The sequence below is a fragment of the Serratia grimesii NBRC 13537 genome, assembly GCF_001590905.1.
Lineage (GTDB): Bacteria > Pseudomonadota > Gammaproteobacteria > Enterobacterales > Enterobacteriaceae > Serratia > Serratia grimesii.
The window spans coordinates 57,471-172,813 of record NZ_BCTT01000007.1 but is presented as its reverse complement, the minus strand read 5'-3'; the positions used below and the strand labels follow the sequence as shown (position 1 = coordinate 172,813).

The 115,343-nt window shown below is 54.0% G+C and carries 97 protein-coding genes and 1 riboswitch (2 of these 98 cut by a window edge); of the genes, 49 read left to right on the top strand and 48 right to left on the bottom strand.

The features are described from left to right. Positions 1 to 213 carry the 5' portion of a LysE family translocator gene (locus SGR01S_RS10155; RefSeq protein ID WP_061807375.1) on the bottom strand. It extends 402 nt beyond the left edge of the window, so the window shows 213 of its 615 coding nt (coding positions 1-213); its start codon is at positions 211 to 213; the stop codon falls past the left edge of the window. Between the two features lie 127 nt (positions 214 to 340). Here SGR01S_RS10155 and SGR01S_RS10150 point away from each other — a divergent pair, with 127 nt between their 5' ends. The 4 genes from SGR01S_RS10150 (at position 341) to SGR01S_RS10135 (ending at position 4,311) form a co-directional block, all read left to right on the top strand. Next, positions 341 to 1,141, top strand: coding sequence for a threonine/serine exporter family protein (locus tag SGR01S_RS10150; RefSeq protein WP_061807374.1), 801 nt, complete (start codon positions 341 to 343; stop codon positions 1,139 to 1,141). Next, positions 1,138 to 1,602, top strand: a complete 465-nt coding sequence (locus SGR01S_RS10145; protein ID WP_061807373.1) for a threonine/serine exporter — start codon at positions 1,138 to 1,140, stop codon at positions 1,600 to 1,602. The genes SGR01S_RS10150 and SGR01S_RS10145 overlap by 4 nt, the downstream gene beginning before the upstream one ends. Positions 1,603 to 1,744: 142 nt before the next feature. Then, positions 1,745 to 2,227, top strand: coding sequence for a type 3 dihydrofolate reductase (gene folA / locus SGR01S_RS10140; protein ID WP_037420718.1), 483 nt, complete (start codon positions 1,745 to 1,747; stop codon positions 2,225 to 2,227). Positions 2,228 to 2,421: 194 nt separating this feature from the next. Continuing rightward, positions 2,422 to 4,311 carry a PhoX family protein gene (locus SGR01S_RS10135; protein WP_061807372.1) on the top strand — a complete coding sequence of 630 codons (1,890 nt, stop codon included), beginning with the start codon at positions 2,422 to 2,424 and terminating at the stop codon, positions 4,309 to 4,311. Positions 4,312 to 4,350: 39 nt separating this feature from the next. On the opposite strand, the gene apaH is transcribed toward SGR01S_RS10135, so the two are convergent. The 6 genes from apaH to lptD form a co-directional block, all read right to left on the bottom strand. After that, entirely contained in the window at positions 4,351 to 5,202 is an 852-nt protein-coding gene (apaH, locus tag SGR01S_RS10130) for a bis(5'-nucleosyl)-tetraphosphatase (symmetrical) ApaH (RefSeq protein WP_061807371.1), read from the bottom strand. Positions 5,203 to 5,206: 4 nt separating this feature from the next. Continuing rightward, positions 5,207 to 5,584 carry a Co2+/Mg2+ efflux facilitator ApaG/CorD gene (apaG, locus tag SGR01S_RS10125; protein WP_012005174.1) on the bottom strand — a complete coding sequence of 126 codons (378 nt, stop codon included), beginning with the start codon at positions 5,582 to 5,584 and terminating at the stop codon, positions 5,207 to 5,209. Between the two features lie 12 nt (positions 5,585 to 5,596). Beyond that, on the bottom strand, positions 5,597 to 6,415 hold the full coding sequence (rsmA, locus tag SGR01S_RS10120; protein ID WP_061807370.1) for a 16S rRNA (adenine(1518)-N(6)/adenine(1519)-N(6))-dimethyltransferase RsmA: 819 nt from the start codon (positions 6,413 to 6,415) through the stop codon (positions 5,597 to 5,599). Next, complete coding sequence (gene pdxA / locus SGR01S_RS10115) at positions 6,408 to 7,400, bottom strand: 4-hydroxythreonine-4-phosphate dehydrogenase PdxA (protein ID WP_061807369.1); 993 nt, start codon at positions 7,398 to 7,400, stop codon at positions 6,408 to 6,410. The genes rsmA and pdxA overlap by 8 nt, the downstream gene beginning before the upstream one ends. Further along, the gene (surA, locus tag SGR01S_RS10110) at positions 7,387 to 8,685 is read right to left on the bottom strand and encodes a peptidylprolyl isomerase SurA (RefSeq protein ID WP_037420734.1); all 1,299 of its coding nucleotides are present in this window, start codon (positions 8,683 to 8,685) and stop codon (positions 7,387 to 7,389) included. Before surA ends, pdxA begins: the two co-directional genes overlap by 14 nt. A 65-nt stretch (positions 8,686 to 8,750) precedes the next feature. Then, positions 8,751 to 11,114: an LPS assembly protein LptD gene (lptD, locus tag SGR01S_RS10105; RefSeq protein WP_061807368.1), complete on the bottom strand. Its 2,364-nt coding sequence runs from the start codon at positions 11,112 to 11,114 to the stop codon at positions 8,751 to 8,753. A 228-nt stretch (positions 11,115 to 11,342) separates the two neighbouring features. Here lptD and djlA point away from each other — a divergent pair, with 228 nt between their 5' ends. Next, positions 11,343 to 12,164, top strand: coding sequence for a co-chaperone DjlA (djlA, locus tag SGR01S_RS10100; protein WP_037420740.1), 822 nt, complete (start codon positions 11,343 to 11,345; stop codon positions 12,162 to 12,164). 268 nt (positions 12,165 to 12,432) lie between these two features. On the opposite strand, the gene rluA is transcribed toward djlA, so the two are convergent. From rluA to SGR01S_RS10085, 3 genes are all read right to left on the bottom strand, one after another. Beyond that, positions 12,433 to 13,083: a bifunctional tRNA pseudouridine(32) synthase/23S rRNA pseudouridine(746) synthase RluA gene (rluA, locus tag SGR01S_RS10095; protein WP_061807367.1), complete on the bottom strand. Its 651-nt coding sequence runs from the start codon at positions 13,081 to 13,083 to the stop codon at positions 12,433 to 12,435. 58 nt (positions 13,084 to 13,141) lie between these two features. Then, entirely contained in the window at positions 13,142 to 16,048 is a 2,907-nt protein-coding gene (rapA, locus tag SGR01S_RS10090; protein ID WP_061807366.1) for an RNA polymerase-associated protein RapA, read from the bottom strand. Between the two features lie 269 nt (positions 16,049 to 16,317). Beyond that, positions 16,318 to 18,681, bottom strand: a complete 2,364-nt coding sequence (locus SGR01S_RS10085; RefSeq protein ID WP_061807365.1) for a DNA polymerase II — start codon at positions 18,679 to 18,681, stop codon at positions 16,318 to 16,320. A 184-nt stretch (positions 18,682 to 18,865) separates the two neighbouring features. Here SGR01S_RS10085 and SGR01S_RS10080 point away from each other — a divergent pair, with 184 nt between their 5' ends. Beyond that, the gene (locus tag SGR01S_RS10080; protein WP_037420752.1) at positions 18,866 to 19,636 is read left to right on the top strand and encodes a DedA family protein; all 771 of its coding nucleotides are present in this window, start codon (positions 18,866 to 18,868) and stop codon (positions 19,634 to 19,636) included. 244 nt (positions 19,637 to 19,880) lie between these two features. On the opposite strand, the gene ilvN (SGR01S_RS10075) is transcribed toward SGR01S_RS10080, so the two are convergent. From ilvN (SGR01S_RS10075) to sgrR, 7 genes are all read right to left on the bottom strand, one after another. Continuing rightward, a complete protein-coding gene (ilvN, locus tag SGR01S_RS10075; RefSeq protein ID WP_037420755.1) occupies positions 19,881 to 20,174 on the bottom strand; it encodes an acetolactate synthase small subunit in 294 nt (97 codons plus the stop codon). A gap of 3 nt (positions 20,175 to 20,177) precedes the next feature. Further along, complete coding sequence (ilvB, locus tag SGR01S_RS10070; RefSeq protein WP_061807364.1) at positions 20,178 to 21,872, bottom strand: acetolactate synthase large subunit; 1,695 nt, start codon at positions 21,870 to 21,872, stop codon at positions 20,178 to 20,180. 111 nt (positions 21,873 to 21,983) lie between these two features. Then, complete coding sequence (gene ivbL, locus SGR01S_RS24160) at positions 21,984 to 22,100, bottom strand: ilvB operon leader peptide IvbL (protein ID WP_208295193.1); 117 nt, start codon at positions 22,098 to 22,100, stop codon at positions 21,984 to 21,986. Positions 22,101 to 22,188: 88 nt separating this feature from the next. Next, positions 22,189 to 22,893: a thiamine ABC transporter ATP-binding protein ThiQ gene (thiQ, locus tag SGR01S_RS10065; protein ID WP_061807363.1), complete on the bottom strand. Its 705-nt coding sequence runs from the start codon at positions 22,891 to 22,893 to the stop codon at positions 22,189 to 22,191. After that, complete coding sequence (gene thiP / locus SGR01S_RS10060; RefSeq protein ID WP_061807362.1) at positions 22,880 to 24,487, bottom strand: thiamine/thiamine pyrophosphate ABC transporter permease ThiP; 1,608 nt, start codon at positions 24,485 to 24,487, stop codon at positions 22,880 to 22,882. Before thiP ends, thiQ begins: the two co-directional genes overlap by 14 nt. Further along, the gene (gene thiB, locus SGR01S_RS10055; protein WP_061807361.1) at positions 24,463 to 25,449 is read right to left on the bottom strand and encodes a thiamine ABC transporter substrate binding subunit; all 987 of its coding nucleotides are present in this window, start codon (positions 25,447 to 25,449) and stop codon (positions 24,463 to 24,465) included. Before thiB ends, thiP begins: the two co-directional genes overlap by 25 nt. A gap of 57 nt (positions 25,450 to 25,506) precedes the next feature. After that, positions 25,507 to 25,613: riboswitch (TPP riboswitch) on the bottom strand. A 37-nt stretch (positions 25,614 to 25,650) separates the two neighbouring features. Continuing rightward, entirely contained in the window at positions 25,651 to 27,312 is a 1,662-nt protein-coding gene (sgrR, locus tag SGR01S_RS10050) for an HTH-type transcriptional regulator SgrR (protein ID WP_061807360.1), read from the bottom strand. A 90-nt stretch (positions 27,313 to 27,402) separates the two neighbouring features. On the opposite strand from sgrR, the gene sgrT reads away from it, so the two are divergent. From sgrT to SGR01S_RS10040, 3 genes are all read left to right on the top strand, one after another. Next, positions 27,403 to 27,576: a glucose uptake inhibitor SgrT gene (sgrT, locus tag SGR01S_RS23700; protein WP_073963429.1), complete on the top strand. Its 174-nt coding sequence runs from the start codon at positions 27,403 to 27,405 to the stop codon at positions 27,574 to 27,576. Between the two features lie 211 nt (positions 27,577 to 27,787). After that, the gene (locus tag SGR01S_RS10045; protein WP_061807359.1) at positions 27,788 to 28,993 is read left to right on the top strand and encodes a sugar efflux transporter; all 1,206 of its coding nucleotides are present in this window, start codon (positions 27,788 to 27,790) and stop codon (positions 28,991 to 28,993) included. A gap of 142 nt (positions 28,994 to 29,135) precedes the next feature. Then, positions 29,136 to 30,608, top strand: coding sequence for a DASS family sodium-coupled anion symporter (locus SGR01S_RS10040; RefSeq protein WP_037420773.1), 1,473 nt, complete (start codon positions 29,136 to 29,138; stop codon positions 30,606 to 30,608). Positions 30,609 to 30,743: 135 nt separating this feature from the next. Here the strand turns inward: SGR01S_RS10040 and leuD are convergent, their stop codons facing one another. From leuD to leuL, 5 genes are all read right to left on the bottom strand, one after another. Further along, positions 30,744 to 31,346, bottom strand: coding sequence for a 3-isopropylmalate dehydratase small subunit (gene leuD / locus SGR01S_RS10035; RefSeq protein ID WP_037420776.1), 603 nt, complete (start codon positions 31,344 to 31,346; stop codon positions 30,744 to 30,746). Between the two features lie 9 nt (positions 31,347 to 31,355). Continuing rightward, positions 31,356 to 32,756, bottom strand: coding sequence for a 3-isopropylmalate dehydratase large subunit (leuC, locus tag SGR01S_RS10030; RefSeq protein WP_037420779.1), 1,401 nt, complete (start codon positions 32,754 to 32,756; stop codon positions 31,356 to 31,358). Between the two features lies 1 nt (position 32,757). After that, positions 32,758 to 33,849: a 3-isopropylmalate dehydrogenase gene (gene leuB / locus SGR01S_RS10025; protein ID WP_037420782.1), complete on the bottom strand. Its 1,092-nt coding sequence runs from the start codon at positions 33,847 to 33,849 to the stop codon at positions 32,758 to 32,760. Positions 33,850 to 33,851: 2 nt separating this feature from the next. Next, complete coding sequence (leuA, locus tag SGR01S_RS10020) at positions 33,852 to 35,426, bottom strand: 2-isopropylmalate synthase (RefSeq protein ID WP_061807358.1); 1,575 nt, start codon at positions 35,424 to 35,426, stop codon at positions 33,852 to 33,854. Between the two features lie 88 nt (positions 35,427 to 35,514). Next, positions 35,515 to 35,598 carry a leu operon leader peptide gene (leuL, locus tag SGR01S_RS24645; protein ID WP_115185134.1) on the bottom strand — a complete coding sequence of 28 codons (84 nt, stop codon included), beginning with the start codon at positions 35,596 to 35,598 and terminating at the stop codon, positions 35,515 to 35,517. Between the two features lie 721 nt (positions 35,599 to 36,319). Here leuL and leuO point away from each other — a divergent pair. The 5 genes from leuO (at position 36,320) to cra (ending at position 43,289) form a co-directional block, all read left to right on the top strand. Continuing rightward, positions 36,320 to 37,267: a transcriptional regulator LeuO gene (gene leuO, locus SGR01S_RS10015; RefSeq protein ID WP_061807357.1), complete on the top strand. Its 948-nt coding sequence runs from the start codon at positions 36,320 to 36,322 to the stop codon at positions 37,265 to 37,267. Between the two features lie 465 nt (positions 37,268 to 37,732). Then, the gene (locus SGR01S_RS10010; protein WP_061807356.1) at positions 37,733 to 39,541 is read left to right on the top strand and encodes an AMP-dependent synthetase/ligase; all 1,809 of its coding nucleotides are present in this window, start codon (positions 37,733 to 37,735) and stop codon (positions 39,539 to 39,541) included. Positions 39,542 to 39,856: 315 nt separating this feature from the next. Next, positions 39,857 to 41,575: an acetolactate synthase 3 large subunit gene (gene ilvI / locus SGR01S_RS10005; RefSeq protein ID WP_037420792.1), complete on the top strand. Its 1,719-nt coding sequence runs from the start codon at positions 39,857 to 39,859 to the stop codon at positions 41,573 to 41,575. Between the two features lie 2 nt (positions 41,576 to 41,577). Beyond that, a complete protein-coding gene (gene ilvN / locus SGR01S_RS10000) occupies positions 41,578 to 42,069 on the top strand; it encodes an acetolactate synthase small subunit (RefSeq protein ID WP_004950121.1) in 492 nt (163 codons plus the stop codon). A 215-nt stretch (positions 42,070 to 42,284) separates the two neighbouring features. Next, entirely contained in the window at positions 42,285 to 43,289 is a 1,005-nt protein-coding gene (gene cra, locus SGR01S_RS09995; RefSeq protein ID WP_020825201.1) for a catabolite repressor/activator, read from the top strand. Positions 43,290 to 43,331: 42 nt separating this feature from the next. Here the strand turns inward: cra and SGR01S_RS09990 are convergent, their stop codons facing one another. Continuing rightward, the gene (locus SGR01S_RS09990; protein ID WP_061807355.1) at positions 43,332 to 43,772 is read right to left on the bottom strand and encodes an L-alanine exporter AlaE; all 441 of its coding nucleotides are present in this window, start codon (positions 43,770 to 43,772) and stop codon (positions 43,332 to 43,334) included. 871 nt (positions 43,773 to 44,643) lie between these two features. On the opposite strand from SGR01S_RS09990, the gene mraZ reads away from it, so the two are divergent. From mraZ to lpxC, 16 genes are all read left to right on the top strand, one after another. Next, positions 44,644 to 45,102 (top strand): division/cell wall cluster transcriptional repressor MraZ, encoded by a 459-nt coding sequence (gene mraZ, locus SGR01S_RS09985; RefSeq protein ID WP_037420797.1) that lies wholly within the window; start codon positions 44,644 to 44,646, stop codon positions 45,100 to 45,102. Positions 45,103 to 45,104: 2 nt separating this feature from the next. Next, positions 45,105 to 46,046 (top strand): 16S rRNA (cytosine(1402)-N(4))-methyltransferase RsmH, encoded by a 942-nt coding sequence (gene rsmH, locus SGR01S_RS09980; RefSeq protein WP_037420800.1) that lies wholly within the window; start codon positions 45,105 to 45,107, stop codon positions 46,044 to 46,046. Beyond that, positions 46,043 to 46,363 carry a cell division protein FtsL gene (gene ftsL / locus SGR01S_RS09975; protein ID WP_012005204.1) on the top strand — a complete coding sequence of 107 codons (321 nt, stop codon included), beginning with the start codon at positions 46,043 to 46,045 and terminating at the stop codon, positions 46,361 to 46,363. Before rsmH ends, ftsL begins: the two co-directional genes overlap by 4 nt. A gap of 42 nt (positions 46,364 to 46,405) precedes the next feature. Beyond that, entirely contained in the window at positions 46,406 to 48,169 is a 1,764-nt protein-coding gene (gene ftsI / locus SGR01S_RS09970) for a peptidoglycan DD-transpeptidase PBP3 (protein ID WP_012005205.1), read from the top strand. Then, a complete protein-coding gene (gene murE, locus SGR01S_RS09965) occupies positions 48,156 to 49,643 on the top strand; it encodes a UDP-N-acetylmuramoyl-L-alanyl-D-glutamate--2,6-diaminopimelate ligase (RefSeq protein ID WP_037420803.1) in 1,488 nt (495 codons plus the stop codon). Before ftsI ends, murE begins: the two co-directional genes overlap by 14 nt. Beyond that, complete coding sequence (gene murF, locus SGR01S_RS09960) at positions 49,640 to 51,001, top strand: UDP-N-acetylmuramoyl-tripeptide--D-alanyl-D-alanine ligase (protein WP_061807354.1); 1,362 nt, start codon at positions 49,640 to 49,642, stop codon at positions 50,999 to 51,001. Before murE ends, murF begins: the two co-directional genes overlap by 4 nt. After that, complete coding sequence (gene mraY / locus SGR01S_RS09955) at positions 50,995 to 52,077, top strand: phospho-N-acetylmuramoyl-pentapeptide-transferase (RefSeq protein WP_012005208.1); 1,083 nt, start codon at positions 50,995 to 50,997, stop codon at positions 52,075 to 52,077. The genes murF and mraY overlap by 7 nt, the downstream gene beginning before the upstream one ends. A gap of 2 nt (positions 52,078 to 52,079) precedes the next feature. Continuing rightward, positions 52,080 to 53,399, top strand: a complete 1,320-nt coding sequence (gene murD / locus SGR01S_RS09950) for a UDP-N-acetylmuramoyl-L-alanine--D-glutamate ligase (RefSeq protein WP_061807353.1) — start codon at positions 52,080 to 52,082, stop codon at positions 53,397 to 53,399. Next, positions 53,396 to 54,598, top strand: coding sequence for a cell division protein FtsW (gene ftsW / locus SGR01S_RS09945; RefSeq protein ID WP_037426050.1), 1,203 nt, complete (start codon positions 53,396 to 53,398; stop codon positions 54,596 to 54,598). Before murD ends, ftsW begins: the two co-directional genes overlap by 4 nt. 3 nt (positions 54,599 to 54,601) lie before the next feature. Further along, the gene (gene murG / locus SGR01S_RS09940) at positions 54,602 to 55,666 is read left to right on the top strand and encodes an undecaprenyldiphospho-muramoylpentapeptide beta-N-acetylglucosaminyltransferase (protein WP_061807352.1); all 1,065 of its coding nucleotides are present in this window, start codon (positions 54,602 to 54,604) and stop codon (positions 55,664 to 55,666) included. Positions 55,667 to 55,751: 85 nt separating this feature from the next. Further along, positions 55,752 to 57,230: a UDP-N-acetylmuramate--L-alanine ligase gene (murC, locus tag SGR01S_RS09935; protein WP_061807351.1), complete on the top strand. Its 1,479-nt coding sequence runs from the start codon at positions 55,752 to 55,754 to the stop codon at positions 57,228 to 57,230. Continuing rightward, a complete protein-coding gene (locus SGR01S_RS09930) occupies positions 57,220 to 58,140 on the top strand; it encodes a D-alanine--D-alanine ligase (protein WP_061807350.1) in 921 nt (306 codons plus the stop codon). Before murC ends, SGR01S_RS09930 begins: the two co-directional genes overlap by 11 nt. A gap of 1 nt (position 58,141) precedes the next feature. Next, positions 58,142 to 58,993 carry a cell division protein FtsQ gene (ftsQ, locus tag SGR01S_RS09925; protein WP_037426058.1) on the top strand — a complete coding sequence of 284 codons (852 nt, stop codon included), beginning with the start codon at positions 58,142 to 58,144 and terminating at the stop codon, positions 58,991 to 58,993. Further along, positions 58,990 to 60,246 carry a cell division protein FtsA gene (gene ftsA, locus SGR01S_RS09920; RefSeq protein WP_004950148.1) on the top strand — a complete coding sequence of 419 codons (1,257 nt, stop codon included), beginning with the start codon at positions 58,990 to 58,992 and terminating at the stop codon, positions 60,244 to 60,246. The genes ftsQ and ftsA overlap by 4 nt, the downstream gene beginning before the upstream one ends. A 74-nt stretch (positions 60,247 to 60,320) precedes the next feature. Further along, positions 60,321 to 61,475, top strand: coding sequence for a cell division protein FtsZ (gene ftsZ / locus SGR01S_RS09915; protein ID WP_004950150.1), 1,155 nt, complete (start codon positions 60,321 to 60,323; stop codon positions 61,473 to 61,475). A 103-nt stretch (positions 61,476 to 61,578) separates the two neighbouring features. Next, complete coding sequence (lpxC, locus tag SGR01S_RS09910; RefSeq protein WP_037426060.1) at positions 61,579 to 62,496, top strand: UDP-3-O-acyl-N-acetylglucosamine deacetylase; 918 nt, start codon at positions 61,579 to 61,581, stop codon at positions 62,494 to 62,496. 140 nt (positions 62,497 to 62,636) lie between these two features. Here lpxC and SGR01S_RS09905 read toward each other — a convergent pair whose 3' ends face one another. Continuing rightward, a complete protein-coding gene (locus SGR01S_RS09905; RefSeq protein ID WP_037426063.1) occupies positions 62,637 to 63,161 on the bottom strand; it encodes a DUF721 domain-containing protein in 525 nt (174 codons plus the stop codon). A gap of 26 nt (positions 63,162 to 63,187) precedes the next feature. Here SGR01S_RS09905 and secM point away from each other — a divergent pair, with 26 nt between their 5' ends. From secM to mutT, 3 genes are all read left to right on the top strand, one after another. Next, positions 63,188 to 63,721: a secA translation cis-regulator SecM gene (gene secM / locus SGR01S_RS09900; RefSeq protein ID WP_037426065.1), complete on the top strand. Its 534-nt coding sequence runs from the start codon at positions 63,188 to 63,190 to the stop codon at positions 63,719 to 63,721. 87 nt (positions 63,722 to 63,808) lie between these two features. Continuing rightward, on the top strand, positions 63,809 to 66,520 hold the full coding sequence (secA, locus tag SGR01S_RS09895; protein ID WP_061807349.1) for a preprotein translocase subunit SecA: 2,712 nt from the start codon (positions 63,809 to 63,811) through the stop codon (positions 66,518 to 66,520). A gap of 102 nt (positions 66,521 to 66,622) precedes the next feature. Further along, on the top strand, positions 66,623 to 67,027 hold the full coding sequence (gene mutT, locus SGR01S_RS09890; protein ID WP_037426072.1) for an 8-oxo-dGTP diphosphatase MutT: 405 nt from the start codon (positions 66,623 to 66,625) through the stop codon (positions 67,025 to 67,027). 41 nt (positions 67,028 to 67,068) lie between these two features. Here the strand turns inward: mutT and yacG are convergent, their stop codons facing one another. From yacG to coaE, 3 genes are read right to left on the bottom strand one after another with little or no spacing between them, the layout of a single operon-like run. After that, positions 67,069 to 67,260, bottom strand: a complete 192-nt coding sequence (yacG, locus tag SGR01S_RS09885; RefSeq protein WP_037426075.1) for a DNA gyrase inhibitor YacG — start codon at positions 67,258 to 67,260, stop codon at positions 67,069 to 67,071. A 51-nt stretch (positions 67,261 to 67,311) separates the two neighbouring features. After that, positions 67,312 to 68,064, bottom strand: a complete 753-nt coding sequence (gene zapD, locus SGR01S_RS09880; protein ID WP_061807348.1) for a cell division protein ZapD — start codon at positions 68,062 to 68,064, stop codon at positions 67,312 to 67,314. Between the two features lie 5 nt (positions 68,065 to 68,069). Further along, entirely contained in the window at positions 68,070 to 68,684 is a 615-nt protein-coding gene (gene coaE, locus SGR01S_RS09875) for a dephospho-CoA kinase (protein WP_037426078.1), read from the bottom strand. A 379-nt stretch (positions 68,685 to 69,063) separates the two neighbouring features. Here coaE and SGR01S_RS09870 point away from each other — a divergent pair, with 379 nt between their 5' ends. Further along, positions 69,064 to 70,107 (top strand): GMP reductase, encoded by a 1,044-nt coding sequence (locus SGR01S_RS09870; protein WP_037426081.1) that lies wholly within the window; start codon positions 69,064 to 69,066, stop codon positions 70,105 to 70,107. 68 nt (positions 70,108 to 70,175) lie between these two features. Here SGR01S_RS09870 and hofC read toward each other — a convergent pair whose 3' ends face one another. The 4 genes from hofC to nadC all read right to left on the bottom strand — a co-directional run bounded on the left by hofC (position 70,176) and on the right by nadC (position 74,349). Next, the gene (hofC, locus tag SGR01S_RS09865; RefSeq protein WP_061807347.1) at positions 70,176 to 71,375 is read right to left on the bottom strand and encodes a protein transport protein HofC; all 1,200 of its coding nucleotides are present in this window, start codon (positions 71,373 to 71,375) and stop codon (positions 70,176 to 70,178) included. Then, positions 71,372 to 72,820 carry a type II secretion system protein GspE gene (gene gspE, locus SGR01S_RS09860; protein ID WP_061807346.1) on the bottom strand — a complete coding sequence of 483 codons (1,449 nt, stop codon included), beginning with the start codon at positions 72,818 to 72,820 and terminating at the stop codon, positions 71,372 to 71,374. Before gspE ends, hofC begins: the two co-directional genes overlap by 4 nt. Then, a complete protein-coding gene (gene ppdD / locus SGR01S_RS09855) occupies positions 72,817 to 73,266 on the bottom strand; it encodes a prepilin peptidase-dependent pilin (protein ID WP_061807345.1) in 450 nt (149 codons plus the stop codon). Before ppdD ends, gspE begins: the two co-directional genes overlap by 4 nt. 192 nt (positions 73,267 to 73,458) lie before the next feature. Next, positions 73,459 to 74,349 carry a carboxylating nicotinate-nucleotide diphosphorylase gene (gene nadC / locus SGR01S_RS09850; RefSeq protein WP_061807344.1) on the bottom strand — a complete coding sequence of 297 codons (891 nt, stop codon included), beginning with the start codon at positions 74,347 to 74,349 and terminating at the stop codon, positions 73,459 to 73,461. Positions 74,350 to 74,599: 250 nt separating this feature from the next. Here nadC and ampE point away from each other — a divergent pair, with 250 nt between their 5' ends. Next, a complete protein-coding gene (ampE, locus tag SGR01S_RS09845) occupies positions 74,600 to 75,454 on the top strand; it encodes a beta-lactamase regulator AmpE (protein ID WP_037425630.1) in 855 nt (284 codons plus the stop codon). Positions 75,455 to 75,525: 71 nt separating this feature from the next. Here ampE and hemL read toward each other — a convergent pair whose 3' ends face one another. Continuing rightward, positions 75,526 to 76,815: a glutamate-1-semialdehyde 2,1-aminomutase gene (hemL, locus tag SGR01S_RS09840; RefSeq protein ID WP_061807343.1), complete on the bottom strand. Its 1,290-nt coding sequence runs from the start codon at positions 76,813 to 76,815 to the stop codon at positions 75,526 to 75,528. Positions 76,816 to 76,993: 178 nt separating this feature from the next. On the opposite strand from hemL, the gene clcA reads away from it, so the two are divergent. Both clcA and erpA read left to right on the top strand, forming a co-directional pair. Continuing rightward, on the top strand, positions 76,994 to 78,433 hold the full coding sequence (gene clcA / locus SGR01S_RS09835; protein ID WP_061807342.1) for a H(+)/Cl(-) exchange transporter ClcA: 1,440 nt from the start codon (positions 76,994 to 76,996) through the stop codon (positions 78,431 to 78,433). 89 nt (positions 78,434 to 78,522) lie between these two features. Further along, positions 78,523 to 78,867 (top strand): iron-sulfur cluster insertion protein ErpA, encoded by a 345-nt coding sequence (gene erpA / locus SGR01S_RS09830; RefSeq protein WP_004950184.1) that lies wholly within the window; start codon positions 78,523 to 78,525, stop codon positions 78,865 to 78,867. 58 nt (positions 78,868 to 78,925) lie between these two features. On the opposite strand, the gene SGR01S_RS09825 is transcribed toward erpA, so the two are convergent. The 4 genes from SGR01S_RS09825 to mtnN form a co-directional block, all read right to left on the bottom strand. Then, positions 78,926 to 79,171, bottom strand: a complete 246-nt coding sequence (locus SGR01S_RS09825) for a hypothetical protein (RefSeq protein ID WP_037425636.1) — start codon at positions 79,169 to 79,171, stop codon at positions 78,926 to 78,928. Positions 79,172 to 79,400: 229 nt separating this feature from the next. Beyond that, positions 79,401 to 80,015, bottom strand: coding sequence for a TRIC cation channel family protein (locus SGR01S_RS09820; protein ID WP_012005233.1), 615 nt, complete (start codon positions 80,013 to 80,015; stop codon positions 79,401 to 79,403). Beyond that, a complete protein-coding gene (gene btuF / locus SGR01S_RS09815; protein ID WP_061807445.1) occupies positions 80,015 to 80,776 on the bottom strand; it encodes a vitamin B12 ABC transporter substrate-binding protein BtuF in 762 nt (253 codons plus the stop codon). Before btuF ends, SGR01S_RS09820 begins: the two co-directional genes overlap by 1 nt. A gap of 46 nt (positions 80,777 to 80,822) precedes the next feature. Next, on the bottom strand, positions 80,823 to 81,524 hold the full coding sequence (gene mtnN, locus SGR01S_RS09810; protein ID WP_061807340.1) for a 5'-methylthioadenosine/S-adenosylhomocysteine nucleosidase: 702 nt from the start codon (positions 81,522 to 81,524) through the stop codon (positions 80,823 to 80,825). 128 nt (positions 81,525 to 81,652) lie between these two features. Between mtnN and dgt the strand changes: the two genes are divergently transcribed. Both dgt and degP read left to right on the top strand, forming a co-directional pair. Next, positions 81,653 to 83,170, top strand: coding sequence for a dGTPase (gene dgt, locus SGR01S_RS09805; protein ID WP_037425647.1), 1,518 nt, complete (start codon positions 81,653 to 81,655; stop codon positions 83,168 to 83,170). A 191-nt stretch (positions 83,171 to 83,361) separates the two neighbouring features. Further along, positions 83,362 to 84,804, top strand: coding sequence for a serine endoprotease DegP (gene degP, locus SGR01S_RS09800; RefSeq protein ID WP_061807339.1), 1,443 nt, complete (start codon positions 83,362 to 83,364; stop codon positions 84,802 to 84,804). Positions 84,805 to 84,869: 65 nt separating this feature from the next. Here the strand turns inward: degP and barA are convergent, their stop codons facing one another. Continuing rightward, complete coding sequence (barA, locus tag SGR01S_RS09795) at positions 84,870 to 87,590, bottom strand: two-component sensor histidine kinase BarA (protein ID WP_061807338.1); 2,721 nt, start codon at positions 87,588 to 87,590, stop codon at positions 84,870 to 84,872. Between the two features lie 547 nt (positions 87,591 to 88,137). On the opposite strand from barA, the gene SGR01S_RS24610 reads away from it, so the two are divergent. The 5 genes from SGR01S_RS24610 to eno all read left to right on the top strand — a co-directional run bounded on the left by SGR01S_RS24610 (position 88,138) and on the right by eno (position 94,735). After that, positions 88,138 to 88,257 (top strand): 23S rRNA methyltransferase, encoded by a 120-nt coding sequence (locus SGR01S_RS24610; protein WP_306303643.1) that lies wholly within the window; start codon positions 88,138 to 88,140, stop codon positions 88,255 to 88,257. Between the two features lie 9 nt (positions 88,258 to 88,266). Beyond that, positions 88,267 to 90,498 carry a GTP diphosphokinase gene (gene relA, locus SGR01S_RS09790; RefSeq protein WP_037425654.1) on the top strand — a complete coding sequence of 744 codons (2,232 nt, stop codon included), beginning with the start codon at positions 88,267 to 88,269 and terminating at the stop codon, positions 90,496 to 90,498. Positions 90,499 to 90,558: 60 nt separating this feature from the next. Beyond that, the gene (gene mazG, locus SGR01S_RS09785) at positions 90,559 to 91,353 is read left to right on the top strand and encodes a nucleoside triphosphate pyrophosphohydrolase (RefSeq protein ID WP_037425657.1); all 795 of its coding nucleotides are present in this window, start codon (positions 90,559 to 90,561) and stop codon (positions 91,351 to 91,353) included. Between the two features lie 367 nt (positions 91,354 to 91,720). Beyond that, entirely contained in the window at positions 91,721 to 93,358 is a 1,638-nt protein-coding gene (gene pyrG / locus SGR01S_RS09780; protein WP_037425661.1) for a glutamine hydrolyzing CTP synthase, read from the top strand. Positions 93,359 to 93,439: 81 nt separating this feature from the next. Then, positions 93,440 to 94,735, top strand: a complete 1,296-nt coding sequence (eno, locus tag SGR01S_RS09775) for a phosphopyruvate hydratase (protein WP_037425665.1) — start codon at positions 93,440 to 93,442, stop codon at positions 94,733 to 94,735. Between the two features lie 134 nt (positions 94,736 to 94,869). Here the strand turns inward: eno and SGR01S_RS09770 are convergent, their stop codons facing one another. Then, positions 94,870 to 95,781 (bottom strand): LysR family transcriptional regulator, encoded by a 912-nt coding sequence (locus SGR01S_RS09770; protein ID WP_037425667.1) that lies wholly within the window; start codon positions 95,779 to 95,781, stop codon positions 94,870 to 94,872. A gap of 110 nt (positions 95,782 to 95,891) precedes the next feature. On the opposite strand from SGR01S_RS09770, the gene SGR01S_RS09765 reads away from it, so the two are divergent. Further along, a complete protein-coding gene (locus tag SGR01S_RS09765) occupies positions 95,892 to 97,310 on the top strand; it encodes an aldehyde dehydrogenase family protein (RefSeq protein ID WP_061807337.1) in 1,419 nt (472 codons plus the stop codon). 104 nt (positions 97,311 to 97,414) lie between these two features. Here SGR01S_RS09765 and hutH (SGR01S_RS09760) read toward each other — a convergent pair whose 3' ends face one another. The 8 genes from hutH (SGR01S_RS09760) to SGR01S_RS09725 all read right to left on the bottom strand — a co-directional run bounded on the left by hutH (SGR01S_RS09760) (position 97,415) and on the right by SGR01S_RS09725 (position 108,370). Continuing rightward, positions 97,415 to 98,938 (bottom strand): histidine ammonia-lyase, encoded by a 1,524-nt coding sequence (gene hutH, locus SGR01S_RS09760; RefSeq protein WP_061807336.1) that lies wholly within the window; start codon positions 98,936 to 98,938, stop codon positions 97,415 to 97,417. Positions 98,939 to 98,948: 10 nt separating this feature from the next. Further along, positions 98,949 to 99,806, bottom strand: a complete 858-nt coding sequence (locus SGR01S_RS09755; RefSeq protein ID WP_061807335.1) for a quaternary amine ABC transporter ATP-binding protein — start codon at positions 99,804 to 99,806, stop codon at positions 98,949 to 98,951. A 5-nt stretch (positions 99,807 to 99,811) separates the two neighbouring features. After that, on the bottom strand, positions 99,812 to 100,657 hold the full coding sequence (locus SGR01S_RS09750) for an ABC transporter permease (RefSeq protein WP_037425673.1): 846 nt from the start codon (positions 100,655 to 100,657) through the stop codon (positions 99,812 to 99,814). A gap of 67 nt (positions 100,658 to 100,724) precedes the next feature. After that, complete coding sequence (locus SGR01S_RS09745) at positions 100,725 to 101,690, bottom strand: ABC transporter substrate-binding protein (RefSeq protein ID WP_061807334.1); 966 nt, start codon at positions 101,688 to 101,690, stop codon at positions 100,725 to 100,727. 52 nt (positions 101,691 to 101,742) lie between these two features. Beyond that, positions 101,743 to 103,134: an L-histidine transporter HutT gene (hutT, locus tag SGR01S_RS09740; RefSeq protein ID WP_061807333.1), complete on the bottom strand. Its 1,392-nt coding sequence runs from the start codon at positions 103,132 to 103,134 to the stop codon at positions 101,743 to 101,745. 226 nt (positions 103,135 to 103,360) lie between these two features. Then, positions 103,361 to 104,896, bottom strand: coding sequence for a histidine ammonia-lyase (gene hutH, locus SGR01S_RS09735; protein ID WP_037424697.1), 1,536 nt, complete (start codon positions 104,894 to 104,896; stop codon positions 103,361 to 103,363). Further along, complete coding sequence (gene hutU, locus SGR01S_RS09730; RefSeq protein ID WP_037424785.1) at positions 104,893 to 106,584, bottom strand: urocanate hydratase; 1,692 nt, start codon at positions 106,582 to 106,584, stop codon at positions 104,893 to 104,895. The genes hutH (SGR01S_RS09735) and hutU overlap by 4 nt, the downstream gene beginning before the upstream one ends. A 439-nt stretch (positions 106,585 to 107,023) precedes the next feature. Then, complete coding sequence (locus SGR01S_RS09725; protein ID WP_061807332.1) at positions 107,024 to 108,370, bottom strand: MFS transporter; 1,347 nt, start codon at positions 108,368 to 108,370, stop codon at positions 107,024 to 107,026. 323 nt (positions 108,371 to 108,693) lie between these two features. Between SGR01S_RS09725 and queE the strand changes: the two genes are divergently transcribed. Beyond that, the gene (gene queE / locus SGR01S_RS09720; protein WP_037424703.1) at positions 108,694 to 109,365 is read left to right on the top strand and encodes a 7-carboxy-7-deazaguanine synthase QueE; all 672 of its coding nucleotides are present in this window, start codon (positions 108,694 to 108,696) and stop codon (positions 109,363 to 109,365) included. Positions 109,366 to 109,500: 135 nt separating this feature from the next. Here the strand turns inward: queE and queD are convergent, their stop codons facing one another. Further along, positions 109,501 to 109,860 (bottom strand): 6-carboxytetrahydropterin synthase QueD, encoded by a 360-nt coding sequence (queD, locus tag SGR01S_RS09715; protein WP_012005257.1) that lies wholly within the window; start codon positions 109,858 to 109,860, stop codon positions 109,501 to 109,503. Positions 109,861 to 110,297: 437 nt separating this feature from the next. Here queD and cysJ point away from each other — a divergent pair, with 437 nt between their 5' ends. From cysJ to SGR01S_RS09700, 3 genes are all read left to right on the top strand, one after another. Further along, the gene (cysJ, locus tag SGR01S_RS09710; protein WP_037424707.1) at positions 110,298 to 112,097 is read left to right on the top strand and encodes an NADPH-dependent assimilatory sulfite reductase flavoprotein subunit; all 1,800 of its coding nucleotides are present in this window, start codon (positions 110,298 to 110,300) and stop codon (positions 112,095 to 112,097) included. Then, positions 112,097 to 113,812, top strand: a complete 1,716-nt coding sequence (cysI, locus tag SGR01S_RS09705) for an assimilatory sulfite reductase (NADPH) hemoprotein subunit (RefSeq protein ID WP_061807331.1) — start codon at positions 112,097 to 112,099, stop codon at positions 113,810 to 113,812. Before cysJ ends, cysI begins: the two co-directional genes overlap by 1 nt. Positions 113,813 to 113,883: 71 nt before the next feature. Further along, on the top strand, positions 113,884 to 114,618 hold the full coding sequence (locus tag SGR01S_RS09700; RefSeq protein WP_061807330.1) for a phosphoadenylyl-sulfate reductase: 735 nt from the start codon (positions 113,884 to 113,886) through the stop codon (positions 114,616 to 114,618). Positions 114,619 to 114,677: 59 nt separating this feature from the next. On the opposite strand, the gene SGR01S_RS09695 is transcribed toward SGR01S_RS09700, so the two are convergent. Then, a protein-coding gene (locus tag SGR01S_RS09695; protein WP_061807329.1) for an aminopeptidase crosses the window boundary here: on the bottom strand, positions 114,678 to 115,343 show its 3' portion. The gene runs 408 nt beyond the window's last position; 666 of the gene's 1,074 nt are visible here — the last part of the coding sequence; the start codon falls outside the window, past its right edge; the stop codon is at positions 114,678 to 114,680.

The window sequence follows — 115,343 nt, the reverse complement described above, 5'->3', positions numbered from 1 at the left end:
GAACAGCCATGGCGTGGTGGTGATCACCACGGCCAAGCCGGCAACACAGTAAGACATGTGGGTTGCGACGCCGCAGAACACACCGAAGGCGGTCATCATGGCGGCCAGTCGCGGATAACGGGCCGCGTTCTTGATCACCAGGAAAAAATCCGGACCTGGTGATAGCATCCCCAAGGCTGCAATACCGGCAACGAATAGCGAAGTTTCAAGCATGATTTGACTCTCTGCACAAAAGGCCTAATTGCGCTGATAATAACGCTGCTTCTCCTGATGCGCATCAACCAAATGAGGTAATGTTTGGCAATAAGATGAACATTATTTTGATGAACCAGGGGCCCCCATGCAGCAGCCGACCACCACCGACACCCCGCCGCCGCAGCGGCAACAGCGTGAAATCACCCGTCTGTGTATTCAATGCGCCTTGCTGTTGTTACAGCATGGGGCGGAAAGTATGGTGGTGGAGCAGTTGTCGACGCGTTTGGGGTTGGCATTGGGCATGGACAGCGTAGAAAGTTCGATATCGGCCAACGCGGTGGTGTTGACGACCCTCAGTCACGGTGAATGCTTAACCACGACACGCAAGAACGTCGATCGCGGCATCAATATGCAGATGGTGACCGAGGTGCAACATATCGTTATTTTGGCAGAACACCGGCTGGCGGATGCACACGACGTGGCCCGCCGTCTCCAGAAAATTCGCCCGCTTCGCTATCCACGCTGGCTGGTGGTGTTGATGGTGGCGTTATCTTGCGGTTGCTTCAGCATGCTCAACGGTGGCGATCAAAAAGCGTTTGCCGTGACCTTTATCGCCAGTGGTCTGGCCATGTCGGTGCGCCAAATGCTGACCGCCCGCCACATGAATCCGTTGATCAATTTTTGTCTGACGGCCTTTGTCGCCACTTCGGTTTCCGGCTTGCTGCTGCGATTGCCGGTATTCAGCCAAACCTCCACGGTGGCGATGGCTGCCAGCGTGCTGCTGCTGGTACCCGGGTTCCCACTGATTAACGCGGTCGCCGATATGTTTAAGGGGCACATTAATACCGGCTTGGCGCGTTGGGCGATGGCGAGTTTGCTGACGCTGGCCACTTGTATCGGTGTAGTGATGGCGATGTCGCTGTGGGATCTGCGGGGGTGGTCATGAGTTTGCTTTGGGCCTTACTGCAGGACATGTTGCTGGCGGCGGTACCGGCGCTGGGTTTTGCCATGGTATTTAACGTGCCGGTGCGCGCGCTGCGTTATTGTGCACTGCTTGGCGCAGTAGGCCACGGTTCACGCATGCTGATGATGCACGCAGGAATGAACATCGAATGGGCCACGTTTTTGGCATCGATTTTGATCGGTATGATCGGTATTTACTGGTCGCGCTGGCTGTTGGCACACCCGAAGGTGTTTACCGTGGCGGCAGTGATTCCGATGTTCCCAGGGATACCGGCTTATACTGCGATGATCTCGGTGGTGGAAATTTCGCATCTGGGTTATAGCGAGGCGCTGATGGCCACCCTGATGAGTAACTTCCTCAAGGCCTGTTTTATCGTCGGCGCGTTATCGATCGGGCTGTCATTACCCGGGCTGTGGCTATATCGGAAACGCCCGGGAGTCTAAGCGTGATCAGCCGGTAAAATTGAGTATTAGTTATGCTGATAAGAGCTATCTTATATATTCATATTGCTTGATTAGCCTATCGACGGCAGATAGGGCTTTACGTATAGTGTGAGCAATTTTGCTGCCTACACAGGGTTTAACAATGATTATCAGCCTGATCGCTGCCTTGGCGGCGGATCGCGTTATTGGTATGGAAAACGCCATGCCGTGGCACCTGCCAGCAGATTTAGCGTGGTTTAAACGTAACACGCTGAATAAACCGGTTATTATGGGCCGTAAAACGTTCGAGTCCATTGGTCGTCCATTGCCGGGCCGCCATAACATCGTTTTAAGCAGCCGTCCTGGCAGTGAAACCGGGGTGACTTGGGCGACGTCGCTGGACGAAGCACTGGCCGCTGCTGGCGATGTCGAAGAAGTCATGGTGATGGGCGGTGGGCGTATTTATACCCAATTCCTGCCACGAGCCAACCGCATGTACCTGACGCATATCGATGCCGAAGTCGGTGGTGACACTCATTTCCCTGACTATGAGCCGGATGAATGGGAAACCTCGTTCAGTGAGTTCCACGATGCTGACGAGCTGAATTCTCACAGCTATTGCTTCGAGATTTTAGAACACCGCTAATAATCGGGTGTTAGCAATATCCTACAAAGGGCGCAAGAGATTGCGTCCTTTGTCGTTTCTGCGGGCAAAGGTTTCCTGACTTTTAGTTGTAACATTTTCGTCACACTTCCTGATTAGTATGAAGCCCAACTCTGAGCGCCCGGCAACTCTGGTGAATCTTGATCGCGGCGCCATATTAAAAAGGAAATAAACCTATGACGACCAAAATTGAGCAATTAGATGCCGATCGCCTGACCGATCCCACCCGCCGTAAGTTACTGCTGGGCAGCGCAGGTGCCGTTGGCCTGGCCGGTTTCCTCGGCGGCGGCATTTGGACCGTGTCCGCCGAGGCACTGGCAGAGGATTTACCGCCAAATAAGCTGCTGGGCTTCAAAGGCATTGCGGCCTCAACGGCCGATGAGGTGGCGATTGCACCGGGGTACCGCGCTGAGGTGCTGATCTCTTGGGGGGAACCGCTGGTAGAGGGGGCCGCCGCGTTTGACCCGCAGGGCAACAACAGCGCCGCCGACCAGGAAAAGCAATTCGGCGATAATAATGACGGTATGAGCTTCTTCCCGATTGATGACAACCACGGCGTGATGGCCATCAACAACGAATACGTTAATGAGCAATACCTCTTTGCCCACGGTGGCACCAAAGCCACCAGCCTGGAAGATGTGCGAAAATCTCAGGCCGCACATGGTGTTTCTATTGTTGCGGTGCACCGTGACGGTGACAGCCAGCGTTGGGAGGTAGAACGCCCGTCACGTTATAACCGCCGCATTACGGCCAACACCGAGATGCAGTTCAGCGGCCCGGCTGCCGGTCATGCATTGCTGCAAACGGCAGCCGACCCTACTGGGCGAAAGGTGCTGGGCACCTTCGGCAACTGTGCCAACGGTAAAACGCCCTGGGGCACTTACCTGACCTGTGAAGAGAACTTCGATACCTATTTTGGCACCCATCAGGCCGACTATAAGACCACGGCGGAGCAAAAGCGCTATACGCTAAAAGTCAGCGAACCGGAACGCAACTGGCCAGATTACGACGAGCGTTTTGACGTGGCGAAGAACCCGAATGAATTTAACCGCCACGGTTGGATTGTCGAAATCGACCCAATGAATCCGACCTCGACGCCAATCAAACACACAGCGCTGGGTCGCTTCAAACATGAAAATGCCGCGGTAACCGTTGCCAAGGATGGTCGCCTGGTGGTTTACATGGGGGACGATGAGCGCGGCGAGCACATTTATAAATACGTTTCCAAAGGCGTGGTCGACGTGGCTAACCCGGCCAATAACCGTACCCTGCTGGACGAAGGCACGCTGTATGTCGCTCAGTTTGACGGTGACGCCAGCGGCACACCGTTGAAAGGCACCGGGCGCTGGATTGCCCTGGAGTTCGGCAAAAATGGCCTGACGCCGGAAAATGGCTTCCGGGATGAGGCCGAAGTGCTGATCTTCGCCCGCAAAGCTGCGGCACAGGTGGGCGCCACCAAAATGGACCGCCCGGAATGGATCGCAGTCAACCCGCATGATGGTCGCGCCTACTGCACATTGACCAACAATAGCAAGCGCGGCGAAGAAGGTATGCCATTGAACGCGGCTAACCCACGCCCGAACAATGTCTATGGCCAGATTATCCGTTGGGATGAAGGTGGCGATGCCACGGCGGCGTCATTCAACTGGGATATTTATGCACTGTGTGGAAACCCGATTGCGCACCCGGAAGGAGTGAATCGTGGTACGCCAAACATTACTGCGGACAATACCTTTAACAGCCCGGATGGCTTAGGTTTTGATAAGTCAGGTCGTCTGTGGATCCTCACCGACGGTAAATACAGTAATAAGGGCGACTATGCAGGTCAGGGGAACAACCAGATGCTGGTGGGCGATCCACTCAGTGGCGAGATCCGCCGCTTTATGGTTGGGCCAAAGTCGTGCGAGTTAACCGGGATTACCTTCACTCCGGATTACAAGACGATGTTCGTCAACGTACAGCACCCGGGCGAAGAGGGGGATTCTCATTTCCCGAACAACAGTCCGCGCCCGCGCTCGTCAGTATTGATGATTACGCGTGAAGACGGTGGAGTGATCGGGGCTTAACCAGAAAATAGCGGGGCGGTGTTGACCGCCCCGGCTTGATTATGACGCTACCTGTTGGTGCACGCCGTCCAGCAGCTCTCGGCGATTAGCCGGTTGGGTAAAGTACTGCTTATCTTCCCAGCGCAACATGGTCAGGTCACCTCCCCAGCAACAGCCAGTATCGAGACCGATAACGCCTGCTGGCGTACCCTTACCTTCCAGTGATGCCCAATGACCAAAGATAATGGTGTAATCGGCATTGACCAGTCGTGGCAATTCAAACCAAGGCTTGAGTGGGGCCGGTGCTGTACCTGGCGCATCTTTACAGATCATATCAAGCTGGCCGTTCGGGAAGCAGTAACGCATACGTGTCAGGGCGTTGGTGCTAAACCGCAGGCGTGCTAATCCGCTCAGATCTGGGCTCCAGTTGTTCGGCATATCGCCGTACATGGCGTCGAGGAATAGCGGATAGCTGTCACTGCTCAGTACGGCTTCCACTTCACGGGCGCAGATTTGTGCCGTTTCAATGTCCCATTGCGGGGTGATTCCGGCATGTGCCATCACCAGTTTGAGTTGTTCATCCACTTGCAGCACCGGTTGGCGGCGCAGCCAGTTGATAAGCTCATCAGCGTCAGGGGCTTCCAGCAGTTGAGTGATGCGATCTTTAGGCTTATTGCGACTGATACCCGCATAGACAGCTAACAGGTGCAGATCGTGGTTGCCCAACACCATACGTACCGCAGGACCGAGTGAACGCACGTAACGCAGCACGTCCAACGAACCGGGGCCGCGGGCAACCAAATCACCGGTCAGCCACAGCCGGTCATGCTGAGGATCGAAAGCAACTTGGGCCAATAGCGACTGCAGTTCATCAAAACAGCCATGAACATCGCCGATAAGATATGTCGACATAGAATTAGTGGATCAGTGTTGGAATAGCTAAGCGGAACACGGGAATAGCGGTCTGGAACGGTTGACCTTGATGATCAACCATTTCGTAATGCCCTTCCATGGTACCCAGTGGCGTTTCAAGAATCGCGCCGCTGGTGTATTGGAATTCTCCCCCAGGTGGAATGAGAGGTTGTTCGCCAACCACCCCTTCACCCTGAACTTCGGTTTGACGGCCATTGCTGTTGGTAATCAACCAGTAACGGCCCAGCAGTTGTACGTTGAAACGCCCCAAATTGCGGATGGTGATGGTATAAGCGAAGACGTAACGTTCTTCCTCAGGTATCGATTGTGATTCCACATAGACACTTTGTACCTGAATACATACACGAGGCGAATCAATCATGACCACTACTCCTTATTGCTGCGGCGCGGGATTGGCTGAAAGCCAGTTAGCCAGCTTACAGTATTGCGCCACAGAAATATTCTCTGCTCTAAGTACCGGATCGATACCCAATTCCGTCAGTTGCTCTGGCGTGAACAGGTCACCCAGGCTGTTGCGGACAGTCTTCCGGCGCTGGTTGAACGCCTGAGTTGTAATCCGGCTTAGCATGCGTACGTCACCCACTGGGTTTGGGTTCACCAGGTGCGGAACCAGACGTACCACAGCGGAATCCACTTTTGGCGCTGGGGTGAAAGAGGTCGGTGGTACTTCCAGCACCGGGATGACGTTGCAGTAGTACTGTGCCATCACGGTTAAACGCCCGTAGGCTTTGCTGTTTGGCCCAGCAACCAGACGGTTGACTACCTCTTTCTGCAACATAAAGTGCATGTCGCGGATGGCCTGAGTATAGCTGAAAAGGTGGAACATCAGCGGTGTCGAAATGTTATACGGCAGGTTACCAAACACGCGCAGTGGTTGGCCAGCCTGCTCGGCCATTTCGGCAAAGTTCACCGTCATGGCATCTTGCTGGTGAATGGTCAGTTTGTCTTTCAGCTGCGGGTGGTTCGCCAGACGAGCCGCCAGATCGCGGTCCAGCTCAATCACTGTCATGCGGTCCATACGTGCGCCAACCGGCTCGGTCAATGCACCCAACCCGGGACCTATTTCAACAACCGCTTCACCCGGTATTGGGTGAATGGCAGAGACAATGCTATCGATGACAAACTGATCGGTTAAAAAGTTCTGTCCAAAGCGTTTGCGGGCAAAGTGCCCTTGGTGGACTTTATTATTCATTACAATTAATTATCATTTTAATGGCGAGATTCAAGGCCGTTTTGAAACTGCCTGCATCGGCGGTGCCGGTGCCTGCAAGTTCTAAAGCGGTACCGTGGTCGACCGAGGTACGGATAAAAGGCAAACCGAGGGTAATATTTACCGCCCGGCCGAACCCTTGGTATTTTAGCACTGGCAGACCCTGATCGTGATACATCGCCAGCACAGCGTCGGCATGTTGCAGATATTTGGGCTGGAACAGGGTGTCTGCCGGCAGTGGGCCGATCAGATGAATACCTTCAGCACGCAGCGCGTCAAGCGCCGGGATAATGGTATCGATCTCTTCACGTCCCATATGGCCGCCTTCTCCGGCATGCGGATTTAAACCACAGACATAAATTTGTGGTTGGGGCAGGCCAAATTTGGTTTTCAGGTCATGGTCGAGAATATGGATGACTTCATGCAGACTCTGCTGGGTGATAGCGCCAGGTACCGCCAGTAAAGGCAGATGAGTGGTCGCCAGCGCCACGCGCAGCTCTTCGGTCGCCAACATCATCACGACACGATCGCAGCCGCTGCGATCGGCAAAGAATTCGGTATGGCCAATAAAGGGGACACCGGCATCGTTAATCACGCCTTTGTTCACCGGGCCGGTTATCAGTGCGGCGAATTCGCCATTCAGACAACCGTCGCAGGCGCGTGCCAGCGTTTCCACCACGTAGGCGCTATTGCCCACGTTCAATTCACCCGCTACTACCGTATGAGCGAGCGCGACGGGTAAGACCGTCAGCGTACCGGCTCGCTGTGGCAGGGCTGGCTGCTGTGGTTGATAGTCGCGCAGTTGCAACGGCAGGTTTAACTGCCGGGCGCGCTCAAGCAACAAGGCCGGATCCGCGCACACCACAAGTTCAACAGGCCAATCCTGTTGCGCCAGCGCTGCCACCAAATCCGGCCCAACCCCGGCAGGCTCGCCGGGGGTGATTACGATACGATTATTGTTGTGCATTACCGTCAAGGATCTTCACGTAAGCCTGAGCACGTTGTTCCTGCATCCAGGTTTGCGCTTCTTCAGCAAACTTGCGGTTGAACAACATGCGGTAAGCACGGTCTTTCTGCGCCGCGTCGGTTTTATCCACCTGACGCGTATCCAGCAACTGAATCAGGTGCCAGCCGAAGGAAGAGTGCACTGGTTGGCTGACTTCGCCTTTACTCAGTTTCATTAAGGCATCGCGGAAAGCGGGATCGTAGATGTCTGGAGAAGCCCAGCCGAGATCACCACCCTGAAGTGCAGAACCTGGATCCTGAGAAAGCTGTTTAGCTTCGTCAGCAAACTTGGCGCGGCCGCTCTTGATTTCAGCAGCAACAGCTTGCAGTTTTGCACGTGCCTGATCGTCGGTCAGCACCACAGACGGCTTCAGCAGAATATGACGTGCATGAACCTCGGTGACGGATACTGACTGGTTTGCACCACGGATATCGTTCACTTTCAGGATGTGGAAGCCAACGCCAGAACGGATTGGGCCGACCACATCACCTTTTTTAGCGTTAACCAGTCTTTCGGCGAACAGAGTAGGGATTTCCTGCAGCTTGCCCCAACCCATGTTGCCGCCTTTCAGCGCCTGGGAATCCGCGGAGTAGGCGATCGCCAGCTTGCCGAAGTCGGCCCCGCCGTTGATTTCACCCATCAGTTTTTTAGCCAAGGCTTCCGCGTCGTCAACCTGCGCCTGCGACGGATTTTCCGGCAGCGGGATCAGGATGTGACTGATGTTCATTTCAGTATCGCTACCGTTCTGAGCGCCAACCTGCGTTGCCAGTGAGTCGACTTCCTGAGGCAGGATGGTGACGCGTCGGCGAACTTCGTTGTTACGCACTTCAGAAATCAGCATTTCCTTACGGATCTGCGAACGGTAAGTGTTGTAGTTCAGACCTTCATACGCCAGACGGCTGCGCATCTGATCGATGCTCATTTTGTTCTGTGCGGCGATATTACTGATGGCTTTGTCCAGATCGGCGTCGGAAACGTTGATCCCCATTTTCTTGGCCATCTGCAATTGGATGTTATCCATAATCAGACGCTCAAGGATCTGGTGACGCAGTGTCTTGTCATCCGGCAATTGTTGCCCGGCCTGCTGCGCATTAAGTTTCACCGACTGCAACAGGGTGTTTACGTCGCTCTCAAGCACAACGCCGTTATCCACGACGGCGGCGACTTTATCCACTTCTTGGGGTGCTGCGAACGCGGTATTGGCGCAAACCACCAATCCGAGAATAAGCGTTCTCCAGTTCTTCATACATTTCCCATTATGTAATCCGCAAATGCGGGTGAAAGTTCTCGTTTTCAAAGTGTTACAAAGCATCAAAATGCACGCTGGTAAGGCAGAATGCCGGAACGCAACATTTCCGCGGAGCCCAGACTGTGATCGCTGCTCAGGCCACGCAGTTCGACGTTGAATGAAACTTTGTTGTCATAAACGCTGGTATTGTTGCTGTTGTTCCAGTCGGTGATCTTGCGCTCATAGCCCAAGGTTACCGCCCAACAGCAGGTGTTGTACTTCACGCCGAGCAACTGATCGGCAGATTGTTTTGCACGGGTGTCGTAGTAATAAGCACCTACAACGGCCCAGCGATCGGCAATCGGCCAACTGCCGGTGACGCCCACTTGCGAAATACCGTCCTGATAAGCCGGAACCTGCGTGGTATTCAACGCCGTCTCAATATACTCCGGTGTAGCGTAACGGTAGTTCAACTGCAATACGCGTTCAGAATCCTGACGGTACTCCAGTACACCATTACCCAATGAGATGCTATTGAGACGCGTGTCATACTGCAGACCGCCACGCAGACCCCAACGATCGTCAATCTTCCAATAGCTATCGCCAGCCCAAGCCAGGCTACCGGTATCGTCATTGTTGTCGTAACGCGTCGTTTGGTCGCCGGTACGAGAACGGCTGAAGTAGTAGATTTGACCTACGGAAACATTAAAACGTTCAACCAGCGCGTCATCATAAATACGCGAGGTCAAACCGGTTGAAATACGGTTCTGCGAAGCAATGCGATCCAAACCGCTGTAGGTTCGGTCACGGAACAAGCCAGAGTAGTCGGTTTGCAGCAATGTGGTGTCGTAGGTATAGATGTTGCTTTGGTCACGATACGGCACATACAAATACTGCACGCGCGGCTCGAGGGTTTGTGTATAGCCCTCAGACCAGTTCATTGGGCGATCGAATACCATCTTGCCGTCGACTTTGAACTGCGGTAGAACGCGGTTCACCGAATCTTCCAAGTCTGGCGCATTGTTACCGGTGCGGTTCTTGTAGTTGGTAGCAAAACCGTCTGGAATATCCTGCTGATAGTGGGTCGCCAGCAGTTTGGCTTCGGTGTTCAGACTGCCCCAACCGTTGGTCAATGGCAGGCTTAACGTTGGTTCCATATGCAGACGCGTGGCGTCAGGGCTGTATGGGTTAACGCTAATGAACTTGGCTGCCTGGCCATAAATGTGGAAATCGAACGGGCCAATATCGTCTTTATAGTAGTTCAGGTCCAACTGTGGCTGAACTTTATAAGAATCCGATTGGCTGCGGTCGGTATCGTCATAGATCTGGAACTGTTTGGAGCTTAAGGTTGCGTCCCAGTTATCAATGGCGTAGCCGACGCTGAATTTCTGCGTGGCATAACCGTCGGTTGTTGAGCCGTATTTGGAGTCCAGATCGGTAAAGTATTTGGAGTCACTGACCTTGGTGTAGTCGACGTTGAAACGCCACACCTTGTCCATGACACCATTGTGGTTCCAGTAGAATAACCAACGCTTGCTGTCGTCAGGATTGTCCTTGCTGTATTCCTTATCGTTCGGCAACCAGTCTAATTCCATCAGGCCCAAGCCAGGCTCTACCAGATAGCGGAATTCGTTCTGCAACTGCAAGCCACGCCGGGACATGTAGTGTGGTGTGATGGTGGCGTCGAAGTTTGGCGCAATGTTCCAGTAATACGGCAGCATGAACTCAAAGCCATTGCTGCTACCATATTTTGCATTCGGGATCAGGAAACCGGAACGACGTTTATCACCCACCGGCAATTGCAGGTAAGGACTGTAGAATACGGGGACGCCGCCAATTTTAAAGCGGGCGTTCCAGATTTCTGCAACCTGCTCTTCGCGGTCGTGGATCACTTCGGAGCCGACTACGCTCCAGCTGTCGTCACCCGGCAAGCAGGATGTAAAGGTGCCGTTTTCCAGAATGGTGTAACGGTTGGCACCGCGCATCTTCATCTTGTCGGCGTCACCGCGCCCCTGACGGCCTACCATTTGGTAGTCACCTTCATAGACATCGGTATCTTTATTATTCAGGTTTGACCAGGCTTTCGGACCTTTCAGTTTAATCTGATTGTCGCTGTAGTGCACGTCACCGGTCGCCGTTACGGTACGTACCGGCTCGGTCTGCCCTGGGTTTTGCGTCTGGTTAAGCTCCACCTGTTTGGCGGTCAGGGTGCTGTTGCCTTGCTCAATATTCACGTTACCGGTGAACAGCGCGCTTTTTGGATAATCTGCGCGAGAGTCATCAGCGTGAATAGTGACGGGCTGGCTGTTAGGATCGCCGCTGACCAGCGGTTTGTCATAAACAGGTACGCCAAGCATACATTGCTCAGCCAGGTCAGCCAGCGCGTGCTGACTGTAGAGTGCCGTCCAAATCAGTGTGGCCAGCAGTGTTGGGAAACTTTTTTTCATACGCGGTTTTGGTGTTCCGTCATCAGAGGCGTCATGTCCGGCAAACGGTCAGAGACTATATCACTCATCTGCGTTGCGCTAGTGTTAAATCCGGCCGTTTACTTGCGTCGTCGATAGGCGCAAAGATAAATGACAGGTATGATAATCCAAATCCTGGGAAAAATCGCCTTAACCCTTACCTAAGACGGAAGGGAGCAGTCGGCTTTCGGCATGATAATTGAGGAGTATATGCAGTATTGGGGAAAACTGCTCGGGGTCATCGTGGCCATTTGGGCTGGCGCGGGATTCTGGGGTGTAGTTTTGGGGCTGATTGTCGGTCATATGATTGACACTGCGCGCAGCAACAAGCGTAGCCGGGGCTTTTTCGCCGATCAGCAAACGCGGCAAACGTTGTTTTTCCGCACCACTTTTCAGGTGATGGGTCACCTGACTAAATCAAAAGGGCGTGTTACCGAGGCGGATATTCAGATCGCCAGCCTGTTTATGGATCGTCTACAACTGCACGGTGAAGCCCGTACGGCGGCGCAGCAGGCGTTTCGTGAAGGCAAGCAAAGCCAGTTCCCGTTGAGGGAGACACTGCAGCAGTTCCGCAGTATCTGCTTCGGTCGTTTTGACCTGATTCGGATGTTTCTGGAAATTCAAATCCAGGCGGCATTCGCCGACGGTTCGCTGCATCCAAACGAGCGGCAGGTGCTGTATGTCATCGCTGAAGAATTGGGCATTTCACGGGCGCAGTTTGATCAGTTCCTCAGCATGATGGAAGGTGGACGCCAATTTGGCGGTGGTCAGCAAGGCGGGTATTCGCAGGGCGGTTACCAGCAGGCGCAGCGTGGGCCTACTTTGGATGATGCCTGTAAAGTGCTGGGTGTCAGCAGCAGCGACGATGCGACTACCATCAAGCGTGCTTACCGCAAGCTGATGAGCGAGCACCATCCGGATAAGCTGGTGGCGAAAGGTTTACCACCGCAAATGATGGAAATGGCCAAGCAGAAAGCGCAGGAAATTCAGGCGGCATATGACCTGATCAAGCGTGAAAAAGGCTTCAAGTAACGATACCCGTCATACTTGAAGCTGCCTCTTTGTTGGCTGCGCCTGCTCACCCCGGTCACATAGTTGACTATGCTCCCGGGGATTTACATGCTTGCCGCCTCGACGCAACTCCAATTATTTAGGGTATAGAACCGTCATAGTTGAAGCTGCCTCTTTGTTGGCTGCGCCTGTTCACCCCGGTCATGTACTTTCTGTACGTTTCCGGGGTTGCGCTTAGTTACCGACTTTCTGCAACTCGAAGTATTTGGGGTATAGCCGTCCGGTGGTGTTAGAAATCCGGCTCGGCGCGAAAATGCATAGGTGTCTGGAATGCGGGGTGGGTAATACGCAGTTCCTGGGCGTGCAGCTGTAGCCGGGGTGCCATGGCCTTGGCTTCTGGATGTGCATAGAAACCGTCACCGAGGATCGGGTGGCCTAGCGCCAGCATGTGCACGCGCAATTGGTGCGAGCGACCGGTTATCGGCATGAGTTTTACCCGCGTGCTGCCATCGGTATCACGTGACAGCACCAGGTACTCAGTCTGTGCCGCTTTACCCGTTTCAAAACACACTTTCTGCAACGGCCGGTTAGGCCAGTCACAAATCAGTGGCAAATCCACCAAACCTTCGTCGTGCTCCAGATGGCCCCATACGCGAGCGATATAGGACTTCTTCGGTTCACGTTCGCGGAACTGGCGTTTCAGTTCACGCTCTGCCGCCTTGTTCAGCGCCACCACAATCACACCACTGGTTGCCATATCCAGGCGATGCACCGACTCGGCGGCCGGAAAGTCTGCCTGAATGCGCGTCATCAGACTGTCTTTGTTTTCCGGCGCACGGCCGGGTACCGACAGCAGGCCGCTCGGCTTGTTGACCACGATAATGTGCTCATCCTGATACAGGATATGCATCGGGCCTTGCGGGGGATTGTAGGGTTCCATCTCATTGGCTCCGCTGAAAAGGCCACGCGGGGAACCGGGGTCCCCCGCGCTGTGCCGGTTACTGGTGGGTCACAACGACCAGACGGATTGCATCCAGACGCCATCCTGCTTCATTCAGGTTAACCAGCACCTGCTTGCGATTGAACTCCAGCGCTTCGACTTCGTCATCACGGATGTTCGGGTTGACCGCCTTCAGGGCTTCCAGACGCGCCAGCTCGGTGCTCAGCTTGTCATCCGCTTCCTGTTTTGCTTGCTCGATCAAGGCACGGGCCTGCTCTTCAACCAGGCTTTCCGCCTGTTGCAGCATGGCGTGCACATCTTGCTGCACCGCATTGACCAGCTTGCTGGAGGTATGGCGGTTGACCGCGTTCAACTGACGGTTGAAGCTTTCGAATTCAACCTGTGCCGCCAGATTGGTGCCTTTGCGGTCCATCAGCATACGGATTGGCGTCGGTGGCAGGAAGCGGGTCAGTTGCAGGTGCTTCGGCGCTTGTGCCTCAACCACATACACTAATTCAACCAGCAAGGTCCCGACAGGCAGCGCCTTGTTTTTCAACAGAGAAACGGCACAGCTACCGGTATCGCCGGACAGGATCAGATCCAGACCGTTGCGGATAATCGGGTGTTCCCAACTGACGAACTGTGCATCTTCACGCGACAACGCCTGCTCGCGATCGAAGGTCACGGTGCAGCCGTCCTGCGGCAGACCCGGGAAGTCCGGCACCAGCATGTGGTCAGATGGCGTCAGGACAATCAGGTTGTCGCTGCGATCGTCCTGATTGATACCGACGATGTCGAACAGGTTAAGCGCAAAGCCCACCAGGTTGACGTCGTTGTCCTGATTGGCAATGGCTTCAGCCAGTGCCTGTGCTTTCTCGCCGCCGTTGGAGTGCATTTCCAGCAGGCGATCGCGGCCCTGCTCCAGTTGCACCTTCAGGTGGTCATGCTGTTGACGGCAGGTGTGAATGAATTCATCCAGCCCTTCTTGTTCAGTCGGCGACGCCAGGAAACCGATCAGTTGCTCATAACCACTGTCATAAATGGTACGGCCGGTCGGGCAGGTATGTTCGAAGGCATCAAGCCCTTCGTGGAACCAACGCCCCAGTACCGCCTGAGCGGTGTTTTCCAGGTAAGGCACCATGATTTGAATGTCATGCATCTGGCCGATACGGTCCAGACGGCCAATACGTTGCTCCAGCAGATCCGGGTTAAACGGCAGATCGAACATTACCAGATGGCTGGCGAACTGGAAGTTACGGCCTTCGGAGCCGATTTCCGAGCACAGCAGCACTTGAGCGCCGTCTTCTTCTGAAGCGAAGTAAGCGGCGGCACGATCGCGTTCGATAATCGACAAGCCTTCATGGAACACTGCGGCGCGGATAGCTTCACGCTCACGCAATACCTGTTCCAGTTGCAGTGCGGTGGCGGCCTTGGCGCAGATCACCAGCACTTTTTCGTTGCGGTTGCTCACCAGGTAATTCAGTAACCACTCAACGCGCGGATCGAAGTTCCACCAGGTGGCATTTTCGCCTTCAAATTCCTGATAGATTTGCTCTGGGTACAGCATATCGCGTGCGCGTGCTTCAACGGTTTTCTTCGCACCCATGATGCCAGACACTTTAATGGCGGTCTGATATTGGGTCGGCAGCGGCAGTTTGATTTGGTGCAGGTTGCGGTGCGGGAAGCCTTTTACACCATTGCGGGTGTTACGGAACAGCACACGGCTGGTGCCGTGGCGGTCCATCAGCATGGTGACCAGTTCCTGGCGTGCCTGCTCGGCGCCATCGCTGTCGCTGTTGGCGGCCTTCAGCAGTGGCTCAATATCTTGTTCGTCGATCAGTTCGCCCAACAGATTCAGCTTATCATCGGCCAGACGTTCACCGCTCAGTAGCAAGGTGACTGCATCCGCCACAGGGCGGTATTTCTGCTGTTCTGCGACAAACTCGTGGTAGTCGTGGAAACGGTTTGGATCCAACAGGCGTAAGCGTGCGAAGTGGCTTTGTTGGCCAAGTTGCTCTGGGGTTGCCGTCAGCAGCAGTACACCGGGGATGTGCTCAGCCAGCTGTTCAATGACTTGGTATTCGCGGCTGGGAGCATCTTCGCTCCAGGCCAAGTGGTGTGCTTCATCCACTACCAGCAAATCCCACTGGGCATCGGCCAGTTCTTCCAGGCGCTGCTTATTACGGCGCACGAAGTCCAGCGAGCAGATCACCAACTGTTCAGTTTCAAACGGGTTGCTGCTGTCGAGCTTAGCTTCTGAGTAACGGCTGTCGTCGAACAGAGAAAAATACAGGTTGAAGCGGCGCATCATTTCGACCAGCCACTGGTGCTGCAATGTTTCTGGCACCACGATCAACACGCGCTCGGCACGGCCCGCCAGCAATTGCTGGTGGATGATCATACCGGCTTCAATGGTTTTACCCAGACCCACTTCATCAGCCAACAGAACGCGTGGCGCATGGCGCTGGCCGACTTCATAGGCAATATGCAACTGGTGGGGGATCAGGCTGGCTCGCATACCGCGCAGACCGGCAAATGGCAGACGATATTGCTCGCTCTGGTATTTACGGGCGCGGAAACGCAAAGCGAAGCGATCCATACGGTCGATCTGGCCGGCAAACAGACGGTCCTGTGGCTTGCTGAAGGTCAGCTTACTGTCCAGCAGCACTTCACGCATTGACACACCGCTTTCCTGGGTGTCCAGACGGGTGCCAATGTAGGTCAGCAGGCCGTTATCCTCTTTGACCTCTTCTACCTGCAGCTCCCAGCCTTCGTGGTTGCTGATAGTGTCGCCCGGGTTGAACATCACGCGAGTGATTGGCGAGTCATTTCTGGCATAGAGGCGGTTTTCGCCGGTTGCGGGGAAAAGCAGGGTAATCATGCGCGCATCCAGCGCCACGACAGTACCCAGTCCTAATTCGCTTTCCGTGTCGCTGATCCAGCGTTGACCAAGTGTAAAAGGCATATATTGTCGGCTCGATTCTTTTTAAGTAAGTCTTGTTACCGGGCTTTGATCACCGCGGTACCCGTATCAAACGTCTGCTAATCCCGATTTATTTTAATATGGCGGGCAATAGCTATTCACCCCATGCAAACATCGTCAGACGGCATGGGTGAAGTGTGGTCCAGAATTTGGGAAGGGCGCTATGGTAATGGAAGGCGACGCGTTCGTCACCTGCAAAACCTGATGATTTTTCTTAACCCTTCGCCAAAGCCCGCGGGACGGGCTGAATGTCAAAACAACCCCATTTGCCCGGTCACCAGCGTGGTAAAATCGTCATGCAAGAATGGGAGTATAGCGTCTGCCACAGGTTGTAACTGACGCTCCAGATAATGGGGATAATCAATTGCCGACTGCTGGGTCTCAAGCGGCTCAGGCCCGGCCACGGTCATGACATAGCTGATCCAGCCGCCGTTCTGGTATTGAAGCGGTCGCCCCTGTTGACGATTATAGTCGTCAGCGATGCGTGCAGCACGAACATGTGGCGGTACGTTGCGCTGATATTCGTCCAGCCTCCGGCGTAGGCGCTTGCGGTAGACCAAGCGATCGTCAAAATCACCATTGAGGGTTTGGCTGACGTATTCCCGCACAAAGTCCTGATATGGCTGTTGCTTAAAAATGCGTTGGTAGAGCAGTTGCTGGAACTGCTGCGCCAGCGGTGTCCAGTCTGTGCGCACGGTTTCCAGGCCTTTGTATACCATTTCTTCGCTGCCATCCGTTCTTGCGATTAACCCGGCATAACGCTTTTTACTGCCCTGTTCGGCACCACGGATGGTAGGCATCAGGAAGCGTGAATAATGGGTTTCGAACTCCAGTTCCAGGGCATTATCCAGCCCATATTGCTCCTGCAAATGTTGTTGCCACCATTGGTTCACTTGCTGGACCAGCGTCCGGCCAATGTTGGCTGCCTGCTGCTCGTCATGCGGTTGCTTGAGCCAGACGAAGGTAGAATCGGTATCTCCGTAGATCACCTGGTAACCTTGCGCTTCTATCAGCTCTCGTGTTTGGCGCATGATCTCATGGCCACGCAGGGTGATCGACGAGGCCAGGCGGGGATCGAAAAAGCGGCAGCCGCTCGATCCCAATACCCCATACAGCGCGTTCATGATGATCTTCAATGCCTGGGATAACGCTTTGTTCTGCTGACGCTTCGCCGCTTCACGGCCCTGCCAGATCTGCTCGACGATCGCCGGCAGGCAATGTTTTTCACGGGAGAAGCGCGCATTGCGGAAGCCGGGCACTGAATCGGCATCGCTCGGGTGTTGCATACCTTCCACCAGCCCAACGGGATCGATCAGGAAAGTGCGGATGATCGACGGGTACAGGCTTTTGTAATCCAGTACCAGAACTGAGTCATACAGGCCGGGTCGCGAATCCATCACAAAACCGCCAGGGCTGTGTTCTTCCGGCTGTTCGCCGAGATTGGGGGCGATAAAACCCAGTCGGTGCATGCGTGGCATATACAGATTGCTGAAAGCCGCGACCGAACCGCCGCTACGATCGGCTGCTAACCCGGTCACCGTGGCGCGCTCCAGCAGGAAGGTCAACAATTCGGTTTTTGCAAAAATTCGCGTCACCAGCTCGCAGTCTTTTAGGTTGTAGCGCGCCAGTGCCGGTTTGTCTTCTGCGAAGCGTCGGTCTATTTCAGCCATCCGCTGATAGGGGTTGTCGATCGACTTGCCTTCCCCCAGTAGTGTCTGTGACACGTGCTCGAGGCTAAAAGAAGGGAAGTTCCAGGTGGCAGACTTTAGCGCCTCGATGCCGTCGATAATCAACCGCCCGGCAGCGGAGGCGAAAAAGTGATTCTGTTTGAAACCGTGTTCACGCCATTCGAGCAGGTTGCCACCACGGCCCAGCTTTAGCGGGATTTGGTAACGTTCAGCGTGTTTTTGCAGTACTCGCAGATCGAACTGCACCAGATTCCAACCGATGATGGCATCGGGATCGTGTTGTTCCAGCCACTGGTTCAGGCGTTCCAGCATCTGTGGGCGGCTGACGCAGTACTCCAGGTCAAAATCCAGCGATTCATTGCCACCGTTGGCCGGCCCGAGCATGTAGACCTGGCGCTGACCGCAGCCTTCCAGTGCAATAGAGTACAGCTCACCATGAGCAGTGGTTTCAATGTCCAGCGAGACCAGCTTCAAGGCAGGGCGATATTCTGGCGCGGGTTTCATTTTACTGTTGAGCAGTGGGCCAGTGCCATTTGGCTGGCCGCTGAACCATACCGGCGCGGTGATAAAGCGCTCCATCAGATAGCGTTCAGGCGGGCGAATATCGGCTTCGTAGATATTAACGCCGCCGTCTTTCAGCAGCCTTTCCAGTTTGATCAACTGGCGGTGTTGGCGGCAATACAGCCCCAATACCGGGCGATGATGAAAATCAGTCAGCGGTAAGGGTTTTAGCTCCCATTGCCGTTCTTCGCGCAGCAACAACTCAGCACGTTGACGCTGTTCGGCAGGAATGAAGGCGACGGAGGTCTGTGGCGACAGGCGAATTTGCTGCGGGCCGTTCTCGGTCGCCAGCCAAAACTCCACCTCGGTGCCGGCGGGCGTATCACGCCAGTGGCGGGTGAGCAAGAAACCCTGTTGGAGTGACATCGCGCTGTTCCTGACAAGCTAAGCTATAAGGGAGAATATATAGACTATAGTATGGGTTTTTATACAGTAATTGTCTATTAGCACACAGTTCTGCCAAAAAACCATACAATTCACCGGTTGACTCGTTTCCGGTCGCACCTGACAATCCCACGCCCACGCGCTTTGGATAACCAACAGAGGTTTAATGGAAGCCTATTTACAGCATTTAATTACCCAGTCTTTGGCTTTCACTCTGATGGTCGTCATGCTTGTCGCGTTTTTGGAGTCATTGGCGCTGGTGGGATTATTGTTGCCCGGCACGGTGATGATGGCCAGTATCGGTGCATTGATCGGCAGTGGTCAGGTTGACTTCTATTACGCCTGGGCGGCAGGTATTGTCGGCTGTCTTTTGGGCGACTGGATTTCTTACTTTATCGGTCGTGCCTTCAAAGGGCCGTTGCACCGTTGGTCCTTCCTGAAAAAGAACAAGGCGATGCTCGACAAGACCGAGCATGCGTTACATCAGCATAGTATGGCGACCATTCTGATTGGTCGTTTTATTGGCCCGACGCGTCCACTGGTACCGATGGTCGCCGGGATGTTGGATTTACCGCCGTACAAATTCGCATTGCCGAACATTATCGGCTGTATCACCTGGCCACCGGTCTATTTTTTCCCGGGTATTCTGGCTGGTGTGGCGATCGACATTCCTGCCAGCGCTAACAGTGCATTATTCAAATGGTTGCTGTTTGCGGTGGCGATGCTGATTTGGCTGGCCGCCTGGCTGAGCTGGCGCTGGTGGCGTGAAGGTAAACGCAGCAATGACCGCTTGAGCCAATGGTTGTCGCCACTGCGGCTACGGATAGCCTGCGTGCTGAGTTGGATCCTGGCGATCGGCACCTTTTATTACCTGTCCCAACAGCCGCTAATGCCGGTTTACCGGCATTTACTTTGGAAGGTGCTGGCAGGGCAGTAACAAGAGGGTATTCACTTCAGACTGCTGACCAAGCCCGTTATTAGGGAGAGCGTGCCGAAGGGGTCGTAGCGGCTTGTCCGCCGACCAATTTGCCGGGAGCAAATTGGAACGACTTTCAGTCGGCCCATAGGGTGGGACACATGGACGTGTCCCATAATGGTTCCTCGGTGCGCTAGGCCCGGGTATCTCGGGTCCAAAGACAACTTTGTCATCAAACTCGGGGGTGTAACGCCCCCTCTGTACATTACTGGAAGAAGGCCTCCAACTGTTCGAATACCCGCACGTCTTCGCTGTGGCGCTTTACCTGCAACACATCTTCGAGTTTTTCCACTTGGCTTATCATCTGCATCAGTCGTTGATCGTCCGCTACCAATAGCCAGATGCGGCTCTGTTTACCGTCTTTCAGCGGTAGACACAGAATGCCTTCCACGTTAAAGGCACGGCGGGCGAACAGACCGCACACATGCGACATCACGCCGGGATGGTTACGTACCGTCAGCTCCAGGATTACCTGCGGGTTATTGTATTGTTCTGACATGGCTTATTCTCCAATCATGTCGATGTTAGCGGCACCCGGCGGCACCATCGGGAAGACTTTTTCATTGATATCGATCAGCGCGTGGATCAGACAAGGGCCCGGGCGTTGGATCGCTTCTGCGAGAGCGGCTTGCGGATCTTCAGCGGCGTTCAAATCGCAGGTGTCCAACCCGAAACCGGCGGCAATCTTGATAAAGTCGGTACGCTTGGGATAGGCGGCGGCAAAAATACGCTGCTGATAAAACAGGGTTTGCTGCTGATGTACCAGTCCCAACGCCTGATTGTTCATCAGGATAATTTTCACGTCCAGATCATGCTCAACGGCGGTGGCCATTTCCTGAATGTTCATCATCAGGCTGCCGTCACCGGAGAAGCACAGCACCTTGCGCTGCGGTTCGGCCAGGGCTGCGCCTATCGCTGCCGGCAGACCGAAGCCCATGGTGCCCAATCCGCCGGAGGTCAGCCACTGGCGCGGACGACTCAGCGGGTAGGCCTGCGCCACCCACATTTGATGCTGGCCCACGTCGGTGGTGATAATGGCGCTTTCATCCACGCAGCGCGCAGCAGCCAGCACCAGCCCATAGTGGCTCAGTGGATCTTCGGCATCCGGCATGCTGAATGGGAACTCGCGCTTCAGGCCGTTGACGGTGTCCAGCCATTCGCTGCGCGGCTGCGCCTCAATCTGTGGTAACAGCTGTTGCAATACCTGGCCAACATCGGCGTGAATGGCAATATTGGCCTGTTTCACCTTGCCCAGTTCGGCACGATCGATATCCACATGAATGATGGCGGCGTTCGGGCAGAACTGCTCGGTTTTGCCAATCGCCCGATCGTCAAAGCGGGCGCCCAGTACGATCAGCAGATCGGCCTCTTGCAGAATAAAGTTGGTGCTGCGTGCTGCATGCATCCCCAGCATGCCCAGCGACAGCGGGTGTTGCACCGGCATCGCACCCAACGCCATCAGCGTCATGGTGGTCGGCAGGTTGGCGCGTTCCGCCAACTCAATCGCCTGTTGGTAAGCATTGGCGCAGATGATGCCACCACCCAGATACAGTACCGGGCGTTTGGCCTGGTTGATCATCGCAGCGGCCTGGGTTACGTCAGAGGCCTCAAAGGCCGGTGCCGCATCGGGAATGGCGATCGGCGGCAGTTCATCCAAATCGATCACCGCAGTTTGTACATCTTTAGGCACGTCGATCCATACAGGACCAGGACGACCGGATTCTGCAATCCGAAATGCATCACAGATCACTTGCGGCAGTTCGCGGATATCGCGTACCAAATGGTTGTGCTTGGTGATAGGAATCGAGATGCCGTAGGTATCTACTTCCTGGAAGGCGTCGGTGCCGATCATTGAGGAAGGCACTTGGCCGGTGATGCATACCAGCGGGATGGAATCGAGCTTGGCGTCAGCGATAGCGGTGACCAGATTTGTTGCGCCCGGTCCGCTGGAAGCGATACATACCGCCGCCTTGCCATTGGCACGTGCCATGCCTTGTGCCATAAAGCCCGCGCCCTGTTCGTGGCGTGCCAGTACGTGATGAATGCGGGTGCTTTGGCTCAGTGCGTCATACAGCGGCAGTGCAGCGCCGCCGGGAATGCCGGCAACGGTGGTGATGCCCTGACGTTCCAGCAGATGAACGATCAGCTGTGCGCCGGTGAAGCGGTTGCCTTGCTGTGGCGTGCCCGAAATTGCCATGTTCCTATCCTTTCTCAAGGCCGGTTCGCTTTTCTGGGCAGGGGGCTGAAACTAAAAACCCCGCCCGGTTTGCGCCGGCGGGGTTTGGGAATCGATGCGTTGATTCGGACCCTACGGCGCATTGCCGACGACCACCACCACACGCACGACGACCATCACCGCGGCTGGTAGCGCGGTAACTAGTAGGGTCGAAGTCAGCGAGGATGCGATCACAGGGAACCTTATCATCAGTAAAAAAAGTCAGGATTTTATAAAACCACAGGCGCAAAATTCGCACAACAGGTTTATTTGCGCAGCATAAAAAACGCGCTGCGGATCACGCTTTGTGTGAAATGCCGAGCACCTTGGCCTCTGGGGCGCTGCCGTCCAGTAACGCCAGCGTTGGGCCGTCATAATAAATACGGCCGTCGACCACGAGTAAGGTGCGTGGCGCAATACGTGCAGCATCATCCAGGTTGTGAGAGACCATCAGCAATGTCAGGTTGCGCTGGTCGCAAACTTCTTGCAGTAGCTGCAACATTTCATTGCGCAGTGCTGGGTCGAGTGCTGAAAAAGGCTCGTCGAGCAACAGGATTGGCTGTTGCCTGATCAGACAGCGGGCCAAGGCTGCACGCTGTCGCTGCCCCCCGGATAGCTGTGACGGCAGGCGCAGTACATGTTCTTCCAATCCGACTTGTCGCGCTATTTGTGCCAACTGTTGCTTCTGTTCTTCGTTCAGCCGCAATCCGGGATCCAAACCTAATCCGATGTTTTGCGCCACCGTCAGATGGGCGAACAGGTTATTTTCCTGAAACAGCATCGAAACAGGGCGTTTAGCCGGTGGCGTTGTGGTGTGGTCGCTGCCATCTAGCCGCAGTTCACCGCTGGTGGCTGACAGGAACCCGGCAATCAGGCTAAGAAGCGTACTTTTGCCCGCCCCGCTGGGGCCAAGCACCGCGACACGTTCGCCTGGTTCAATGCGTAGATCAAAGCGCATTGGCAGGTGTTCATACAGGTAGGTCAGTTTTTCAAGATCTATCATGGCGGCCCGGTAAACGTTCGATCAGGGTAAACAGCAGGAAGCACAACAGTAGCAGCAACAGTGCGGTGACAGCGCCGTCATTACTGCGATAGGCACCAATCTGCTGATACAGGTAAAAAGGCAGGGTGCGGAAGTGCTCGTTGCCAAACAGGGCCACCACACCGAAATCGCCAATCGACAGTACGCAGGCGAAGGCCAGCGCCTGGGCCAGTGGGCGGCGCAATGCTTTTAGTTCGATAAGCCGCAGTCGCTGCCAGCCGTGGATATCCAGCGACAGGCACAGCGGGTTATAGCGTTCGGCCAGGTCACGCATCGGGTTTTCCAGCACTTTCAGCGCGTAGGGCACCGCCATCAGTGCATTGGTGAGGATCACCAGCGCATACGGCGACTGCGGCAGCCCCACGGTATCGCTTAACAACAAGAAGAAGCCGGTCGCCAGCACGATACCCGGCATTGCCAGGATCACCATACCGCTCAGCTCAAGTCGCTGTCCCCAGCGCAGCCGCTGTTGCAACTTCAGCTCACGGCTGCTCCACAGCAGCATCATGGTCAGTACCACGCACAGCGCACCGGCACCGAGAGCAATACGTAACGAGGTGAATAACGCCTGCCACAGCACCTGTTGTTGCAGTACGCTGACCAGGCTTTGGTTGGCACCGTCGGCAATGACGGCCAACAGCGGGGGCAGCAGCAGTAGCAGCGCGGCGGCAATCAGCAAAAAATCGCTCACGCGGCGCCACAAGCTGTCTTCCGGATTGCGCCAGATGTTGGCATGGGTACTGCCCACGGGCAGCGCCTGACTCAAGCGCTGGCTGAGCACCACCAGCCCCAGGCAGCAGGCCAGTTGGATCAGTGCCAGCAGTGCAGCGCGGCTGAGATCGTAGTCATAGCTGAGTGCCTGGTAGATCGCCAGTTCGATGGTGGTGGCCTGCGGCCCGCCGCCCAGTGACAACACGGTGGCGAAGCTGGCAAAGCACAGCATAAAGATCAGTGCACCGCTCGGCAGGATCTGGCGACGCAGTGCTGGCCACTCAACGAAGCGGAATTGCTGCCAGCCGCTCATGCCAAGCTGGGCCGCTAATTGGCGTTGTTCGACCGGAATATTTTCCAGTGCCTGCAGCAGCAAGCGAGTCGCCAGCGGCAGGTTGAAGAACATGTGTGCCAACAGGATGCCCTGCAAGCCGTAAGGGGAGAAACTGTAGTTAATGCCGAGCCAACCGCATATTGCAGCCAGCCAGCCTTGTCGGCCATAAACACTGAGCAGGCCGAACACCGCCACCAGTACCGGCAGCACCAGCGTCATGGCGCACAGTCGCAGCAGTAACTGGCGGCCGGGGAAACGGCGGCGGAACAGTGCGCGTGCCAACAGGATCGCGGGCAGCACCGAGATCAGCGCCGACAACAACGCCTGCCAGAAGGTGAAACGCACCACATGCCACAGGTAGCTGTCCTGCCACAGACCCCGCAAGTCGCTTTCGGGCGCGTGTCGCCACAGCGAACCCATCGCCAGTACGGCGATGGTCAGGATCAGACCGGAAGCCAGCAGCCCCGGCCATAACCAGCGTGGGATCAGTGGCTGACGGCGGTTTGCCATGCCCGGATCCAGTTGCCGCGTTGCTTAGCCACGTCTTCAGCGCTGTATTGCAGCGCTGTCTGCGGTACGGTCATTTGCTCAAAACCTGCCGGTAGTTGGGTTTTGATCACCGGGTACATCCAGTTACCGGTAGGAATGGTGTTCTGGAACGCTGGAGTCACCATAAATTGCATAAAGCGCTCGGCCAGTGCCGGTTGTTTACTGGCCTTGAGTTTGCCCGCCACTTCGACTTGCAGATAATGACCTTCGCTAAAGTTGGCAGCGGCGTAGCTGTCTTTTTTCTCTTCAATCAGATGATAGGCCGGAGAGGTGGTGTAGCTGAGCACCAGATCGCCTTCACCTTTCAGGAACAGACCGTAGGCTTCACTCCAGCCTTTGGTCACGGTGACGGTTTTCTTCGCCAGTTTCTGCCAAGCTTCGGGGGCTTTGTCACCATAGACTTTCTGCATCCACAGCAGCAGCCCCAGGCCCGGCGTGCTGGTGCGAGGATCTTCGTAAATCACTTTCCAATTTTGGTCGCTGTCGACCAGTTCTTTCAGGCTTGTGGGGGGATTTTTCAGTTTTTCTTTATTGTAAACAAAGGCAAAGTAGCCGTAGTCGTAAGGCACGAAGGTTTTATCCTGCCAGCCGCCGGGGACGCTTAACTGAGCGCTGTCGACGTTGCTTGGTGCGAATAAACCGGTTTGCTGCGCGGCCTGTAACAGGTTGTTGTCCAACCCCAGAACCACGTCGGCGGCACTGTTTTTGCCTTCCATACGTAGACGGTTAAGCAGTGATACGCCATCTTCCAGTGCGACGAATTTCAGCTCACAGTCGCACTGGGCCTCAAAGGCCTTTTTGACTGCCGGACCAGGGCCCCAGTCTGTAGCGAAGGAATCATAGGTGTAGACCGTCAGCGTAGGTTTGGCGAACACCGGCGCGGCGCTCAGCAACAATAATAAGGGCAGACTTTTTTTGACCACTTTGCACTCCTGAACATTTAGGGGGCAAGGGTATCTGAGGGGGCGAGTGGCGGCTGCCGGTTCGCTAGGCTCAAATCCCTCCGCCGGTATTGACCGGATCAGGTTCGACGGGTTTATTCTCAGCAAAATCGGCACGCCGCATTTTTGCACCCCGTTGAGACGGCGCCATTGTAAAGACTAACGGGCGCCGGTGAAAGGCGCTTATGCTTCCGGCGGCGCAAACCACGCGGATTTAAAATCAAACCAGCCGAGGGTGTTCATCCGCACACCGCGCATACTGCGTTGACCATGCAATTGCAACCAGTGGTGGAACAGCGGGTGTAGCTGATGGCTGCTGACCAGACGTCGGCCAAAATCGGCCAGCGGTAAGGTATTGGCGCGCCACAACGTCGCATCTTCAGCGAGATCTTCATTCATGCAGTGCTGCATTAGCGGCAACTCATACAGCGTGGCGAACAGCGAGAATTCCAGCGGCAGATAGAAGTTAGCGCTGCCTAGCCACACATCGCTGATCGCATCGCCTTTATGCCAGGTATCGTAATCGACGATCTGAATCTTTAGCTTGATACCCTGTTGCACCAGCAAGGGTTCGATCGCTTGTTGAATGGCGTGGAATTCCGAGTGTTCGCTGTAGAAGGTCAGTGTCAGTTCGGTTAACCCAGACGGCTTGGATTGTAGTGCCAGCGCACGGTTATGGTGCCAGCGCGGCAGAATGCCATAGGCGGGAGACCAATAGCGTTGATAGACTGGCCCGGCGTTGCTCAACAGTGAAATCGGGTTGATCAACTCACACAGCCAACTGCGAATGGCCGGATCCGCCGCCAATGAGGAGCGCTGATCAAACAGCAGGAAATAGCAGCCTTCTTCCAACCGGCTTTCCAGTTCATTTTTGCCAGTGTCGTCCGCCTGCAACTGGACGCCGGAGTGCACCAGTTCTTCGGTCACTTCCGGCAGCACCCAGATGTTCACCTCATCGATCAGTGCGCGGTAACCAAAGTAATCGTCGAAGGCGTGAATTTTCATCTGGCTGCGGTGGTTGCGTACCACACTGTACGGTCCGGTTCCTATTGGATGGCGTGAGAACTCCGGCAGACTCTGCCACTCACGTGGGAGGATCATGGCGTGCACAGAACCCAGCAACCAGGGTAGCCAGTAGTCGGGGCTGAGCAGGTGCACGTCAATCACGTATGGCGTCGGCGAGGTCACGCGCTCGATATGGGAAAACAGGGGCTGTGGCATCAAGCGACTGAGCGTATTGATGACATCCTCCATTTCCAGCTCGCGGCCATGATGAAAATGAATCGCCGGACGCAGATAAAAACGCCAATGCAGCGGTGTTAAAGCTTGCCAATGATGCGCGAGGTCTGATTCCAGTTCCCCGTTTTCCTCATTTATGCGCGTCAATCCGCTGAAAATCTGCCGTGCCAAATGGGTTTCCGAACGTCGTAACGCTGAACCGGGCAACAGGTTGTACAACTGGCGATAGTAGAGCACGCGCAGAATATGTTTGCCCTGACGAAAGCTGCGCCCCAGTTGGGACAGCAGCATCTGCCGCACCACATTTTTATCGCCGACCAGTTGCACCAGTTGATCAATACGGTCTTGCTCCAACAATTCTTCCGCACGCTGCTGCTGCAATGCCAGGCCAGTGTAGTGGAAGGTGAGCCGCGAACGTTTACCACGCCCCGATTCCGCTTGCCAGGTCAGCCAGCCTTGCTGCTGCATGGCCCCAAGTAGCGAACGCACGTGACGACGTGAGCAGGTGAGCACTTCGGCCAGCTCTTGCAGCGTGGTATCGGTCGGCTCGCCATGGCAGCGTTGCCACAGACGAATGAACTGCTGTTGCAATCTGGAGGTGGACATAAAAGAGGAACGCTCCGGTATCAACCCATCAATTTATCTTTCCCTATATTACGCCGATAATTTTCCTCAATGAAAGGGGGAGGGCGACAGATGAAAGTTTTCTTGTCAAAACAGTTCTATCAACGGTATTTCAGCGCGGTACGCCGCCAGCATGCCGATTGGCTGGGGCTGGTGCCTGAACAGGCGCGGCTGGATATGCTGGCTCACCTGACCCAATGGGACATCCATAAGATGACGGACAAGGAATATCGCGAGCATCTTTGATGCGACAACTGAGTTAGGCCACTGCGCTTTGAGCAGCAACATCGCGGCTTGAAAGGCGAAGGGCACAAGAGTTTCTGAGTAATGGTGCTGTTTCACCAGCCAGTGGGGTCATACCCACTGGTTTTTTTATCACCAGCCGCGATGATGTTCTTGCAATTTATCTGCCGTAGCCTAAGGTTCTCTCTTCCGCATTAGGGCCAGGGACGACAATATGAAACGTCTGTACGGGTTACCACGCCGCTTTAATCCCATTTTTGCCGCTTTCCTGCTGATTGCGTTTCTTTCTGGCATTGCCGGAGCGTTATTGGCCCCGACGCTGAGCCTCTTCCTTACGACTGAAGTTAAGGTACGGCCACTGTGGGTTGGTCTGTTTTACACCGTTAATGCCATTGTCGGTATTGCCGTCAGTTTTCTGTTGGCCAAGCGTTCGGATACGCATGGCGACCGGCGTAAGTTGATTCTGGTGTGTTGTATTATGGCGATCGGCAACTGTCTGTTGTTTGCCTTCAACCGTGACTATTTGACGCTGATCACCGCCGGTGTGCTGTTGTCGGCGATTGCCAATACCGCGATGCCGCAAATTTTCGCGCTGGCGCGAGAATATGCTGACAGCTCGGCGCGTGAAGTAGTGATGTTCAGTTCGGTGATGCGTGCACAACTGTCGCTGGCATGGGTAATTGGCCCGCCGCTGTCGTTTACGTTGGCGCTGACCTACGGATTTACCGTGATGTTTGTAATTGCGGCGACAACCTTTGCTGTCTGTGCGTTACTGGTGTGGTTTACCTTGCCATCGGTGCCGCGTGCTGAGCAGGAAGTTCAGGACAATGTACTTACCAATACGGCTTCGGCGCCTATTGCACCCGCCAGTGCCTGGCGTAACCGTGATGTACGGCGCTTGTTTATCGCCTCGATGCTGATGTGGACGTGCAATACGATGTATATCATCGATATGCCGCTCTATATTACCGCGGATTTGGGGCTGCCGGAGAATCTGGCGGGCCTGCTGATGGGCACTGCGGCGGGGTTGGAAATTCCTGCAATGCTGCTGGCCGGCTATTACGTCAAACGGTTCGGTAAGCGCAACATGATGTTGTTTGCTGTGGTGGCGGGTATTTTGTTTTATGCCGGGTTGGTGATGTTTAAATTCAAGCTGGCTCTGATGGTGTTACAGCTGTTCAACGCCATATTTATCGGCATTATCGCCGGTATCGGCATGCTTTATTTCCAGGACCTGATGCCGGGACGTCCGGGGGCTGCGACGACGCTGTTTACCAATAGTATTTCTACCGGTGTGATTCTGGCGGGGGTACTGCAGGGGGCATTGGTGGAAAACCTGGGCCATTATGCGGTGTATTGGTTCGCGACCATCCTGGCAGTAGCGGCGTTATGGATGAGTGCTCGCGTGCGGGAAGTGTGAGTTTTAACATCAGCAACATTGACGCATGTCATTGAGAACATTACGCCAACCCTCCAAGCTAAAGGGAACACGGAGCGTGACTGCTACGCTCCCGCCCATCTTGCTGCTGAGATGCCGATCCGTTTAGAAAAGTGGGTATGTTATGGATAAACTAACACCGCTCAAGCCTGTTCCTTCCCTGTTTGCCCTCGCTGCGACTTTGCTAATTTGGTTTGTGATCCCTGTGCCTGCTGGGGTAGAGCCCAATGCCTGGCATTTACTGGCGCTGTTTATCGGCACTATTATCGCCATTATCGGCAAAGCGATGCCCATTGGTGCCGTTTCGGTGGTGGCTATTGCGCTGGTAGCAGTGACCGGTGTTACCAACCCGGGTAACCCAGGCGCGGCGCTGAATGATGCGCTGAGCGGATTTTCCAACCAATTGATTTGGCTAATTGGTTTCTCGATCATGATCTCTCTTAGCCTGAACAAAACCGGGTTAGGGGCGCGCATTGGCTATTACTTTATTTCGCTATTCGGCAAAAAGACACTGGGGATCGCCTATGCATTAACGCTGGCGGAGACCACGTTGGCACCGGTAACGCCAAGCAATACTGCCCGTGGCGGCGGGATTATCCACCCGATCATGAGATCGATCGCCGATAGCTTTGGCTCCAAACCCGAGTTGAATACTTCCGGTAAGATTGGGCGCTATTTGTCACTGGTGAATTACAATATCAACCCCATCACTTCTGCGATGTTTATCACTGCTACGGCACCTAACCCATTGATCGTCAGTTTGATTGCCAAAGGTACCCATGGCAACTTTGAGCTTACTTGGTCAATGTGGGCTGTTGCAGCTCTGGTGCCAGGCTTGTGCTCGCTCATCGTTATGCCGCTGGTCATTTATCTGTTGTATCCGCCGGAAGTAAAAAGTACCCCGGATGCACCACGTTTCGCCCGGGAAAAACTGCAGGCCTTGGGGCTAATCACATTACCCGAGAAAATCACTTTGGCGGTGTTTGCCTTGCTGTTGGTGATGTGGGCAGGTATCCCAGCGATGATCTTTGGTCCGGCATTGTCGGTTAACCCAACCACTGCGGCGCTGATTGGCCTGGCGGTGCTATTGGCGACGGGGGTGTTGAGCTGGGAGGATGTACTGAAACACAAGGGCGCTTGGGATACGGTCGTGTGGTTCTCCGCGCTGGTGATGATGGCCAGTTTCCTTGGTAAGTTGGGATTGATCAGTTGGCTGTCGCAAACGGTGGGCAACGGTATCGATCACATGGGTATGAGCTGGGTAGGTGGTACGGTGTTACTGACTATCATCTATCTGTATTCGCATTACTTTTTCGCCAGCACGACCGCGCACGTCACTGCCATGTTTGCCGCGTTCTTTGCTGCCGGGGTTGCACTCGGAGCACCGCCCGCGTTGCTGGGGCTAATCCTGGCGTTCTCTTCTTCACTAATGATGTCACTGACTCACTATGGCACAGGTACGGCACCGATTATTTTCGGCTCTGGCTATGTGACGCTGGGTGAATGGTGGAAGGCCGGTTGGGTGATGAGCGTAGTTAACCTGCTGATTTGGATGTTGATTGGTGGGGCGTGGTGGAAGTGGCTAGGTTACTGGTGAAACCCGTCATACTTGAAACTGCCGCTGTCTTGGCTGCGTAAGCACACCCCTGTTACTTAGTTCACTAAGCTTCAGGGGATTCTTACTTGCAGCCTTGCCGCAGTTCCAATTATTTAGGGTATTAGTAGCCGATGATCAGTTCAGAAACGCCGGCTGCTGTGCTTCGTAGCGGGAAATATCTGCTTCGTGCTGCAACGTCAAACCGATGCTGTCCAGCCCATTGATCATGCAGTGGCGACGGAAGCTGTCAATTTCGAACGGATAGCTTTTACCACCTGCGTTGACGGTCTGATTTTCCAAATCAACCACGAACTCCACACCTTCATTGTCGGCCACCAGTTTGAACAACTCATCGACTTCTTGTTCGCTCAGTGTGACAGGCAGCAACTGGTTGTTGAACGAGTTGCCATAGAAAATATCAGCGAAGCTGGGTGCGATCACGACTTTGAAACCGTAATCGGTCAGTGCCCAAGGTGCATGCTCACGTGAGGAGCCACAGCCAAAGTTTTCACGCGCCAGCAGGATGCTGGCCCCTTTGTAACGCGGTTTGTTCAGCACGAACTCCGGGTTCGGTTGCTGACCGGCATCGTCGAGAAAACGCCAGTCGTTGAACAGGTGCTGGCCGAAACCTGTACGCGTTACTTTCTGTAAAAACTGTTTTGGGATGATGGCATCGGTGTCGACGTTAGCCGCGTCCAGAGGTACGACTAAACCGATATGCTGAGTAAATTTAGACACGTTAGCCCCTTAGTGAATATCACGGATATCGGCGAAATGACCGGCAACGGCCGCCGCAGCAGCCATCGCAGGGCTGAGCAGGTGAGTACGTCCACCACGGCCCTGACGCCCTTCAAAGTTACGGTTGCTGGTGGACGCACAGCGTTCGCCGGGGTTCAGGCGGTCGTTGTTCATCGCCAGGCACATTGAGCAACCTGGCAGACGCCATTCAAAACCGGCTTCAATAAAGATTTTATCCAAGCCTTCCGCCTCTGCCTGCGCTTTCACTGGGCCGGAACCAGGCACCACGATTGCCTGAACGCCGTTGGCAACCTTACGCCCCTTGGCGATCGCTGCCGCTGCGCGAAGATCTTCGATGCGCGAGTTGGTACATGAACCGATAAACACTTTGTCGATCGGCACGTCAGTCAGCTTGATACCCGGTTTGAGATCCATATAGGCCAGTGCTTTCTCGGCAGAGGCGCGTTCGACAGGATCGCTAAAGGATTCCGGTGCAGGGATCACCTGATTGACGGCAATCACCTGGCCTGGGTTGGTGCCCCAAGTGACTTGTGGCGCAATATCTTCTGCGCGTAAGCTGATCACAGTATCGAATTTGGCATCGTCATCGGACTTCATAGTGCGCCAGTAGCTGACAGCCTGTTCCCAGTTGCTACCGGTCGGCGCAAACTGGCGGCCCTTCAGATAATCAAAGGTGGTGTCATCTGGTGCAACCAAGCCAGCTTTGGCACCCATTTCGATCGCCATATTGCACAGGGTCATGCGGCCTTCCATACTCAGCGCTTCAATCGCCTTTCCGCAGAATTCCACTACGTGGCCGGTACCACCGGCGCTGCCGGTTTTACCGATCACCGCCAGTACGATGTCTTTGGCAGTAATGCCAACGGCGGCATCACCGGTGACTTCAATTTTCATCGTTTTGGCGCGGCCCTGTTTCAACGTCTGGGTAGCCAGTACGTGTTCGACTTCCGAGGTACCAATACCGAATGCCAGCGAGCCGAAGGCCCCGTGAGTTGCGGTGTGGGAGTCTCCGCACACGATGGTCATACCCGGCAGAGTCATACCCTGCTCAGGGCCGATCACGTGTACGATTCCCTGGAACGGGTGATTCAGGTCGTACAGCGAGACACCAAATTCCGCGCAGTTCTTGATCAGTTCCTGCATTTGAATTCGTGCCATTTCACCGCTGGCGTTGATGTCTTTGGTCTGGGTCGAGACGTTGTGATCCATGGTGGCGAAAGTCTTGCCGGGTTGGCGAACCTGACGGCCCATGGCCCGCAGGCCATCAAACGCCTGCGGCGAAGTGACTTCGTGCACCAAATGACGGTCGATATACAGCAACGGTGTTTCGTTCGGGGCTTCGTACACCACGTGGGCATCGTACAGCTTTTGATATAAGGTTTTGCCCATGTTATGCCCCTTGAGTTACGAAGCGGGCGATAATGTCACCCATTTCATCAGTGCTGATCGCTTTACCTTCACCGGCCAGATCGGCAGTGCGGTAACCTTGTTCCAACGCCTGGTTGATGGCACGTTCTACGGCATCAGCCGCATCAAAGGCACCCAGGCTGTAACGCAACAGCAGGGTGGCTGACAGGATCTGAGCGATCGGGTTAGCGATACCTTTGCCCGCGATGTCTGGCGCAGAGCCACCCGCGGGTTCATACAGGCCGAAGCCTTGTTCGTTCAGGCTGGCTGATGGCAGCATACCCATTGAACCGGTGATCATGGCGCATTCGTCGGACAGGATGTCGCCGAACAGGTTGGAGCACAGCAGCACGTCGAATTGGGACGGATCTTTAATCAGCTGCATGGTGGCGTTGTCTATGTACATGTGTGACAGCGACACGTCCGGGTAATCTTTAGCAACCTGATTGACTACTTCACGCCACAGGATCGAGCTTTGCAGCACGTTGGCTTTGTCGATAGAGGTGACTTTGTTGCGACGTTTACGGGCGGATTCAAAGGCGATGCGCGCAATGCGTTCTATCTCGAAGCGGTGATAGACCTCAGTATCGAAGGCACGTTCCTGCATACCTTGGCCTTCACGGCCTTTCGGCTGGCCAAAGTAGATACCGCCGGTCAATTCACGCACACACAGAATATCGAAACCACGGGCGGCGATGTCTGCGCGCAGTGGACAGAACTCTTCCAACCCTTGGTACAGACGAGCGGGACGCAGGTTACTAAACAGCTTGAAGTGCTTACGCAGTGGCAGCAACGCGCCGCGTTCAGGTTGTTCGGCCGGCGGCAGGTGTTCCCATTTCGGGCCGCCTACGGAACCGAACAGGATCGCATCGGCTTGCTCGCAACCTGCGAGGGTAGCTTGTGGCAGCGGGCTACCATGGCGGTCGATAGCGATGCCACCGACGTCATATTCGGCTTCGGTGATGCGGATATCAAAGCGCTGACGCACTGCGTCCAACACTTTACGCGCTTGGGCCATTACTTCTGGACCGATTCCGTCTCCGGGTAAGACGGCAATGTGGTAAGTCTTCGTCATGTTCACACCGTTTCCTGATTATTTTGATGTTTGCTTTGCTGCAGACGCTGTTTTTCTTTTTCTACCTGCTGAGAGCGCCAAATATTATTCAATACGTGAACCATCGCCTTGGCTGAGGATTCCACGATGTCGGTCGCCAGACCCACGCCGTGGAAGCGTCGGCCGTTGTAGGACACGACGATGTCAACCTGGCCCAGCGCATCACGGCCCTGGCCTTTGGCAGTTAACTGGTATTTCACCAGTTCGATCGGATAACCGGTAATGCGGTTGATGGCTTGATAAACTGCGTCAACCGGGCCATTGCCTGTGGCCGCTTCGGCCTTTTCTTCTTCGCCACAGATCAGTTTCACCGATGCGGTAGCCATGATGCTGCTGCCTGACTGCACGCTGAAGTAGTCCAGGCTGAAATGCTCTGGTTCTTCTTGTTGCTTATTAATGAAGGCCAATGCCTCCAGATCGTAATCGAACACTTGGCCTTTCTTGTCGGCCAGTTTCAGGAATGCGGCGTACAGGTTATCCAGGTTATAGTCCTGTTCCTTGTAGCCCATCTCTTCCATACGGTGTTTTACTGCAGCACGGCCGGAACGGGAGGTCAGGTTCAGTTGCACATCTTTCAGACCGATGGTCTGCGGTGACATGATTTCGTAATTTTCACGATTTTTCAGGACACCATCTTGGTGGATACCGGATGAGTGTGCGAAAGCATTGGAACCCACAATCGCCTTATTGGCTGGGATCGGCATGTTACACAGCTGGCTGACGATTTGGCTGGTGCGGAAAATTTCCTGATGGTTGATATTGGTGTGCACGTTCATGATGTCCTGGCGCACTTTGATCGCCATGATCACTTCTTCCAACGAGGTGTTGCCTGCACGTTCACCAATGCCGTTTAACGTCCCCTCAACCTGACGTGCGCCAGCTTGAACCGCGGCGATAGAGTTACCAACTGCCATGCCCAAATCGTCATGGCAATGGACAGAAATAATGGCTTTATCGATATTAGGTACGCGGTTGTACAGCGTGGTGATGATGCCGCCAAACTGATTCGGTGTGGTGTAGCCTACGGTGTCAGGGATATTGATGGTTGTAGCGCCAGCATTAATCGCCGCTTCCACCACACGACACAGGTTATCGATCGGCGTACGGCCTGCATCTTCACAAGAGAATTCTACGTCGTCTGTGTAATTGCGTGCACGCTTCACCGACCGAATCGCCATTTCCAGCACTTCGTCGAACGAGCGCTTCAGTTTCGATTCGATATGCAGGGTTGAGGTAGCCAGGAATACGTGAATACGAAAGGCTTCGGCAACGCGCAATGCTTCGGCCGCGACGTCGATATCTTTATCTACGCAACGGGCCAAGCCACATACACGGCTATTTTTAATCTGACGAGCAATGGTTTGCACTGATTCGAAATCACCCGGTGAAGATACTGGGAAACCGACTTCCATGACGTCGACTCCCATTCTTTCCAGCGCCATCGCAATTTGAATCTTCTCTTTCACGCTCAGACTGGCTTGCAGCGCTTGTTCACCATCACGCAGCGTTGTATCGAAAATAATGACTTGTTGGCTCATCAGGGCGTTCCTTATCGTGTTTATTTCACGCTAAGCGGGTAAAAAAAAACCCGCGCAGTAGCGCGGGTTTGTTATGTCGTGGGCTGAATCAGCTCTGAACTGCGTCCACCGGCATACCGCGCAAAGAAGATGCGTTAAGTAGTAGGCCTAGTAGACGGTAAGTACGGTTCATAGCGGTTCAACTTCTCTAAAATAATGTCGTTGTCTAATTTGATACGTTATTGGCTTGGCTATGTCAACACCTGATTGAAAATGGGGATGGTCTTTACATACGTGATTAACAGATATCGTGCTTTAGACGATAATTCGGCAAAAAATGATATTATCAGATAAAAAATCATGAGTGATTTGCGGGCGTCTCAGCATAAATTAACTGAATGTATATTGTCGCAATTGCTTCTGATTTTCATTTGGTTAAAATTAAACGTGTCTAACCATCGGTCTCGTGATGCTAAAAGAGCGCTTTTCCTTCTTTTATATTTCCAGTGTCAATGTGTTTGCTTTTTTTATGTATCTTGTGAATGAGTTATAAAACATGAATGTCAACGGATAAAAATAGACATTTGACATGTTGTGCTTTTGTATTTTATTTTCTTGTGATCTGACCAGTTAGTGATAAAGGTGTTAGATGATATTATAACGATAAGTTATTTATGATTATTTGTTGAGCAGCCAATGATAATTTTCTGTCTGCTGCAAAGAAAAGAAATGAGACGTACGTCAGGATTTAACCTTTAATCATGTTTTTATATAGGATGATGCTCAAGCCAATTTTTAAATGGAAAGGCGGGAGATAACTAACTTTTTCGTGTGTGATCAAGAGAGTGATGTTTCAATCATTGTTTTTATTATATTCGTTTGAGTTATCTAAATAGGACTTAGTGGAGTGGGATATGTCGGAATGTAATTCAGAAGTTGTTATTGATAAAGAGGTAGGTGATATACACCTGCGTAGCGTCGATCTGAACTTACTTACGGTGTTTGACGCCGTTATGCAAATGCAGAATATTACGCGGGCGGCGAGCTTTTTGGGGATGTCACAACCCGCGGTGAGTAACGCCGTGGCACGTTTGAAGCTGATGTTTAATGACGAGCTGTTTGTACGTTGTGGACGTGGTATTCAGCCCACGGCACGGGCGAGGCAGCTGTTTGGCCCTATGCGCCAAGCGTTGCAGTTAGTGCAAAATGAATTGCCAGGGGCGGAGTTTGAACCTGCCACCAGTGATCGCACTTTCTCTGTTGCACTTTGCAGCCCGCTTGATTTACGTTTGGGGGCAACAATAATCAACCATGTTAAAGAAATTGCGCCACAAACGCATTTAAAAATAAAGTCTTATATAACAAGTAACATTGACAACCAATTGCGTTATCAGGATGTGGAATTTGTCATTGGTTATGCAAATTTCGAATCTACTGAATTTAACAATGTCATGCTTTTTGAGGATGAGCTGATGTTAGTCTTGGCTCAGAAACATCCGAGAATAGATATCGACATCACACCGGAACAGATTTTATCGGAGCAGCATGCTGTCGTCTCACTTGAGGGATTTTATTCATTCAGTAAACCTTACTATATAGAAGACACGATGCGGCGGGTCATCACTCAGCAGTGTACGGATTTATATAGTGTACTGAACATTGTATCCAATACTGACATGGTTGCTATTGTTCCCGCTTGGCTAGCTCAGCAGCAAGCTGAAAAATTACAGTTGAAATATATTCCCTTGCCTTGGTTTGAGAACAAGGCCACATGTTATCTTTCTTGGCATGAATCGGCTGAGCGTGATAAGGGGCATCAATGGTTGAAATCTATGCTGAGTCAGCCTGAGATAACTGAGTAAATAGCTGGTTATTACCCCCGAGGCGGTTATCTCCCGATTGGGGGAATAATTTTTGCTGTTTGTTTATTAGGAATTATCTTGGATTTTTCTAAGATATATCTTGAGCCAAGTGTTTTTAATTAACCACTTCCTGATTTTTTCGATAGTTTTACCGAAAACAGTCATTATGAAATTATATCCTGACATTTTAATCATGGTTAGTGTTTTTACCTGTTGGTAAGGCACTGCTGCCTGGCATGCATTCTGTATCCTGAACCAAACCTTTTAACCTTCCTTTTGTCCAAATGAATGGGCGTGGTGAAATTAATCTCAGTTTTAGCGCACACTTCGACGCTGAAAACTCTTTTCCCGCTGCCAGAGAGTAGGTAGACTGCGCGAAAAAAAGTAAACACGTGTAAGCTGAGATGCGGGATGTACCGTCCTGCCCAAGGTTAACTGTTTGATTCATTTCAGGCTTAGAGCGCTATGATCAATAATTTGCTGCAATACCATTTGACTCACCGTATACAGCACCAAGTTTCCCACCGTGCCGATCGCACAGCTTTTCGCCAATGGTCTCCTAATGGTGAGACGCAGCTGACCTGGCGACAAGTCGATACGCATATCAGCCACATCGCTAGTGCGTTACTGGCGTTGGGCGTTGACGTGCAGGAACGTATCGCGATTTTTGCTAACAACTGCATGGCCTGGTCACTGGTTGATTTGGCCATTCTGCAATTGCGTGGTGTTAGTGTGCCGCTGTATGCCACTAACACGGCGGCCCAGGCAGCTTTTATCATTAATGATGCTGATATACGGATTCTGTTTGTTGGTGAACAGGCCCAATTGGATGCCGCTATTGCATTGCGTGGCGTGTGTCCGCAACTAAGCCACATTATTGTGTTTGATGACGTTGTCGATCTGCGCGGCTGCGAAATTGCACAGCACCTGAGTACCTTCGAGCGGGAAGCTGACCTTGCCGCTGTTGAATTGCAGCGGCAGCAGCGTATAGCCGATTGTGATTTGAGTGATCTGTTCACACTGATCTATACCTCTGGCACCACTGGCGAGCCAAAAGGGGTCATGCTGGATTATCGTAATCTGGCTGCGCAGCTTTATCTGCACGATGAGCGGCTGACGGTGAATGAAGAGGATGTTTCTCTCAGTTTCCTGCCGATGTCACATGTGTTTGAACGTGCCTGGAGCTTTTTTATCATGCACTCCGGCGCACAGAACGTATTTTTACCCAATACCGACTGGGTGCGTGAGGCCATGGCGTCGGTGCGTCCAACGCTGATGTGCGCTGTGCCGCGTTTCTATGAAAAAATCTTCAGTGCAGTGCATGAAAAGGTTGCACGTGCGCCGTGGTTGCGGCGTGCGTTGTTCCATTGGGCCATTGTTTGCGGTGAGCGCAAATTCCTGCAGGAACGCGCCGGTAAGCCTTTGGGTAAGCTGTTTGATCTTTCCCATCGTTGGGCCGATAAGCTAGTGCTGAGCAAGCTGCGTGGCATACTTGGCGGGCGGGTGCGTTTCTTACCCGCGGCAGGGGCCAAACTTGACGACAACGTCATTCTGTTTTTTCAGGCGATGGGCATTAACATCAAATACGGTTATGGGATGACTGAGACTTGCGCCACGGTTTCCTGTTGGGAGGAAAGCAACTTCCGCTTTGGCTCAATTGGTAAACCCTTACCGGGAATTGAAGTGCGTATTGGGCAGGAGAATGAAATCCAGGTACGTGGTCCAATAGTGATGCGTGGCTATTTCAATAAACCACTGGAAACGGCTGACAGCTTTACGGAGGACGGTTGGCTGAAAACGGGTGACGCCGGTGCTATTGATGAAGGCGGTAACCTGTTCATCACTGAACGTCTTAAAGATCTGATGAAAACCTCTGGCGGTAAATATATTGCGCCGCAGATGCTTGAAGGAACGCTGGCGCAGGATCGCTTTATCGAACAGGTGGCGATCATCGCCGATGCGCGTAAATTTGTTTCTGCTTTGATTGTACCGAGCTTTGAGTCCCTGGAAGAGTACGCCAAGTCCATCAACTTGAAATATCAGGATCGGCTTGAACTGTTGCGCAATAGCCACATTCTGGACATGTTTGAAAGCCGCCTGCGTGAAATGCAAAAAGAGTTGGCGCGTTTTGAACAGGTGAAAAAGTTTACCCTGTTGCCGGCGGCTTTTTCTATGGAACTGGGCGAGCTGACACCAACGTTGAAGCTGCGCCGTAAAGTGATTTCTCAGCGTTATCAGCGTGAAATTGACTCAATGTATCAGGATCCCGCTTAACGGCATCTACTGGGTTGGTGTTCAGCGAAAAGAGCAACATCATTCTTGCCTGATATAGTTCTGTAATTATCTGCCTGACTGAAACAATGCCTAGCTTGATTTACCTGTGGCTAGTGCATTGTTTCTGTAAATTCCCGATCCCCAGCCTGTGACAGTAACCCTTCATTTATTGTGTCATTTTGCCGTTTGCCTGCCTCATATTCTGACGTTATGTTAATGGGTTATAGTCAATCCATAAAAATTTTGGGGTATTGCCCCACAACAGGCGTCACGTTCCGGCGCCAGATAAGAATAAGTTAGCCTGGAGGCAAACCCATGGAGATGTTGTCAGGAGCCGAGATGGTCGTCCGATCGTTGATTGATCAGGGCGTTAAGCATGTATTCGGTTATCCCGGCGGGGCGGTGCTCGATATTTACGACGCCCTGCATACCGTTGGAGGAATCGATCACATATTGGTTCGTCATGAGCAAGGTGCAGTGCATATGGCCGATGGCTACGCACGCGCGACCGGTGAAGTGGGGGTGGTGCTGGTGACTTCAGGCCCTGGGGCGACCAATGCGATTACAGGCATTGCGACGGCCTATATGGACTCTATCCCGATGGTGGTGCTTTCCGGACAGGTTCCCAGCTCGCTGATTGGCTACGACGCCTTCCAGGAATGTGACATGGTCGGGATTTCTCGTCCGGTGGTGAAACACAGCTTCCTGGTGAAACGTACCGAAGATATTCCCGGCATACTGAAAAAAGCGTTTTACCTGGCCTCTACGGGCCGTCCTGGCCCTGTCGTGATTGACCTGCCGAAAGACATCGTGGGTCCTGCGGTGAGAATGCCATACGCTTACCCGGATGAAGTGAGTATGCGCTCCTATAATCCAACGGTGCAGGGGCATCGTGGGCAGATCAAACGCGCATTGCATACTATTCTGTCGGCCAAAAAACCCGTTATGTACGTCGGTGGTGGCGCGATCAACTCGGCGTGCGACGCAGAACTGCTGGAACTGGCAGAAAAACTGAGTCTGCCGGTCACTTGTACACTGATGGGGCTGGGCGCGTTCCCCGGCACACACCGCCAGAGCGTTGGTATGTTGGGTATGCACGGTACTTATGAAGCCAACAAAACCATGCACAATTCTGATGTGATCTTTGCTGTCGGCGTGCGTTTTGACGATCGTACTACCAACAACCTCGCCAAATACTGCCCGGACGCGACTGTACTGCATATCGACATTGACCCTACATCAATATCCAAAACGGTAGACGCTGATATTCCCATTGTTGGCGATGCCAAACAGGTGTTGACCCAGATGTTGGAACTGCTGGCGCAGGAAGACAAAGCGCAGGATCACGATGCGTTGCGTGATTGGTGGCAATCCATCGAGCAGTGGCGTGCACGCGACTGCCTGGGTTACGACAAAAACAGCGGCACCATCAAGCCACAGGCGGTGATCGAAACCTTGCACCGGCTGACCAAAGGGGACGCTTATGTCACCTCCGATGTCGGTCAGCACCAGATGTTCGCCGCACTCTACTACCCGTTCGACAAACCCCGCCGTTGGATCAACTCCGGTGGGCTTGGCACCATGGGCTTTGGTCTGCCGGCAGCACTGGGTGTAAAGCTTGCGCTACCTGATGAAACCGTGGTGTGTGTGACCGGCGACGGCAGCATCCAGATGAATATTCAGGAATTGTCCACCGCATTGCAGTACAACCTGCCGGTGATTGTTGTGAATCTTAACAACCGTTATTTGGGTATGGTGAAACAATGGCAGGACATGATTTATTCCGGCCGCCACTCCCAATCTTACATGGATTCCTTGCCGGACTTCGTCAAGCTGGCAGAGGCGTACGGCCACGTAGGTATTGCCATTCGTACGCCGGATGAGCTGGAAAGCAAGCTGGCGCAGGCGCTGGCCGAAAAAGAACGCCTGGTATTTGTCGATGTGACCGTCGATGAAACCGAACATGTTTATCCAATGCAGATTCGGGGTGGAAGCATGGACGAAATGTGGTTAAGCAAAACGGAGAGGACCTGATCATGCGCCGTATTTTATCTGTATTACTGGAAAACGAATCTGGTGCGTTATCGCGTGTGGTGGGTTTGTTTTCTCAACGTGGTTATAACATCGAAAGCCTGACGGTAGCACCGACTGATGATCCCACGCTCTCACGCATGACGATTCAAACCGTCGGTGATGAGAAAGTGTTAGAGCAGATCGAAAAGCAGCTGCATAAGCTGGTGGATGTGCTGCGCGTTAGCGAACTGGTGCAGGGTGCACACGTTGAGCGTGAAATTATGTTGGTGAAGTTACAAGCCAGCGGTTATGGCCGTGAGGAAGTGAAGCGCTGCGCTGATATTTTCCGCGGGCAGATTGTCGATGTGACCGCCACGCTTTACACCGTTCAGTTGGCCGGTACCAGCGATAAGCTGGACGCCTTCCTTAACGCGGTGCGCGAAGTGGCCGAGATCGTTGAGGTCGCGCGCTCTGGCGTGGTTGGCGTGTCGCGCGGCGATAAAATCATGCGTTGAAGCCCAATGTAGCAGGATTTAGGGGCGTGGCAGGGCTGCGCCCTTTGTTTTTCGGTGTTTTTTGCCTGTTTGCTGGCACCTTTCGGCAAAAGCGGTTGCTCAGCAGTGTTTTCTGCTGTTAGATCGCAGAGGCTGGATTGAATACCCGCACAGGATGCGATGGTTAATCCGAGCATAGCTTTCACTTCTATTTTCAGCGTCATTAAGGGGTTAACGTGAAACTGGATGAAATCGCGCGTCTCGCAGGCGTTTCGCGCACCACGGCCAGTTATGTCATCAACGGCAAGGCGAAGCAGTATCGTGTCAGCGATAAAACCGTCGAAAAAGTGATGGCCGTGGTCAGGGAGCACAACTATCACCCAAATGCCGTAGCGGCAGGGTTGCGCGCTGGGCGAACCCGATCAATCGGTTTGGTGATACCGGATCTGGAAAATACCAGTTATACCCGGATTGCCAACTATCTGGAGCGTCAGGCGCGTCAACGTGGTTACCAGTTGCTGATTGCCTGTTCGGAAGATCAACCGGATAACGAAATGCGTTGCATTGAGCATTTGCTGCAACGTCAGGTTGATGCGCTTATTGTATCCACCGCGCTGCCACCGGAGCATCCGTTTTATCAGCGTTGGGCTAACGATCCTTTGCCGATTATCGCGCTGGACCGAGCGCTGGACCGCGAACACTTCATCAGCGTTGTCGGTGCCGATCAAGAAGACTCTTTCGCGTTGGCACAGGAACTTCGTACATTCCCGGCAGAGTCCGTGCTGTATTTGGGCGCGTTGCCGGAGCTTTCCGTTAGTTTCCTGCGTGAACAAGGGTTCCGTCAAGCATGGCAAGATGATGAAAGGCATGTCGATTATCTGTATGCCAACAGCTATGAACGTGAGGCGGCGGGGGTGTTATTTGCCGAATGGCTGAAAACTCATCCAATGCCACAAGCATTGTTCACGACTTCATTCTCTTTGTTGCAAGGAGTGATGGATGTAACGCTGAAACAACGCGGTCGTTTGCCGACCGATCTGGCCATCGCCACATTCGGCGATCATGAGTTGTTGGACTTCCTGGAGTGCCCTGTCTTGGCAGTCGCACAGCGCCACCGTGATGTGGCCGAGCGCGTGCTGGAACTGGTCTTGGCCAGCCTGGATGAACCACGCAAACCTAAACCTGGCCTGACGCGTATTCGCCGTAATCTTTTCCGCCGTGGCAGCCTGAGCCGCAAATAATCTTCTGGCAGGTGTGCTGTTTTGCACTCCTGCCGAATCCCCTTATACGTAACCCGCCACTCTGAACAGCTTTCTGCAATATTCGAGAAAGTAGCCATACACCACGCCCATCGCCATTGAGACTACCGCGTTGCTGGTTACTGCGGTCATGATTTGCTGCCCGTCGGCACCTACGCTCCACAATATGGCCGCGTAAACCGGCGATTGGAAACTGACATAGGCCAACAAGTCGGCAAGGTTACGCAGTAAAAAAGGATGACCGTGAAGACGTTTAGCGACGCGGATAAAGGCGTCACGATAACGGCCATAAGGCCAGGCGATCAGGATATTGACGGGGATTGACAGCAAACGAGATGAGAGTGACTGCTGGAAACTCATCCCGGATATCAAGATTTCTATTGCCATGCCGGCAATGAAACAGTACACCACCAGTGCAAAGGTATCGGCAGCGGCGCTACGCCAATGCGGAACAGGCGAAAGCATAGTGCAATCTCCGTGATTATTAGTTAATGTTCTGTTAATTGTTTAATTTAAAGATGTTAAGTCTGGTCTTTCATTCTTTACGTAGTTTATACCTTCATAAAGTGTTAGCTAAGTAGTTGAATATTTTTATTTAACGGGGTTGTGTGATTTTTGTTCTGGGAGAATGCAGAAGAATATGGCGCGAAGGGATTAAAAATGGATGCATTCAAACTATTCAATAAAAAACAATGAGTTGCATAATCTTTGGTCGCAAGGTGATTATTTTCACTAAAAATTGTGGGAATAAATGATGTAAGGAAATGAAACCATAATTGTAAACAGGTATTTTGAGAATAATCTTACTAAATTGATTTAAATCGAAATTAGCTCGCCTCGTAATATCCGAGTGATTTATTTTTCTGCCTGACTTATCACTGGCGCATTAATTGAAGTAAAATAGCCCCCGGCTTGGGGTGAAATAACCATTGAGCGTTATTAACTCAATAGCTTATGCCATATTTCACTTTTAGAGCGAGCTGACGTTGGGCCTTGCCCGCTGCGGCTCGCGCAGGGTTACAGGGCTGTGATTGCCGAGCTGAAAAATGAGACATCGATTGCAGAAGGAAGTATTGAGTTAATTAATCGCCGATTTGTCAGGTTTTTAATCAGGTTCTTTCCGCTTAGAAAATTCTCCCCGTTTATCATGATGTTAATTTTTAATCATCTAATAAATAGCGTTCCTTTCGCGAGCTAGCTCCCAAAATGACCGAAGAAATATTGCCAAAGCGCTGGCGCTCTGGCTTGACAAGGTTTTCATACCCTCCGTAAACTCCATTATGTGGGAATTTGTGGGGTAAAGTGGTGAAAACGGTCGTGAAGGGGTAACTCAGGAATGTTCCGTGGAGCAACGATGGTTAACCTCGACAGCAAAGGGCGGCTTGCCGTACCCACCCGTTATCGGGATTTGCTGAACGAGCAATCGCAAGGCCAAATGGTCTGTACCATTGACCTCCACCAGCCCTGCCTGCTGCTTTATCCACTGCCCGAATGGGAAATTATTGAACAAAAGTTATCCCGTCTGTCGAGTATGAATCCCGCCGAGCGCCGCGTTCAGCGCCTGTTATTGGGACATGCCAGTGAGTGTCAGATGGATAGTGCCGGTCGGTTGTTGTTAGCCACTACGCTACGTCAACACGCCGGGCTTACAAAAGAAGTGATGCTGGTCGGGCAGTTCAACAAGTTTGAACTGTGGGATGAACAGACCTGGTATCAACAAGTCAAGGATGATATTGACGCAGAACAGTCGACTCAGGAACCGTTGTCTGAGCGGCTACAGGACTTGTCGCTATAAGCATGTTGGAAAATTATAAACACACTACCGTACTGTTGGATGAGGCGGTTAACGGCCTCAATATTCGCAGTAACGGCATATATATCGACGGTACTTTTGGCCGCGGTGGCCATTCGCGTCTGATTCTGTCCCAGCTAGGGCCGGAAGGACGTTTGCTGGCAATTGACCGCGACCCACAGGCGATTGCAGCCGCCAAGTCTATTGAAGATCCTCGTTTTAGCATCGTACACGGCCCATTCTCAGATTTGTCACACTATGTGCGGGAACGCGAATTAGTGGGGCGGATTGATGGCATTTTGCTCGATCTGGGCGTTTCTTCCCCGCAGTTGGATGACGCAGAACGCGGATTCTCTTTCATGCGTGACGGTCCGCTGGATATGCGTATGGACTCATCGAGCGGTCAGTCGGCTGCTGAATGGCTGATGAAAGCGGAAGCAGACGACATTGCCTGGGTGTTAAAAACCTTCGGTGAAGAGCGTTTCGCCAAGCGCATTGCTCGCGCCATCGTAGAAAGAAACCTCGTAGAGCCAATGACGCGGACTAAAGAGCTGGCCGATTTGATCGCCAATGCCAGCCCGTTCCGGGATAAGCATAAGCATCCGGCAACCCGCAGCTTCCAGGCGATCCGTATCTATATCAACAGTGAATTGGAAGAGATTGAACGTGCGCTGGACGGCGCGCTGGAAGTGCTGGCCCCACAAGGGCGCCTGTCGATCATCAGCTTCCATTCTTTAGAAGACCGTATTGTTAAACGCTTCATGCGCCACCATAGCCGCGGTGCTCAGGTTCCTGCGGGTATTCCGCTGACTGAAGAGCAATTGCGCAGCATGGGCGGGCGTACGCTGAAAGCGCTGGGCAAGATGATGCCTGGAGATGCCGAAGTCGCTGAAAACCCACGTGCGCGTAGCTCGGTGCTGCGTATTGCCGAGAGGATGCCCGCGTGATTGGTAATGAGCGTCACGGCTTAGTTGGCGTCATTGGCGGTGATTTGCTGCGCAACGCCAAGATCCCATTGATTTTGCTGATTGCTTCGCTGGTTTCTGCGGTTTTCGTGGTGACAACCGCGCACCGCACCCGCTTGTTGACCGCCGAACGCGAGCAGCTTGTTTTAGAGAGAGACGCTCTGGACATTGAGTGGCGCAACCTGATTCTGGAAGAGAATGCTCTTGGGGATCACAGTCGGGTAGAGCGCATCGCTACTGAAAAACTGCAGATGCAACATGTTGATCCATCTCAGGAAAATATCATCGTTAAACAATGAAGGGTTTAACTGAAATCATTACACGGAGTAGAAAGGGAACGCATGAAAGCAGCACGCCCCGGTAAGTTGAAACGCCAGGAAGATCAGGCCAGCTTTGTAAGCTGGCGTTTTGCGTTGCTGTGCGGCTGTATTTTGCTGGCGTTGGTTGGGTTGATGCTGCGTGTGGCTTATTTGCAGGTGATTAACCCGGACCGCCTGGTGAAAGAAGGCGACATGCGATCACTGCGCGTGCAGGAAGTCCCGACGTCGCGCGGTATGATCAGCGATCGCTCAGGCCGCCCGCTGGCGGTGAGCGTCCCGGTGAACGCTATCTGGGCGGATCCGAAAGAGCTCAATGAGCGCGGGGGCATTACGTTGGACAGCCGCTGGAAGGCGCTGTCTGATGCGCTGAATATCCCGCTGGACCAGCTTTCTACTCGCATTAATGCCAATCCGAAGGGGCGCTTTGTCTATCTGGCGCGTCAGGTGAACCCGGCGATCGGCGATTACATTCACAAGCTGAAACTGCCGGGGATTTATCTGCGTCAGGAATCCCGACGCTACTATCCTTCCGGTCAGGTGACTTCGCATATTATCGGCGTAACCAACATTGACGGGCAGGGGATTGAAGGCGTTGAGAAGAGCTTCGATCGCTGGCTGACCGGGCAACCGGGCGAAAGGACTGTGCGTAAAGACCGCTTTGGCAGGGTGATCGAGGATATCTCCTCTGTCGACAGCCAGGCCGCGCATAACCTGGTCCTGAGCGTCGATGAACGCCTGCAAGCGCTGGTTTACCGTGAACTGAACAACGCTGTGGCGTTCAACAAGGCTGAATCTGGTACCGCGGTACTGGTGGATGTGAACACCGGCGAAGTGTTGGCGATGGCTAACAGCCCGTCTTACAACCCGAACAATATGGCCGGTACGCCGAAAGAAACCATGCGTAACCGTGCTATCACCGATATTTTTGAACCCGGCTCCACCGTGAAACCTATGGTGGTTATGACGGCATTGCAGCACGGCATTGTGAAAGAAAACAGTGTGCTCAATACCGTCCCTTACCGTATCAACGGCAAGGAAATCAGAGACGTTGCGCGTTACGCGGAACTCTCTTTGACCGGGATCTTGCAGAAGTCGAGTAACGTCGGCGTTTCACGGCTGGCGTTATCGATGCCGTCCTCAGCGTTAGTAGATACTTACTCTCGTTTTGGATTGGGAAAAGCGACCAATTTGGGGCTGGTCGGAGAAAGCAGTGGCATATACCCAAAAAAACAACGGTGGTCTGACATAGAGAGGGCCACCTTCTCTTTCGGCTATGGGCTAATGGTAACCCCGTTACAGTTAGCGCGAGTCTACGCCACGATCGGCAGTCTGGGTGTTTATCGCCCGCTGTCGATTACCAAAGTTGACCCACCGGTTGCCGGTGAGCGTGTCTTCCCTGAACCTCTGGTGCGCACTGTCGTGCATATGATGGAAAGCGTTGCCTTACCCGGCGGCGGTGGGGTGAAGGCCGCGATCAAGGGTTACCGCATTGCTATCAAAACCGGTACTGCCAAAAAGGTGGGGCCGGATGGCAAATACGTCAACAGATACATCGCTTATACCGCTGGCGTTGCGCCAGCCAGTAATCCCCGTTTCGCTCTGGTGGTGGTGATCAACGACCCGCAGGGTGGGAAATACTACGGTGGTGCGATTTCTGCACCGGTGTTTGGCGCCATCATGGGCGGCGTATTGCGTACCATGAACGTTGAGCCGGATGCGTTGCCCACCGGTGAGAAAAGCGATTTTGTAATCAACAGAAAAGAGGGTTCAGGTGGCCGATCGTAATTTGCGCGACTTACTCGCTCCGTGGGTGCCAACGGCACCCGGGCGCGCGCTGCGGGAAATGACATTAGACAGCCGTATTGCGGCTGCCGGGGATCTGTTTGTCGCCGTTGTCGGCCATCAGACGGATGGACGCCGCTATATTCCGCAGGCTATCGCGCAGGGTGTTGCCGCTGTGATTGCCGAAGCTGAAGGACAGGCCGAAGACGGCGCTATCACGGAAATGCATGGCGTTCCGGTGATTTATCTGAGCCAACTTAATCAGCGCCTGTCCGCGCTGGCTGGCCGTTTTTATCATGAACCGGCAGAGCGTCTGCGCCTGGTCGGTGTCACCGGTACCAACGGCAAGACCACGACGGCCCAACTGTTGGCGCAGTGGGGCCAACTGCTGGGTGAAACCAGCGCAGTGATGGGCACTGTCGGTAACGGTCTGTTGGGTCAAGTATGCCCAACGGAGAACACGACCGGTTCTGCTGTGGACGTTCAGCATGTACTGAACGAACTGGTTGAGCGTGGTGCTACGTTTGCCGCGATGGAAGTTTCTTCTCACGGTTTGGTGCAAAACCGTGTGGCGGCGCTGCCATTTGCTGCTGCGGTGTTTACCAATCTGAGCCGTGACCACCTGGATTACCACGGCGACATGGCCAATTACGAAGCGGCCAAGTGGTCGTTGTTCGCCGGTCACGAAGTGGGCCAGGCGATTATCAATGCGGATGACGAAGTCGGTCAGCGCTGGCTGAGTAAGTTGCCGGATGCGGTCGCCGTTACCATGCAGGATAACTTACAGCCAGGCTGTCACGGCCGTTGGCTGAAAACTACCTCCGTCAATTATCACGACAACGGTGCCACTATCCACTTCAGCTCAAGCTGGGGTGATGGTCAGATTGAAAGCCGCCTGATGGGTGCTTTCAACGTCAGTAACCTATTGCTGGCACTGGCAACCCTGTTGTCGCTGGGCTATCCGCTGGACAAATTGGTAGCAACCGGCCACCAACTGCAACCGGTATGTGGCCGTATGGAAGTGTTTAACGCACCGGGTAAACCGACAGTTGTGGTCGATTATGCCCACACCCCAGACGCGCTGGAAAAAGCGCTGGAAGCTGCACGGCTGCACTGTGTAGGGCAATTGTGGTGTGTATTCGGTTGCGGTGGCGATCGTGATAAAGGCAAACGTCCGCTGATGGGCGGTATTGCTGAGCAGTTTGCCGATCGCGTTGTAGTGACTGACGACAATCCGCGTACCGAAGAACCTCAAGCGATCATTACCGATATCCTGACTGGCCTGCTGGACGCTGGGCGCGCCTTGGTAATCCATGGCCGCGCGGAAGCTGTTACCAGCGCCATTATGCAAGCTAAAGAACAAGACGTAGTACTGGTGGCGGGTAAAGGGCACGAGGACTACCAACTGGTTGGGAATCGCCGCCTGGATTACTCCGATCGTACCACCGTCGCGCGTCTGCTGGGGGTACTGGCATGATTCCTGTCTCCCTTCGGGCACTGGCCGATGTATTGGACGCTGAGTTGATCGGCGCCGATTGCCAAATCGTTGAGGTGACGACAGATACCCGTCAGGTGACCGCGGGTTGCTTGTTTGTGGCATTGAAAGGTGAGCGTTTCGACGCTCACGATTTTGCTGTTGATGCTGTAGCCGCAGGTGCTGGGGCTTTGCTGGTAAGTAAGCGCTTATTGGTGGATGTTCCACAACTGGTGGTGAAAGACACCCGCTTGGCCTTGGGGCAGCTCGCTGCCTGGGTGCGCCAGCAGGTACCTACCCGCGTTGTGGCGTTAACTGGTTCCTCGGGCAAGACATCGGTGAAAGAAATGGCTGCGGCCATTCTGCGTGAGTGCGGTGAAGTGCTGTATACCGCCGGCAATTTCAACAATGACATTGGTGTGCCACTAACGCTGTTGCGTTTGCAGCCGCAGCATGACTTCGCCGTGATTGAGCTGGGCGCGAACCATATTGGCGAGATTGCTTACACCACTGCATTAACCCGTCCGCAGACCGCGCTGGTGAATAACCTGGCGGCCGCTCACCTGGAAGGCTTTGGCTCGCTGGCCGGTGTTGCCCAGGCGAAAGGCGAAATTTTTGCCGGTTTGCCGGCTGACGGTGTGGCGATCATCAACGCCGACAATAACGACTGGCCGCACTGGCAGAGCATGCTGGACGGCAAAACTGTCTGGCGTTTCTCACCTCAGGCGGCGGAAGGTGTTGATTTCTTCGCCAGCAATGTGCAGGTCAATGGCAAGGGAACGCAGTTTACGCTGCACAGCCCATTCGGTACCGCGCCGATCGCGCTGCCGTTGCCGGGCCGTCATAACGTGGCCAACGCATTGGCCGCTGCGGCACTCGCCATGTCGGCAGGTGCATCGCTTGAGGCGGTGCGTCAAGGGTTGACAAATTTACAGGCAGTACCGGGGCGTTTGTTCCCGATCGCGCTTTCTGACCATCAGCTGCTGCTGGATGACAGCTATAACGCCAACGTCGGTTCAATGACCGCCGCTGCACAGGTACTGGCCGAAATGCCGGGCTATCGCGTGATGGTAGTGGGCGACATGGCAGAGTTAGGGGCGGAAGCCGAAGAATGTCACCGTCAGGTGGGTGAAGCCGCTCGGATGGCGGGAGTCGATAAAGTGCTCGGTGTGGGTCTGTTAAGCCAGGCGCTGATTGAAGCCTCCGGTAACGGCGAACATTTTCAGGATAAGGCAGCAGTGATCGCGCGCGTGGCGGAATTACTGTCAGAACATGCGGTAATTACCGTGTTAATCAAGGGTTCACGTAGTGCCGCAATGGAGCAGGTAGTACGCGCGTTACAGGAGAAAGCACCATGTTAGTTTGGCTGGCCGAGCATTTGGTCAAATATTATTCCGGCTTTAACGTCTTTTCCTACCTGACGTTCCGAGCCATTGTCAGCCTGCTGACCGCGCTGTTCCTCTCTCTGTGGATGGGACCGCGGGTGATTAAACGCCTGCAGGAAATGTCCTTTGGGCAGGTCGTGCGTAACGATGGCCCAGAGTCGCATTTCAGCAAGCGTGGTACGCCGACCATGGGCGGCATCATGATCCTGACCTCTATCACCGTTTCTGTGTTGATGTGGGCCTATCCGTCAAACCCTTACGTGTGGTGCGTGCTGTTCGTCCTGGTGGGCTATGGCATCGTCGGTTTCGTTGATGACTATCGCAAGGTGGTACGCAAAGACACCAAAGGGCTGATTGCTCGTTGGAAATACTTCTGGCAATCGGTGATTGCCCTGGTGGTTGCTTTCGCCATGTATGCCGTAGGAAAAGACACGCCAGCCACCGAGCTGGTTGTGCCGTTCTTTAAGGACATCATGCCGCAGCTGGGTCTGTTATACGTGTTGCTGGCGTACTTTGTGATTGTGGGTACCAGCAACGCGGTCAACTTGACCGACGGGCTGGATGGCCTGGCGATTATGCCAACGGTATTCGTGGCCGCGGGTTTTGCGCTGGTGGCTTGGGCTACCGGTAACATGAACTTCGCCAACTACCTGCACATCCCGTATCTGCGTCATGCCGGTGAGCTGGTGATTGTGTGTACCGCCATTGTTGGTGCCGGTCTGGGCTTCCTGTGGTTCAACACCTACCCGGCTCAAGTTTTCATGGGCGATGTTGGTTCGCTGGCATTGGGCGGCGCGTTGGGCACCATTGCGGTGCTGCTGCGTCAGGAGTTCCTGTTACTGATCATGGGCGGCGTGTTTGTGGTTGAAACGCTGTCGGTCATTTTGCAGGTGGGATCGTTCAAGCTGCGTGGACAACGTATCTTCCGCATGGCACCGATTCACCACCACTATGAATTGAAGGGCTGGCCAGAGCCGCGCGTGATCGTGCGCTTCTGGATTATTTCGCTGATGCTGGTGCTGATTGGCCTGGCGACGCTGAAGGTGCGGTAATCATGGCAGACTATCAGGGTAAAAAAGTCGTCATCATTGGGTTGGGCCTCACCGGCCTGTCCTGTGTTGATTTCTTTATGGCGCGGGGCGTGACGCCACGCGTTATGGATACCCGCGTCTCACCGCCAGGGCTGGACAAGCTGCCCGACAGCGTAGAGCGTCATCTGGGCGATCTGAATCAGGACTGGCTGTTGGCGGCGGATTTGATCGTCGCCAGCCCGGGTATGGCGTTGGCTACCCCAGCGTTGAGCGCCGCAGCGGACGCTGGCGTGGAAGTCGTTGGCGATGTTGAACTGTTTTGCCGCGAAGCCCAGGCACCGATCGTGGCCATCACTGGTTCCAACGGCAAAAGCACGGTCACTACTCTGGTGGGTGAGATGGCAAAAGCAGCCGGTTGGGCGGTGGGCGTCGGCGGCAATATCGGCCTGCCTGCACTGAGCCTGTTGCGCCAAGAGTGCCAATTGTACGTGCTGGAGCTGTCTAGCTTCCAACTGGAAACCACGTCTAGCTTGCATGCGGCAGCAGCGACCATTTTGAATGTCACCGAAGATCATATGGATCGCTACCCGTTTGGCCTACAGCAGTACCGTGCCGCCAAACTGCGAGTCTATGAAAATGCTGAAGTCTGTGTGGTAAACGCGGACGATGCGCTGACCATGCCTGTCCGTGGCGCCGATGAGCGCTGCGTTAGCTTTGGCGCGGATGTGGGTGATTATCACCTGAACCGTCAGCAGGGCGAGACCTGGCTGCGGGTTCGCGGTGAGAAAATCTTAAACACCCGTGAGATGAAGCTGACCGGCCGTCACAACTATACCAATGCGCTTGCTGCGTTGGCATTGGCTGATGCAGTGAAGATTCCACGCGCGTCCAGCCTTAAAGCGTTAACGACCTTTACCGGGTTGGCACATCGCTTCCAGCTGGCATGGGAACATAACGGCGTACGCTGGATAAATGATTCTAAAGCTACCAACGTTGGCAGCACCGAAGCGGCGCTGAATGGTTTGCAGGTGGAGGGGACTCTTCATCTGTTGCTGGGTGGTGATGGCAAATCTGCCGACTTCTCCCCGTTGGCGCGTTACCTGCAAGGCGATAATGTCCGTCTGTACTGCTTTGGTCGTGATGGTGAGCAGTTAGCGCAGCTGCGACCGGAGGTCGCAACGTTGACCGATACTATGGAGCAGGCGATGCAGGCGATTGCCGGCCGGGTGCAATCTGGCGACATGGTGCTGTTGTCACCGGCGTGCGCCAGCCTTGATCAGTTCCGTAATTTTGAAGTGCGTGGCGACGAGTTTGCCCGCTTGGCACAGGAGCTCGGCGGATGAGACTACGCTTGCCGAACTTCGGGCTGACCGAACTCTTTAAAAACTGGGTCGCGGGATCGCGTGATAACGACTCGGTCAATATGGTGTTGTACGATCGCACTCTACTGTGGCTGACCTTTGGGTTGGCCATTATCGGTTTTGTGATGGTGACGTCGGCATCGATGCCGATCGGCCAGCGTTTGGCGGACGATCCTTTCTTGTTCGCCAAGCGTGATGCGTTATACCTCGGGTTGGCGTTCGGCCTGTCGATGGTGACGTTGCGTATTCCGATGGAAGTCTGGCAGCGCTACAGCAATGTCATGTTGCTGATGTCGATTGTGATGCTGTTGATCGTATTGGTGGTGGGTAGTTCGGTAAACGGGGCATCGCGCTGGATCGCGCTGGGGCCGTTGCGTATTCAGCCAGCGGAGTTGTCCAAGCTGTCGCTGTTCTGCTACCTGGCGAGCTATCTGGTCCGTAAGGTTGAAGAGGTGCGCAGCAACTTCTGGGGTTTCTGCAAACCGATGGGCGTCATGGTCGTGTTGGCAGTGTTGCTGTTGGCACAGCCGGACCTCGGTACTGTGGTGGTGCTGTTTATCACTACGTTGGCGATGCTGTTCCTGGCTGGCGCCAAAATGTGGCAGTTCCTGGCGATCATCGGTTCCGGAGCTTTTGCGGTGGTGCTGCTGATTATTGCAGAACCTTACCGTATGCGTCGTGTGACGTCGTTCTGGAATCCATGGGCCGATCCGTTCGGCAGCGGTTACCAGTTGACCCAGTCGCTGATGGCCTTTGGCCGCGGTGAGTTCTGGGGGCAGGGACTCGGTAACTCGGTCCAAAAACTTGAGTATTTGCCTGAAGCGCACACCGACTTTATCTTCTCGATTTTAGGCGAAGAACTGGGCTATATCGGTGTGGTTTTTGCATTGTTAATGGTATTCTGCGTCGCTTTTCGTGCTATGTCGATTGGCCGCCGTGCGCTGGAGCTTGATCAACGTTTTTCCGGCTTTTTGGCCTGCTCAATTGGCGTGTGGTTTAGCTTCCAGGCGCTGGTTAACGTCGGCGCCGCCGCAGGTATGTTACCGACCAAAGGTCTGACACTGCCATTGATAAGCTACGGCGGCTCGAGCCTGCTGATTATGTCGACGGCGATCGTGCTGTTATTGCGTATTGATTATGAAACGCGTCTGGCTAAAGCCCAGGCGTTTGTGAAGAGGTAAGGGATGAGCGGGAAACCTAAGCGTTTAATGGTGATGGCAGGCGGTACCGGCGGACACGTGTTCCCGGGACTGGCGGTCGCACATCATCTGATGGCGCAGGGCTGGCAGGTGCGCTGGCTCGGAACCGCAGACCGAATGGAAGCCGATCTGGTGCCAAAGCACGGGATCGAGATTGATTTCATCCGTATTTCCGGCCTGCGCGGCAAAGGGCTGAAGGCCCAGTTGAGCGCACCGCTACGGATCTGGCACGCGGTACGCCAGGCGAAGGCGATAATGCGCAACTACCAGCCGGACGTGGTGCTGGGCATGGGCGGTTATGTTTCCGGTCCTGGCGGTTTGGCGGCATGGCTGTGCGGTGTCCCGGTGGTATTGCACGAGCAAAACGGTATTGCCGGGCTGACCAACCGCTGGCTGGCGCGTATTGCCAAAACCGTGCTGCAGGCATTCCCTGGTGCGTTCCCGAACGCCGAGGTGGTGGGTAACCCGGTTCGTACCGACGTACTGGCGTTACCGCTGCCGGCAGAACGCTTGATGGGTCGTGAAGGGCCGATCCGCGTGCTGGTGATTGGCGGAAGTCAGGGGGCGCGGGTGCTGAATCAGACAGTTCCTGAAGTCGCGGCGAGATTGGGCGATAAAATAACGCTCTGGCATCAGGTAGGTAAAGGTGCGCTGGAAAACGTGTTGCACGACTACGAGAGGGTAGGGCAGACACAGCACAAGGTGACCGAGTTTATTGATGACATGGCTGCCGCCTACGCCTGGGCTGATGTGGTGGTGTGCCGTTCCGGTGCGCTGACCGTCAGCGAGATCGCAGCAGCAGGTCTCCCGGCGATATTTGTGCCATTCCAGCACAAAGACCGTCAACAGTATTGGAATGCTCGTCCGCTGGAAGAAGCCGGTGCGGCGAAGATTATCGAACAACCGCAGTTTAACGCCGATGTCGTCGCGGAACTGCTGGCAAGCTGGGATCGTCCGACGTTGCTTGCAATGGCCGAAAAGGCGCGCGCAGTTGCTATCCCTGATGCCACAGAACGTGTGGCGGCAGAGTTGGTGCGGGTCGCCAAATAATATATGCAGGGGTTCGGTACGCCGGGCCTGAATTAAAGAATGTTAGAGAGGGGCCTGGCACGCCAGACCCGGATTAGAGAGACTGATGAATACACAGCAACTGGCGAAACTACGTACTATCGTGCCCGAGATGCGACGCGTCCGGCACATTCACTTTGTCGGCATCGGTGGCGCCGGCATGGGTGGTATCGCCGAAGTGTTGGCTAACGAAGGTTATCAAATCAGCGGTTCCGATCTGGCACCGAATCCGGTAACCCAACAGTTGAGCGCGCTCGGGGCGACGATTTACTTCCATCACCGCCCGGAAAACGTGCTGGATGCCAGCGTAGTGGTGGTTTCTACCGCCATTTCCGCCGACAACCCGGAGCTTGTCGCCGCCCGTGAGGCGCGTATCCCGGTGATCCGTCGTGCAGAGATGCTGGCCGAACTGATGCGATTCCGCCACGGTATCGCCGTTGCCGGTACGCACGGCAAGACTACGACGACCGCGATGGTCTCGAGCATTTATGCCGAAGCCGGCCTGGACCCGACCTTTGTCAACGGCGGGCTGGTGAAAGCGGCGGGTACCCATGCGCGTCTGGGCTCCAGCCGTTACCTGATTGCGGAAGCGGATGAGAGCGATGCGTCGTTCCTGCATTTGCAGCCGATGGTGGCGATTGTCACCAATATCGAAGCCGACCATATGGAGACCTACCAGGGCGACTTCGAAAATCTGAAGCAGACGTTTATTAACTTTTTGCACAACCTGCCGTTCTACGGCCGTGCGGTGATGTGTGTTGATGACCCGGTGGTGCGCGAACTGCTGCCACGCGTGGGCCGCCATATCACCACCTACGGTTTCAGTGACGATGCCGACGTACGCATCGAGAGCTATCGCCAGGTTGGGCCGCAGGGCCACTTTACGCTGAGCCGTCAGGACAAACCGTTAATGACGGTCACCTTGAACGCGCCGGGCCGTCACAACGCGTTGAACGCCGCGGCGGCAGTGGCAGTGGCAACAGAGGAAGGCATCGACGACGCAGATATCCTGCGTGCGCTGGCAGGCTTCCAGGGTACCGGTCGCCGCTTTGATTTCCTCGGTGAATTCCCGCTGGCGCCGGTCAACGGCAAAACAGGCAGCGCGATGCTGGTGGACGACTATGGTCACCACCCAACCGAGGTTGACGCAACGCTGAAAGCGGCGCGTGCCGGTTGGCCGGACAAGCGTCTGGTGATGATCTTCCAGCCGCACCGTTACACCCGTACGCGCGATCTGTATGACGACTTCGCCAACGTGCTGTCGCAGGTGGACGTGCTGCTGATGCTGGACGTGTATTCGGCGGGTGAAACGGCGATCCCAGGGGCGGACAGTCGCTCGCTGTGCCGAACTATCCGCAGCCGCGGCAAGCTGGATCCGATTCTGGTTTCCGATCCTGACACCGTGCCGGAAACCTTGGCGCAGTTGCTGCAAGCAGATGACCTGGTGTTGGTACAAGGTGCCGGCAACGTGGGTAAAGTTGCCCGAAAACTGGCTGAGCTGAAGCTGCAGCCACAGAAAAAAGAGGAGGAACACCATGGCCGATAAAGTTGCCGTACTGCTGGGTGGCACCTCTGCTGAACGTGAAGTGTCATTGCAATCCGGCGCCGCTGTGCTGGCCGGGCTGCGTGAAGCCGGTATCGATGCCCACGGCATTGATATCCGTGACTTCCCGGTGACTCAACTGAAAGAACACGGGTTTACCAAAGTATTTATCGCGCTGCATGGCCGCGGTGGTGAAGACGGCACTCTGCAAGGGATGCTGGAGTTCCTTGAGTTGCCTTATACCGGAAGTGGCGTGATGGCGTCGGCGCTGACCATGGACAAATGGCGCACCAAAATGGTGTGGCAGTCGATGGGCTTGCCGGTAGCACCTTATGTAGCGCTGAACCGCAAGCAGTATGCCGGTGCAGAGAAGGCGGCGCTGATTGCTCGTGTCGAAGCTCTGGGCCTGCCGTTAATCGTCAAGCCGAGCCGTGAAGGTTCCAGCGTCGGCATGAGCAAAGTCACTGAGCGTGACGCACTCGAAGCGGCGTTGGAAGAAGGTTTCCGCCATGACGACGACGTGCTGGTCGAAAAGTGGCTGAGCGGTCCGGAATACACGGTTGCGATGTTGGGCGATCAGGTATTGCCATCAATTCGTATTCAACCGGCCGGCGTGTTTTATGACTATCAGGCCAAGTACATTTCGGACGATACCCAGTATTTTTGTCCGAGTGGCCTGGGTGCGCAGCAGGAAGCCGAAATGGCTGCCCTGGCGTTACGCGCCTACCGTGGGCTGGACTGCAGCGGCTGGGGCCGCGTGGATGTGATGCAGGATAGCGATGGCAGCTTCTATCTGCTTGAGGTGAATACCTCGCCGGGCATGACCAGTCATAGCCTGGTGCCGATGGCAGCGCGCCAGTCTGGTTTAAGCTTCTCGCAGCTGGTAGCGAGAATTTTGGAGTTGGCCGACTGATATGTCGCAAGCTGCCCTGAATGCGCGTGAACGCGAGGTGGATAATAACCCGCGCCGCAGCAATGGAACCCAGTTGGCAGGAATGGTTTTCCTGCTGATGGTGTTGGGAACGGTCCTGTGGAGTGGCTGGGCGGTTATTGGCTGGATGAAAGACGCCAGCCGCCTGCCGCTGTCACGACTGGTGGTAACCGGTGAACGTCACTACACCACCAACGACGATATTCGCCAGGCAATCTTGGCGTTGGGATCGCCGGGTACTTTCATGACGCAGGATGTGGATATCATCCAGCAGCAGATTGAACGCCTGCCGTGGATCAAGCAGGCCAGCGTGCGTAAGCAATGGCCGGATGAGCTGAAGATCCACCTGGTGGAATATGTCCCGGTAGCACGCTGGAATGATTTGCACATGGTGGACGCAGAAGGCAAGTCCTTCAGCGTGCCTGCAGAACGAATTGGCAAACAGAAATTGCCGTTGCTCTATGGCCCGGAAGGGAGCGAACAGGATGTTCTTGAAGGTTATCGGGCCATGAGCAGCATGTTAGCGGCCAGCAAATATACGCTGAAAATGGCGGCCATGAGTGCCCGCCATTCCTGGCAGCTGGCTTTGGATAATGATGTTCGGCTGGAGCTGGGACGCGACGATCGTACTGGACGCCTGCAGCGCTTTATCGAGCTTTATCCGGTATTGCAGCAGCAGGGGCAGGCTCAGAGTAAGCGAGTCAGCTATGTCGACTTACGCTATGAGTCCGGTGCATCGGTAGGTTGGGCCCCAGTGTTTATCGACCCGCAGGCAGCAGGCGATCAGCAAAACAGTAATCAGCAACAGAATCAGGCACAGGCAAAACAACAATGATCAAGTCGACGGACAGAAAACTGGTAGTTGGACTGGAGATCGGTACTGCAAAAGTCTCCGCATTAGTAGGGGAAGTTCTGCCCGATGGCATGGTCAACATTATCGGGGTGGGCAGTTGCCCGTCTCGCGGTATGGATAAGGGTGGCGTTAACGACCTTGAGTCGGTAGTGAAGTGCGTACAGCGCGCTATCGATCAGGCCGAACTGATGGCTGATTGTCAGATTTCTTCGGTTTACCTCGCATTATCGGGTAAACACATCAGTTGCCAGAACGAAATAGGGATGGTTCCTATTTCCGAAGAGGAAGTGACACAGGAAGATGTCGAAAACGTGGTGCATACCGCTAAATCGGTACGCGTACGCGACGAACACCGCATCTTGCATGTCATCCCTCAGGAATACGCCATCGATTATCAGGAAGGCATCAAAAACCCGGTTGGGTTGTCCGGCGTGCGTATGCAAGCCAAGGTGCATCTGATCACCTGTCATAACGACATGGCGAAGAACATTGTTAAAGCAGTAGAACGTTGCGGTCTGAAAGTGGACCAACTTATTTTCGCCGGTCTGGCCGCCAGTTATGCGGTCCTGACCGAAGATGAGCGCGAACTCGGCGTTTGTGTGGTGGATATCGGCGGCGGCACCATGGATATGGCGGTGTACACCGGCGGTGCGCTGCGCCACACCAAAGTGATCCCTTATGCCGGGAACGTGGTCACCAGCGATATCGCTTACGCCTTCGGCACACCGCCGACAGATGCGGAAGCGATCAAAGTTCGACACGGCTGTGCGCTTGGGTCGATTGTTAGCAAGGATGAAAGTGTAGAGGTGCCAAGCGTTGGGGGGCGTCCTCCTCGTAGTCTGCAAAGACAGACACTGGCTGAAGTTATTGAGCCACGCTACACCGAACTGTTGAATCTGGTTAACGATGAAATTTTGCAATTGCAGGAGCAACTGCGTCAGCAAGGGGTGAAGCATCATTTGGCAGCAGGTATTGTGCTGACCGGTGGCGCCGCCCAGATTGATGGCCTGGCAGCTTGTGCGCAACGGGTGTTCCACACTCAGGTACGCATCGGCCAACCCTTGAACATCACGGGTCTGACGGATTATGCGCAGGAGCCTTACTACTCTACGGCGGTAGGTCTGCTGCATTATGGAAAAGAGTCTCACCTGAGTGGTGAGGCAGAAGTAGAAAAACGCGCCTCAGTGGGCAATTGGTTTAAACGTATCAATAGCTGGCTGAGAAAAGAGTTTTAATGTTTCAACAAAGAGATCATGCTGAGTAATCTTTTTATGATCTCGCAGCGACAGGCACAAAACGGAGAGAAACTATGTTTGAACCAATGGAACTAACCAATGACGCGGTGATTAAAGTCATCGGCGTCGGCGGTGGCGGTGGCAACGCCGTTGAACACATGGTGCGCGAGCGCATCGAAGGTGTTGAATTCTTTGCCGTTAATACAGACGCTCAGGCGCTTCGTAAAACGGCAGTTGGCCAAACCATCCAGATCGGTAGTGGTATTACCAAAGGTCTGGGTGCAGGCGCGAACCCTGAAGTGGGTCGCAATTCAGCGGAAGAAGACCGTGAAGCCCTGCGCGCCGCACTCGATGGTGCAGACATGGTCTTCATTGCAGCCGGCATGGGTGGCGGTACCGGTACCGGTGCAGCGCCAGTTGTCGCTGAAGTTGCTAAAGACTTGGGTATTCTGACAGTGGCCGTGGTGACTAAGCCTTTCAATTTTGAAGGCAAGAAACGCATGGCGTTCGCTGAGCAGGGTATCGCAGAATTGTCCAAACATGTGGACTCACTGATCACTATCCCGAACGACAAGTTGTTGAAAGTTCTGGGCCGTGGCATTTCTCTGTTGGACGCGTTCGGCGCGGCTAACGACGTACTGAAAGGTGCGGTGCAGGGTATTGCCGAACTGATCACCCGTCCGGGCCTGATGAACGTCGACTTCGCCGACGTGCGCACCGTGATGTCCGAAATGGGCTACGCGATGATGGGTTCTGGCGTGGCCTGTGGTGAAGACCGTGCTGAAGAAGCTGCGGAAATGGCGATCTCCAGCCCACTGCTGGAAGACATCGACCTGTCCGGCGCTCGCGGCGTGTTGGTCAACATCACCGCTGGTTTTGACCTGCGTCTGGATGAGTTCGAAACCGTGGGTAACACCATTCGTGCTTTCGCTTCCGACAATGCCACCGTGGTTATCGGTACCTCGCTGGATCCGGAAATGAACGACGAACTGCGTGTGACCGTGGTTGCGACCGGTATCGGCATGGACAAACGTCCAGAAATCACGCTGGTGACCAACAAACAGGCTAGCCAGCCAGTGATGGATCATCGCTACCAGCAGCACGGCATGTCGCCGTTGCCGCAGGAAGTGAAACCTGCCGCTAAGGTAGTTAACGATCCGACTGCGCAGCCTAATAAAGAGCCCGACTATCTTGATATTCCTGCTTTCCTGCGTAAGCAGGCAGACTAAGAATATCCTGAGAATTTGGAATCTCCGCTCTTTGTGCTAAACTGTCCCGCCGGCCATGCTGTATGCTTGGTCGGTAGGATTGATAACATTGCGAGATAAAACGATGATCAAACAAAGGACATTAAAACGTATTGTTCAGGCGACAGGTGTCGGTTTGCATACCGGCAAGAAAGTCACGCTGACAATGCGCCCCGCGGCGGCTAATACCGGGGTCATCTATCGTCGCACTGACTTGAATCCACCGGTTGATTTTCCGGCTGATGCAAAATCCGTGCGTGATACCATGCTCTGTACTTGCCTGGTGAATGAGCATGACGTGCGTATTTCTACCGTTGAGCATCTTAATGCCGCGCTGGCTGGGTTGGGCATCGACAACATCGTTATCGAAGTTGACGCCGCCGAGATCCCAATCATGGACGGTAGTGCTAGCCCGTTCGTCTTCCTGTTGCTGGATGCCGGCATCGAAGAACTGAACTCTGCGAAGAAATTCCTGCGTCTGAAAGACACCGTGCGTGTTGAAGATGGCGACAAGTGGGCCGAGCTGTCCCCGCATAACGGGTTCCGCCTGGACTTCACCATCGACTTCAACCACCCGGCGATCGACGCCAGTACGCAACGCTACCGCCTGGATTTCTCTGCCGACTCGTTCGTGCGTCAAATCAGCCGTGCGCGTACCTTCGGTTTCATGCGTGACATCGAGTATTTACAGTCACGTGGTTTGGCGTTAGGTGGCAGCTTTGACTGCGCCATCGTGGTAGATGACTATCGCGTTCTGAACGAAGATGGCCTGCGTTTTGAAGACGAATTTGTTCGTCACAAAATGCTGGATGCTATCGGCGATCTGTTCATGTGCGGCCACAATATCATTGGCGCGTTTACCGCGTACAAGTCTGGCCATGCGCTGAACAACAAACTGCTGCAAGCAGTATTGGCAAAACAGGAAGCGTGGGAATACGTCACCTTCCAGGACGAAGCAGAAATGCCACTGGCATTCAAAGCACCGTCCACCGTATTGGCATAAGCCCATACTCGATTAATTCGGGTCGTGTCTTGACGGCAACGCAGTAAATCCCCAAGAACTTACAGAAGTCAGTGATTGGGGTGAGTGTAGCACGTTAACAAAAAGATACGGCCGGAGGTATGAAGGGTAAATACCGCTGATTACTTATCACGACTGGTAGCGTTGGCACTCTCTCCGGCCAGCGACGCCAGTCGTTCCAATATCTTGCGCAGTTTTTCTGGGCTTCTGCTCGCCAATCCCCTTAATTCTTCAGCACTTTCCTGGCTCAGATGACGCATCGGTGCGCTCGGCTGCGTATTTCCTGCCGTTTTTGCGGTGTTCTGCACAAGGTTGCTCCCTTTTGCCATCAAGGCCGGATTAATCCTGATGTCGATCGACGACAATGATGGTAGAATTTGCGCTCGTAGTGCAGATAATAAAGCCGGTTGTTCGTAGCGTAGGCGCATCATCCAGCTGGCATTTGCCGTTTCTAGCACTAAAATACCCTGTCGGAAATTCGCGACGCGGCACCAAGGATGCAGTTGAACCGGCAATAGGCCTTTCACTGCACGGTTAAGCTTAAGCAGCGCCACTGCGCGTTGCTGGACGTTATGCAGCGGCCCTTTGTCTTCTGCAGACGCGTCGTCGAACAGGGAATCTAATAATTGTGGACGGCTATCGCGCATAATGGGCTCCGGCGGATAATAAACTCGTGATCGGTATTCTAAATCGTTGGCGACAATTTGGCAGACGTTATTTCTGGCCCCATCTCCTGTTAGGGATGGTTGCGGCCACGCTTGGCGTACCTTCAAATCTGGTAGGCAGCCCTGATCAAGCCGCTCTGCCGAGCACTTCCTCTAGCCTGAACCGGCAAAATTCCGCCAGTAACGCCTTTAATAGCCTGGCGTTGTTGCAGGAAGCGCATCGCCGCCCGACCTTCAGTGTCGATTACTGGCACCAGCATGCGCTTCGCACCGTCATTCGTCACCTTTCTTTTGCTCTTGCACCGCAGGCAGTCTATGCGCGAGTGCAGGAAAACGAAGCGGAAGTGGCTGAACCCCCATTGCAGGTGGCGCAACTGGCGCTACTTTCAACTCTTAACGCGCTGCTGACGCATGAGCCGAAGCCGCCGACCATCATTCGTGATACCCACCATGCCGTACTGCCTGCCTTTGCACAGCATCAGACTGGGTTGTGGCTCGCACAGGTGCAGGGCATCCGCGCCGGGCCAACTATCGTAAGCTGATTTTTGCCCATCGGGCGACAAAAAAACCTAAAAATAACAGCAAGTTGACGGCCTGTATTGGCTGTCATGACAGAGATATCAAACATCATGTTAGTGAAATTATTGACCAAAGTTTTTGGTAGCCGTAACGATCGTACGCTGCGCCGCATGCGCAAATCGGTTGAGCTGATCAATCAGATGGAACCGGACATGGAAAAGCTGTCCGATGACGAACTGAAAGCCAAGACCAATGAGTTCCGCGCGCGCCTGGAAAAGGGCGAAGTGCTGGAAAACCTGCTGCCGGAAGCCTTCGCCGTGGTGCGTGAGGCAAGTAAGCGCGTATTCGGCATGCGTCACTTTGACGTGCAGCTGTTGGGCGGTATGGTTCTGAATGATCGCTGTATTGCAGAGATGCGTACTGGTGAAGGTAAAACCCTGACCGCAACCTTGCCGGCTTACCTGAACGCCTTGAGCGGCCGCGGTGTGCACGTGGTTACCGTGAACGACTATCTGGCACAGCGTGACGCCGAAAACAACCGTCCACTGTTCGAGTTCCTCGGTCTGAGCATCGGTATTAACCTGCCAGGTATGCCTGCACCGGCTAAGCGTGAAGCCTATGCCGCAGACATTACCTACGGTACCAATAACGAATACGGTTTTGACTACCTGCGCGACAACATGGCATTCAGTCCCGAAGAACGCGTTCAGCGCAAGTTGCACTATGCGTTGGTGGATGAGGTTGACTCCATTCTGATCGATGAAGCGCGTACTCCTTTGATTATCTCGGGCCCGGCTGAAGACAGCTCTGAGATGTATATCAAGGTTAACAAACTGATTCCTAAACTGATTCGTCAGGAAAAAGAAGACTCAGATACTTTCCAGGGTGAAGGCCACTTCTCGGTTGACGAGAAAGCGCGTCAGGTACACCTGACCGAACGCGGTCTGATCTTGATCGAAGAAATGCTGATGGACGCCGGCATCATGGAGGAAGGGGAGTCACTGTACTCACCGACCAATATCATGCTGATGCACCACGTAACTGCGGCGTTGCGTGCCCACGTACTGTTCACCCGTGACGTTGACTACATCGTCAAAGACGGTGAAGTTATCATCGTTGACGAACACACCGGCCGTACCATGCATGGTCGTCGCTGGTCTGATGGTCTGCATCAGGCAGTAGAAGCCAAAGAAGGCGTGGAAATCCAGAACGAGAACCAAACGCTGGCATCGATCACCTTCCAGAACTACTTCCGTTTGTACGAGAAGTTGGCGGGGATGACCGGTACTGCGGATACCGAAGCGTTTGAATTCAGCTCTATCTACAAGCTGGACACCATTGTGGTGCCAACTAACCGCCCAATGCTGCGTAAAGATATGCCTGATCTGGTCTACATGACTGAACAGGAGAAGATTGGCGCTATCATCGAAGATATTCGTGAACGCACCGCCAACGGCCAACCCGTGCTGGTTGGGACGATCTCAATCGAGAAATCTGAAGTTGTTTCGCGTGAGCTCGAGAAGGCTGGCATTGCCCATAAGGTATTGAACGCCAAGTTCCACGCCATGGAAGCGGATATTGTTGCGCAAGCCGGTCAGACCTCTGCGGTTACTATTGCCACCAACATGGCGGGCCGTGGTACCGATATCGTATTGGGTGGCAGCTGGCAGGCAGAGATTGCTCAGTTGGAAGATCCAACTGAAGAACAGATTGCTGCAATTAAAGATGCCTGGAAAATTCGCCATGACGCAGTGTTAGCCGCAGGTGGCCTGCACATTATTGGTACTGAGCGTCATGAATCTCGCCGTATCGATAACCAGCTGCGCGGTCGTTCTGGTCGTCAGGGTGATGCCGGTTCATCCCGCTTCTACCTGTCGATGGAGGATGCCCTGATGCGTATTTTCGCCTCTGATCGCGTTTCCAGCATGATGCGTAAACTGGGTATGAAAGAAGGTGAGGCCATTGAGCACCCATGGGTCACCAAAGCCATTGCCAACGCACAGCGTAAAGTGGAAAGCCGTAACTTTGATATCCGTAAACAGTTGCTGGAATACGATGATGTAGCCAACGATCAGCGGCGTGCTATCTACAGCCAGCGTAACGAGCTGCTGGACGTGTCTGACGTTAGCGAAACCATCAGCAGCATCCGTGAAGACGTATTCAAAACCACTATCGATGCCTACATTCAACCGGAGTCTCTGGAAGAAGAGTGGGATATTCAGGGGCTGACTGAGCGCCTGAAGAACGACTTCGATCTGGATATGCCAATTGCTGAATGGTTGGACAAAGAACCAGAATTGCACGAAGAAACGCTGCGTGAGCGTATTCTGGAAACAGCTAAAGAAGAGTACAAACGTAAAGAAGAAGTTGTTGGCGCCGAGATGATGCGCAACTTTGAAAAAGGCGTGATGCTGCAGACGCTGGATTCACTGTGGAAAGAGCATCTTGCGGCCATGGACTACTTGCGTCAAGGTATCCACCTGCGTGGTTATGCGCAAAAAGATCCTAAGCAGGAATACAAACGTGAGTCTTTCAACATGTTTGCGACCATGCTTGAATCACTGAAACATGAAGTGATCAGCGTGCTGAGCAAAGTGCAGGTGCGGATGCCGGAAGAGGTTGAAGCACTGGAACAGCAACGCCGCGAAGAAGCTGAGCGCCTGGCGAAACAGCAACAGTTGAGCCACTACGAAGAAAACGCGCTTGTTACCGAAGATCCTGATGCTCCGGCGAGCGCAGAACGCAAAGTTGGCCGTAACGATCCTTGCCCTTGCGGTTCCGGTAAAAAATACAAGCAGTGTCACGGCCGTCTGCAGAAGTAAGCCCGGCAGTGTATAACCAATAAAGCCCAGGGGTTCAGCATGCTGAACCCCTGTTTTTTTGGGGCGAACTGCGTGCCCCGACGAATCAATCAGGAGAATGCGATGAAACACCTGAACATTGCTGTCGGCATCATTCGTAACGCCCAGCAGGAAATCTTTATTACCCGGCGAGCGGCCGATTCACATATGGCCGGTTTTTGGGAGTTTCCAGGCGGTAAGATTGAGCAGGGTGAGACGGCAGAACAGGCGCTTAACCGTGAACTGCTGGAGGAAACGGGTATTGAGACCGAGCGTGCAGAGCTGCTGGAAGTACTTGAGCACCACTTTAGCGATCGTATCGTGACGTTGAATTTTTATTTGGTGGAGGGCTGGACGGGCGAGCCGTTTGGCCGTGAAGGACAGCCAATGCGTTGGGTGAAGCAGGCGGATTTACGGGAAGATGAGTTCCCAGAGGCCAATGTCAGCATTATTAAACTGTTGGTGGCGCAGGCTAACGCCGCGCAGTAAAGCGACCGGCCTGGTAAATACCAGGCCGGTAAGCAGCACGATCAGCGATCGTCTGCCTCGCTCCAGTCTTCGCTTTCTGACAGATCACTGCTGCTGGGAATACGTTTCTCTTCATCAGCCCATTCGCCCAGATCAATTAGCTGACAGCGTTTGCTGCAAAATGGGCGGAAGGGGCTGACTTCACCCCATACCACGCCTTTGCCACAGGTTGGGCATTTCACTACGGTCGTCATATTCGGTTCCTTACACCCTTTCAACGTGTGAAAGGTCTTTATTGCTTTGGATTAACAACAGGCCAACTCAAAGGTTAAGCGTTCCGGTACTACGCCAAACTCACTGTCCAGCGGCAAGAAGCGGATCGCATAGCGAGTCTTATGGCCGGAAATCTGTGGGTAAAGCTGGTGAGCCAGGTTGATGCGCAAGCGCAACAGATCGGCACCTTCAGCGTTATCCTGGAAGAAGCCATTCAAACTGATTTGATTGCGAAATGGCCCTGACTGACGGATAAGATCCAGCACCATGGTCAGTGCTTGGTTCAGCGGTTCCAGCGTTTGCAGCCACTGGCTGACGTCGTCATTCCGTTCCTGTTGAGGTGCATGCATCCACATGTGCAGTGTTGGTAAGTCAAAACTGCAACAACCGCCAGGGATACTCAGGCGTTGACGCACCAGGCTAATCAGCCGGTCTTCACGTAGCGATTGACCGAGGCGTGGGGCGGACATCAGAGCCGCAGCACATTGCTTTAACTGGTTGCGCAACTGCTCTACCAGCGACATATCGACGCCAGGTACATCGGCCCATGCCAGCAGTTTTTGCTGCTGACGTTCCAGTTCTTTCAGTAACTCAGTGCGCACTTCGCCGCGTTCCAGCACGTCCAGCAGATCGGCAATGGTACGGAAGAACGTCAGGGCGATGGCTGTTTCACTCAATGCGCGCTGACCGTGCAATTGTTGCAGTAAAAACTCCATACGCAACCAGGTGCGCATTTTTTCATTCAACGGGTGTTCAAAAAGAACGCTTGGGGAAACATCACTCATTCAGTTTAATCCTGTCGGGTCGCTGATGCCGCCAGCTCAAGGTAACGGCGATGCAGTGCGGCAACTAATGGCTCTATCCCCTGAGCAGCGCCGCTATTATCAATTATGTCATCAGCAACGGCCAGACGCTGTTCACGCGTGACCTGTGCGGACAGTATGTTCTGTGCCTGCTGACGGCTGATACCGTCGCGGGCAATGGTTCTGGCCAACTGAGTTTCGCTGTCAACGTCGACCACTAACACGCGGTCAGCACGCGCCTGCAGGTTATTTTCCACCAGCAGTGGCACGACCCAAAGTGCATAGGGACTAGTGACTTGCGCCAGTTGGCGTTGGGTTTCCTGATGAATCAGCGGATGCAGCAGTTGGTTCAGCCAGCGCTTTTCATCAGGGTTACTGAAGATACGCTGACGCAGCGCAGCACGGTTAAGTGTGCCGTCAGGCTGCAACATTTCATTACCAAAACGTTCGGCGATGGCCGCCAGAGCCGGGGTGCCAGGCTCAACAACTTGCCGGGCAATGACGTCAGCGTCGACCACCGTCACGCCATGGCGTGCAAAGGTATCCGCTACGGTTGATTTACCGCTGCCGATACCCCCTGTCAACGCAACAATGTAGGCCATGGTAGGAAATGCACCTGGTATTCATAAAAAAATAATAGACGAATCATAAAGCGATCGCGCAGAAGTGCAAGTCAGCAGGTGGTGCTTGTCCGGTCGCTTGCGTTGTACGCTGATAAAAAAACGGAGCCAGAAAGGAAAATGAGCGGGAGCTCACACTGCGGTTGTGCAGGTAAATTTGTCGGATTGTAGCGTAAATAATCGAGAATTCGCAGTCTTGTCCGGCGATTATTAGCGCGTATGATAGCGTCACTGGAACTGGCATTAATCTATACCCGCCATTCTTCAAGTTACAGCGTTGTTGGCTGCCACTTCAAATTTATAGGGTATAGGTTCGAATACTCTCTGCGATCCGTCGCCATAAACCAGGAAATCATTAGTCATGCGTATTGAAGAAGATTTGAAGTTAGGCTTTAAAGATGTGCTGATCCGCCCTAAACGTTCTACGCTGAAAAGTCGTTCTGAGGTTGAGCTGGAACGTCAGTTTACCTTCAAACATTCTGGCTTGAGCTGGTCCGGTGTGCCGATTATTGCCGCCAACATGGATTCAGTCGGCACCTTCAGCATGGCAGAGGCCCTGGCTTCCTTCGACGTTCTCACTGCTGTACACAAACACTACACCGTTGAGCAATGGGCCGCATTCGTGCAACGCGTCCCAGCCTCAGTGCTGCGCCACGTTATGGTTTCAACCGGTACCTCCGACGCTGATTTTGTGAAGATGCAGCAGATTTTGGCCTTGTCGCCGGGGCTGAAGTTTATCTGTATCGATGTGGCTAATGGTTACTCAGAACATTTTGTCGCCTTCTTGCAGAAAGCGCGTGAAGCCTGTCCAAACCATGTTATTTGCGCCGGTAATGTCGTCACTGGCGAAATGGTTGAAGAACTGATTCTGTCTGGTGCTGATATCGTTAAAGTCGGTATTGGCCCTGGCTCGGTTTGCACCACCCGAGTGAAAACTGGCGTTGGTTATCCGCAGTTGTCTGCAGTGATCGAGTGTGCAGATGCGGCACATGGCCTTGGTGGTCAGATTGTCAGCGACGGCGGTTGTTCAGTACCGGGTGATGTTGCGAAAGCCTTCGGTGGCGGTGCGGACTTTGTCATGTTGGGTGGCATGTTGGCAGGTCATGACGAGTGCGAAGGGACCGTGGTGGAAGAAAACGGTGAGAAATTCATGCTGTTCTACGGCATGAGCTCCGAGTCTGCCATGAAACGCCACGTTGGTGGCGTTGCTGAGTACCGAGCAGCTGAAGGAAAAACCGTTAAGCTGCCTTTACGTGGTGAGGTTGAATTTACCGTTCGTGACATCCTGGGTGGCCTGCGTTCTGCTTGCACTTATGTCGGTGCAGAACGTCTGAAGGAGCTGACCAAACGTACCACCTTCATCCGCGTAGCGGAGCAGGAAAACCGCGTATTCGGCAGCAAGTAATCTGCCTTGCTTGCACGTAGTCAAATGGTGGGCGTAGTTCAGTGCTGCGCCCATGTTGGTCTCCGGGTTCACCCCAACACATTCCCTAACTGAAAAATCGGCAGGTACATCGCGATTACCAGCGTGCCGACGATCCCACCGACCACCAACATCAATATGGGTTCCAGCGTTTGTGCCAATGTGTCGGCCAGTTCAAAGGTTTGCTGCTCATGCCACAGCGCAAGTTTGCCCAGTAGCGTATCTAACGCCCCTGATTCTTCGCCTACTCGTACCAATTGCTGACATAACGAAGGGAACAGCGCTTGTTGCTTCAACGCACTGTGAAAAGTGTGCCCCTGTGCAATCTGTTTCTGCACCGCCTCAATCGCCTGACGGTAAAACAGGTTATCTACCGACAGTGCGGCTGCGTTCAACCCTTCGATTAGTGTTAACCCGGCTTGCTGGGTCATTGCCAGAATACGGAATATTTGGCTTAGGCAACCGCCTTTGATCAAAGGGGCAATCAACGGCAGGCGTAGCAGTGCTGCTTGTTCACGCCTGCGCCAGTGTGGTTGTGGGTGCAGGCGACGAAAATAAGCCAATATCGAACAAAACAGTATGACGGCTAGCCAAGGGCCGCTCTGGATCAACAGGGCTGAAAGATTCAGCAGCCCTTGAGTAAACCACGGCAGTGGCGCATTGAATGACTGGTATATACCGGCAAACTCCGGCAACACCATGACCAGCATCAGAATGCTTACCAACAGCGCCACTGCACAGATAAACAAGGGATACCGCAGTGCCTTAACCACTTTCTTCTGCAGCTTTTGATGGGCTTCCTGTTGTTGAGCCAATTGTAGACAGCATTCATCCAGGTGGCCGGTTAGTTCCCCAATGGCGATCAACTCGCGGTAGATCAAAGGGAATATGGCAGTTTGTCCGGCGATGGCTTCAGAAAACGGCTGGCCTTGCCGCACCAGATCGCTGAGCTCGCGTAACAAACAGCGCCAAGCGGGGGAGGAGTGCTCTGCCGCCAGAAGTTGTAATCCGCTAACCAGCGGTAGCCCGGCCTGTAGCAAGGTGGCAAGCTGGCGGGTGAATTGGATCAAAGGTTCTCCGCGCCACTGGCTGGAGGTAATGCGCTTACCGCTGTTAATTTGGTAGGGCTGCAGCCCCTGTTCGATAAGCCATAGGCTGACCTTGTTCTTTTCGGGACTAATCAACTCCCCATGGATCATTTGGCCTTGGGAATCAATCGCCTGCCAGAGGAAAAGGCGTAAGGTTTTCACGGAGCCTCTCCAGTATCGGCAATGATGCCGACAATGCGATACACCTCTTCCAGCGAGGTAACACCTTGCGAAACCAACGTTAACCCGGCTTGTATCAATGTTGCCTGCCCCTGCTGACGGGCAATTTCGGCTAACTGGTCAGGGGATTCACCTTGCAATAGACCGGTCTGCACCTCTGGTGTGATAGTCAACAACTCATAGACCCCGATACGGCCATAGTAACCGCTGAAACAGTGCTCACAGCCATCGGCGTGCCAGGGTTGTAAAGGAAGAGGCCAAATCGCAGTGGGAAAGCGTACCGCCTCGGTTTTTTGATAGCGGCAGTGAAGGCAAAGTTTGCGCACCAATCGTTGGGCAATCACCAATTTCAGGCTGGCGGCAATCAGATATCCGGGAATACCCATATGGGTCAGGCGCGTCAGCGTTTCGCTGGTGGAATTGGTGTGCAATGTGGAAAGCACCAGGTGACCGGTTTGCGCAGCTTTAACCGCGATTTCTGCGGTTTCTCGATCGCGGATCTCACCGATCATGATGATATCCGGATCTTGCCGCAGTAAGGCGCGCAAAACGCGGGAGAAATCCAGATCGGTTTTGGCGTTAATCTGCGTTTGGTTGACGCCAAACAGTGGGATCTCAATAGGATCCTCAACACTGCATAAATTGCTCTGTGCGTCATTCAACTGGCGGAGGCCACTATAGAGAGTAACGGTTTTACCGCTACCCGTCGGGCCGGTGACCAGGATCATGCCCTGAGGGCAGGATAGCGCAGCGGCAAACTGTGCCAGCGCAGTCTGATCCATACCCAGCCGTTCCAGCGGCAGTTCCTGACGCTCCGTGTGTAGGATCCGCAGTACGACTTTTTCACCATGCAGCGTGGGTAAGGTGGCGATACGCATTGAGTATGTCGCGTTATCCAACTGCACGCTGAGCTGGCCATCTTGCGGTAGGCGGCGTTCAGCAATGTCCAGTTGCCCCATGATCTTCAGCCGGGCGGTAAGGCGTGCGGCAAGCGCAAAAGGTGGTGAAGCTATGGCTTGCAGTACGCCGTCGATGCGTAGCCGGATACGCAGCGTCTGCTGGTAAGGTTCGACATGAATATCCGAGGCACGCCGCTGAATAGCGATGCGCAAGGTCTGATTAATGAACTGCACGACGGGTGTGTCACTTTCGTCATTTAGTGAGGGCGCATCGGGTTCTGGTTCCTGAAGGGTTTGCTGGAGATGGTTGCCCTGTATTTGATGGCGGTTCAGTTCCAGCTCCAGCCGGGCAGTTGGCCACTGTTCCAGATGAATGCGTTTACCGGTAGCGAAACGCAGAGCTGATAGCAGTGCCTGAGGCGCTTCTTCAGCCAGGGCGACGTTCAGGCAGCACTCATCTTCACTGAGTGCCAGCGCCTGATAGCGTCGACACAGTGCATGGATTTCATCGCTGATCGTCACACTCATGGTGTTGGCGTCGTGTTGGTTGTTTCAAAACGGAAGACTTCTTGACAGGTCTCTTGCAGATTGGTGTTGTCACTGGTGCACTGGCGGGTCCAGCGGGTCAGACCTTGGGTATTTTGAGTTGGGGTCAATGCCACTGTCAGTCCCTGTAGCGTTTGAGTACCGGTCAGCGATATCACACCTTGGCTGACCTGAACTGCGCTGACATAACGTGATGTCCCGCTCGTAGGGATGCCTTGGCTGCCAGCGTTACACGCGGTGGGTACGCCATTGTCGAGCACACATAATTCAACGGCCATTTTATACGGTGTCATGGTTTGCAGCATGTCGGTCATCGCTGCTTTTTGGATATACCGCTGATAGGCAGGAATGCCGATGGCGCTAAGGATCGCAATAATGGCGATCACGACCATCAGTTCGATTAAAGTAAAACCGCGTTGTGTTTCCATCTGTTGTTGCCTCCCAATGAATGTGGAAGGCAGGGTAACCACTTGGGATAGGGGCTTCGAGGGGCTTAAGAGCGTTTTACGGCGTGCATCCAGCGTAACGTGTTGTGTTTGCAGCAGGGGTAACAACGTTGGGGTGCACGTCGCAATGTTGGCGGGGCAACGCCTCCCCGTCGCAACGGGAAGGCGGAGGCATTATTTGAAGCGCATCGACAGATCGAGGGCGGTCACGTGTTTGGTTAGCGCACCTACAGAGATGTAGTCCACGCCAGTTTCCGCGAAGGTGCGTAACGTTTCACTGGTCACGTTGCCAGAAACTTCCAGTTGTGCACGGCCCTGAGTTTGCGCCACGGCGGTACGCATCATTTCTACGCTGAAGTTATCCAGCATGACAATGTCTGCACCGGCATCCAACGCTTGTTGTAATTCATCCAGCGACTCAACCTCTACTTCAACCGGTACATCAGCATGCATCCAGAATGCTTTTTCGACCGCTTTTTTGATCGAGCCGGAGGCAATGATGTGGTTTTCCTTGATCAGGAAGGCGTCGGATAGTCCCAAACGGTGGTTGCTACCACCACCACAGAGCACGGCATATTTCAACGCGGTCCGCAGCCCTGGGAGGGTCTTTCGGGTATCCAGCAGGCGGGTTTGTGTGCCTTGTAATAGCGCAACATAGCGACTGACTTCGGTCGCTACGCCTGAAAGTGTCTGCACAAAGTTCAACGCGGTACGCTCACCGGTCAGCAACACCCGTGCCGGGCCTGCCAGTTTGCACAGCGGTTGATTGGGCACCAGGCTATCACCGTCCGCGACTAACCATTCGACTTTTACCTGGTTACCCAGTTGGATAAAGACTTCGTTCAGCCAACGCTTACCACAAAAGATGCCGGGCTCGCGGGTGATAACGGTGGCTTCTGCCTGGGTGTCGGCCGGTAATAATTGCGCGGTAATATCGCGTTCGGCATCGACTTCACCACCCAGGTCTTCACGCAGCGCCTGGGCAACGGCATAGGGGATATCGCTTTCAATTCGTTCAAGAAGCTCGGTGCGGCGACTGTCGGCACTGTAGCGGCGTGTCGGCATAGAAAACTCCGAAATGGACGGTAAGTTCGTAGAGGGAACATGCTACTCTGTTGCCGTGACAAGTACCACAGCAGCACGTTGGTTGCGCTGCTAATCATACATTATCCGATGCCCACGGCGCACATCATCGGGCTCAGTGGGATTGTCCCAGCCCAGTGTTTGACGGGGATTTATATCTGGCATCTCTGGAACAACCCGGCAAGCACGATGACGCTATGCTTGGAATAATGGAAAAGGAGAGGAGTCGCTAATGACGCTGTTTACGCTGTTACTGGTTCTGGCGTGGGAACGTTTGTTCAAGTTAGGGGAGCATTGGCAGTTGGATCACCGCCTGGAGGTGGTGTTTCATCGGTTACATCGGTTTTCGCTAGCACAAACGTTACTGATGACTCTTGCCTGGATGGTCGTGGTAGGGGGCATTCTGTGGCTGGCTCAAGGGCTGTTTTTCGGCGTAGTGACGCTGTTGCTGTGGATTATTATTGATTTGCTGTGTGTGGGCGCGGGCATTAAGCGCAAACACTACCGTGCCTATCTGAAAGCAGCACGTCAGGGGGATGTACATGCCAGTGATCAGATGGCGGAAGAGCTGGCGCTAATCCATGGGCTGCCAGTGGATTGCAGTGAAGAACTGCGCTTGCGTGAACTGCAAAATGCGCTGCTGTGGATTAACTTCCGCTATTATCTGGCGCCGCTGTTCTGGTTCGTGGTCTGCGGGCCTTACGGGCCGATTGCGCTGGCGGGCTACTCATTTCTGCGTGCTTACCAGACCTGGTTGGCGCGCCATAATACCCCACTGGAACGTTCACAGTCGGGTATCGATCATCTATTGAACTGGCTGGATTGGATCCCGGTGCGTCTGGCCGGTGTGGCTTACGCGCTGTTTGGACATGGTGAAAAAGCGCTGCCAGCCTGGTTTGCGTCGCTGGGCGATCTTCATTCTTCGCAGTATCAGGTGCTGACGCGATTGGCACAGTTCTCACTGGCGCGTGACCCCCATATGGATCCGGTGCAGACTCCACGTGCGGCGGTAACGTTGGCGCGTAAGGTGACCATGATCATTGTGGTGGTGGTGGCGGTATTGACGATCTACGGCACCTTGCTCTAAGACTGTGTTTTGTTATGCCAATAGAAATAAAAACGGGCGCTTAGCGCCCGTTTTTATTGGATAACCAACGTTTACAGCTTGGCGAAGCTGCGGCGTGCAGCGTCGATGGTGCGTTGGATATCTTCTTTGCTGTGCGCAACGGACATAAAGCCGGCCTCGAAGGCCGAAGGCGCCAGATAAACCCCTTCATCCAGCATCAGATGGAAGAAACGCTTGAAGCGCTCAACATCGCATTGCATCACATCCTGATAGCAGGTGACAGACGGTGCATCGGTAAAGAACAGGCCGAACATGCCACCAACGTGGTTCACCACCAGCGGGATGTTTTCTTCTTTAGCCGCATGCAGCAGGCCATCCGCCAGCATATCTGTTAGTTCTGTCAGCGTCTGGTGGACACCAACCTGCGAAACTTCGGTCAGGCAGGCAAAACCTGCCGCCATCGCAATCGGGTTACCGGACAGCGTGCCTGCCTGATAGACCGGACCGGTGGGTGCCAGCGCTGCCATCACTTCACGACGGCCGCCGAACGCGCCAACGGGCATGCCACCACCGATGATTTTACCCAGGCAGGTAAGATCAGGCTCTACATCGTAATAAGACTGTGCCCCTGCCAGCGCCACGCGGAAGCCGGTCATGACTTCGTCGATAATCAGCAGGGCACCGTACTTGTCACACAGTTCGCGCAAGCCTGGCAGGAATTCCGGCAAAGGTGGCACACAGTTCATGTTGCCGGCGACCGGCTCTACGATGATACAGGCGATCTCGGAAGGGTACTGCTCAAATGCGGCACGGACCGAATCCAGATCGTTAAAGGTGCAGGTCAGGGTGTGTTTGGCAAAGTCGGCCGGTACGCCCGGTGAGTTTGGTTGGCCCAGCGTCAGCGCGCCGGAGCCGGCTTTTACCAGCAGGCAGTCGGCGTGACCGTGGTAGCAGCCTTCAAATTTGATGATCTTATCGCGATTGGTATAGCCACGCGCCAAGCGGATTGCGCTCATGGTAGCTTCGGTGCCTGAGTTCACCATCCGCACCATATCCATGGTCGGCACCAGTTCGGTGACCAGCTCGGCCATTTTGACTTCCATCTCGGTAGGCGCGCCAAAACTCAGGCCGCGCTGTGCCGCTTCGATCACTGCGTTGCGGATCGCCGGGTGGTTGTGCCCCAGTACCATCGGGCCCCAGGAACCGACGTAGTCGATATAGGCTTTGCCGTCGACGTCGAACAGGTAAGCCCCGTCTGCACGCTCGATAAACAGTGGCACACCACCAACGCCGCTGAATGCACGCACCGGAGAGTTAACCCCGCCTGGGATTACCTGTTGTGCCTGGGCATACAGATTTTCGGACTTGTTGTGTAAGCTCATAAATCGGCTCCTGGATTCTCTTTGAATGATTTGACCGCGCTATTCTAGTGAAGTGTTCGCTGATATGAAACGATCACAGTCAGATACCTATTTAGAGGGGCGGTTGGTCAGTGGGTGCGCTAGAATAATCAGCTGGCCTATTTGTATTACATTTAATTCCATTAATGAATAACCCATTATGACTGAATTACAGCAACAATCACCGCTCGCGCGCGCTCCACGACTGAAGCGTAGTGACATGGTTCGTCAGTTTATGCGTCGTGATAAAACGCCCGTGGCGATCCTGTTCATGGCTGCAGTGGTGGGGACTCTGGCCGGTTTGCTTGGCGTGGCATTTGATAAAGCGGTGGATTGGGTGCAGCAGCAGCGCTTTTCTGCGCTGGCACAGGTCGCGGATTACTGGATTCTGGTTTGGCCGCTGGCTTTTGTTCTTTCTGCTGCACTGGCAGTGCTCGGCTATTATCTGGTTCGCCGCTTTGCCCCTGAAGCAGGGGGATCGGGTATTCCGGAAATTGAAGGTGCATTGGAAGAACTGCGGCCGGTGCGCTGGTGGCGAGTGATCCCGGTGAAATTTATTGGCGGCATGGGGACGCTGGGAGCGGGCATGGTGCTAGGCCGTGAAGGGCCAACGGTACAGATGGGGGGCAACGTTGGGCGCATGGTGCTGGATATTTTCCGCATGCGCGGCGCAGAGGCGCGTCATTCGTTGCTGGCTACCGGTGCAGCTGCCGGTCTTTCTGCTGCTTTCAATGCGCCGCTGGCCGGTATTTTATTCATCATCGAAGAGATGCGCCCGCAGTTCCGCTATAACCTGATCTCAATTAAAGCGGTGTTTATCGGCGTTATTATGTCGAGCGTGGTGTTTCAGTTGTTCAACGGTGAGGGATCGGTTATTGCGGTGGGCAAGCTTTCTTCTGCGCCGATTAATACCCTTTGGTTGTATCTGGTGCTGGGGGCAATATTCGGCGCGGTTGGCGTGATGTTCAACGCGCTGATTTTCCGCACACAGGACATGTTTGCTCGTCTGCACGGCGGTAAAATGCGTAAGGTTCTGCTGATGGGGGGATTGCTCGGCGGTATCTGCGGTATTCTGGGGTTGATCCAACCGGAAGCTGCCGGTGGCGGTTTTGGTCTGATCCCGATCGCAGCGGCAGGTAACTACAGCGTTGGCATGCTGATGTTTATTTTCATTACACGGGTGATCACCACGTTGCTGTGTTTCGGTTCCGGCGCACCGGGAGGGATTTTTGCACCGATGCTGGCACTGGGAACATTGTTTGGTACGGCTTTTGGCTTGGCCGGTGCTCACTTGTTCCCACAGTATGGTATCGAGGCTGGCACATTCGCGATTGCCGGAATGGGGGCTTTGTTTGCTGCGACAGTACGTGCACCTCTGACCGGTATCGTGTTGGTGTTGGAAATGACCGACAACTATCAGCTCATACTGCCCATGATTATTACCTGCCTTGGTGCTACGCTGGTGGCACAGTTCCTTGGGGGTAAGCCGTTGTATTCCTCCATATTGGCCCGTACGCTACAGCGTCAGGAAGCGCAGCAGGCCAGTGAGGCGGCAGATAAAACAGGTAAAGAAAATACAACAAATGCGGTGAATACTTGAACGCAACACTCAGGTATTGGATAATCATTAACATTAATCCGGCCGCCATTGTAGCGACCTGATGCAGAACAATGTTGGGAGTAAAGAGTATGAGTGATGAAACAGCACTGCCCCTGCAATTTACCGAGGCAGCAGCAAGTAAGGTTAAAGTCCTGATTGCTGACGAAGAAAACCCGAATCTGAAGTTACGGGTTTACATTACCGGTGGCGGTTGCAGCGGATTCCAGTACGGCTTCACTTTTGACGATAAGGTCAATGACGGTGATATGACCATCGAGAAACAGGGTGTTGCGCTGGTTGTTGATCCGATGAGCCTGCAATATCTGGTCGGTGGTTCAGTTGATTATACCGAAGGGCTGGAAGGCTCGCGCTTCGTGGTGACTAACCCGAATGCCAAAACCACCTGCGGTTGTGGATCCTCGTTCAGCGTGTGATCCTGCCTGTCACCGTATAAAACCCGCCAACCTCACCGGTTCGCGGGTTTTTTTATGGTTACCATTCCACTGTGACCAGTTCTCGGTAAGCATCATTTTCGCCCTCTGTGACTAACGGGCTGCGGGTGACTTTAGGCTGGGTGTTGGCCGTATTACCGCATTTTACCTGTGGCGTTGTGCCACCTGTATCCACGCTGCAGATTGGGGCGATGGTCAGGCTAATGCCAATTTGTCCGCTCGTACTGCCAGCGTAAACGAAAGGGCTGCACAGCAGCACACTGAATAAAAAGAGAATATTTTTCATAATTTTGGGAATAGCCATCCGTAAGCAATCACATAATGGCTTATCGGCAAAAAGTTAATAAGTTTTAACAAGGCTGGGGAATAATTAACTCGGGGTTAAAAAGTTTATTACATTGTTTTCCAGCATTTTTTAAGGGGTTGATAATAACATTTGGCTATTAATTGGTCTAATATTCTGTTTTTGGATGTGCCGATATACTAAGCTTCCGCCCGATTCGGGCGGAAGCGGGTTATCGTTCGAGGATAAAAGCAGGGAGTTTGAGGTGCCAGCGGATCGCTGCGAGCCGGATTGCCAGTGTAATGCCCATTCCGAGCATCATCGCCTGTTGTAAGGGCATACCGAACGTCGCATAGGCGGTAGCATGGACAATGCCACCGATAATACAGGCGGTAGCATAAATTTCGGTTCGCAGAATCATCGGGATTTCCCGGGCCAGTACGTCACGGATAATACCGCCGCCAACTCCAGTAATTACACCCATACAAATTGCCACCAATGGACTGGCATCGGCGGCGAAGGCTTTATTTACCCCAATGCCGACAAATACTGCCAGTCCAACTGCGTCCAGCACCGGCAGGATCCATTTGGGTAAGCGGCGCGGCTGACGCACCAGCAGCAGTGTCAGTACACAGGTGATCATTGCTACCACTAGATCGGTTGGATCCTTAACCCAAAAGACTGGGCCGTTGGCCAATGCCATATCACGGATGGTGCCGCCACCGACCGCAGTAACTACGCCCAGGACGAGCACACCGAACGGGTCCATACGTAATTTGCCAGCCAGTAATACACCAGAAATGGCGAAAACCGCGGTGCCGAGAATATCCAGCCAGAACACCAGCATTAATGAAGCTCCGCCAATTGATGACATAATTGCTGGGCTGCCAGCATGATGCGTGGCCCAGGACGGTTAAACCAGTCACCATTCAGCGCAATCACCGGTACTTGCAATTGCGGCGCCCAGAAAGCTTTCACGCTGGCTATCTCTTTTTGGTCACCCGTGATGACGATTGCCTGGGGCTGGCGAGCCAGCACTTGTTCACGACTGATCTGCGGCCACGGCATACGGCTATCTGCAAAGATGTTTTCTGCACCGCACAGCGACAATACCTGACTCTGTAACGTGGCACCGGAACTGGTGAATAGCGGTTGGGTGCCGAATTGCAGCAGGACTCGCCGTGACTGATTGTGTGGATATTTTGCTTTCAGCGCAGCAATTTGCTTACGGATAGCGTCTGCGGCCTGATGAGCTTGCTCAGGATGCGGGCTGTATTGCGCCAGCTTGTCCAGGGATTGGGCTATATCATCAATCGTGGTGGCATCCGCATAAAAGATCGGGATGCCGAACGCGGCGAGCTGATCCAGTACTCGCTGCGGATTGCCGCCGCGCCACGCCAGAATCAGGTCCGGCTTCAGTGCCAGCACCCGTTCCAGGTTGATACCTTGCCATGAGGCAACTTGTTCTAGCTTCTTGGCCGCAGGCGGGTAGTCGGAATAAGCGCTTACCGCCAGCAAGGTATCCCCCATGCCAGCGGCATAGGCCAGTTCGGTTGTATTGGGTGCCAGGCTGATCACTCGTTGGGCGGCGCCGGCAGGCAGCGCCATCCATAATGCCAGCAGCCACAGCAGAACTGAAAAGCGTTGCGTCACATCAACCGCGCTTAGCCAAGGTTTGCAGCATGGTGTTAACCATCAGTGTAGATTGCTTGGCGGCGACGGAAAGAAACTCGTCAAAGCTCATGTGCGATTCACTGTCAGCAACGTCAGAGATCGCGCGTACGACCACAAAAGGTGTGCCGAATAAGTGGCAAACATGGCCGACGGCAGCGGCTTCCATTTCCACGGCAGCAACGTTCGGGAACGTGGCGCGAATGCGTGCCAGCGGCTCAGCGCCGTTGATGAAAGCGTCGCCGCTGCAGATCAGGCCGCGTACCGCGTTCAGGTCGAGTTGTTTGATGCAGCTTTCCGCCAGTGCAATCAGCGCGTCGTCTGCCACAAAGGCAGCTGGGCAGCCGGCCATTTGGCCCGATTCGTAACCAAAGGCGGTCACGTCCGCGTCGTGATAACGCACTTCTTCGGAAACCACGATATCACCGACCTTGAGCGTGCTGGCCAAGCCACCGGCAGAACCGGTATTAATCACCAAGTCCGGTTTGCAGTGTTCCAGCAGCAGGGTGGTACCCATCGCCGCAGAGACTTTGCCAATGCCAGACTTTAACAGTGCCACGTCAACGCCGCCGATCTGGCCGGTATAGATTTCACAACCCGCGCGTTGAATGGTCTGACGGTTTTCAATTTGATCGCGCAGCAGGGTGACTTCCTGTTCCATTGCGCCGATGATGCCTACTTTCATAAATAAGACTCGCTGATTGGGTGTGGGAATTGCGCCATAGTCTATCATGGCTCTCATAGAGAGATAATCCGTTGCATATGCCGCCGGGAATTGTTATCACGGAGGTAGGCGCAACGGCGGAGAAACAGATGTCCGGGATCGACTTTAAGCAGAAAATCAGCTTCCAGCGGCCATTCAGCAAGCCAATTGAAGCCGAAGAAGAATACGACATTGTCCGGCAGTTCGAGAGCGATCGCGGGCGCATTGTCAATTCAGCCGCCATCCGCCGCCTGCAGCAAAAAACCCAGGTGTTTCCCCTCGAGCGCAATGCAGCGGTACGTAGCCGTCTGACACACTCGATGGAGGTGCAACAAGTCGGGCGGCATATTGCCAAAGAGATCCTCAATCGCTTCAAGCAGGATGGGCGGATCGATGCACTTGGCCTGACAAAACTGCTCGACCCCTTTGAAAGTATTGTAGAAATGGCCTGCCTGATGCACGACATAGGCAACCCGCCTTTCGGTCATTTTGGCGAATCGGCAATTAATGACTGGTTCTCGCAACGGCTTGATCCCGCCAGTTGCGGCAGCGAACCTGCCAGTAACGATCGCTGCCAGGTCAGCGTATTGCGTCTGCATGAAGGTGAGAGCGATCTTAACCGCCTGCGTAGCCGCATCCGCCACGATCTTAGCCATTTCGAGGGTAATGCCCAAGCGATCCGGTTGGTGTATACCCTGTTGAAGCTGAATCTGACGTATGCGCAGGTGGGATGTATCCTGAAATACACCCGTCCGGCCTATTGGGCAACTGACATTCCTGCCAGTCACGACTACCTGATGAAAAAGCCAGGTTTTTATCTGGCAGAGGAAGCCTTTGTTGATCGGTTACGGCGTGAGCTAAATATGGGGGAGTTTGACCGGTTCCCATTGACTTATATTATGGAAGCCGCAGACGATATTTCTTATTGTATCGCCGACCTGGAAGACGCAGTGGAAAAAAACATTTTCACTGTCGAACAGCTTTACCAGCATTTAACTCAGGAATGGGGTGAAGTATCGCCGGGCGATATGTTTGATAAAACTGTGGCCAGCGCTTTTCGCAAGAGTGATCGCGGTGGCACGCGGCGTAGTGCTGAAGATCAATTCTTCATGTATCTGCGCGTGTTCACTGTGGCGCGTTTAGTCCCACACGCGGCGCAGCGCTTTATTGATAACCTAGATGCGGTGTATCAAGGCAACTTTAATCAGGCATTGCTGGAAGACTTTAGCCCAGCGTACCAACTGCTGAAAATATTCAAGAATGTCGCGTTTAAACATGTCTTCAATCATCCGGAAGTTGAGCAGCTTGAGTTGCAGGGCTACCGTGTAATCAGCGGCTTACTGGATATCTATAGCCCATTACTGGCCATGCCGTTGGCAGATTTTACCCGTCTGGTACAGGAAGACAGTCATCGTGCTTACCCGATCGAAACACGTCTGTTCCATAAACTTTCTACTAAACACCGGCTGGCATATGTCGAAGCGGTTGAAGGATTGCAGCACCTGTCGCCCGAGCAATTGGCGATCCGTGAATATTATTTCCGTGCCCGTTTGCTACAGGATTATATCAGCGGTATGACCGATCTTTATGCTTATGATGAATACCGCCGATTAATGGCTGCGGAATAATTCTTTGAGCTAATAAATGTTATTTTAAGCATTTTCGTTCGCAGTGCGGTGCATATTTCTAGTTTTGTAAAGACGGACAATATTTGTTTACTATTACCAATAATCTGCGCCGGAACTTCGGGTTATTAATATGTTCTGACTATGCACAAAGACCCTAATACTTTCTGAACGACTTTATAAGAGACACACAGATGAAAAAAACCGCATTAGTCCTGAGCGCGCTGGCATTTAGCATTGGTATGGCGATGGGCCCGGTGACGGCCAGCGCTGCAGAAACCGCGTCTTCCAGTACCCAGCAACTGCCAAGTTTGGCACCGATGTTGGAGAAAGTGATGCCTTCCGTGGTGAGCATTAACGTTGAAGGCAGTACCACAGTTAATACACCGAAGATGCCGCAACAGTTCCAGCAGTTCTTTGGTGAAGATTCACCGTTCTGCCAGGATGGTTCACCGTTCCAGGGCTCACCGATGTGTCAGGGTGGTGGTGCTGGTGGTGAGCAGGGGGCTCCTGGTCAAGGTACTCAGCAAAAATTCCAGGCGCTGGGTGCCGGGGTGGTAATTGACGCCACTAAAGGCTACGTGGTGACCAACAACCACGTGGTGGACAACGCCAACAAAATTCAGGTCCAACTGAGCGACGGCCGTAAGTTTGACGCCAAGGTGATCGGCAAAGATCCACGTTCTGATATTGCGTTGATCCAGCTGAAAGACTTTAAAAACCTGACGGCGATTAAAATGGCCGACTCGGACCAACTGCGCGTGGGTGATTATACCGTCGCGATCGGTAACCCGTATGGGCTTGGCGAAACAGCCACTTCTGGTATCGTTTCTGCCCTGGGCCGCAGCGGATTGAATATTGAGAACTACGAGAACTTTATCCAGACCGATGCGGCAATTAACCGCGGTAACTCCGGTGGCGCACTGGTTAATTTGAACGGTGAATTGATCGGCATTAACACCGCGATTCTGGCGCCAGATGGTGGCAACATTGGTATTGGTTTCGCGATCCCAAGCAACATGGTGAAAAACCTGACCGCGCAAATGGTTGAGTATGGTCAGGTGAAACGCGGTGAGTTGGGCATTATGGGTACCGAGCTGAACTCTGAACTGGCGAAAGCGATGAAAGTCGACGCGCAGCGCGGGGCATTTGTCAGCCAGGTCATGCCGAAGTCTTCTGCTGCCAAGGCGGGCATTAAGGCCGGTGACGTGATTGTTACCATGAACGGCAAAGCCATCTCCAGCTTCGCGTCATTCCGCGCGGAAATCGGGACACTGCCGGTTGGCAGCAAAATGTCGCTGGGTATCATTCGCGACGGCAAGCCTATTACCGTGGACGTCACGCTGGAACAAAGCACCCAAACACAGGTTGAGTCCGGCAACATCTACACCGGTATTGAAGGTGCCGAGTTGAGTAATGGTCAAACCGGTAGCCAGAAAGGTGTGAAAGTGGATAACGTTAAAGCTGGCAGCGCCGCAGCGCGCATCGGCTTGAAAAAAGGCGACTTTATCCTCGGGGTTAATCAGCAGCCCATTCAAAACCTGGGCGAATTGCGTAAGATCCTCGACAGTAAACCTTCGGTGCTGGCACTGAACATCCTGCGCGGTGATACCACGTTGTATCTGCTGATGCAGTAATTGCTTATCTGTTCTTACTAAAAAGGCACGCTATGGCGTGCCTTTTTTATGTCTTGTGCGCAGTATCAAGCCAGATGAGTACGTGCAGCCTGGCTAACCAGCTCAATCTCATCGAGCAGTTCCAACCATTCCGGTTCCAGGTCGTCATTGCTGACGCCCAAGCGTAGCTGTTGTTCGAGATAGAAACACAGCTGTTTCAGACGTGGCACGCCGCTGTAACTGCAACTGCCGTGCAGCTTGTGGATCAAATCGAGAATGCTGTCGTCTGCCGCGCCGTCCAGCAGGGCTTGTACCCGTCCACTGACTTGAGGCAGGAAGTCGAGCAGCATCTGGAGTAGGTCGTGCGCCAGATCAGGCTTGTTTGCTGCCTGACGTAGTGCCAGTGGCCAGTCGAGTGACTGTAAGGATTCATGGGTTGATGTCGACGGGACCTGCTCATCACTGTGGTAGCGCGCCAACACGCGCGTGAGCATAGCTTCGTCAATTGGCTTGGCCAGATAGTCATCCATCCCGGCCTGCAGCAGATGCTCGCGTTCACCGCTGACTGCATGGGCGGTGACGGCGACGATGGGGGTTGAATTGTGGTGTGGTAATTGGCGGATCAGTTCGCTGGTGCGGATACCGTCGATATTTGGCATCTGAATATCCATCAGGATCAAATCCAGCACGTTGTCGCGTGCCAACACTAACGCTTCTTCTCCGCTTTCACACAATAGCGTCTTTTCCACCTGCTCAGCCAGCAGTGTGCCGATCAACTTCAGGTTGGCCGGATTGTCGTCAACGGCCATCACTGTGAGTGGCAGGCGTTTGCGTTCTGGCAGGACAGCCAGGCGCAGCGGGGTTTCCATACGCAGCAGCGGGAACAGACGGTTGCTGGTGATGGGTTTGATCAGGCAGCCGGCAGCGCCTTGCTGTTTAAGCTGTTCTGCGTTGATCTGCGACTGGCAAGGCAGTGCCAGAATCACACGATTGGCGATCTGCAGTGCTGCCAGCAGTTTGCTTTCGTGTTGTGCCATATTGTCGCGGAAAGGGATCGGTACCCCCACCAGCAGGAAATCGTAATTTTTCTTCGGCAATTGGGCGAGCGTTGGCGAGTGGGTGATCACCAGGTTGGTGGCACTCAGCATGTTAAGCGTTGCCTGAGCTGCCATCGGATTGGCTTCGATATATCCCAGCGTTTTGCCTTGCAGGTCCGGCAAATTTGCCGATAGCGACAGCATGCCCTCGTGCAGATCGAGTGTGATGTGGAACCAGAAGGTCGATCCGCGATTCAGTTGGCTGTGGAAGCAAATATCGCCACCCATTTCTTTTACCAGTTTCTGGGTAATCACCAACCCCAGGCCGGTACCGCCGTGGCGGCGTGAAATGCTGGCATCGGCTTGTCGGAACGCCTGGAACAATTGCGACTGTTGCCGTTCGGATATACCAATACCGGTGTCATGGATTTGTACTTCCAGTTCGATCTGGCGATCTTGCTGGCCTCGCAGCTCGACGCGGATATCAATGTTGCCCGTTTCGGTAAATTTGATCGCGTTGCCGAGCAGGTTGGTAATGATTTGCTGCAAACGTAACGAATCGCCGATCACTTGCTCTGGCACGTCGTTGTGTACGTCCAGCGTCAGTTCCAGTCCTTTCTCATGAGCGCTAGGCGCCAGCAACACAATCACTTCGTCCAGGGTTTCACGTAGTGAGAACGGAATATGTTCAAGCACTAACTTGCCGGCTTCCAGTTTGGAGAAGTCCAGAACGTCGTTGATGATGGTCAGTAAGTTATTGGCCGAGCGTTCAATGGTTTGCAGATAGTCGGTCTGCGTGACGCTCATTTCGGTTTTCAGCATCTGGCGGGTAAAGCCGATCACACCGTTGAGTGGGGTGCGGAGCTCGTGCGACATGTTGGCCAGGAATTCGGATTTGATACGCGCCGCTTCCTGCGCGCGTTTCTTCGCCAGATCCAGTTCAACGTTTTGGATCTCCATTTGCTCCAGCGTCTCGCGCAGGTCGGAGGTAGCCTGATCGATGTTCTGTTGCATCTCCTCATGATACGCAGTGAGCGACATTGCCATTGAGTTGATGCCGTTCTTTAGCATATGCAGTTCGCCGAGCATAAAGCCTTCGACGCGGCTGTCGAGCTGTCCACGGCGAATGCGGTCTACGGTATTGACCATATTACGGATCGGGCCGGTGACGTCGCGCATCAAGCGGTAAGCGAACAGGATAGCGATGCACATACACAACAGCAGCAACAGGGTAGAGACAAACACCTCTTTGTATTGCTGCAGTCGGACTGATTGCAGATCCAGTTCGATCGCGACATAGCCCAGACGGTTGTCCTGTTGAGGATCGTTATTGGCTGTTTGATCCGGATACTGGCTCTCCGCCAGGATCGGGGTGCGTAGGATCAGTGAGTCGCCTCGACGCGTTAACATCAGATCGGTGGGGATGGGCATCCCTTTCGGCAACTGCAATTGGGCAACGTTGTGATGGTAATTAGAAGTGACGAACAGATTATTCTGCGCGTCGAACACGGTAATTGAACGCACAATATCTGAATGCCGACGGTGTAACAGGCTGACTAACTGCCTGACCGACTCACGGCTGCGGAACGTCATGCCGTACTCGCTGGCCACTGCCAACGGTTCGATAATACTGGCACCGGCGTCAACCAGCTGTTCTTGCAATTCATTGTAGCGATGTACTACGAAGAAGGTGCTGAGCAACAGACCAATCAACAGCGTTGGGGCCAGAATTAGGATCATCATGCGCGCCCGCAGGCTGTATTTGGTCATGGGAGTCCAATGTGGGAGAATTGCCGAACACACCCTACTTTAAATGAACCGGCACTCAATCGACAAATATGGTGCAATTTATTTAGCTACCGGCTCGAAAAACTGTACAGAGAAGTGCCGTATTATCGGGTCGACGGGCTACGCTTAGACTTCTGTCTGCGTGACTTTATTCAGGAAAATGCCAGGGTAAATCGGTAAAGGGTGGTGCGGGCCCTTGAATGGCTCAAGATTCAACCCAATGATCGGTTATTGGATCTGTTCTGCTGCATGGCAATTTTATCCTGCCGTTGGCGCGATGCGCCGCCGTGGTGGGCATAGAAGGTGTTGCCACACTGGTAGCGAATGGGCAATATAATGCACATAAGAAAAGGCTGAGAAATGCCTGCTTCTTCCTCGATAATGGGGACGAAGACATTGAGCAGCAACCTTGAGCAGCACAAGGATTTGATAAGGTGATGCTGGACCTTGCCCATGCGGGCGCGGCCGGCATGATGTCACATATTGTAAAACTGGCGCCAGCGGGTGGTTTACGTTTTCTGTAACCTTACTGGGCGTCGGTTATCGTCTTGCGCGTGTGTGGATGTTGGATCTATTTCCACAGACGGGGCATCTTGAGTCAATGGCGCTGTTTATTAACGGTCGTGCGCCAGAGGTCGCTGCAAAGTAGGGAGAGGTTATGGTTGCGGTAAGAAGTGCACATCTGAACACGGCTGGTGAATTTGCTCTCGATGAGTGGATTGCCAGCTTGGGGCTACCTAACCCGCAGTCATGTGAGCGATTAGCCGCAACCTGGCGCTACTGTGAGCAGCAAACCCAAAACCATCCTAACGCGTCGTTGTTACTGTGGCGTGGGTTGGAAATGGTCGAAATTCTTTCGACCCTGAGCATGGACAATGACAGCATGCGCGCCGCGCTGCTGTTCCCGTTGGTGGATGCCGGCATCGTACAAGAAGATACCCTGACCGAAGAATTCGGCAAGGGCATTACCTATCTGGTACATGGCGTTCGTGATATGGATGCCATTCGTCAACTGAAAGCCACCCAAAACGACTCTATGGCCTCCGAACAGGTCGATAATGTGCGTCGCATGTTGTTGGCAATGGTGGAGGATTTCCGCTGCGTGGTGATCAAGCTGGCGGAGCGTATCGCTCACCTGCGAGAAGTGAAAGACGCGCCGGAAGACGAACGGGTGCTGGCAGCCAAAGAATGTTCGAACATCTACGCGCCGCTGGCCAATCGACTCGGTATCGGGCAACTGAAATGGGAGCTGGAAGATTTTTGCTTCCGCTACCTGCACCCGGACGAATACAAACGCATCGCCAAGCTGCTGCATGAACGGCGTATCGATCGCGAACAGTTTATTGATGACTTTGTTGCTTCGCTGCGCAGTGCAATGGGCGACGAAGGTGTTAAGGCGGACATTTACGGTCGACCAAAACATATTTACAGCATCTGGCGCAAAATGCAGAAGAAGGCGTTGGCGTTTGACGAGTTGTTTGATGTCCGCGCGGTACGCGTGGTGGTCGAACGCTTACAGGACTGTTATGCGGCGCTGGGGATTGTACATACTCATTTCCGTCATCTGCCGGATGAGTTCGATGACTATGTCGCTAACCCGAAACCCAACGGTTATCAATCGATCCACACCGTGGTTCTGGGGCCACGCGGCAAGACGCTGGAGATCCAGATCCGTACCCGCCAGATGCATGAAGACGCTGAACTGGGCGTAGCCGCGCACTGGAAATACAAAGAGGGTGCGGTAGCGACGGTACGTTCCGGCTATGAGGAGCGCATCGCCTGGTTGCGGAAACTGATCGCCTGGCAGGAAGAGATGGCGGACTCCGGCGAGATGCTCGACGAAGTGCGCAGCCAGGTGTTCGACGATCGGGTTTATGTGTTTACCCCGAAAGGCGATGTCGTGGATCTGCCGGCCGGTTCCACACCGCTCGATTTTGCTTACCATATTCACAGCGATGTCGGCCACCGTTGTATCGGTGCCAAAATAGGCGGCCGTATCGTGCCGTTCACCTACCAGTTACGGATGGGTGATCAGATTGAAATCATCACTCAGAAGCAGCCGAACCCAAGCCGTGACTGGCTGAACCCTAACCTGGGTTACGTCACTACCAGCCGCGGACGCTCCAAGATCCACAACTGGTTCCGCAAACAGGATCGCGACAAGAATATTTTGGCCGGTCGTCAGATGCTGGACAGCGAGCTGGAGCACCTTGGCATCAGCCTGAAAGAGGCTGAGAAGCTGCTGATTCCGCGTTACAACATGAATTCACTGGATGAAATCCTGGCGGCGATTGGCGGCGGGGATATCCGCCTGAATCAAATGGTGAACTTCCTGCAAGGCAAGTTCAACAAACCGAGTGCCGAGGAACAGGATCGCGAAGCGTTGCGCCAATTGGTGCAGCACAAGGCGCCGCCGGCAACTCGCAGCAAGGACAACGGCCGGGTGGTGGTGGAAGGGGTAGGCAACCTGATGCACCACATTGCCCGCTGCTGCCAGCCGATCCCGGGCGACGATATTGTCGGCTTTATCACCCAGGGGCGCGGTATCTCCATCCACAGGGCTGACTGCGATCAACTGGTGGATCTGCAGTCGCACGCGCCGGAACGTATCGTGGATGCGGTGTGGGGCGAAAGCTACTCCAGTGGGTATTCTTTGGTCGTCCGCGTGATGGCCAACGATCGCAGCGGCCTGCTGCGAGACATCACCACCATTTTGGCCAACGAAAAGGTCAACGTGCTGGGCGTGGCCAGCAGGAGCGACACCAAAAAGCAGTTGGCGACCATAGATATGGATATTGAAATCTACAACCAGCAGGTGCTGGGCCGGGTATTGGCCAAGCTCAATCAACTGCCGGATGTGATAGACGCCAAACGCCTGCACGGCAGCTAACCTTACATTTTTTATCGCGGGGCCCATATATTGGGCCTCGCTCGTTTCAGAGACTTCGTCATGACCCAATCTTCTCCGCTGCAACGCTTGCTGAACATCATGAAAACGCTGCGCGATCCGCAGGCCGGTTGCCCGTGGGATCGCAAGCAAACCTTCGCCACGATTGCCCCTTACACGCTGGAAGAAACCTATGAGGTGCTGGATGCTATTGAGCGTCAGGACTATAGCGATCTGCGTGACGAACTGGGCGACCTGCTATTTCAGGTGGTGTTTTACGCTCAAATGGGCCAGGAGCAGGGGTTGTTTGACTTCGATGAGGTATGCAACGCCATCAGCGACAAGCTGGAACGTCGTCACCCGCATATCTTTGGTGAAGCCGATGCAGCGGACAGTGAAGCCGTTGCGGCGCGCTGGGAGCTGCTGAAGGCCGGAGAACGTGCAGAGAAAGAACTGCATTCGGCGCTGGATGATATTCCGCAGGCGCTGCCTGCGTTGATGAAGGCGCATAAAATTCAAAAGCGCTGCGCCGCGGTTGGTTTCGACTGGCATACGATTGGTCCGGTGTTGGACAAAGTGTACGAAGAGATCGACGAAGTGATGCATGAAGCCAAGCAGGCGGTGGTCGATGAACAGAAACTGGAAGAAGAAATCGGCGACCTGTTATTCGCCACGGTGAATTTATCGCGCCACCTTGGCCACAAAGCTGAAAACGCGCTGCAGGCGGCTAATCGCAAGTTTGAACGCCGTTTCCGCCAGGTAGAAGAGATCGTTAAACAGCGTGGCTTACAGATGGGTGAAGCCACACTGGAGCAGATGGAAGAGGCGTGGCAGCAGGTCAAACGCCAGGAAAACTAATCTACAGCAGTGCTGTCCTATGATTATCGCAATGTTGATCGGCGACAATGTTCACTCAAGCTGAAACGGTTAAGCTTTGGGTCATGGTTTGCTGAACCGTGACGTCCCAACAGGAAAACGCCAACAAACTGAAATCTAAGGCGTTTTATTGTTGTAAAAGGGCGTTAAAATAAATTTTTCCATGCTAACTCATTGTTTTAAAAAGGCAGCTGGTCGTGGGCCGATAGAATAAACCCGGATGAACTCCTGATGGTGACAGAGATGATGGACAGTAAAACGATCGTTTGTAGGTCTGAAGAGGTTCGGGTATACTACTTTCCCGTCTTGGTTCTTCCATCGTCTTTAAACCTAAACTCTCAGGTTCAGCATGACAACTAATTATATTTTTGTGACCGGCGGGGTCGTATCCTCTCTGGGTAAAGGCATTGCCGCAGCCTCTCTGGCGGCTATTCTTGAAGCCCGTGGCCTCAACGTTACCATCATGAAACTGGACCCGTACATCAACGTGGATCCGGGCACCATGAGCCCGATTCAGCATGGGGAAGTTTTCGTCACCGAAGACGGCGCAGAAACCGATCTGGATTTGGGTCACTACGAGCGCTACATCCGTACCAAAATGTCGCGCCGCAACAACTTCACTACCGGTCGTATTTACTCCGACGTTCTGCGTAAAGAACGCCGTGGCGACTATCTGGGCGCAACCGTACAGGTTATTCCGCACATCACCAACGCGATCAAAGAACGCATCCTCGAAGGTGGCGAAGGCCATGACGTGGTGCTGGTGGAAATCGGCGGTACCGTCGGCGATATCGAATCGCTGCCATTCCTGGAAGCCATTCGTCAGATGGCTGTGGAAGTGGGCCGTGAACACACCCTGTACATGCACCTGACACTGGTGCCGTATATGGCTGCTGCCGGTGAAGTGAAAACCAAACCTACTCAGCATTCCGTAAAAGAGCTGCTTTCCATCGGTATTCAGCCTGATGTGCTGATTTGCCGTTCCGATCGCACCGTTCCTGCTAACGAACGTGCAAAAATCGCACTTTTCTGCAACGTGCCGGAAAAAGCGGTTATCTCCCTGAAAGACGTTGATTCTATTTATAAAATCCCAGGCCTCTTGAAATCTCAGGGCCTTGATGATTATATTTGTAAACGATTCAGCCTCAATGCGCCGGAAGCGAACCTGGCCGAATGGGAACAGGTGATTTACGAAGAAGCCAACCCAGGCGGCGAAGTGACCATTGGTATGGTCGGCAAATATGTCGAGCTGCCGGATGCCTATAAGTCAGTGATCGAAGCCCTGAAACACGGTGGCTTGAAAAATCGTCTGACGGTGAACATCAAGCTGATCGATTCGCAGGATGTAGAAACCCGCGGCGTAGAAGTACTGAAAGGTCTGGATGCTATCCTCATCCCAGGCGGCTTCGGTTACCGTGGTGTGGAAGGCAAGGTGATGACCGCGCGTTATGCGCGTGAAAACAACATCCCTTACCTGGGTATCTGTCTGGGTATGCAGGTGGCGCTGATGGAGTTCGCCCGCAATGTTGTGGGTATGGAGAACGCCAACTCAACCGAGTTTGTGCCAGACTGTAAGTACCCGGTGGTGGCGTTGATCACCGAATGGCGTGACGAAGACGGCAACGTCGAAGTGCGTACTGAAGAAAGCGATTTGGGTGGCACGATGCGTGTCGGTGGCCAACAATGCCACCTGACTGACAACAGCTTGGTTCGTCAGATGTACGGCGAAGAGACCATTGTTGAACGTCATCGTCACCGTTATGAAGTTAACAACATGCTGTTGAAGCAAATTGAAGCCGCCGGGCTGTTGGTTGCCGGCCGTTCCGCAGACAACAAGCTGGTTGAGATTATCGAACTGCCGAATCATCCATGGTTCGTCGCTTGTCAGTTCCACCCGGAATTTACTTCGACGCCGCGTGATGGTCATCCGTTGTTCGCCGGCTTTGTGAAGGCCGCTGGTGAGTATCAGAAGCGCCAGGTGAAATAAAATATTTGGTAGGCGGCGCGCGGTGAGAACCGCGCGCTGTTTGTCTGGAGTTTTAGTTTAACTTGTACTGAGGAAAACCTAATGTCCAAAATCGTTAAAGTCATCGGTCGTGAAATCATCGACTCCCGCGGTAACCCGACTGTTGAAGCCGAAGTGCATCTGGAAGGCGGTTTCGTAGGTCTGGCTGCTGCGCCGTCAGGTGCTTCTACCGGTTCCCGTGAAGCACTGGAACTGCGTGACGGTGACAAGTCTCGTTTCCTGGGTAAAGGCGTACTGAAAGCCGTTGCTGCAGTAAATGGCCCGATTGCTCAGGCAGTACTGGGTAAAGATGCCAAAGACCAGGCTAACATCGATAAGATCATGATCGACCTGGACGGCACTGAAAACAAATCTCAATTCGGTGCTAACGCCATTCTGGCGGTTTCCCTGGCTGCTGCTAAAGCGGCTGCGGCTTCCAAAGGTATGCCACTGTATGAGCACATCGCTGAGCTGAACGGCACCCCAGGCAAATTCTCTATGCCACTGCCGATGATGAACATCATCAACGGCGGCGAGCACGCTGACAACAACGTCGACATTCAGGAATTCATGATTCAGCCAGTTGGCGCGAAATCCCTGAAAGAAGCGGTACGCATCGGTTCTGAAGTGTTCCATCACCTGGCGAAAGTACTGAAAGCCAAAGGCATGAACACTGCAGTAGGCGACGAAGGCGGCTACGCGCCAAACCTGGGTTCTAACGCCGAAGCGCTGGCTGTTATCGCTGAAGCGGTAAAAGCGGCAGGCTATGAACTGGGTAAAGACGTTACCCTGGCGATGGACTGTGCAGCGTCTGAGTTCTACAAAGACGGTAAATATGTTCTGGCTGGCGAAGGTAACAAAGCCTTCACTTCCGAAGAGTTTACTCACTTCCTGGAAGACCTGACCAAACAGTACCCAATCGTGTCTATCGAAGACGGTCTGGACGAATCTGACTGGGATGGTTTCGCATACCAGACCAAAGTGCTGGGCGACAAAATCCAGCTGGTGGGTGACGATCTGTTCGTAACCAACACCAAGATCCTGAAAGAAGGCATCGAGAAAGGCATCGCTAACTCCATCCTGATCAAATTCAACCAGATCGGTTCTCTGACCGAAACTCTGGCTGCTATCAAGATGGCTAAAGACGCAGGTTACACCGCGGTGATCTCTCACCGTTCAGGTGAAACTGAAGACGCAACCATCGCTGACTTGGCGGTTGGTACTGCGGCTGGCCAGATCAAAACCGGTTCTATGAGCCGTTCTGACCGCGTTGCTAAATACAACCAACTGATCCGCATCGAAGAAGCGCTGGGTTCACGCGCTCCGTTCAACGGCCTGAAAGAAGTTAAAGGTCAGTAATAACGGCTTGGTTCGTTGCTAAATAAAAACCCGCTTCGGCGGGTTTTTTTATAGGATTTATTCACTGTTTTATGATTCCAGGAAGTTATAGTGAGTTATTAATTGCGCGATATCTTCTGGTTACTTGACTGCCATTACCCGATCCTCTGGCCGTTATCGCGCTGTTCATGGATCAGGTCGATCAGTGCGCGTAATCTGGCAGGTAAATAGCGCCGCCCGGAATAATAAAGCCTTAATCCGCCAAAGGGTTGGCACCAAGGTTCCAGCAGTGGGATCAGCAATCCTTGAGCTAGTTCATCACGGATCAACCACTCGGCAATGAAAGCGAGTCCAACGCCACCCAACGCTGCCTGCCGGATAGCGCGGCTTTCACTGAGTGAGATACGCACTGGCATATTCACCTGCAATTTCTGCCCGTCCTTCTCCAACTCCCAATGGTAAACACCACCGTGTGACATTCTCATACCGATGCTTTGGTGTTGCAGCAGATCCTCCGGCTGATGTGGCGCACCGTGGTGTGCCAGATAGCCGGGGCTGGCGACAATCAGCATGCGAATATCCTGTGTGAGGGGAACGGCGATCATATCCTGTGGTACGGATTCCGCCAGCCGAATACCGGCGTCGAAGCCATCAGCCACAATATCCACCATGCGCGGCTCGGTAACGATGTCCACACCCACCTGCGGATAGCGTCGCATATATTCCAGCAGCAGGGGCTCTAACAGGATCAGCGCGGCTTCAGGTGGGGCATTGATACGCAATCTGCCGCTGGGCATATCCGGCTCGCTGCCGGCCTCTTCACTGGCGCGCTGGATTTCTGCCAGAGCGGGTGTGATGCGTTCGACAAAACGTTGACCAGCGTCGCTCAGCGCTACGCTACGGGTGGAACGGTTGAATAGCCGCGCTTGCAGTCTCGTTTCCAACCCGGCGACGGCGCTACTGACTGCGCTGGTGGACATGCCCAATTCTTGGGCTGCTGCGCGAAAGCTACGGTGGCGGGCCACGGCCAAAACCACTTCGAGTTCGGTGATGCCGTTACGGTACATTGATTATCCTGATTTTCAGCATAAGTCATGCATGATAAGCCTACTTATCGGCACGATAAAGGCTCTCTATACTCCTTTTTATCAAGATACAATGTATGTGGAGAGAGAAAATGCAACAGATTGAACAAATCTATATCAATGGTGAGTTCGTAACGCCTCATGGTGATGAATGGTTTGATTTACATAATCCCAGCACTGAGCAGGTGATTGGGCGTGTCCGTTTAGGAGATGAAGCCGATACCCGATTGGCAATTGCGGCGGCTAAAGCGGCATTCCCCGCTTGGGCGCGCACCACCAAAACCGAACGCAAGGCGGCGCTGACGCGTATGCATCAGGCGGTATTGGCGCGTGAGGATGATCTGATGGCGGCGATTGTGACCGAATACGGTGCCCCTTCGGTTCGTTCTCGCTGGATGGCGACTTACCCGGCCAGCGTGATCGCTCAGGCCATTGAGGCGTTGGACGCCTTTGAATTTGAGGAGCAGGTGGGCAGTGCGCAAGTGTGGATGACGCCTGTGGGAGTGGCCGGCTTGATTACCCCCTGGAATAGCGATGCGGGTTTTATCTGCAATAAATTGGCGACGGCGTTGGCTGCCGGCTGTACTGCGGTGGTTAAGCCCAGTGAAATGAGCGCCATGCAGACACAGATCATCACAGAGGCGCTGCACCAGGCCGGTTTGCCGGCAGGCGTATTTAATATCGTCAATGGGCGCGGTGATGTTGTGGGGGAGGAGCTGACCCGGAATCCGGATGTGGCAAAAATTTCCTTTACCGGTTCAACGGGCGTAGGGAAACACATTGTGGTATCCGGTGCCGAAACAATGAAGCGCGTTACGTTGGAGTTGGGGGGGAAATCGCCAACTCTGTTACTCGACGATGCTGATTTCCCAGCGACAATTGGTATGATCTTACAGGCCGGTTTTATGAACAGCGGACAGGCCTGTATTGCGGGCACGCGTATTTTGGTTCCTCGCCAGCGTTTGGCCGAGTTTGAACAGGTGGCGGTGGAAGCGATAGCGCAGATCAAGTCCGGCGATCCTCGTCAAGTTGACACCGATATCGGCCCGATGGTGAGTCGCAAACAGTGGGAAAGAGTACAAGGGTATATTCACCAGGGGCTTGAGGAGGGCGCGCGTTTGTTGGCGGGGGGGCCGGGACGGCCAGAGGGATTAACCCGAGGCTGGTTTGTCAAACCGACGCTGTTTACCCACGCTAATAACCAGATGCGTATCGCCCGCGAGGAAATTTTTGGCCCGGTGCTGACTATTTTGCCTTATGAGGATGAAGCGGAAGCGATTGCCATCGCCAATGACACGACTTACGGCCTTAGCGCGATGGTTATCGGCCAAGACCATCAACGTTGTCTGGCCGTTGCCCGGCAAATTGACGCAGGGCGAGTGCTGGTGAATACCTTGGCCCATGAACCTAAAGCGCCTTTCGGTGGTTTCAAGTACTCTGGATTAGGACGTGAAATGGGCAAGTGGGGCATCGGCGCTTATCTGGAACCTAAGACGGTAATGATTGGCTAATGGCTGCGAAGCGAACAATCACAACCAGAACGAAATGCTCTTCCTCTCTCCCTTTTGGGGATATTAGGGGAGAGAGAAGGAGTTGCCGCTGCTGATTTGGCTCACTACAACAGTGTCGGGGCGATCTCCAGCAGCGCTTGTTCGTCCTGCAGTAGCGCGGCGCTGCTGGCGATGTCCGGCGCCAGCCAGCGGTCCTGATGATAAGGTGCCACCACCTGCCGTAAACGTTGCCAGGCGCGGTGCGTGCCTTCACCAAAACGGTACTGCTTTAGGAATTCAAAGGCTTGTGCCGCCAGCAGGTATTCAATCGCCAGGATCTGGTTCACGTTGGCTAACGACTTATGCAACCGCAATGCTGCCCCGGTTCCCAGACTGAGATGATCTTCCTGCAGTGCCGAAGTCACATAGTTATCGACCACGCAAGGTTGCGCCAGTTGACGGTTTTCCGCACACAGCGATGCTGCGACATATTGAGCGATCATCATGCCGGAATTCACCCCAGGTTCGCTGACCAGAAATGCCGGCAAGCCGCTGACCAGCGGGTTAATGAGTCGATCGATACGCCGTTCTGCGATACCGCCGAGTTCGGCGATGGTGATCGCCAGCAGATCGGCGGCCATTGCCACTGACTCGCCGTGCGGGTTGGCTTGTGACATCACGCGATAGTTGTCCGGCGTGCCGAGCAGTAGGGGATTGTCGGTAGCGCCGTTCAGTTCGGTTTCAATCTGTCGTTCAGCATGAGCAATCTGATCACGGCAGGCACCATGTACCTGTGGGATCGAACGGATGCTCAGAGCATCCTGAGTACGAATGCCTTCACTGGCGGCAATCATCTCACTGCTGTTTAATAGCGTCCGCAGATTTCTGCCGACCTGCTGCATCCCCGGGTGGGGCTTAAGCGCTAAAATTTCTGAGTCAAAGGCGGCGATCTGCCCACCCAGAGCTTCGAAACTCATGGCGCCAAGTACGTCCGCCCAGCGGGCCAGCCGCCAGGCATCGGCCAACGCCAGGCAGCTTAATCCGGTCATGCAAGGGGTGCCGTTGACCAGACACAGGCCATCTTTGGCACCCAGTTGCGGGGGCACTATGCCTTCTTCCGCCAACGCATGAGTTGCCGTGACGAGTTGGCCACGGTAGCTGACTTCACCCAACCCGAGCAGCGCGACGCCGACATGTGCCATATGGGTCAGATAGCCGACCGAACCCTGTGACGGCACCTGCGGGGTAATCCCCCGGTTAAGCAGTGCCAACAGGGTTTCTACTACCGGACGCCGAATACCTGATTTGCCATGGCTGTAGTTGACGATGGCGCAACAGATGATGGCGCGAGTCTGTTCATCGCGCAGTGGTTCTCCTACGCCGCAGGCGTGACTCATCAGCGTGTTGCGGGACAGTTGTGCCAGCTGCTCGCCGTGCAGCGCCTGATTGCACAGTGCACCCAGACCGGTATTGACGCCATAAGCGCGCTGCTCACTGGTAACGATTTTCTGCACGATGGCCTGTGCATTATCGATGCGCGCCCAGGCAGCGTCAGACAGACTGAGAGGGGCGTGATGGCGCGCGACTGCCACCACGTCTTGCCAACGCAATGGCTGGTTGTCGAGGATAACCGAAGAGGGATAATGCATAGTGAGTTCCTCAGGCACGGGCGACGCTCATCGGGCGCGGTTTTTTCACGTTTTCATCCAATGCCAGGCGGCGCTGCACGAAGCGGTTAACGTATTCATCGGCCGGATTGTTAAGAATGTCCTGTGGTGTGCCGACCTGGATCAGTTTCCCGTCCTTCAAGATCGCGATCCGGTTGCCGATACGTACAGCCTCATCGAGATCGTGCGTGATGAACACCAACGTTTTGTGTAGCTCTTTTTGCAGCGCCAACAGTTGATCCTGCATCTCTGCACGAATTAACGGATCGAGCGCACTGAAGGCTTCGTCCAGCAAAATGATATCGGTATCGGTAGCCAGTGCGCGGGCTAGCCCGACGCGCTGACGCATACCGCCAGAGAGTTGATGCGGGTATGATTTTTCGTAACCCTTTAACCCAACAGTATTTATCCAGTGCAGTGCGCGTTCCTGATACACCTCTTTTGCCTCACCTCGCACTTTCAAGCCATAGCCCACGTTGTCCAAAACGGTTTTGTGGGGCAGCAAGCCAAAGCTTTGGAATACCATACTGATCTTGTGACGGCGGAAGTGCTCAAGCTGCTTTTCGTCATAGCGCAAGATATCTTCGCCATCCACCAGGATCTGACCGCTGGTGGGGTCGATCAGGCGGTTAAAGTGGCGTACCAGCGTGGATTTCCCCGAGCCTGACAGGCCCATAATCACGAAGATCTCACCGGCCTCGATTGACATCGAAAGATCGTGTACGCCGATCACGCAGTCGGTCGCTGCCTGGACTTCCTGCTTGGTATTACCTTGCTGGCTCATGGCCAGCGCCGCCGCCGTTTTGTGGCCAAAGATCTTGTAGACGTTTTTGATTTCGATTTTGTTCATCGGGGTTACCTCGCAACGGCGGAACGGCCATAAGCCTGAGTGATACGGTCAATGACCACGGCCAGAATAACGATCGCCAGACCTGCCTCCAGGCCCAGACCGACGTTCAGTGTCTGAATGCCCACCAGCACGTCTTCACCCAGCCCACGTGCGCCGATCATCGAAGCCACAACCACCATCGACAGTGACATCATGGTGGTTTGGTTAATACCGGCCATAATGCTTGGCAGCGCCAGCGGTAACTGCACGCCGAACAGTTTCTGCCAACGGTTGGCGCCAAAGGCAGTGACGGATTCCATCACTTCTTTGTCCACCTGACGGATACCCAAATCGGTTAAGCGGATTAGCGGTGGTGTGGCGTAAATCACCGTTGCAAGGATAGCGGGTACTTTGCCAAGGCCGAACAGCATCAGCACGGGGATCAGATACACGAAGCTTGGCATGGTTTGCATGACATCCATCAGCGGCATCATCACTGCTCGTACGCGATCGTTACGTGCTGCCAGTACACCAAGTGGAATACCGATAATGACCGCCAGCAGAGTGGCAACCAACACCAGCGCCAGGGTTTGCATTAATTTATCCCACATACCTGCGGTGCCGACCAACAGCAGCAAACCCACGATCACCACCGTTGGTAACCAGCGGCGGGTGGCATGCCACGCCAAAAGTCCAACGACGGCCAACATCAGCCACCATGGCGTCGCGCGCAGCAGGCTCTCAAGGTGGATCACTGCCCACAGCAGGGTGTCGGAAATCTTGCGGAACATATCGCCATAGTTGTTGACCAGGACATCGACCCAGCGATTGATCCAATCGGCGATGGAGAAAGTAAAACGTTCTGGGAACATAAATATTACCCCTGTCAGGCCCGAAGCGCACAGGCTCCGGGTTGGTGTTTACTGAATGCCAAAGCGATTACAAAGAGGCCTGAATTTTTTTCGCTGCGTCTTCGCTGACCCACTGTTTCCAGATGTCTGGGTGCTGTTTGAAGAACTCCAGTGCCAGCTTCTGCGAGCTGATGCGTTCCTTGCTCATACGTGCCAGATTCTGGTTAATCAGATCCAGCGGTATGTTCACTTTTGACAGCATCTGCACCAGTTCCGGTGCCTGCTGGTTGAATACGCTGGAAATACCGACTTTGATGTGGATGTTTTTATCGACGCCGGGTTCGTCCAGTTTCACCAGATCGAGTTGGCCCATGATTGGGGTTGGCGACCAGTAATAGAAGAGAATCGGCTCGCCGCGGCGGTAGCTGGAGAGAATTGCGGTATCCAGGGCAGGGCCGGTACCAGGACGGAAGTTAGTAAACTTATCATCCAGTTTGAATTTCTTCAGGATCGCGGTGTTGTCGAGTTCACAGGTCCAACCGGCCGGGCAGTTGTAAAAGCGGCCTTTGTCTGGTTCTTCTTGATCGCGGAAGACCTGCACATATTTGGCTAAATCCGGGATGCTTTTCAGATCGGGTGCCAGTGGTTTCAAGTTGCGTTTGGCATCGCCTTCAATCACATAGCGGGGCACGTACCAACCTTCGACTGCCCCGACAATCGGCGCGCCAACGCTGACCGCTTTGCCGGATTTCTCGGCTTTGTTCCAGACTTCGCTACGGCCAATCCACTCTTCGGCGAATACCTGAATGTCGTTGGTGCCGACTGCCTGTTCCATGGTAATGGAATTGCCCGGCAGCGCGTCGGTTTTGCAGTCGTAGCCCTTTTGCAGCACGTATTGCATGACGTCAGTCAGCAGCATGCCACTTTCCCAGTTCAACCCGGCGAACTTGATCGGTTTGCCGGATTCGCACCAGCCTGCTGCGCGCGCGGACAGACTGCCTGTCATCAGTCCGAGCGCAATGAGTGGTATCCATAATTTGTGTCGTGTTTGCATGGTGATACTCCACGTTAATGACGAAGAGCCCGGGAACGGCGGGCTCATGAGGTTAATACTGTGGTGAGGTCGTGACGGGTGAACCCCCGCCTTTTTTACGTACCCACAACCAGTAAGCCAAAGTAAGGAATGCCACCCACACCAGCCCAACGTACAGGGCGATGCGGCTGTCTTCGAAGTAGCCGAGCAGACCGATGACGAACAGCATAAATATTGTCGCCAGCGCGGGGGCGACTGGCCACCATGGCACTGGGAAGCTCAGCTGACTGACCTCTTGCGGTGACAGCGTGCGGCGCATGGCTATCTGAGACAGTAGGATCATCAACCATACCCAGACAGTGGCGAAGGTCGCGATGGAGGCGATGATCATAAAGACCTGTTTTGGGATCAGATAGTTGAGTACCACACCCAACAGCAGGGCGACTGACATCACCAACACCGTCATCCAGGGCACGCCACTGGACGTCAGTTTAGAGAAGCTTTTTGGCGCCTGGCCATCCTGCGCCATGCCGTACATCATGCGACCTGCACCGAAGATGTCGCTGTTAATGGCGGAGATGGCGGCGGTGATCACCACCACGTTCAGGACGTTGGCGGCAGAGCTGATACCCAGATTGCTGAAGATCTCAACAAACGGGCTTCCGTTTTGGCCGATGCTGTTCCACGGATAGATAGCCATCAACACCAGCAGCGTCAGTACATAGAACAGCAGAATACGAATCGGCACGGCATTAATGGCCTTTGGTAACACTTTCGCAGGATCTTTTGCCTCGCTGGCCGTGATACCAATGATTTCGATGCCGCCAAAGGCGAACATCACGACCGCCAATGAAGCGACCACGCCGCCGATGCCGTTAGGCATAAAGCCGCCGTGTGCCCACAGATTGCTGATGCCGGTAGCGTGCTGCGTCTGGCCAAAACCAAACAACATCACTGCGGCGCCACCGATGATCATCGCCACAATGGCTGCCACCTTGATCAGCGACAGCCAGAACTCCATTTCGCCGAACACTTTCACGCTGCACAGATTGAGCGCACCGATAAACATGATGATGCTGAGCACCCACACCCATTGGGCGACGTCCGGGAACCACAGCCCCATATAGATGCCGAAGGCGGTCACGTCCGCCAGGGCAACAATCACCATTTCGAAGGTATAGGTCCAGCCGGTGAGGAAACCGGCCAACGGGCCAAGGTAGTGACTGGCGTAGTGGCCGAAGGAACCGGACACCGGCTGATGCACCGCCATTTCACCCAGTGCACGCATCACCATAAATACGGCGGCACCGCCTACCAGATAGGCCAGTAGTACTGCCGGACCGGCCAGTTGGATTGCTCCGGCAGAGCCGTAGAACAGACCGGTACCGATGGCTGAGCCGAGCGCCATAAAGCGGATATGTCGCGCGTTTAGTCCGCGTCTGAGTTGTGTTTTTTCGTTATGCATGTTGCTTCCCGTCACGTTTTTACGGCAGAGCAGGCACGCGCTATCCGCACCGGGTGGAACGCACCCGGAGGGACAGAACAAACTGCGTGGCATTCCCTTCATGTATGAAGCTGCATCTTTGTTGGTTGCGTTTGTAGGCCTCAGTCACATAGTTATCTATGCGCCTGAGGACTTACAAACTTGCTGCCTCGATGCAACCCCAATTATTTAGGGTATAAGGTGGTATTTATGCCTGGCTAGGCAGCAGTGCTGCAGGCATCAATGAGGTCAGATGACCGGCTGCCAACAGCAGGCTGGCGGCTTCAATGTCGGGGGCGAAGAAACGATCCTTGTCGTAGTAACTGACCTGCTCACGTAATACGTGGCGCGCCTGCTCCAGACTTTCTGTGGTTTTTAGACCTTTACGTAAATCCAGCCCCTGGCAAGCCGCCAGCCATTCGACGGCCAGAATGCCGCGAACGTTATCTGCCATCTCCCACAGGCGGCGACCGGCAGCCGGTGCCATGGACACATGATCTTCCTGGTTGGCAGACGTCGGGATACTGTCGACGCTTGCCGGATGCGCCAGCGCTTTGTTTTCGCTGGTCAGCGCCGCGGCGGTCACCTGAGCAATCATAAAGCCGGAGTTCACACCGCCGTTGTCCACCAGGAATGGTGGCAGTTGTGACATGTGTTTATCCATCATTAATGAGATGCGGCGTTCAGACAGCGAGCCGATTTCGGCAAACGCCAGCGCCAGGTTGTCAGCGGCCATCGCGACCGGTTCGGCATGGAAGTTACCGCCGGACAGCACGTCGCCCTGGTCTGCAAATACCAGTGGGTTGTCGGACACTGCGTTGGCTTCAATTTCCAGTACTTCGGCGGCCTGGCGAATTTGCGTCAGGCAGGCGCCCATCACCTGAGGTTGGCAGCGCAGGGAGTACGGATCCTGCACTTTCTCACAGTTGCGGTGTGAATCAGATACTTCGCTACGTTCGCCCAGCAGATGGCGGTAAGCGGCGGCGGCGTCGATCTGACCACGTTGACCGCGAACGGCATGAATGCGCGCATCAAACGGGCTGCGTGAGCCCAGAGCGGCTTCCACCGTCAGGCTACCGGTGACCGTTGCTGCGGCGTACAAGTCTTCCACGTCAAACAGGCCGCGCAGAGCAAAGGCGGCGGAAACCTGAGTACCGTTCAGCAGCGCCAGACCTTCTTTGGCCGCCAGCGTCAGTGGCTTCAGGCCCGCTTTGGCCAGCGCTTCAGTAGCCGGTAGCCATTCACCCTGATAACGGGCTTTGCCTTCACCCAGCAGCACCAGACTCATGTGCGCCAGCGGTGCCAGGTCGCCGGAGGCGCCCACGGAACCTTTGAGTGGGATGTGTGGATAGACTTCGGCGTTGACCAGTGCCATCAGCGCCTGAATGACTTCCAGACGGATGCCGGAGAAGCCGCGCGACAGGCTATTGATTTTCAGCACCATAATGAGGCGCACCAGATTGTCGTCGGTTGGCGCACCAACGCCAGCGGCATGTGACAACACGATCGAGCGCTGCAAATCTTCCAGGTCTTCACGGGCGATACGGGTGGACGCCAGCAGGCCGAAACCGGTGTTAATACCGTAAGTGGTACGGTTTTCCTCAACGATACGTTCAACGCAGGCGACGCTTTTCTGGATATCTGCGTAGGCATTGTCGTCCAGAGTCAGGGTGACCGGGTGTTGATAAATTTCACGTAGTTGCGCCAGTGTCAGTTGGCCAGGGCGGATAGTCAGCGCTTTCATGCTTTGTCTCCTTGAGTCGCAGCCACCATCGGCAGGTTCAAACCTTGCTCGCGGGCGCATTCAATGGCGATGTCGTAGCCGGCATCAGCATGGCGCATCACGCCGGTAGCCGGGTCATTATGCAATACGCGGGCGATACGTTCGGCGGCTTCATCGGTGCCATCACAAACGATAACCATACCGGAATGCTGTGAGAAGCCCATGCCGACGCCGCCGCCATGGTGCAGAGAAACCCAGGTTGCGCCGCTGGCAGTATTCAACAGGGCGTTGAGTAGTGGCCAGTCAGATACGGCATCTGAGCCATCTTTCATCGATTCTGTTTCGCGGTTCGGGCTGGCAACTGAACCAGAGTCCAGATGGTCACGACCAATCACGATAGGTGCTGACAGTTCGCCGCTGCGTACCATTTCGTTGAAGGCCAAACCCAGCTTGGCGCGTTGGCCCAAACCAACCCAGCAAATACGTGCCGGCAGGCCCTGGAAGCTGATACGCTCGCGCGCCATATCCAGCCAGCGGTGCAAGTGCTCGTCATCTGGGATCAGCTCTTTAACCATCGCGTCAGTTTTGTAGATGTCCTGTGGATCACCAGACAGCGCAGCCCAACGGAATGGACCAATGCCGCGACAGAACAGTGGGCGAATGTAAGCAGGGACGAAGCCTGGGAAATCAAAGGCGTTGTTGACGCCCATTTCTTTCGCCATTTGGCGAATGTTGTTGCCGTAGTCGAAGGTTGGCACGCCCATTTTCTGGAAGGCCAGCATAGCTTCTACGTGTTCAGCCATAGATTGCTTAGCGGCGGTGACCACTTGCGCAGGCTCGCTTTGGGCGCGCTGGCGGTATTCTTCCCAGCTCCAGCCTTTTGGCAGGTAGCCGTTCAGTGGGTCATGGGCGCTGGTTTGGTCGGTGACCATATCTGGGCGTACACCGCGGCGAACCAGTTCCGGTAGAATGTCTGCTGCGTTACCGCACAAAGCGATGGAGATGGCTTTGCCTTCGGCGGTGTATTTCTTGATGCGGGCCAGTGCGTCGTCCAGATCTGTAGCTTGCTCATCGACATAGCGGGTTTTCAGGCGGAAATCGATGCGGCTTTGCTGGCATTCAATGTTCAGCGAGCAAGCGCCTGCCAGCGTGGCAGCCAGCGGCTGTGCGCCACCCATGCCACCCAAGCCGGCGGTCAGCACCCAGCGGCCTTGCAGGCTGCCGTCATAATGCTGGCGACCTGCTTCCACGAAGGTTTCGTAAGTACCCTGGACGATGCCTTGGCTGCCGATGTAGATCCAGCTACCTGCGGTCATCTGGCCGTACATGGCCAGGCCCTTGGCATCCAGTTCGTTAAAATGTTCCCAGGTCGCCCAGTGTGGGACCAGGTTGGAGTTGGCGATCAGTACGCGTGGTGCGTTGCTGTGAGTTTTGAAGACCCCGACAGGCTTGCCTGACTGGACCAGCAGGGTTTCGTCATCTTCCAGGGTTTTCAGGGTCGCGACAATTTTGTCGTAGCAGTCCCAGTCGCGCGCGGCGCGGCCAATGCCGCCGTATACCACCAGCTCATGTGGGTTTTCCGCGACTTCCGGATCGAGGTTGTTCATCAGCATGCGCAACGGCGCTTCGGTCAGCCAGCTTTTTGCATTTAATTTTGTGCCGCGTGGCGCGCGTACATCGACATTGCGAACTTTGTTATTTGCAGTCACAGCATTTTCCTCAAACAGTATCGGTGCAGATCCCATGGTGCGGTCGGGTAAATCACCACGCCATAACAATGGGTAGGTTTTATTAACATATACTTGTATGTACAAGCATATGCAACACCGACCAGTGAATGCTGAAAATGGCATAAGAGAAAGTTATTTTTGTTTGTAATCAATGTGATAATGATTTTATTGACGTTAATCTCATTAGTGAGGCGCGGAAGAACAGTGAGCTATTCAACAAAAATGAATTAAAAATGGGTCAATTTTGAGCGCCTAATCACAATAATTTTACATACCTATTACAAGTTAGGGCGAGTGATAAAAAAGTCCTATCGCTGCAAGCAAAACGCCCGCCAGAGGGCGGGCGCGAGAGCGTTGACATAGTGCTCTGTTGTTTGTTGGTAGGGGCACTGCATGCTGCGCCCCGAATAGTTAACCTTTATGCGGGTTTGTCAGCAGGCTGTAACACCGCCCGGCGGGTCATTTTGAATACTGTGGCGATAGCCGCGATCAGTGCAGGTACACACAGGAACATCAAAATACTCTGTACTTCCCACTGCATGGCCAGTAGTTGCGCCCCCATCATGGTACCCGCTACACCGCCAAAGCGGCCAATCCCTTGCATCCAGGCAATGCCTGTGGCGCGGCTGTGGGTCGGATAAAAAGTGGCTGCCAGCGTTTGCAAGCCGGACTGCGCGCCGTTCATGGTAATCCCCATCAGGAAGATAAAGGTGCCCAGCAGCACGATATGGCTGTCCTCGGTGGCCATCGCCACGATCAGCAGTGCGGTAATCACAAAGCCGCTCGATACCACCTTATGGGCGTTCCAGCGATCCATCAGCCAGCCGGCCACCAGAATGCCAAGGGTGCCGCCGAAGGTGAACAGCGAGGTCAGGATCGCCGACTGCTCCAACTGATAGCCCAGTCCCTGCATCAGGATAGGCATCCAACTCAGCAACACGTAATAGATCACCAGGCCCATAAAGTAAGTCAGCCACAGCATCAATGTGCCAGTCAGGTAAGGTCGGGTGAACAAGAGGCCAACACTGGTTTTTGACTGTGCCAGTTTTTCCTCATACAGAGAGAAGCGTGTCACCTTGTCGAGATCCTGGCTGACAAAGCGTTGGGCAATGCGTTTGATTTTAATGGTGTCTTTGCCACGATTGACCATGTATTTCACCGATTCCGGCAGGAACAGAATCAGTAGCACCGTCAGTACCAACGGCGCGATCGCACCCAGAAGTAGCACGCTATGCCAACCGTAGGCCGGGATAAGCCACGACGAAATCGCACCGCCGCCTGCGGCACCCAACGGGAAACCACAGTACATGGTGTTAATCGCTAATGAGCGGCAGCGCTGTGGTGCATATTCAGAAATCAGTGTGATGGCGTTTGGCATAGCTGCCCCCAGCCCCAAACCGGTCAGAAATCGCCATAGCGTCAGGCTATTGAGTGAACCGGCATAGGCCGTCGCCAGGCTCGAAAGACCGAAAAACAGGCATGAAAACACCAATACTCTCTTGCGACCAATACGATCGGAAATGGGGCCGGCGACCAGTGCGCCAAGGGACAGACCCAGCAGTGCGGCGCTGAGCACCGGGCCGAGATCCTGTTTCACAATGCCCCAGTCTTTGGCGACTGAAGGGGCGATATACCCCATTGCCGCAGTGTCAAAGCCATCAATGGCAAGGATCAGGAATCCCAAAATGATCAAGGTCCAGTGAAACAGCGAGAATTTGCTGTCGTCGATGGCTTGCTGAATATTTAACTCGGTGGAATGAGCCATGGCACCCTCTAAACGCAGATGTGATTGTGATGAATTAACCGCCGGAACTGGCGTCCGACTTGTGCTTGCCTGTATATACATCTGCGTGCGAGCGGTTTATGTCAAATATATTTATCTTATACGTTAAATAAATGTTGTTTTTGCGAAGCAGATTACACCGTCAGCGCAAAAGGATTGCTGAGTAAGTGAAGTAAATGAAGTGGATAGCCGGTCAGATAAGCTGGCTAGGGCGAGGAGGATAAAATTTAATACAATTTCGCCCGTTTGGTCGCCGGGCAGGAATCTGCGATAATCCCTTTTTACCTTTCCAGATTGAGAAACCGATGCAGTACCCGATTAATGAAATGTTCCAAACCTTGCAGGGCGAAGGCTTTTTCACCGGTGTTCCGGCTATTTTTATCCGCCTGCAGGGCTGCCCGGTGGGATGCAGCTGGTGCGATACCAAACATACCTGGGAAAAGGAAGCCAATCGGGAAGTTGATATGCAACGGATTCTGGTGAAAACCGAAGAGAGTGATGCTTGGGGCAGCGCCAGCGCTGAGCAGTTGTTGGCAGTCATTCGTCAACAAGGTTATACCGCTCGCCACGTGGTGATAACGGGCGGGGAGCCTTGCATTTACGATCTGACCCCACTAACAGAGTTGCTGGAAGATAATGGCTACGGTTGCCAGATTGAAACCAGCGGCACTCACGAGATTCAGTGTTCAGCGAAAACCTGGGTAACGGTTTCACCCAAAGTGAATATGCGCGGTGGCATGAAGGTGTTGAGCCAGGCTTTGCAACGTGCAGATGAAGTGAAGCACCCGGTTGGACGCGAGCGTGATATTGAAGCACTGGATGCGCTGCTGGCAACGCTGCACGATGAGAAACCGCGGATTATTGCGTTACAGCCGATAAGTCAGAAGGAAGAGGCGACTCGCCTGTGCATTGAAACCTGCATAGCGCGCAACTGGCGCCTGTCGATGCAGACCCATAAATATCTGAATATCGCTTAGTGTCTTGAGTCATACCTAATAGCTTTCAAACTGCAGCTTGGCGGCAAGTGCGAGAACCCAGGAGCTTACTAAGGTAAGTGACTTGGGGGACTGCACGCAGCCAATAACGCTGCAGCTTGAAAGATGAAGGGTACTTTAACCTTTATACACGCATCCCGCAGTACAGGTTTCTTTCACCATTACCGCAGTCAGTTCCGGCAACTGAGGTTTGAGCTGCTGCCAAATCCAGGCGGCGAGAACTTCGCTGGTGGGATTTTCCAATCCTGGAATATCATTGAGATAGTTGTGATCCAGGCGCTCCCAGATCGGGGAGAACACGGCTTTAAGCTCGGCGAAATCCATCACCCAACCGGTGTGTGCATCCACTTCACCGGTCACTTCCAGACGCACCATAAACGAATGCCCGTGCAGACGGCCGCATTTATGGCCCTCCGCGACATTCGGCAAGCGGTGTGCGGCTTCAAACTGAAAATCTTTAAACAGCGTGGTTGCCATTATTACGGCCTCATTGACTCAAAAACCGCCGAAGTTTACCGGAAACGGCGCTTGCTTGCCATTTATACCGCTTTAGTCTACAGGTACCGTTGAAAAAGTTGGGTTAACACTTTTTTTGTTTGGTATGAGTACGACCTATCGATTGGAGTAATGAGTGGTAAATGCGATTCATTCAATAATCTTCAAAAAAAGAGCTTTATTTTCAGATGGATAAAAATCCTTCTTTAACGCTTTAACCGTTATGGCTTACCAGAAAAACAGCTTAGTCATTTTAGTTATTATTTATTGCTATCCCTTATTTAATCGTTGCTAATCTGCTGGGTAACCTTACAAACTCTCCTGATCTTTTCAGGACCGCAGACTGAACGAAAAGACAGCGACTGACACTGGCGAGCACCTGGCTGGATAGGTGCCAAGTATAGGAAATAAGTACAGCAATGACGACTCAGGCTCCTCCAACATCTTTGCTCCCGCTGACGCCCGAACAGCTGGCGCGCCTGCAGGCGACGATTGGTGAATATTCACCAACGCAGCTGGCGTGGCTGTCAGGTTATTTCTGGGGAATGGTTAATCAACAGCCTGGCGCCGTAACTATTGCGCCGGTGGCTTCCGCCGCCGCCAGTATCACGCTGATTTCCGCGTCACAGACCGGCAATGCGCGCCGTCTGGCAGAACAGCTGCGTGACGATCTATTGGCTGCCAAATTGAGTGTCACCCTGGTGAACGCCGGGGACTACAAATTCAAGCAGATTGCTCAAGAACGTTTGTTGGTGATCGTCGCCTCCACGCAGGGCGAAGGCGAGCCAGCGGAAGAGGCGGTGGCACTGCACAAATTCTTGTTCTCAAAGAAAGCGCCCAAGCTTAACGAGACTGCATTTGCGGTCTTCGGGCTGGGGGATACGTCCTACGAGAACTTCTGCCAATCGGGCAAAGACTTCGACAATAAACTGGCTGAATTGGGTGCTGAACGCCTGGTCGAGCGGGTTGACGCTGACGTGGAATATCAGGAACTGGCTACTGCCTGGCGCAAACAGGTTGTGGAAGTACTGAAAGCACGTGCGCCTGCGGAAAATGCTGCTCCGGGTGTGCTGGCCAGTGGTGCGGTTGATCTGCTTGATAGCAGCCCGTACAGCAAAGAACAGCCGCTGACGGCGCAATTGGCAGTGAAGCAAAAAATTACGGGACGTGCATCTGATAAAGATGTTCGCCATATCGAAATTGACCTGGGTGATTCCGGCCTGCGTTACCGACCGGGTGACGCACTGGGCGTCTGGTTCGATAACGATCCTGCGCTGGTGGACGAACTGGTGCAACTGCTATGGCTGAAAGGTGATGAGCCAGTCGATGTGGAAGGCAAAACCCTGCCGTTGGCGCAGGCATTGCGCAGCCATTTTGAACTGACGCAGAACACCACACTGATCGTGGATAAATACGCGGCCTTATCGCGTGATGAGAAATTGATCGGGCTGCTGGCAGATAAAGCTGCGTTGCAACATTACGCGCACAATACGCCGATTGTCGACATGGTGCGCCAGGCGCCAGCCGATCTCAATGCTGACCAATTGGTTGGTCTGCTGCGCCCGCTGACGCCGCGCTTGTATTCTATCGCTTCCTCACAGGCCGAGAACGAAAACGAAGTCCACGTAACCGTCGGCGTAGTCCGCTACGACATTGACGGTCGTGCTCGGGCTGGCGGCGCCTCCAGTTTCCTGGCCGATCGCCTGGAAGAGGACGGCGACGTGCGGATCTTCATCGAGCATAACGACAACTTCCGTCTGCCGGCTAACCCGGAAACGCCTGTCATCATGATTGGCCCTGGTACTGGCATTGCGCCATTCCGCGCCTTTATGCAGCAGCGCGATGCTGACGGTGCTGGTGGCAAGAACTGGTTGTTCTTCGGCAACCCGCACTTTACCGAAGATTTCCTGTATCAGGTCGAATGGCAGCGCTATGTGAAGGATGGCCTGCTGACTCGTATCGATCTGGCCTGGTCACGCGACCAACAACATAAAGTCTATGTACAAGACAAACTGCGCGAACAGGGTGCGGAAGTGTGGCGCTGGATCCAGGAAGGCGCGCACATTTACGTCTGTGGTGATGCGAACCGCATGGCGAAAGACGTGGAAAACACATTACTGGAACTGGTGGCCGAGCATGGTGGCATGGATACCGAGCTGGCGGATGAATTTTTAAGTGAGCTGCGCCTTGAGCGCCGTTATCAGCGAGATGTTTACTGATGAGTGATAAACACCCAGGGCCTCTGGTGGTTGAAGGCAAATTGGCCGATGCCGAGCGTTTGAAGAAAGAAAGCAACTTCTTACGCGGCACCATCGCTGAAGATTTAAAGGACGGCCTGACCGGTGGTTTTACCGGTGACAACTTCCTGCTGATCCGTTTTCACGGTATGTATCAACAGGACGACCGTGATATTCGTGCTGAACGCGCCGAGCAGAAGCTGGAGCCGCGCCATGCGATGATGCTGCGCTGCCGTCTGCCGGGGGGCATTATCTCCCCGCAGCAATGGTTGGGCATTGATAAGTTTGCACAAGAAAGCACATTGTACGGCAGCATTCGTATCACAAACCGTCAGACCTTCCAGTTCCATGGCATTTTGAAGGGCAACGTTAAACCGGTTCATCAACTTCTGGGCCGCCTGGGTCTGGATGCGCTGGCGACTGCTAACGACGTTAACCGCAATGTGCTCTGTACTTCTAACCCGGTGGAGTCAGAACTGCATCAGGAAGCCTACGAATGGGCGAAGAAGATTTCCGAACACCTGTTACCACGTACCCGCGCTTATGCGGAAGTGTGGTTGGATCAGGAAAAAGTGGCGACTACCGACGAAGAACCTATCCTCGGTGCGACCTACTTGCCACGCAAATTCAAAACAACGGTGGTGATCCCGCCGCAAAATGACGTTGATTTGCACGCTAATGACATGAACTTTGTCGCGATCGCCAAAAACGGCAAACTGGTAGGCTTCAACCTATTGGTGGGCGGTGGTCTGTCGATTGAACACGGCAACAAGAAAACCTATGCGCGCAAGGCCAGCGAGTTCGGTTATATCCCGCTGGAACACACGCTGGCAGTAGCCGAAGCGGTGGTGACCACCCAGCGTGACTGGGGCAATCGTACCGATCGTAAAAATGCCAAAACCAAATACACGCTGGAGCGCGTCGGGGTGGATACTTTCCGCGCCGAAGTAGAAAAACGTGCAGGCATCACTTTTGAGCCGATCCGCCCGTATGAATTCACCGGCCGTGGCGATCGTATCGGTTGGGTGAAGGGCATTGATAACCAATGGCACCTGACGCTGTTTATTGAGAACGGTCGATTATTGGATTACCCGGGGCGCCCGCTGAAAACGGGTGTGGCCGAGATCGCCAAGATCCACAAGGGCGACTTCCGCCTGACCGCCAACCAGAACCTGATCGTCGCCGGTGTGCCGGAAAGCGAGAAGGCGAAGATCGAAGCTCTGGCACGGGATCATGGTCTGATCGACGATGGGGTCAGCGTACAGCGCCAAAACTCAATGGCCTGTGTCTCGTTCCCGACCTGTCCGCTAGCGATGGCGGAGGCGGAGCGCTTCCTACCAGAGTTTGTCACCAAGGTAGAAGGGATCCTGCATCGGCATGGCGTGGGTGATGAACACATTGTATTGCGCATCACTGGTTGTCCGAACGGTTGTGGGCGTGCACTGCTGGCGGAGATTGGCCTGGTGGGTAAAGCGGTTGGCCGCTATAACCTGCACCTGGGCGGTAACCGGGAAGGCACGCGTATACCGCGTATGTACCGCGAAAATATTAACGAAGAAGAAATTCTGCGAGAGATTGACCAACTGGTGGGCCGCTGGGCCACAGAGCGCACGGCAGGTGAAGGTTTTGGTGATTTCACCATCCGCACCGGTGTGGTTAGGCCAGTGATTGATTCGGCGCAGGATTTCTGGGACTGACGCCGTTTGGCCCCGCTGACACAGGGGGCCGGATCTGCGCGGTATGATTCAAGCATCAGGAGGCAGGTAACATGGCTGAATTCAATCTGGCGGAGCTGAATGCACTGCCCAAGTCAGGGCAAGCACTGGCACTGGCGGTCGTTAATGGTCAGCTGGAAACCCTTTCCGCCGAGCAACGTGTGGAATGGGCGCTGGAGCATCTGCCTGGCGAATTTGTGCTCTCTTCTAGCTTTGGTATTCAGGCGGCTGTGTGCCTGCATCTGGTGACCAAGATCAAACCGGATATTCCCGTGATCCTCACCGATACCGGCTATCTGTTCCCAGAAACCTACCAGTTTATCGATCAGTTGACTGACAAACTGAAGTTGAATCTGCAGGTGTTCCGCGCCAATCAGTCGCCAGCCTGGCAGGAAGCGCGCTACGGCAAATTGTGGGAACAGGGCGTTGAGGGCATTGAGAAGTATAACCTGCTTAACAAGGTTGAGCCGATGAACCGTGCGCTGGAAACCCTGGGTGGACAGACGTGGTTTGCCGGTTTGCGCCGCGAACAATCGGGTAGCCGTGCTCACTTGCCTGTGTTAGCCGTGCAGCGTGGGGTGTTCAAGATCCTGCCGATTATCGATTGGGACAACCGCAAGATATATCAATACTTGACTGAGCACGGCCTGAGTTACCACCCGCTGCGGGAACAAGGCTATCTGTCGGTCGGAGATACCCACACCACGCAGAAATGGGAACCCGGGATGAGCGAGGAAGAAACGCGCTTCTTCGGTCTAAAGCGTGAGTGTGGTCTGCACGAAGGTTAATGTGTCAATCAAGCTGCCAAGGGCTCAGCATTTGCTGGGCCCTTGTTATTTTGGAGGGATTACTTTTTCTTTTGTGTTTTTTCCGGGTGCGCCTGTGCCAGCTCCTTGATCAGTGGTAACAAGATCTGCACGCTTTCGCGGCTGCGCTTGTCGATCCGCCCTGGCAGATTACGCTCCAGGTATTGCAAGTTATCGTATTGTGGGCGATGCCAACTTATGCCCTGCGGAAAGTGCGGGCTGACGGCGCGCTGTTGGTAACCATCTTTATCACCCAGTGACCAGTTGGTGGCTTCGACAGACATCACTGGAATACCGGCTTTATCAAATACTTCCTGATCGGAACAACAACCGGTGCCTTTCGGGTGCGCCTTGCTGCCAGGATTAGTGGCGGCGGCGATACCGTAGCGGTGGGCAATGTCCAGCGCGCGATCGCGGCTCTGTTTTGCCATCTTCGGCGGCGTTTTGAGGCCGGAATTGAAATACAGGCGATCACCGGTAATCAGGCTGTCGAGATTAATCACCAGCACCGTGTTGCTTTTTTCTTCTGGGCTCATGCGCTGCAGGTAGTTCTGTGCGCCCTGCAAGCCAATCTCTTCCGCGCTGGTGGCGACAAAGCGCAGGCCGTACGTTGTGGGGATATTCTTCAGACGCTCCGCCAACTCCAACATCACACCGACGCCGGAAGCATTGTCATCGACGCCCTGCAGCGTCAGCCCACCGAGGTT

What these genes read in the sequence shown, in the direction of transcription:
- SGR01S_RS10150 (WP_061807374.1), top strand. Translation starts at nt 341, where the DNA reads ATGCAGCAGCCGACCACCACCGACACCCCGCCGCCGCAGCGGCAACAG.
- SGR01S_RS10145 (WP_061807373.1), top strand. Translation starts at nt 1,138, where the DNA reads ATGAGTTTGCTTTGGGCCTTACTGCAGGACATGTTGCTGGCGGCGGTA.
- folA (WP_037420718.1), top strand. Translation starts at nt 1,745, where the DNA reads ATGATTATCAGCCTGATCGCTGCCTTGGCGGCGGATCGCGTTATTGGT.
- SGR01S_RS10135 (WP_061807372.1), top strand. Translation starts at nt 2,422, where the DNA reads ATGACGACCAAAATTGAGCAATTAGATGCCGATCGCCTGACCGATCCC.
- apaH (WP_061807371.1), bottom strand. Translation starts at nt 5,202, where the DNA reads ATGTCGACATATCTTATCGGCGATGTTCATGGCTGTTTTGATGAACTG.
- apaG (WP_012005174.1), bottom strand. Translation starts at nt 5,584, where the DNA reads ATGATTGATTCGCCTCGTGTATGTATTCAGGTACAAAGTGTCTATGTG.
- rsmA (WP_061807370.1), bottom strand. Translation starts at nt 6,415, where the DNA reads ATGAATAATAAAGTCCACCAAGGGCACTTTGCCCGCAAACGCTTTGGA.
- pdxA (WP_061807369.1), bottom strand. Translation starts at nt 7,400, where the DNA reads ATGCACAACAATAATCGTATCGTAATCACCCCCGGCGAGCCTGCCGGG.
- surA (WP_037420734.1), bottom strand. Translation starts at nt 8,685, where the DNA reads ATGAAGAACTGGAGAACGCTTATTCTCGGATTGGTGGTTTGCGCCAAT.
- lptD (WP_061807368.1), bottom strand. Translation starts at nt 11,114, where the DNA reads ATGAAAAAAAGTTTCCCAACACTGCTGGCCACACTGATTTGGACGGCA.
- djlA (WP_037420740.1), top strand. Translation starts at nt 11,343, where the DNA reads ATGCAGTATTGGGGAAAACTGCTCGGGGTCATCGTGGCCATTTGGGCT.
- rluA (WP_061807367.1), bottom strand. Translation starts at nt 13,083, where the DNA reads ATGGAACCCTACAATCCCCCGCAAGGCCCGATGCATATCCTGTATCAG.
- rapA (WP_061807366.1), bottom strand. Translation starts at nt 16,048, where the DNA reads ATGCCTTTTACACTTGGTCAACGCTGGATCAGCGACACGGAAAGCGAA.
- SGR01S_RS10085 (WP_061807365.1), bottom strand. Translation starts at nt 18,681, where the DNA reads ATGTCACTCCAACAGGGTTTCTTGCTCACCCGCCACTGGCGTGATACG.
- SGR01S_RS10080 (WP_037420752.1), top strand. Translation starts at nt 18,866, where the DNA reads ATGGAAGCCTATTTACAGCATTTAATTACCCAGTCTTTGGCTTTCACT.
- ilvN (WP_037420755.1), bottom strand. Translation starts at nt 20,174, where the DNA reads ATGTCAGAACAATACAATAACCCGCAGGTAATCCTGGAGCTGACGGTA.
- ilvB (WP_061807364.1), bottom strand. Translation starts at nt 21,872, where the DNA reads ATGGCAATTTCGGGCACGCCACAGCAAGGCAACCGCTTCACCGGCGCA.
- ivbL (WP_208295193.1), bottom strand. Translation starts at nt 22,100, where the DNA reads ATGATAAGGTTCCCTGTGATCGCATCCTCGCTGACTTCGACCCTACTA.
- thiQ (WP_061807363.1), bottom strand. Translation starts at nt 22,893, where the DNA reads ATGATAGATCTTGAAAAACTGACCTACCTGTATGAACACCTGCCAATG.
- thiP (WP_061807362.1), bottom strand. Translation starts at nt 24,487, where the DNA reads ATGGCAAACCGCCGTCAGCCACTGATCCCACGCTGGTTATGGCCGGGG.
- sgrR (WP_061807360.1), bottom strand. Translation starts at nt 27,312, where the DNA reads ATGTCCACCTCCAGATTGCAACAGCAGTTCATTCGTCTGTGGCAACGC.
- sgrT (WP_073963429.1), top strand. Translation starts at nt 27,403, where the DNA reads ATGAAAGTTTTCTTGTCAAAACAGTTCTATCAACGGTATTTCAGCGCG.
- SGR01S_RS10045 (WP_061807359.1), top strand. Translation starts at nt 27,788, where the DNA reads ATGAAACGTCTGTACGGGTTACCACGCCGCTTTAATCCCATTTTTGCC.
- SGR01S_RS10040 (WP_037420773.1), top strand. Translation starts at nt 29,136, where the DNA reads ATGGATAAACTAACACCGCTCAAGCCTGTTCCTTCCCTGTTTGCCCTC.
- leuC (WP_037420779.1), bottom strand. Translation starts at nt 32,756, where the DNA reads ATGGGCAAAACCTTATATCAAAAGCTGTACGATGCCCACGTGGTGTAC.
- leuB (WP_037420782.1), bottom strand. Translation starts at nt 33,849, where the DNA reads ATGACGAAGACTTACCACATTGCCGTCTTACCCGGAGACGGAATCGGT.
- leuA (WP_061807358.1), bottom strand. Translation starts at nt 35,426, where the DNA reads ATGAGCCAACAAGTCATTATTTTCGATACAACGCTGCGTGATGGTGAA.
- leuL (WP_115185134.1), bottom strand. Translation starts at nt 35,598, where the DNA reads ATGAACCGTACTTACCGTCTACTAGGCCTACTACTTAACGCATCTTCT.
- leuO (WP_061807357.1), top strand. Translation starts at nt 36,320, where the DNA reads ATGTCGGAATGTAATTCAGAAGTTGTTATTGATAAAGAGGTAGGTGAT.
- SGR01S_RS10010 (WP_061807356.1), top strand. Translation starts at nt 37,733, where the DNA reads ATGATCAATAATTTGCTGCAATACCATTTGACTCACCGTATACAGCAC.
- ilvI (WP_037420792.1), top strand. Translation starts at nt 39,857, where the DNA reads ATGGAGATGTTGTCAGGAGCCGAGATGGTCGTCCGATCGTTGATTGAT.
- ilvN (WP_004950121.1), top strand. Translation starts at nt 41,578, where the DNA reads ATGCGCCGTATTTTATCTGTATTACTGGAAAACGAATCTGGTGCGTTA.
- SGR01S_RS09990 (WP_061807355.1), bottom strand. Translation starts at nt 43,772, where the DNA reads ATGCTTTCGCCTGTTCCGCATTGGCGTAGCGCCGCTGCCGATACCTTT.
- mraZ (WP_037420797.1), top strand. Translation starts at nt 44,644, where the DNA reads ATGTTCCGTGGAGCAACGATGGTTAACCTCGACAGCAAAGGGCGGCTT.
- rsmH (WP_037420800.1), top strand. Translation starts at nt 45,105, where the DNA reads ATGTTGGAAAATTATAAACACACTACCGTACTGTTGGATGAGGCGGTT.
- ftsI (WP_012005205.1), top strand. Translation starts at nt 46,406, where the DNA reads ATGAAAGCAGCACGCCCCGGTAAGTTGAAACGCCAGGAAGATCAGGCC.
- murF (WP_061807354.1), top strand. Translation starts at nt 49,640, where the DNA reads ATGATTCCTGTCTCCCTTCGGGCACTGGCCGATGTATTGGACGCTGAG.
- mraY (WP_012005208.1), top strand. Translation starts at nt 50,995, where the DNA reads ATGTTAGTTTGGCTGGCCGAGCATTTGGTCAAATATTATTCCGGCTTT.
- murD (WP_061807353.1), top strand. Translation starts at nt 52,080, where the DNA reads ATGGCAGACTATCAGGGTAAAAAAGTCGTCATCATTGGGTTGGGCCTC.
- ftsW (WP_037426050.1), top strand. Translation starts at nt 53,396, where the DNA reads ATGAGACTACGCTTGCCGAACTTCGGGCTGACCGAACTCTTTAAAAAC.
- murG (WP_061807352.1), top strand. Translation starts at nt 54,602, where the DNA reads ATGAGCGGGAAACCTAAGCGTTTAATGGTGATGGCAGGCGGTACCGGC.
- murC (WP_061807351.1), top strand. Translation starts at nt 55,752, where the DNA reads ATGAATACACAGCAACTGGCGAAACTACGTACTATCGTGCCCGAGATG.
- SGR01S_RS09930 (WP_061807350.1), top strand. Translation starts at nt 57,220, where the DNA reads ATGGCCGATAAAGTTGCCGTACTGCTGGGTGGCACCTCTGCTGAACGT.
- ftsQ (WP_037426058.1), top strand. Translation starts at nt 58,142, where the DNA reads ATGTCGCAAGCTGCCCTGAATGCGCGTGAACGCGAGGTGGATAATAAC.
- ftsA (WP_004950148.1), top strand. Translation starts at nt 58,990, where the DNA reads ATGATCAAGTCGACGGACAGAAAACTGGTAGTTGGACTGGAGATCGGT.
- ftsZ (WP_004950150.1), top strand. Translation starts at nt 60,321, where the DNA reads ATGTTTGAACCAATGGAACTAACCAATGACGCGGTGATTAAAGTCATC.
- lpxC (WP_037426060.1), top strand. Translation starts at nt 61,579, where the DNA reads ATGATCAAACAAAGGACATTAAAACGTATTGTTCAGGCGACAGGTGTC.
- SGR01S_RS09905 (WP_037426063.1), bottom strand. Translation starts at nt 63,161, where the DNA reads ATGCGCGATAGCCGTCCACAATTATTAGATTCCCTGTTCGACGACGCG.
- secA (WP_061807349.1), top strand. Translation starts at nt 63,809, where the DNA reads ATGTTAGTGAAATTATTGACCAAAGTTTTTGGTAGCCGTAACGATCGT.
- mutT (WP_037426072.1), top strand. Translation starts at nt 66,623, where the DNA reads ATGAAACACCTGAACATTGCTGTCGGCATCATTCGTAACGCCCAGCAG.
- yacG (WP_037426075.1), bottom strand. Translation starts at nt 67,260, where the DNA reads ATGACGACCGTAGTGAAATGCCCAACCTGTGGCAAAGGCGTGGTATGG.
- zapD (WP_061807348.1), bottom strand. Translation starts at nt 68,064, where the DNA reads ATGAGTGATGTTTCCCCAAGCGTTCTTTTTGAACACCCGTTGAATGAA.
- coaE (WP_037426078.1), bottom strand. Translation starts at nt 68,684, where the DNA reads ATGGCCTACATTGTTGCGTTGACAGGGGGTATCGGCAGCGGTAAATCA.
- SGR01S_RS09870 (WP_037426081.1), top strand. Translation starts at nt 69,064, where the DNA reads ATGCGTATTGAAGAAGATTTGAAGTTAGGCTTTAAAGATGTGCTGATC.
- gspE (WP_061807346.1), bottom strand. Translation starts at nt 72,820, where the DNA reads ATGAGTGTGACGATCAGCGATGAAATCCATGCACTGTGTCGACGCTAT.
- ppdD (WP_061807345.1), bottom strand. Translation starts at nt 73,266, where the DNA reads ATGGAAACACAACGCGGTTTTACTTTAATCGAACTGATGGTCGTGATC.
- nadC (WP_061807344.1), bottom strand. Translation starts at nt 74,349, where the DNA reads ATGCCGACACGCCGCTACAGTGCCGACAGTCGCCGCACCGAGCTTCTT.
- ampE (WP_037425630.1), top strand. Translation starts at nt 74,600, where the DNA reads ATGACGCTGTTTACGCTGTTACTGGTTCTGGCGTGGGAACGTTTGTTC.
- hemL (WP_061807343.1), bottom strand. Translation starts at nt 76,815, where the DNA reads ATGAGCTTACACAACAAGTCCGAAAATCTGTATGCCCAGGCACAACAG.
- clcA (WP_061807342.1), top strand. Translation starts at nt 76,994, where the DNA reads ATGACTGAATTACAGCAACAATCACCGCTCGCGCGCGCTCCACGACTG.
- erpA (WP_004950184.1), top strand. Translation starts at nt 78,523, where the DNA reads ATGAGTGATGAAACAGCACTGCCCCTGCAATTTACCGAGGCAGCAGCA.
- SGR01S_RS09825 (WP_037425636.1), bottom strand. Translation starts at nt 79,171, where the DNA reads ATGAAAAATATTCTCTTTTTATTCAGTGTGCTGCTGTGCAGCCCTTTC.
- SGR01S_RS09820 (WP_012005233.1), bottom strand. Translation starts at nt 80,015, where the DNA reads ATGCTGGTGTTCTGGCTGGATATTCTCGGCACCGCGGTTTTCGCCATT.
- btuF (WP_061807445.1), bottom strand. Translation starts at nt 80,776, where the DNA reads ATGGCGCTGCCTGCCGGCGCCGCCCAACGAGTGATCAGCCTGGCACCC.
- mtnN (WP_061807340.1), bottom strand. Translation starts at nt 81,524, where the DNA reads ATGAAAGTAGGCATCATCGGCGCAATGGAACAGGAAGTCACCCTGCTG.
- dgt (WP_037425647.1), top strand. Translation starts at nt 81,653, where the DNA reads ATGTCCGGGATCGACTTTAAGCAGAAAATCAGCTTCCAGCGGCCATTC.
- degP (WP_061807339.1), top strand. Translation starts at nt 83,362, where the DNA reads ATGAAAAAAACCGCATTAGTCCTGAGCGCGCTGGCATTTAGCATTGGT.
- barA (WP_061807338.1), bottom strand. Translation starts at nt 87,590, where the DNA reads ATGACCAAATACAGCCTGCGGGCGCGCATGATGATCCTAATTCTGGCC.
- relA (WP_037425654.1), top strand. Translation starts at nt 88,267, where the DNA reads ATGGTTGCGGTAAGAAGTGCACATCTGAACACGGCTGGTGAATTTGCT.
- mazG (WP_037425657.1), top strand. Translation starts at nt 90,559, where the DNA reads ATGACCCAATCTTCTCCGCTGCAACGCTTGCTGAACATCATGAAAACG.
- pyrG (WP_037425661.1), top strand. Translation starts at nt 91,721, where the DNA reads ATGACAACTAATTATATTTTTGTGACCGGCGGGGTCGTATCCTCTCTG.
- eno (WP_037425665.1), top strand. Translation starts at nt 93,440, where the DNA reads ATGTCCAAAATCGTTAAAGTCATCGGTCGTGAAATCATCGACTCCCGC.
- SGR01S_RS09770 (WP_037425667.1), bottom strand. Translation starts at nt 95,781, where the DNA reads ATGTACCGTAACGGCATCACCGAACTCGAAGTGGTTTTGGCCGTGGCC.
- SGR01S_RS09765 (WP_061807337.1), top strand. Translation starts at nt 95,892, where the DNA reads ATGCAACAGATTGAACAAATCTATATCAATGGTGAGTTCGTAACGCCT.
- hutH (WP_061807336.1), bottom strand. Translation starts at nt 98,938, where the DNA reads ATGCATTATCCCTCTTCGGTTATCCTCGACAACCAGCCATTGCGTTGG.
- SGR01S_RS09755 (WP_061807335.1), bottom strand. Translation starts at nt 99,806, where the DNA reads ATGAACAAAATCGAAATCAAAAACGTCTACAAGATCTTTGGCCACAAA.
- SGR01S_RS09750 (WP_037425673.1), bottom strand. Translation starts at nt 100,657, where the DNA reads ATGTTCCCAGAACGTTTTACTTTCTCCATCGCCGATTGGATCAATCGC.
- SGR01S_RS09745 (WP_061807334.1), bottom strand. Translation starts at nt 101,690, where the DNA reads ATGCAAACACGACACAAATTATGGATACCACTCATTGCGCTCGGACTG.
- hutT (WP_061807333.1), bottom strand. Translation starts at nt 103,134, where the DNA reads ATGCATAACGAAAAAACACAACTCAGACGCGGACTAAACGCGCGACAT.
- hutH (WP_037424697.1), bottom strand. Translation starts at nt 104,896, where the DNA reads ATGAAAGCGCTGACTATCCGCCCTGGCCAACTGACACTGGCGCAACTA.
- SGR01S_RS09725 (WP_061807332.1), bottom strand. Translation starts at nt 108,370, where the DNA reads ATGGCTCATTCCACCGAGTTAAATATTCAGCAAGCCATCGACGACAGC.
- queE (WP_037424703.1), top strand. Translation starts at nt 108,694, where the DNA reads ATGCAGTACCCGATTAATGAAATGTTCCAAACCTTGCAGGGCGAAGGC.
- queD (WP_012005257.1), bottom strand. Translation starts at nt 109,860, where the DNA reads ATGGCAACCACGCTGTTTAAAGATTTTCAGTTTGAAGCCGCACACCGC.
- cysJ (WP_037424707.1), top strand. Translation starts at nt 110,298, where the DNA reads ATGACGACTCAGGCTCCTCCAACATCTTTGCTCCCGCTGACGCCCGAA.
- cysI (WP_061807331.1), top strand. Translation starts at nt 112,097, where the DNA reads ATGAGTGATAAACACCCAGGGCCTCTGGTGGTTGAAGGCAAATTGGCC.
- SGR01S_RS09700 (WP_061807330.1), top strand. Translation starts at nt 113,884, where the DNA reads ATGGCTGAATTCAATCTGGCGGAGCTGAATGCACTGCCCAAGTCAGGG.